Here is a 113,565-nt window from a genome sequence, read left to right as displayed (position 1 = left end):
CGCTGGCCGATGCGCGCGGACTGGGCTGGGCGTTCGCCATCGATGCGGCGAGTTTCGGCGCCTCGCTGCTGTCGCTGGCGCTGATCCGCGTGCCTGCCGCCGCGAAGCGCGCTCCCTCGCAACACGGCGTATTCGGCCAGGTGCTCGGCGGCCTGCGCGGCATTGCGGCCGATCCGCCGCTGCGCGCCTTCATGCTCTACGCCGCCGTGGTGTCGCTGTTCGTGGGCGGCCCGACCCAGGTCGGCCTGCCGGTGCTGGCGGACATGCGGCTGGACCACGGCGCCACCTCGCTGGGCATCGTGATGGCCGCCAGTGGCGGCGGCATGCTGCTCGGCGGTCTGTTTTCCGGTGCGGTGGCGAAGCTGGTGCGCGGCCACCTCGGCGCGATGATCCTGAGCTTCGACGCCTGCATCGGGCTGGCGCTGGTGGGGCTGGCCGGCGTGCACTCGACCGTGCTGGCCGCGGTGCTGCTGGGCCTGACCGGCCTGCTCGGTGGCATCGTCCAGATCACCCTGGTGAGCTGGATCCAGCGCCGGGTGCCGCGGGAGATGCTCGGCCGCACGATGAGCGTGCTGATGTTCACCTTCCTCGGCCTGGGACCCTTGTCCGCGGCCGGCGTCGGCGCCCTGCTCAAGGTGATCTCGCTGCCGGCGCTGTTCGTCGCCGCCGGCCTCACCCTGACCGCGATCGCACTGGGCTGCCTGACCAGCCCGGCCCTGCGCGGCATCCGCGCGCAGGATGCCGTGCCCCAGGTGGCCTGAGGCTCAGCCCTTCAGCGAAGCCGCTTCGCGCGCGAGCAGCTCGATGGCGGCCCAGTCGCCGGCCTTGAGCTTGTCGGCCGGGGTCAGCCAGGAACCGCCCACGCACAGCACATTCGGCAGCGCGAGGAAGTCCGAGGCGGTGCTGAGGCTGATGCCGCCGGTGGGGCAGAACTTGATCTGCGGCAGCGGGCTGGCCCAGGCGCCGAGCAGCTTGGTGCCGCCGGCGGGGACGGCGGGGAAGAACTTGAGAAAGCGGTAACCGCGTTCGAGCAGATGCATCACTTCGCTGGCGGTGGCGGCGCCGGGCAGCAGCGGCAGGTCGCTGTCGTCAGCCGCGTCGAGCAGCTTCGGCGAGACGCCCGGCGACACGGCGAAGCGCGCGCCCGCGGCTTTGGCGGCAGCGAGATGCTCGGCGTGCAGCACGGTGCCGACGCCGACGCAGGCGCCCTCCACTTCCTGCGTGATGGCGCGGATGGCGTCGAGCGCGGCGGGCGTGCGCAGGGTGACTTCGATCGCCGGCGTGCCGCCGGCGACCAGCGCGCGCGCCATCGGCACGGCGGCCTTCACGTCGTCGATGATCACCACCGGGATCACCGGGGCGAGGCGCATGGTGGCCTCGACCTGGGCCTGCTTGGATTCCATGGATGCAGTCACGGGTTCACTCCGGAAATTGTCGGGGATCAGAGCACGCCGGCGCCGAGGTCGGCGGTCACGGCATTGCTGCGGAACAGGCCGAACAGCTCGCGACCCATGCCGACGTGGTGCGAGTGGTCGGGCAGGGTGACGCTGGGGCGCGCGGCGAATTCGGCAGCGTCGACCAGCACGTCCACCGTGCCGTTCAGCGCGTCGAGGCGGATCAGGTCGCCGTTGCGCACCTTGGCCAGCGCGCCGCCGGCCTCGGCCTCGGGGGTGACGTGGATCGCCGCCGGCACGCGGCCCGACGCACCGGACATGCGCCCGTCGGTAAGCAGCGCGATGCGGTGACCCCGATCCTGCAGCACGGCCAGCGTCGGGGTGAGCTTGTGCAGTTCCGGCATGCCGTTGGCGCGCGGGCCCTGGAAGCGCACCACCGCGACGAAGTCGCGATTGAGCTCGCCGCGCTCGAACGCGCCGCGGACCTCGTCCTGGTCGTTGAACACGATCGCCGGCGCCTCGATCACCATGCGGTCCTCGGGCACCGAGGACACCTTGATCACGCCGCGGCCGAGGTTGCCGTCGAGCAGGCGCAGGCCGCCGTCGGCGCGGAACGGTTCGCTGATCGCGCGCAGCACACCGCGGTTGCCGCTCTCGCCGGACACCTTCTGCCAGGCCAGCTTGCCGAGCGCGTCGAGCACCGGCACCTGGGCATAGCCGTCCAGGCCGGTGCCGTTGACGGTGTTCACGTCGGCATGCAGCAAACCCTGCGAGAGCAGCTGGTCGATCAGGAAGGCCATGCCGCCGGCCTCGTGGAACTGGTTCACGTCGGCGTAGCCGTTGGGGTACACGCGCGCCAGCAACGGCACCACCGAAGACAGCGCGTCGAAATCTTCCCAGCGCAGCTCCACGCCGGCCGCGCGCGCCATCGCCACCAGGTGCAGCAGGTGGTTGGTGGAACCGCCGGTGGCGTGCAGCCCGATCACGCCGTTGATCACCGACTTCTCGTCGATGATGTGACCCACCGGCAGGTAGTGCTCGCCCAGCGCGCTCATCGCGGCGGCACGGCGCACCGCCTCGGCGGTGAGCGCGTCGCGCAGCGGCGTGTCCGGCGCCACGAAGCTGGCGCCGGGCAGGTGCATACCCATGATCTCCATCAGCATCTGGTTGGAGTTGGCGGTGCCGTAGAAGGTGCAGGTGCCCGGCGCGTGGTAGGCGGCGGCCTCGGCTTCGAGCAGTTCCTCGCGGGTCGCCTTGCCCTCGGCGTAGGCCTGGCGCACCTTGGACTTGGCCTCGTTGGTGATGCCGCTGGGCATCGGGCCGGACGGCACGAACACGCCCGGCAGATGGCCAAACGCGAGCGCGCCGATCAGCAGGCCCGGCACGATCTTGTCGCAGATGCCCAGATACAGGCCGGCGTCGAACATGTCGTGCGACAGCGCCACGGCGGTGGCCATCGCGATCAGGTCGCGCGAGAACAGCGAGAGCTCCATGCCGGCGCGGCCCTGGGTGACGCCGTCGCACATCGCCGGCACGCCACCGGCCACCTGCGCGGTGGCGCCGGCTTCGCGCGCGATGTGGCGGATCAGTTCCGGGTAGCGCTCGTACGGCTGGTGCGCCGAGAGCATGTCGTTGTAGGCGGTGACGATGCCGATGTTCGGCGTGCGGCCGGCGCGCAGCGCGGCCTTGTCGTCGGTGCCGCAGGCGGCGAAGCCGTGCGCGAGGTTGCCGCACGAAAGATGCTGGCGGTGCGTGCCGTCGCCGCGTGCGGCGGCGATCTTCGCCAGGTACGCCGCGCGCGATTCGCGGCTGCGTTCGCGCAGGCGCTCGGTGACTTCGCGGACGACGGGGTGCAGGGAACTCATCGACTCACTCCTGTAGCGGGTGGCGGCGCGCGGCGGTGGCGCGTCACGGGCACCAATAGACGGAAACGGGGACGCGCGCGCGCTCGAGCACGGCGCGCACCGGGTAATCGCGGCCGGCGCCGAGGCCGAGCTGCGCATCGGCGAGCACGCGGCGCTTGGCCTCGCCCTCCACGTGCAGGAACAGCGCGCGCGCGTCGAGCAGCACCGGCAGCGTGAAGGTGATGCGCGGTTCGCCGGCACCGGCGGCGCGCATCGGCAGCACGCGCTCGCGGCCCGCCGGATCCAGCGCGTCGGCGAGGCGATCACCGCCCGGGAAGAACGAGGCCGTATGACCGTCCTCGCCCATGCCCAGCACCACCACGTCGAACGGCAGCGCCAGCGCATCGAGTGCGGCGTTCAGCGCGGCGAGGCCGTCTTCCGGCGTGACGGCATGCTGATGCAGCGGCACGAAGGTGGCGGCGGCAGCGGCGTGCTGCAGCAGCAGCGACTTCACCAGTCGCGCGTTGGAACGATCGCTGGATTCGGGCACCCAGCGCTCGTCGACCAGGGTCACCTGCACGCGCGACCAGTCCAGTGACGCATGCGACAGGCGCTCGAAGAAATGCTTCGGCGTGCTGCCGCCGGACACGGCGAGCAGGGCCTGGCCGCGTACGGCGATGGCCTCGCGCAGGCGGGCGGCGACGCGCTCGGCGAGCGCCGCGGCGAGAGCGTGGCAATCGGTGAAGCTGTGGGTGGCAATGTTCAACATGGACGTCCATTCGGCAGCGCGGTGGGAGCCGCGGCGAGCGCTGCCGGAGCGCGCGGCGGGAGGATGGCGCAGGCTAGGAAAAGCTCCGGCAGCGCGCGGTGATGCGCGGCGTCGGATGGATTCACGCCGTGCTTACTCGCCATCCTCGTTCCAGGTGCGGCCGTCGCGCTCGATCAGCGCTACCGACGCACTCGGTCCCCAGGTCCCGGCGGTATAGGGCTTGGGCGCTTCGCCGCTGGCCGACCACGCTTCCAGAATGGGGTCGGCCCAGCGCCAGGCGGCTTCCACCTCGTCGCGGCGCATGAACAAGGTGGGATTGCCGCGCACCACGTCCAGCAGCAGGCGCTCGTAGGCATCCGGCTGCGAGACGCCGAAGGCCTCGGCGAAGCTCATGTCCAGCGGCACGTGGCGCAGGCGCAGGCCGCCCGGGCCGGGGTGCTTGATGGTCAGCCACAGCTTGACGCCTTCGTCCGGCTGCAGGCGCAGCACCAGGCGGTTGTGCGCCAGCGGGCCGGCGCTCGGATCGAAGATGGAATGCGGCACCGCCTTGAATGCCACCACGATCTCGGAGACGCGCTCGGGCAGGCGTTTGCCGGTGCGCAGGTAGAACGGCACGCCGGCCCAGCGCCAGTTGGCGATTTCGGTCTTCAGCGCCACGAAGGTCTCGGTGTGGCTCTTGGCGCCGTCGAGTTCTTCCAGATAGCCCGGCACGCTCTGCCCTTCGGCGGCGCCGGCGCGGTACTGGCCGCGCACGGTCAGCTGGGCGGCGTTGGACTCGTCGATGGGTTTCAGCGAGCGCAGCACCTTGAGCTTCTCGTCGCGCACCGCATCCGGCGACAGCGAGGACGGCGGCTCCATCGCCACCATGCACACCAGCTGCAGCATGTGGTTCTGCACCATGTCGCGCAGCGCGCCGGCGTGGTCGTAGTAGGCGGCGCGGTTGCCCACGCCCAGTGTCTCGGCCACGGTGATCTGCACGTGGTCGATGTGCTCGGCGTTCCACAACGGCTCGAACAGCGCGTTGCCGAAGCGCAGGGCCAGCAGGTTCTGCACCGTCTCCTTGCCGAGGTAGTGATCGATGCGATACGTCTGCGATTCGCTGAAGACCCGGCCGACGGCGTCGTTGATCTGGTTGGCGCTCTCGAGGTCGCGGCCGATCGGCTTTTCCAGCACCACGCGCGACTCGCCTTCGTTGAGGCGGTGCGCGCCCAGGCGCGAGCAGATGTCGATGAACAGGTCCGGCGCGGTGGAGAGATAGAACACGCGCACGTTGTCCGGGCGCTCGGTCAGCAGCGCGGCGAAATCGTCCCAGCCGTTGTCCTTGCGCGCATCGAGCGAGCGGTAGAACACCTGCTGCAAAAACGCCTCGACCTGGGCCGCCTTGCTGCCGTCGCCGGCCAGCGCCTTGCGCATCTGGGCACGATAGCCGGCGTCGTCGGTGGCCTCGCGGGCGATGCCGATGATGCGGCTGGAAGGAGGAATCTGGCCGTCGACGAAGCGATGGAACATCGCCGGCAACAACTTGCGAGCGGCCAGGTCGCCGGTGCCGCCGAAGATCACCAGGTCGAAGGATTGGACCTGCGGATGGGGAGAACTCACAACGGGCACCTCGCATGGAGCGGAGAGAAGGCCGCCGCGCAGCGACGCGAGCGGTAGAGGCCCTTGATCGTACCAGTGTCATACCAGCTGCGACCAGCATGTACCAACCGGATGCCGCGACCGGACCCGATGTATTCGTTTGCAACGGTCGATCCCGCAAGCCGTGCGACAGGCCTGCGCGGAAGTGGCATGTCCGCCATTGCCTGCCTTGCGGCCATTGGTTTGAAATTGGTATGGTCGCGGTATGGAAACCGCCCTCGCCAAAGAATACCGCCGGCTCTCGCGCGACCCCGGCACCCACCAGCCGCTGGCCTACCTGCGGCTGCGGAGGGCGATCCGCAACGTGATCGAGCACCGCGACATCGAGCCCGGCCACGCGTTGCCGAGCGAGCGCGACCTGGCGCGCGTGCTTGCGCTGTCGCGCGTCACGGTGCGCAAGGCGATCGCCGGGCTGGTGGAGGAAGGCTTGCTGACCCAGCGCCACGGCGCCGGCACCTTCGTCGCCGAACGCATCATCAAGCCGATGTCGCGGCTGACCAGCTTCACCGAGGACCTGCGCGCGCGCGGCCTCAACCCGCGCTCGGAATTCTTCGAGCGCGGCATCGGCGAGGTGACGCCGGAAGAATCGATGGCAATGAACCTCTCGCCCGGCGTGGCGGTGGTGCGCCTGCACCGCGTGCGCTATGCCGGCGACGAGCCGCTGGCGATCGAACGCAGCGTGGTGCCGGCGATCCTGCTGCCCGACCCCATGCTGGTCGACGACTCGCTCTACGAGGCGCTGGAAAAGCGCGGCTGCCGTCCGCGCCGCGCCCTGCAGCGGCTGCGCGCCGTGTTGCTCAACGCGCAGCATGCCCGCCTGCTGCATGTCGCCACCAACAGCGCCGGCCTCAGCATCGAGCGCCGCAGCTTCCTCGACGACGGCCGCGTGGTCGAATTCACCAGCTCCTGGTACCGCGGCGACATCTACGATTTCGTGGCGGAGCTACATACCGATTGAGCCCCGCGGCGCGGCTCGCACACCGCAAGCCCGTGCCGCGGCATTTGCAGCGTGCCGCGCTGCGCCGGTAAGGTAGCGTCCGTTTTGGGTGTCCCGGCAGGTGTCTTGCCGGGATGAAACGGGAAGCCGGTGCGTCGCGCGTTCGCGCGCAACCAGTCCGGCGCTGCCCCCGCAACGGTAGGCGAGTGAATTCGCCGGGCCACACAAGCCACTGTGCCAAGGCATGGGAAGGCGTGGTCCGGTACGCGCGGCGTGCCGCGTGTCGCTCGCAAGCCCGGAGACCGGCCCGATTCGACTGTCCTGGCGGCTCGCGGTGGGCGAGGCTGCGGTACGGATCGCGGCCTCGCCGCGCGTCCGCGGCCGTGCGTTTCCTCCCACGATGTCCTGCCAGCTCATCCCTTGTTGAGCCGCGCGCGGGTGCACGGCGAAGGAAATCCAGCAGATGAACAGGACTCTCGTGGCGACCGCCATTGCGGTCGCGATTCTTGGCCCAGGCGCGCGAATCGTGCAGGCCCAGCAGACCGACGGCGCTCCGATGGACCCGGTGATCGTCACCGCCACGCGCACGGCGATCACCGTGGACGACGCGCTGTCGTCGGTGAGCGTGGTCACCCGGGCGGACATCGAGCGGCTGCAGCCGACCTCGCTGATGGACGTGCTGACCGGCCTGCCCGGCGTCACCTTCGCGCAGTCCGGTGGCACGGGCGAGCAGACCTCGCTGTTCCTGCGCGGCACCAACTCCTCGCACACGCTGCTGCTGGTCGACGGAGTGCGCGTGGGCACGGTGAGCGCGGGTCTGGCGGCGTTCGAGCAGATTCCGGTGGAGCAGATCGAGCGGATCGAGGTGGTGCGCGGGCCGCGCTCCAGCCTGTACGGCGCCGACGCCATCGGCGGCGTGATCCAGATATTCACCCGGCACGGCCAGGCCGACGGCAAGCTGACGCCCTCGCTCAGCCTGACCGCCGGCAGCCGCGGCACCGTCGGCGGGCAGGTTGGCCTGTCCGGCGGCGACCGCCACGCCTGGTACAACCTCAGCCTGGGCGGCCAGTACACCCGCGGCATCAACGCCTGCCGCGACGGCGCCGGCACGGTGTTCGCCGGCTGCTTCGCCAACGAGCCGGACAAGGACGCCTACCGCAACTACAACGCGCTGGCCAACGCCGGATACCGTTGGGACGACGGCACCGAGCTGGCCGGCACCTGGCTGCGCAGCCGCAACTACGTCGAGTTCGACGGCGCGCCCTACGGCAATCAGGCGCTCAACGTGCAGCAGGTCGCCGGTGCGCACCTCACGTTCCGGCCGCTGTCGTTCTGGCAGGTGACCGTGAGTGCCGGGCAAAACCTGGACAAGGCCACCACCTACAACGACGGCGTCTACCTGCGCTACTCCGATTCGCGCCGCAACCAGGCCTCCTGGCAGAACGACCTCAGCCTCGCCGACAACCAGTTGCTGACCTTGGGCACGGACTACCAGCAGGAGCACCTGGCCAGCGACACCGGCTACCTCGCCAGCACGCGCCAGGACACAGGTGTGTTCGCGCAATACCAGGGCACGTTCGGCCGCCACGAGCTGCAGCTGTCCGCGCGCCACGACCACAACGGCCAGTTCGGCAACCACGACACGGGCGCCGCCGCCTGGGGCTACCGGCTGGACCATGGCCTGCGCCTGTCGGCCAGCTACGGTAGCGCCTTCCACGCGCCGACCTTCAACGATCTGTACTACCCCTACGGCAGCGGCAACCCGGACCTAAAGCCGGAAACCTCGCGCAGCGCCGAACTGGGCGTGACGCAGCAGGGCGAGGGCTGGAACTGGGCACTGAACGCCTACCAGACCCGGATCAGCCAGCTGATCGCGCTGGACAGCAACTACTTCCCGCTGAACATCAGCCACGCGCGCATCCGCGGCATCGAGGGCCAGCTGGGTGCCACGCTGGCCGGCTGGCGCTGGCAGGGCTACCTGACCTGGCAGCAGCCGCGCAACGACGACGGCGGCGCGAACGACGGCCACTGGCTGCCACGGCGGCCGGAGCGCACCGCGCGGATCGATCTCGACCGCCGCTTCGGCGACTTCACCGCGGGCGCCACCTGGAACGTGGCCGGCGCGCGCTATGACAATGTCGCCAATACGCAGCGACTGGGCGGCTACGCCACCGTCGACCTGCGTGCCGGCTACGCCTTCGCGCCGGGCTGGGAGCTGGAGGGGCGGCTGGCCAACGCGTTCGATCGCCGCTACGAAACGGTCTACTACTTCAACCAGCCGGGCCGCAGCTGGTATCTCACGCTGCGCTACCGGCCAGGCGGGTGAGGCCGGCACGGGCGGCATCGACGATGCCGCCCGTGCCTTTCGACACGGTGGGGACTTCAGGCACATACACTAGGCATGGGTAGGCGGGCATAAAGCACGCATGCCCGATACCTCGAACCCTGCGGCCCGGGCCCTGCCCGCCGCGTCGACGCAGCTACGCGCCGGCCGGCCGCGCAGCCTACGGGCCACGGAAGCGCCATGAACATCTTCGCCCCCATGATCCGCCGCCCGGTCGGCACCTCCCTGCTCGCCGCGGGCCTGGTGCTGGCCGGCATCTGCGCCTACCTGCTGCTGGGCGTGGCGGCGCTGCCGTCGCTGGAGTTCCCGGGCGTCTACGTGGTGGCGCAGCAGCCCGGCGCCAGCGCGCAGACCATGGCCAGCACCGTGCTGGCGCCGCTGGAGCGGCATCTCGGGCGCATTCCCGGCGTCGACGAGATGTACGGCAATGCCAGCGAAGGCTCCGCCTCGGTGATGGTGCGCTTCACCTTCGACCGCACCGCCGACAAGGCGGCGCGCGACGTGCAGTCGGCCATCAACGCCGCCGCGCCGGACCTGCCCAGCGGCATGCCCGTGCCGCCGCAGTACTTCAAGTTCGACACCGCCACCATCCCGATCCTGTTCATCACGCTCACTTCCAGCGGCCTGCCGCAGGACAAGCTGTTCGACCTGGCCGACACCCTGCTCAAGCCAGCGGTGGCGCAGATTCCCGGCGTGGCCCAGGTGCAGGTGTTCGGCGGCACGCCGCACGCGGTGCGGATCGAGCTGGACACCGCCGCGCTGGCGGCCAAGGGCCTCACTCCCACCGACGTCAGCAACGCGCTGCGCGCGGCCAACGTCACCTCGCCGCAGGGCATCCTGAGCAACGGCCGCACGCAATACACCGTGTTCGCCAACGACGCGCTGCACGAGCCGGAGGAGTTCGCCCGGCTGCTGATCGCCAGCCGCAACGGCACCGCCGTGCGCCTGTCGGACGTGGCGAGGGTCTACGGCGGACAGGAGGACAAGTACCAGGGCGCCTGGTTCAACGGCAGCGACACGGTGGGCCTGCAGATCAGCAAGCGGCCGGAAGCGAACGCGGTGGCCACGGTGGAAGCGATCCGCGCCAAGCTGCCGCAGCTGCGCGGCTCGCTGCCGGCGAACATCGCGATCACCCCGGTGTTCGACCTCACCCAAACCACCAAGTCGGCGCTGCACGAGGTGGAGACGGCGCTGCTGATCTCGATCGCGATGGTGGCGCTGGTGATGCTGGTGTTCCTGCGCCGCGTGCGCCCCACCCTGATCGCCATGCTCAGCGTGCCGTTGTCGCTGGCCGGCGCGTTCGTGGCGATGTGGGCGCTGGGCTACACGCTCAACACGCTGTCGCTGGTGGCGCTGGTGCTGTGCATCGGCTTCGTGGTTGACGACGCGATCGTGGTGATCGAGAACATCGTGCGCCACATGGAGCACGGCGACGCACCGCTGGAGGCGTCGCTCAAGGGCGTGCGCGAAATCGGCTTCACCGTGGTGTCGATCACGCTGTCGCTGGTGGCGGTTTTCGCGCCGCTGCTGTTCGGCAACAACATGCTGGTGATGCTGCTGCGCGAGTTCTCGGTGACATTGACCGCGGCGGTGGTGATCTCGGCGATCGTCTCGCTCACCCTCACCCCGGCGCTGTGCGGCCGCCTGCTCAAGCACGAACCGGTGCCGCCCAAGCCGCCGGGACGCATCGAGGCGGCAGTGGAGCGCTTCGATCGCGCCATCCTCGCGCGCTACCAGCGGGCCCTGGACTGGGCCATGCACCATCGCCGGCTGATGCGCTGGCAGCCGCTGCTGCTGCTGATCCTCACCGGCTTGCTCGGCTTTGCCGTGGTGAAGACCGCCGGCGGCACCTTCATGCCCGACGAAGACACCGGCCAGCTGCAGGTGGAGATCAGCGCGGACACCAACATCTCGCCCGCCCTGCTCACCCAGCGCGCACGCGAGGTGAGCGACATCATGAAGCGCGACCCGGCCGTGCTCGACCAGCTGACCATGCTGGGCGGCAACGGCTTCGGCGGCGCGGTGGGCAATTCGGCGCAGATGTTCGTCGACCTCAAGCCGCGTGGAGACGGCCCGGGCATGCGCAAGGAGGGCATCAAGGAAGTCGTCGACCGGCTGTCGAAGCAGTACAACGCGCTGCCCAACGTGCAGGTGTCGGTGAGCGCGGCGCAGTTCCTCGGCGGTGGCGGCAGCGGCGGCAACGGCGGCCAGTATGAGTTCCAGCTGATCAGCTCCAGCGGCGAGGACCTACAGCCGTGGACGCTGAAGATGGTGCGGCAGATGCGCACCATCAAGGAATTCCGCGACGTCAGCAGCGAGTTCGAGCACACCGGCAAGGAACAGCGCCTGCTGGTCGATCGCGAGGCCGCCGGCCGCCTGCACGTGGGCATGGGCACGATCGATTCGGCGCTGTACAACTCGTTCGGACAGAACCAGGTGTCCGTGATCTATTCGGACATCAACCAGTACCGGGTGATCCTCACCTCCGGCTCGGCCGAGGACCTCAGCCCCGGCGCCCTGCTCAACATTCGCGTGCGCAACGACCAGGGCCGGATGGTGCCGCTGTCGGCGGTGGCGAAGATCGCGCCGAGCATCGCGCCGACCCGCATCCGCCACCACAACCAGATGCAGGCCTCCACCATCAGCTACAACCTGGCCAAGGACGTCACCCAGGATCGGGGCATCGCGCTGGTGAATCAGGCGGCGTACGCCGTGCATCTGCCGGACGGCGTGCAGGTGGAATTCACCGGCAACAACCAGCGCCTTCAGCAGGCGCAGAACAACGGCATGATTCTGCTGCTCGCCTCGATCGTGGCGATGTACATCGTGCTGGGCATCCTCTACGAGAGCCTCGGCCATCCGCTGACAATTCTTTCCACCCTGCCGGCCGCCGGCGCCGGCGCATTCCTGGCGATGCTGGTGACGCAGACGCAGCTGTCGCTGATGGCGATCATCGCGATCCTGATGCTGATCGGCATCGTCAAGAAGAACGCGATCCTGATGGTCGATTTCGCCCTCGTCGCCGAGCGCGAACGCGGCCTGAGCCCGCCCGAGGCGATCCGCGAGGCGGCACTGGTGCGCTTCCGTCCGATCACCATGACCACGCTGGTGGCGATGGGCGCGGCGCTGCCGCTGGCGATCGGCTTCGGCATCGGCTCGGAGATGCGCCAGCCGTTAGGTATAGCCATCGTCGGCGGCCTGCTGGTGTCACAGCTGCTCACGCTGCTGAGCACGCCGGCGATCTACCTGTGGAACCACGACCGCAAGATTCGCAAGGCGGCTCGCCGCCTGCGCCGCGAGGAGAAGCGGCGGCTCAAGGCGTTGCGCCCGCAGGCGAGCGCGGGCTGAGTCTCAGGGACTCGAATCGGGCTCCACTTCGAGCGCGCGCCGCAGCGGTTCGAGCTGCACTTCGTAGCGACGCCACTGTTCCAGCGCGCGGGTATGCACCGGCTCACGCACCTGGGCGCTGCTGGGCGTGGCCACCGGGGCCGGATTGTCTTCCGGGCGCAGGCAGGCTGGCTCCATCGCAAGGCCGCAATGGGCGAGCACGCGGGCGAGCGTCTGCTCCGGGTGGGTCACCAGGGCGGCGTAGTCCACGTCGAGCATCGCGCCGGGCATCAGCGCATGCCAACGTCGCACCAGGCGCCGGTACAAGCCGTGGTAATGGGCCATCGCGGCCATGTCGTAGCAGTAGGCCGAGGTGTTGCCGAACATCACCTTGAGGTTGGAGTAGCAGACATCCATCGGCGCACGCACCAGGTGCAGGATCGGCGCCGTCGGCAGGGCCCGGCGAATGAAGGGCACCATGCGCAGGTTGATCGGCATCTTGTCGATGTAGAAGCGGCGTCCCTGGGCACGCCAGCGCGTCTGCTCCAGGTAGCGTCGACCGAGCAGATCGAAATCGATCGACGCGGCTTTGGCGAGCATCGCCGAGAAACTGGCCTGGTCGATCGTCGCCACGTCCGCCACCCAATGCAGCTGGCGCTGGAAATCGCTGATCTCGCCGGCGGAAGCCACCTCGCTGTGGGCACTGAGCATGTGATCGAGCAGCGTGGATCCGGAGCGCGGCAGTCCGACGATGAAGATGGGCATCGGCCCGTCCGCCTGGGCGTCACCGACTGGCGCCGCCGCCGGCAGCGCTGCGGCTGTTGCCTCCAGCGCTTCGACTTGCGCCGCTTCGGCCAGCGCATCGTAGGGATTCAGTGCATGCATCGCCCGGTTGCACTGTTCGAGTTGCGCCCACGCCTCGCCCCATCGACCGAGGTCATCAAGCACCTTGAACTGAGCCGAGTGGTATTCGGCATGGGCGAAACGCAGTCGCGGATGCGTGGCCTGGGCCGGCAACCGCGCCTGCAAGGAACGCAGCAACTCAAGATGATTGGCAAGCGGCGTCTGCCGATGCAGGTTCGCCAGGATCACGGCCGCGTCGGCATGTTCCGGCCACCGCTCAAGCAACGCGAGCAGCACCTGTTTCGCCTCGTCCAGTCGCCCCTCGAACTGCAGCAGCATGCCGCGCAGGTAGTACTCGCCGGGCGTGTCGAGACCGGCTTTCGCGGCCCGCTCCATGAGACGGGATGCCACGATGACTTCGCCCAGCATCCAGCGCAGGTGCGCCTGCTCGGCGATGACATGCGGTGGCGGATTCGGTGCACGCATCAGGTGGTCCAGGCACTGCCGGGCACCGAGAATTTCTCCCTGCAGAGAGAGGCGCCACGCCAATTGCGCGATCAGCGGCGCGTCATTGGGAAGGAACGCGACGGCGTCGAGCAGGTGCTGCGTGGCTTCGCGCATGCGTCCGTTGCGCAGAATCGCCTGGGCGAGTTCCATGCGCACCGGCACGTCCCGGGGCGCGAGCCGTGCCAGGTCGCGCAGCAGCTGTTCGGCGAGCGCGTACTGGCCTGCGTCGATGGCCTGCCTCGCCCGTCGGCGCAGGGCGCTGTCGTTCTCGGCGATCGGGCCAGTCATGAAGCCCTCGCGATGGAGATGCGATGACGAGAATTCATGCGTTCAGGGCAGCACGCAGCGGTTCGAGCCGGGCTTCGTAGCGGCGCCATTCGCCGAGGCTGCGCAGATGAGGTGCCTCGCGCACTTGATTGCAGCTCGGGGTGGCGACCGGCGTGGCGTTGCGCTCCGGATGCAGACAGGCGGGCTCGAGCTCCAGGCCGCAGCGATCGAGCACACCCGTCAGCGTGGCTACCGGGGTGCGCAGCAGCGCTTCGTACGCCACCTCGTGCAGCAGGCCCGGGCAATCGCGATGCCAGCGGTCGATCAACCCGCGATAGAGCCGGTAGTAGTGCGCCATGGATGCCATGTCGTAGCTGTAAGCGGAGGACGCCCCGAGCATCGCCTTGATGTTCGAATAGCACACGTCCATCGGCGCGCGATGGATGTGCACGATGACGGCATGCGGCAGAGCGAGTCGGATGAAGGGCACCATGCGCACGTTGATGGGGTTCTTGTCGACGAACCAGTGTTTGCCGGGCGCGCGCCACTGCGTCTGCGCGAGATAGCGACGACCGAGTTCGGTGAAATCGATGGTTTCGACCCGGCGCAGGACTTCCAGCATGCCGGCCACGCCACCGGCCGGCACGTCGGTCATCCAGCGCAACTGCCGGCGAAAGTCATTGATCTCCCCGGCCGAAGCGATGGCCGAGTGGCTCGACAGCGCGCGATCGAGAAGCGTCGTGCCCGACCGGGGCAGGCCCACCACAAAAATCGGCTGCGCGCCGTCCCGGGTGGCGTGGGCAACGCGCTTGGCAAGATGCGTCGATGCGCTTGCCAGGGCCTCGCAAACTGCGGCCTCGCCTGCTCCGTCGTACGGATGCAGCGCCCGCATCAAGGCGTTGCCGCGCTCCAATGCCTGCCACGCCTCGTCGGCCTGGCCCAGATCATCGAGGACCTTGAAGCGAGCGGCTTGGAACTGCGCCATCGCCACCTGCTGAATCGGTCCGGGTGGATCGGCCTGCACGAGGGCGAGATGGGTGTCCAGGACCTTCAATGGCACGGCTGAGTTCTGCTTCTCGAGGTGCACCAGTGCGACTGCCGCCTCGCCGAATCTCGGCCACTTTCGCAGACATTGCTGCAAGCCGGTTCGTGCGGTGTCGATGTCGCCGTTGTACTGGGCGAGTGTGGCGTGCAAATAGTTCGCATCGGGGGTGTCGGCACCGCTGTCCATGGCGCGCTTGCTCAACGCGTAGGCTTGCTTGTATTCGCCCAGCAACCAGCGCAGGCGTGCCAGCTCCACCAACGGTACGCTTGATTGAGGCGCATGCGCCTCGACCTGGTCCAGGCAACTCCTTGCTGTCAGGAGTTCGCCTGCGAAGTAGAGCTTTCTGGCCAACGCAAGCAGTAGCCCGGGTACGGGCGATCCCACTTTGGCCGCATCGAGAAGCGCGGCGGTGGCGTCCCGCAAAAGGCCGCGAGCCTCCATGACGGCCGCCAGATCCAGCGCCACTCGGGGGTCTTCCGGCGTAGCGCCGCGAAGTGTTTCCAGCGACGCCTGGGCTGCCTCCCACTGGTGCCGCTCGACTTGATCGCTAGCGCGCCGACGAAGGGACTGGAGGGTGGCTTCGTCCAGAGAGTGATTGGTCATGCTCGTTCAAGGTACCTGACGGAAGGAGTCGGCGTTACACCAAGATCGCTTGCCGGTGCGCCCGCCTTATGCGGAGGGCAGCGCCGCGCGCAGCGGGGCGAGTTGCGGGGCATAGCGACGCCAGGAGGACAAGCTGCGTCGATGAACCGGCTCGCGCACCTGGGCGGCACTCGGGGTGGCGACGGGCGACGGATTGCTTTCAGGATGCAGGCAGCGCGCATCGAACGGCAGGCCGCAGTGGGTGAGGATCGCCCGGATCGCGGGCTCGGGATCTTCGACCAGCGCGCGATAGTCGACCTCGAGCATCGCGTCCGGACACGCGACGTGCCAGCGGTCGACGATGCGCCGATATTCACCGTGAAAGTGGGCCACCGACGCGAGGTCGTTGCACCAGGGGCTCACGTCGCCGAACATCGCGCGGAAGTTGGAAAAGCAGACGTCCATTGGATCACGGACGATGTGCAGGATCGGCGCGTGGGGCAGTGCCTGCCGGATGATCGGAACAAGCTGGATGTTGATCGGCAACTTGTCGACGAAATAGCGCCTTCCCTGCGCGCGCCATCGCGTCTGGGCCAGGTAGCGTTGCCCCAGCTCCGCCAGGTCGAGCTGCGGTAACCGGCGCAGCACTTCGCGCATGCCCGCGACGCCCGAGGGCGGAACATCGGCCACCCAGTGGAGCTGGCGCAGGAAGTCGTTGATCTCGCCGGCGGATGCCACATCCGGATGCGAGGAAAGTACACGATCGAGCAGGGTGGAGCCGGAGCGCGGCATGCCCACCACGAAGATCGGCTGCGGCCCGTCTCCGAGCGATGCTTCCGACGCCAGCTCCGCCGCGGGTGAAAGCGCCGCCACAGCATCAAGCAGCTCGGCAGTGAAGGTCGACTCCATCGTCGGGTCGTAGGGATTGAGCGTGCGCATGATGGCCTTGCTCTCGACGAGAGCCGCCCACGAGGCCGCAGTGTCGTCCAGATCATCCAGTTCCTTGGATAGCGCAGACAGGAACTGGGCGCGCAGCACCATTCCACTCGGGTCGGAGGCGGTGCGGGGCAGCTGCTCGAGCTGCGCACGCAAAAAGGAAACATGGTGATGCCCGGGCCCGTAAGTGCGTAGATTGGCCAAGGCCTGTGCGGCGGCGCCAAAGCGGGGCCAGCGTTTCAGGCACGCTTCGAGAATCTGGCGGGCCTGTTCCCGTTCGCCCTGAAAGTGGCAGAGCATCGCGTGGAGGTGCCATTCGTTCGGCGTCTCCACGCCGAGCCGGTGGGCGCGGCGGCTGTACTCGCTCGCCGTGACGACATCGCCAATCAACCAGTACAGGTGTGCCAGGGCTGCAAGCCCGGGACCATCCAGCCTGATGGCCTTGCCGAGGCGCTCGATGCACTCCTTGGCCGCGACGACTTCACCGGAAAAGTATAGGCGACGGGCCAGCGTGATGCGGGAGGCCGGGCTCGCTTGCTCATCTCTCGTGGCGGCGTCGGCGAGGCAGGCCGCCGAGGCACGGAAACTTCCTGCCCCCAACAGCACGTGCGCCAGGTCGAGATGCGCAGGGAGATCGCCCGGGCTGCGTGCAAGCAGCGCCTCCAGAGCGGCGCGCGCGGCCGGCAGATCATTACTCTGCATGAACTCGCGGGCGTTATGACGCAGCTTGTCCGAGGGCGGCACGGATTCCGGTGACTGCATGGGATGTTCGGGCAATGCGGGCGATCCCGGAAGCATAGCTTAGCCGTGGCTGCAGACAGGACAGCCCAACCTATGCAAGCACGGGCTGGGCGCTGAGCGCGCGAGATGCGGTTTCAGGATCGAACATCGCCTGGCGCTTGCCGAGCTTTGCGCAAAAAAAAAACCACCGACCCGGAGGTCGGTGGTTTTCAAAGTTGCACTACTTCGAGTTCTTCAGATTTCTCAGTAGTCGTAGGACACCGACAGACGCATGTAACGCGGCGGCTGGAAGTAGATGCCCATGCCATACAAGTTGTTGATCGTGTGCGGACCGGATTCGCCAGCCGCATAGGTCTGGGTGGCCTTCTGGTCGTTCAGCACGTTGTAGATATCGAACTTGAAGGCGAGCTTCTGATCAGCGAAGTTCGGTGCGTAACGCACGCCCAGGTTGATGGTCTTGGTCCACGGGGTGTGGCCCGGATCACCCGGATGCACGATCTTGCCACCGCACCAGTGGTAGTTGCCGCTGCCGCCGTTGTTGTAGCCGGTCGGGTCGCCATCGGCATTCGGGCCGAAGTAACCCAGGCACTCCTTCGGCGTACCGGACTGGATCAGCGCAGTGGCCGACACCAGCCATTCCGGCGTGAACTGATAGGCACCGCGGAAGCGAATCGAATGCTTGCGGTTGTTGATCAGCTCGCCGTCCTGGCCCTGCATCAGCTGCCAGGAATCCCAGTCCTCCGTCTTCGACACGTCGCCTTGGCCGAAGTCGGAGCGCACCTGGCCCTCGGTGTTGCCCTGGCCGTGGCTGTAGGTGTAGTCCACGCGGCCCATCCACTTGCCGTCGAACGGATGCTCGAGGTAGAGGTCGAGGGAGGCGATTTCACGCTTCACGCCCTTGAGATAGCCCCAGTCCTGCTGGGTCATCTTGACGATGGTCGAACCGGTGCCGTCGTCGCGCGTAACCAACATGTCGTTGGTCAAGCCCGGGTTGATCAGGCGGCAGTAGGCCGCACCGTACAGCGAGTCGTAGTACTGGTTCGGATCCAGGCCCATCTTGGTCATCTTGGCCGCGATCTGGCCCGGCGAGCACTCGTCGTCGATCGCGGTCTTCAGGTCGCGATACGTGACCTTGGCACCATAGGTCCAGTTGTCGTTGAGCTGCTTGTCGAAGCCCACGATGTACTCGTCGAGGTACTGTGCCTTGAGGTTGCGCGCAGTGACCTGCTTCGGATCCTTCGCGCCACCGGTCTCGCCGTCCGGGGAACGGGTCGGCCTAACCACTGTCAGACCGGTCGGAATGCCATTAGCATCGATTCCGGTGTAGCTGTAGATGGTGTCTAGGAAAGTCGAACGGGTCGCTGCGCGCTCGGCCGCATTGTTCGGCAATGCCAGATAGTAACGACCGGCGTTGCCGTAGACCTTGAACGACGAGTCGCCGTTCACGTCCCAGCTGACGCCCAGGCGCGGTTCCCACTGATTCTTCTCATCCACGAACGCCTGATGCAGGTCGTTGTAGTTGGTGAAGCGATCATTGCGGAGGCCGAGGTTCAACTGCACGTTCTGCGCGACCTGCCAGACGTCCTGCAGGTAGTAGGCCTTCTGCGAGAGCGACATGCTGGCCAGCTTCGCAAAGTGACGCTGGTCGACGGTATAGGTCTTGCTCTGATCCGCATTGGTTTTGACGAGATACCGCCAGTAGTAGCCGTTCGCGTTATTGAACGGATCGGTGATGCTGGCGCCGGGACCGCTGGCGTAGGTGCCCTGGTTGTGGGCGTTGTAGTACTGGTTGTCGATACCGACGCTCAGATCGTGGTCACCCAGGCGGTAATCGAAGTCGACGCGCAGGCCACGCGTGTTCGACGCCGCATCAATGGCCGACAGCTGCGTGACGGTCTGGGCGTTGCGGATCTGCGTATCACCGGTGTACGCCGGGTTCTGATTGCCTGCCAGCGAGATGAACGGCAGGTCGCTCAGGGCGCCGTAGATGGTCGGGTTGGTGAAGCGACCCTTGCCGTACTCGACGCTCAGCGTGGCGTTGTCACCGATATAGCTGGTGTACTTGCCGATGTAGAAGGTCGCCGTCTGCTTGTCGCGATTGCTCGGCTGGACGAAGTCGGCCGTGGACAGCGTGGTGTAGTCGTAGTTGTACGTGCTGCCGCCGCCATTGTCCTGACGATCGGACATGTAGGTGGCTTCGAGAATGTTGTTCTCGTTGATGTTCCAGTCGATCTTGCCGTAGACCTTGTTTTCCTTGTTCGTGTAGAACAGCTCGCGGCCGTTGTCGAGGTTGCCGACCGTAGTGCCCTTGGTCTTGGTCTGCTCGGCCGACAGGAACATGTACAGCTTGTCCTTGATCAGCGGACCGCCGACGTAGCCGGAGTAGATCGTCTCCCACGACTTGTTCTTGCTGCGATCCCAATACAGCGTACCCGGCAGGGAGGGGTCAGCCAGCGTAAACGGCGTACCATCGGGCGTCGGCGCCGGAATGGCCGGATGGCCGTAGTATTCGTCCTTGCCGCCCGAGGAGAGATACTTCGGCGCCCAGGCGACCTGTCCGCCAAAGTGCCACTCGTTGGTGCCGCGCTTGCCGATCTGGTTGATCACGCCGCCGTCGGAACGACCGTACTTGGCGCTGTAGCCGCCGGTCAGCGTCTGCTGCTGATCGATCGAGCCGTAGGGCAGCGCAAAGCCGCCGATGTTGCGGTACGGCTCGCCGGTGTTGTAGCCGTTGATGTAGTACGCATTCTCGGAAACGCTCGAGCCGCCGAACGACACGGCATTGCCGAAGAAGCCGCTGCCCTGCACGGTGCCGGGCGCCAGCAGCGCGATGGACTCGGCGCTGCGGCCAACCGGCAGCTGCTGCAGATCCTTCGAGGTAATGACGGTGCTGGAGGTGACGCTGGACACGTCGATCGCCGGAAGGGCGCTCGCCACGACCGACACGGCGCTCAGGTTCTGGGCGTTCTGCTCGCTGGCGAAAGGCACTTCCGTACCGCCGCCGACGCTGACCACGACCTTGTCGTTGGTGGAGATGACCGCGCCGTCCTTGATCAGGGAGACGCTGTAGGTGCCGACCGGCAGGTTGGTGGCGGCGTAGCGGCCGCTCGAATCGACGGCAACGGTACGAGTGGTGCCGTTCGACAGGTTGGTCACCTTGACCGATTCACCCGACGCGACCGGCGCGGTACCGAAGATCGAACCCGTGGTGGCCTGAGCGTAGGCGACGCCGGTGAGCCCCATACCCAGCGCGAGCGCGAGGGCCAGAGCGTTGCGCCGGGGGTTCAACCCCTGCGAGGAATTACGCGTATTGGTTGTCATGTTTAACCGATCTCCCCAGATCTGCCCAAGTGGGCAAAAAAATTCGGACGCCAATTCTTGCGGCCGGCCTCTAAGTTACTGAAGAATCAATAACTTGTGTCTCAAAAGAAACTTTGCTGCTGGTCCGGGATCGACACCGATCCAGTGGCGGTGGCTCAAGAACAGCGGCTGTGGGCAGGGTTGCATACCTCTGTCCGCTCTCCGAACGTACGACGCCGCCACCGGCAGTGTCAACAATTTCTTAGCAAGCACTGAACGATAAAAAAGCGCGGTGGGTCACTGATCCTGCTGGGTGCGCAACCACCGGGATGCGTAGGTCACGGCACTCGGCATGTGCACTATGGATGAATGGATGAGCACAGCTCGCGTTTGGTCAGTGCATGTCCAACGCAGCAGTCTTGGAGCGTATCGATTCACCCATCGGCGCCACTGGAACCCCCAGACCGGTAGTCGGCGCCTGGCCGGCATGGCTCGGCGCAAGCATGCGGGCTTTGCGCCAGCCGCCGTAGCGGTAATAGGCCATTGCCAGCAGCATCGAGATCAACGAGCCCAGCGGAAAGCTCCACCAGATCGCGTCGGCACCCAGGCGCTGCTGCAGCGCGAGCGCGAACGGCGGGCGCACGAACCACATCGTGAGCAGCAGGATCACCAGCGGCGGCCACACTGCGCCGGTGGAGCGCACTACGCCGAACAGCACGAAGGTGACGCCGAAGAACAGGAACGACCACACCACGATCGCGTTGAGGTGGCTGGCCAGTTCCAGCGCGACGCCGTCGCCGGGCAGAAACAGGTTGAGCGCCGCGCGGTTGAACAGGTAGATCAGCGCGATCAGCGAGCCGCCGAGCAGGAAGTTGTAGGCCACGCCGGTCAGCGCGATGCGGTCTACCCGCTGCCACAACCGCGCCCCCACGTTCTGCGCCGCCATCGAGGACACCGCCGCGCCGATCGCCATCGCCGGCATCTGCACGTAGGTCCACAGCTGGGTGGCAGCACCGTAGGCAGCCACCGTCTGCGAACCGTAGGCGTTCACCAGCCGCATCATCACGATGGCGGAAGAGGAGATCACGATCATCTGCAGGCCCATCGGCAGGCCCTTGAGCACCAGCGCGCGCAGGATCGCGGCGTCAGGCTTCAGCAGCGCCAGTTCATGCCGGCCGATCCACAGGAAGTGCCGGCGCCGGTACAGCGTGATCAGCAACGCCGCCAGCGCCACGGTCTGCGCAATCAGCGTGGCGGTGGCCGAACCGGCGATGCCGAGCTTCGGGAACGGTCCCCAGCCAAACATCAGCAGCGGGTTCAGGCCGATGTCCAGCACCACCGACAGGCCCATGAAGAGGAACGGCGTCTTCGAATCACCCGCGCCGCGCAGCGTCATCATCAGGAAGCTGTAGAAGTACATCGACGGCAGCGCCACGAAGATGATGCGCAGGTAGGCCACTGCATACGGCAGCGCGTCAGGCGGTGTGCCCAGCAAGCGCAGCATGCCGGCGGTGCCGAACCAGCCCGCAATCGCCACCGCCAGCGACACCGCCACGAAGAAGCCCACCCCGGTGCCGACCACGCGGCGCGCCTCGGCCACGTCCTTCGCGCCCAGGCTCTGGCCCACCAGGATGGTGGACGCCATGCTCACGCCGAACACGGCCGACAGCAGCAGGAACAGGATCAGCGTGGCGTTGCTGGTGGCGGTGAGTGCCGCCTCGCCGAGGAAGTGGCCGATCCACATCGCGTTGACCGATGCATTGAGCGACTGCAGCACCGTGCTGCCGAGAATCGGCAGGGCGAACAGCAGCAGGCTGCGGGCGATCGGCCCTTCGGTAAGCGAGGCGGGGGCGGTCGCGGGGCGCATGGTCAGTCCGTGGGCAGGCGTCGGCGGTCGCGCAGCTTCGCATATCCGTGCGACGGGTAGGCACGCGCCGCAGCCAAGGGCCGAAAGTCACGGACGGCCGGGCGCGTCGGCTTGCTATCGTCGGCGGACCATCCAGGAAGGAGTAGCACCATGCGCCACCCACTGCGGGCCGCTGTCCGGCTCGCCTCGCTCACCTTGCTGGTTGCCGGCGTACTGGCACCGCCGGCAGCCGCTGCTGCCGACCTTGTCGTGCCGCCCATCCATTACCGCGAGCGCACGCTGTCCAACGGGCTGCAGGTGCTCAGCGTGGAGGACCACGCCAGCCCTACGGTCACCGTGCAGGTCTGGTACCACGTGGGCTCGAAGGACGACCCCGCCGGCCGCTCCGGCTTTGCGCACCTGTTCGAGCACTTGATGTTCAAGAGCACCAAGCACATGCACTCCGAGCAGATGGACCGGCTCACCGAGGACGTCGGCGGCGCCAACAACGCCTCTACCAGCGACGACGTCACCAATTACTACGAGGTGGTGCCGGCCAACTACTTGCGCACCCTGCTGTGGGCCGAGGCCGAGCGGCTGTCCAACCTCAACGTGGACGAAAAGAACTTCAAGTCCGAGCGCGCCGTGGTGCAGGAGGAATACCGCCAGAGCGTGCTGGCCAATCCGTACGGCAAGCTGTTCAACGCGATAGGCCCGCACTCGTACACGGTGCATCCGTACCAGCGCCCGACCATCGGCAGCATCGAGGATCTGGACGCCGCCTCGCTGCAGAACGTGATCGACTTCCACCGCACCTTCTACCGCCCCGACAACGCCACGCTGATAGTCGCCGGCGATTTCGACCCGAAGCAGCTCGACGCGTGGGTCGATCAGTACTTCGGCTGGATTCCCAAGCCGGCCACCCCGGTACCGCAGGTCGCCGCGGTCGAACCGGCGCGCACGGCGGACAAGCGCTACACCGAGACCAGCCCCACCGCGCCTTTGCCCGGCATCGCGATGACCTGGCTGATCCCGCCGACACCATCGGCCGACACCATCCCGCTGCAGGTCGCCGCGGCGCTGCTGTCCGAGGGCGACTCCTCGCGGCTGTACCAGTCGCTGGTTTATCGCAGCCAGGTGGCGCAACAGGTCGGCGCCGATGCCGACGCGCGCGTGGGCCCGGGGCTGTTCACCGCCTACGCCATCCTCGCCAGTGGCCACACGCCGGACGAGGCGGAGAAACTGCTGCGCGCAGAGATCGACCGGCTCGCCACCCAGCCGATTCCCGACGCGGAGCTGGCGAAGGTGAAGACCCAGCTGCTCACCGGCCAGCTCAAGCAACGCCAGACCCCGATGGGCCTGGCCTTCGCGCTGGGCCAGGCGTCGTTGATCGACGGCGATCCCGCGCACGTGAACACTGACCTGGCCACCCTGCAGAAGGTGAGCGCCGCCGACGTGCAGCGCGTGCTGCACACCTACGTCACCGGCGCGCACAGCGTGACCATCGACTACCTGCCGCAGCCCAAGGGCGCGCAGGCCACTAGCCAGGGAGCGACGAAATGAGCCGATCGATGCACCGCCTTGCCCTCGTCGCGCTGATTGCCGCCGGCCTCGGCGTCGCCAGCGCCAACAGTACCGCCGCCAGCGCCGCGGATTTCCCCAGCACCCCGCCGCCGCCCGCCGCCGCGCCGCGGCTGCACGTGCCCACGCCGTCCAGCCAGACGCTGGCCAACGGCCTGCGCGTGGTCAGCGTGCGTCGCGCCGACCTGCCGCTGGTCACCGCGCGACTGCTGATCCGCCGCGGTGGCGAGATGGACCCGGCCGGCGAAGCGGGCCTGGCCAGCCTCACCGCCAACCTGCTGACCAAGGGCGCCGCCGGCAAGACCGCGCCGCAGATCGCCGCCGCGGCGGAAGCACTGGGCGGCACGCTGGATGCCTCCGCCGGCTGGGACGAGAGCGGCGTCGGTATCACCGTCACCACGCCGCGGCTCGGCGAGGCGCTGGCGCTGCTTGCCGACGTGGTGCGTCGCCCGGCGTTTGCCGAGGACGAACTGTCCCGCGCCCGCACGCAGGCGCTGGACGACCTGCAGCTGATGCTCAGCCGCCCCACCACGCTGGCGTCGCTGGCCGCCGCGCGGGGCGTATTCGGCGACGGCGCCTACGGCCACTCGCGCAGCGGCACGCCGGCTTCGCTCAAGCGCATCACACGCACCGACGTGGAGCAGCTGCACCGCACGCTGTACCGGCCGGACAACGCGATCCTCGTGCTCACCGGCGACATCACGCCGGCCCAGGCGGCCGAGCTGGCGCGCGCCAGCTTCGGCGACTGGCAGGCGCCGGCCACGCCGCTGGCGGCGGCACCGGTCGCCGGAGGCCGCACGGCCCTGCCCGACCTGCTGGTGATCGACCAGCCCGGCGCGGGCCAGGCCGGAGTGGTGGCGGCGCACACCGCGCCGCCGCGCGGAGATGCGGACTTCTATGTCGGCACCGTCGCCAACGCCGTGCTGGGCGGCTCGTACTCGGCCCGGCTCAATGAAGAGATCCGCATCAAGCGCGGCCTGTCCTACGGCGCCAGCAGCAGCTTCGACCCGCGCCGCGGCAGCGGCCTGTGGCTGGCCGCGGCGCAGACCAAGAACCCCTCAGCCACGCAGGTGGTGACGCTGATGCAGGGCGAGTTCGATCGGCTCGGCAGCACGCCGGTGGGCGCCGATGAACTGGCCGCGCGCAAGGCCACCCTGGCGGGCGAATACGGCCGCAGCCTGGAGACCACGTCGGGGCTGGCCCGCCAGGTGGGCGAGCTGGCGGTGTACGGCGTGGACCTGGCCGACATCGGCCGCTACATCGACCGCGTGCAGGCGGTGACGCCGGCGCAGATCCAGCGCTACGCGCAGGCCCACCTGGGTGAGTCCGGGCGGCACGTGGTGGTGGTCGGCGATGCCGCACAGTTCGGCGCCGCCCTGTTGAAGGCGCACCCGCAAGGCCGGCAGCTGCCGGCGAAGTCGCTGGATCTGGACGACGCCAGCCTGCAGGCGACGGAGGTGGCCGGCGCGCGCTGAACTGCGCCCCCCTCGGGATGGCAGGGCCCGGGCGAGTGATCGCCCGGGCTTTTTGTTGTCGTACGCGAAACGCAGAGTCGTGCCAAAAGGCGCACGAATATTCACTACGGCTGCACGGATCTTTATTAAACTAACGGGTGCAGTAACCACAAAAATACCAAGGAACCCCGATCGTGCACGCCTTTCCCTCCCCCCGTCGTCTCGCCGTTGCACTTGCCCTGATCGCACTGCCCGCGCTCTCGCAGGCCGCTACCCACGTGGAAGTGCAGGCGGGCCGCAGCTACATGGATTCGCACGGCACCAACACCGCCTTCGTCGAGGCAGTGTTCGCCCCGCATGCCATCGGCAACAGCCGATATACCTGGTCGCCGGACGTCTCGGCCGGCTGGATCGACGGCCGCGACCTGACCAGGAAGTACAGCCAGACCACGCGCCCCTCGGTGGCGCTGGTGGCCGCTGGCGCACGCTTGCGCACCAGCGACGAGAGCGCATGGTTTTACCCGCTGTTCTTCAGCTTCCAGCTGGCCGGCACCAACCACGCCACCCAGGCGCTCTCCAGCCACTACCAGTTTGTCAGCACGCTGGGGTTGCAGTTCAAGCACGTGAGTTTCGGCATCCGCCACATCTCCAACGGTGGCCTGCACGACCCCAACAGCGGCGAAACCATGGCCCTGGTCGGCGTGGGCTTCGACATTTGATCGGCCGCGGCCGGCGCCTCGCGCGCCGGCCGCCGGATCAGAGCAGCTTGATCCCCAACGGCTTCACCGCCAGCGCGAACAGCGCGAAGCAAATCACCGTGATCACCGCGCTGATCGCCAGCGCCGGCCAGAAGCCGAAGCGCGCCAGCAGGCGCGGAAACGCCAGGAACATCGGCAGCGTGGGCACCACGTACCAGAAGGTGTACCAGGCGTGGTTGGCGATCTTCGCGGTCGACTGCTTCTCCACATGCAGCCAGATCAACGCCAGCAGCGTGACCAGCGGAAGCGAGGCGATCAGCGCACCGGCGCGATCGCTGCGCTTGGCTACCTCGGAAACAACGACCACTACGGCGGCGGTGATCAGGTACTTGGTGATGATCCAGGGCATGGCGCGACTCGCTTGCTCGACGGCGTGTGATGGCATAACGCAGGGAGCCCATCGTATCGTTCAACGACCGTCGCCTCGTTGCCGAACCGCCTGCCGTGACATCCCACCACCACGATCACCCGCACGACCACGCGCCGCACGCGCACGATGATGCGCATGCCCACGACCACGGACACAGCCACGCCATCGCGCAGGATGCCGACCGCCGCTATCTCGCCGTAGCGCTGGCCCTGCTGCTCGGCTTCACCGTGGTGGAAGTGGCGGTCGGCCTGATCGCCGGCTCGCTGGCGCTAATTTCGGACGCCGGCCACCTGCTCACCGACGCCGCCGCGATCGCGCTGGCGCTGTGGGCGATGAGCCTGGCCAAAAGGCCCGCCAGCGGCAGCTACACGTTCGGGCTCAAGCGCGCGGAGATCCTCAGTGCGCAGATCAACGGCCTGTCGCTGCTGCTGCTGTCGGCGTGGTTCATCATCGAGGCGGTGGTGCGGCTGATCACGCCGCCGCGTGTCGATGGCGCGCTGGTCACCGTGGTGGCCACGGTCGGCATCGGCGTGAACCTGGTCGCGGTGTGGGTGATGAGCAAGGCCAACCGGCAGAGCCTGAACGTGGAGGGCAGCTTCCAGCACATCCTCACCGACCTGTACGCCTTCATCGCCACCGCCGTCGCCGGCGCCATCGTGTGGTGGACGGGCTGGAACCGCGTCGACTCGATCGCCGCGCTGGTCGTCGCCGCGTTGATGTTCAAGGCCGGCTATGCGCTGGTGCGCGACTCCGGCCGCGTGTTCCTCGAAGCGGCGCCGCGCGGGCTGAACCCGACCACGATCGGCCAGGCGATGCGCGCGGTCGACGGCATCACCGCGGTGGAAGACCTGCACGTGTGGGAGGTCACCTCGGGCATGCCGGCGCTGTCGGCGCACCTGTTCGTGAACCGCGCGCTGGACTGCCACGACACCCGCCGCGAGGTGCAGGCGATGCTCGCCGAGCGCTTCGCGATCACCCACGTGACGCTGCAGACCGATCACGCGGACGAGGACGGTCGCGGCACGCGCGCGCCGTGCGCGTTCTCGCACGCGCACTGAGTCGAGCCTCGCGTCGACGGCTCAGTGTGCGTCGGGCGCGCCGCCGTTGTCGTGGTGGGGCGGCGCCGGGGCGGCGGCCTCCGCACCCATGTCCATGTCCTCGTCCGGCGGCGCCCGGGCCACGATGTCCTTGTATTCCTGCGCGCTCATGCCGGGGAGTTTCTGCAGGAAGGCGACCATCGACCAGATCGTCGCGTCATCGTGGCTGGCGCCCCACGCCGGCATCGCGCTCATCTTGATGCCGTGCTTGATCGCCCAGAACGCCTGCTTCGGATCGACCCGCACCCGGCTCAGGTTGGGCGGCTGCGGGTAAAGGCCCGGGCGGATTTCCGAATCCGTCATCACCGGCGAGAGATGGCACTGCGTGCACATCGCCGCGTACTGGCCGGCACCCTTGAGCACGAGCTGCGGGTCGCTCAGATCAGGTACCACGAGGTCGGCCGCGTGGGCGCGGATCGAGCGCTCGCGCATCGTCTGCATCAGCGCGAACACCGGCCGGGTGTGCGGGGCGTCCGCGCCCATGTCGTAGCGGCCCGACCAGACGAAGGCGAGCACGCCCACGGCCAGCAGCACCAGCGTGGCGAGCACGCCGAGGAAAAACGATCGAAGCGAGGTGGGCATGGCAGGTGATCCAGGTCAGAACCAGAAACGCAGGCCGGCCACGAACTGCCGGTCGAACACCGGGCGGCCGGCCGCACGGGCGAGGTCGGCGGTTGAGCCGACGCGCTGCACGAACTGCACGCCCACATACGGCGCGAACTCGCGACGCACCTCGTAGCGCAGCCGCAGGCCGAACTGTACGTCAGTGAGGCCGCGGCCGAGCCCGCGTGCCGGATCGCGGCGACCGTACAGGTTCGCCTCCAGCTCGGGCTGCAGGATCAGCCGCTGGGTAAACAGCACGTCGTAGCTGGCGCGCACCCGCGCCGCGCTGCGGCCGGACGTGCCCAGATAGAGCGTGGCCTCCACGTCGAACCAGTACGGCGCCAGACCCTGCACGCCGGCGGCGAGCCAGTCGCGCGACGGACCCGCGCCAAGATCGTGGCGCACGCCGAGCGTGCGGTCCCAATAGGCCGCCACGGCGTGGCTCCACAGCGCCTCGACATCGCCATCCTCCAGCCGCCCGCCGCTGCGCTCGCCCTCGCTGCGCAGCCACAGCTTGTCGGTGTCGCCGCCGTACCAGCCCTGCAGGTCCCACGCCTGGCCGCTGCCGTCGCGACCGTGGAAGGCCTCCAGCTGATCGACCAGCAGCATGCCGAGCGGAGCGCTGTCGGACATGTCCATGCCGGGCATGGTGCTGTAGCCGTAGCCGTCGGAGTAATCCGGACTGCGCGCACCCGCCGGCGCCGCGCCTCCCTGCATGGCGCCCATCGACATGCCGGCCATGCCGCCGTCCTGCGCCGCATGATCCATACCCGGCATCGCATCCATACCAGACATCGACGGGGCGGCAGCAGGCGGGTGGCTGCCGTCGTGCTGCATGGCCTTCATAGCCGGCATCGCGCCGTGGTCCATCGCAGGCATGACCGGCATCGACGAGGAGGATGCGGCCGCCGGGGGGGGGCCTTCCCGCATCGCGTGATCCATCCCCGGCATCGCGTCCATGCCGGACATCGATGAAGCGGCAGCCGCCGGATGGCTGGCGCCGTGCATGACCTTCATGTCCGGCGTCGCGCCGTGGTCGATCGCGCGCATGTCCGGCATCGACGACGAGGATGCGGCCGCGCGCGCATGGTCGGCATGCGTCGCGTGATCCATCCCGGGCATCGCCGCCGAGGCCGGCGCGTCCGTGCTGGACGCAGACGCCGGCATCGGCATGTCGCCCATGGGCATCGCACCCATGTCCATCGCGTGAGCATTGGCGGTGGAGGCGGACGATGCGGGCGCTGATTGGGCCGAGGCCGATGGCATCCAAGCCGCGCCGCCAAGGGCGAGCGCGAAACCGAGCCCGGCGCGCGCGACGTGAGAGAAAACAGTCGGCCGCCTCATGCCACCACCACCTCGCGGAACATGCCCGCCTCCATGTGATAGAGCATGTGGCAGTGATACGCCCAGCGGCCGAGCGCGTCGGCGGTCACCGCGTAGCTGATGCGCTGCGCGGGCTGCACGTTGATGGTGTGCTTGCGCAGCTGGAACGAGCCGTCGGGATTTTCCAGCTCGCTCCACATGCCGTGCAGGTGGATCGGGTGGTTCATCATGGTGTCGTTGACCAGCACGATGCGCAGCCGCTCGCCGGCGCGGAAGTGGATCGGCGTGGCGTCGGAGTACTTCACGCCGTCGAACGACCACTCGTAGCGCTCCATGTTGCCGGTGAGGTGCAGTTCGATGGTGCGGCTGGGCGCACGCGGGTCGAGCGGGCCGCCAATGGTGTGCAGGTCGGCATAGGTGAGCACGCGTCGACCGTTGTCGCGCAGGCCGACGCCCGGGTCGTCGAGATTGCTGCGCGGCATGTCCACGCGCATGTCCACGCCCGGACCGTATTCGGTGCGGGCATGGTGCACGGCCGGTACGTTGGCCCCGGCACCGCCCATGTCCATGCCCTGCATGCCGCCGTCAGGGCCGGAGTGACCGCCGTTGCCCATCGCGCCCATCATGTCGACCATCGCCAGGCGCTGGCGCGGGTCCATGGCCGGCACCTCGGCGCGCATGCCCGGGCGCGGCGCCAGCGTGCCGCGGGCGTAGCCGGTGCGGTCGATCGACTGCGCGAAGACGGTGTAGGCGCGGTCGTCCTGCGGCTCCACCAGCACGTCGTAGACCTCGGCCACGCCGATGCGGAACTCGTCCACGGCGACCGGCTCCACGTCCTGCCCGTCGGCGGCGATCACGGTCATCTTGAGGCCGGGGATGCGCACGTCGAAGAAGCTCATCGACGAGCCGTTGATGAAGCGCAGCCGCACCCGCTCGCCGGGCCGGAACAGGCCGGTCCAGTTGCCGTTCGGCGTAATGCCGTTCATGAGGTAGGTGTAGGTAGTGCCGGAGACGTCGGCGAGGTCGCTCGGGCTCATGCGCATCTGGTTCCACATGCGCCGCCTGGCCAGCGCCTGCTGCAGGCCCATGGTTCGCACATCGTGGAAGAACTCCGGTGCGGTGGGCTCGGCGAAGTTGTAGTAGTCGCTGTGTCGCTTGAGGGTGGCGTAGATGTGCGCGGGGTCCTCGTCGGTCCAGTCGTTGAGCATCACCACGTAGTCGCGCTCGGCGTGATGGCGCTCGCCGGCGGCCGGCTCGACCACGATCGCGCCGAACAGGCCGGTCTGCTCCTGGAAACCCGAGTGCGAGTGGTACCAGTAGGTGCCGCTCTGGCGCACCGGGAAGCGGTAGGTGAAGGTTTCGCCCGGCGCGATGCCGGGAAAGCCGATGCCGGGCACGCCGTCCATGTCGAACGGCAGCAGAATGCCGTGCCAGTGGATCGAGGTGGGCACCGCCAGCCGGTTGGTTACGCGCAGGGTGACGTCGGTGCCTTCCTTCCAGCGCAGCAGCGGCCCGGGCACCTGGCCGTTGACCGCGTGCGCCAAGCGCCGCGCGCCGGTGAAGTTCACCGGCACCTGATCGATCTGAAGCGCAAAGTCGGTGCCGGACAGCACCGTCGGCGCGCTGCCGCCGGAGGCGCCCGGCGCGCCGGCGGCAAACGCGCACTGGCCGCCGAGCAGGCCGAGACCGATCCCCGTGCCACCCAGCGCGAGGCCCTGGAGGAAACGGCGGCGGGACGTGTCCGGCCCGCCGCCAGTGGGCGGGGCGGGAATGAGCAAACGGGTCATGCGAACTCTCCATCATGCGGCGCGCGGCCGAACCGGTGCGTGGCAACATCACGGGCCCGCGCCGGGGAAGCTACGCGGCGGGGCCATCTCGGGACGCAGGGAGAGTCAGTGCAGCGGCGGTCGCAGCGGCGGCCGGCCGGGACGTTGCGGGGCGGCGCCAATCGCGCCGCGAGTGGGGCTACCGGCGGGCGCAAGGGTGGCGAACACCAGATCGGGCACCGGCAGCAGTGCCGGCGCGCACAGGGTGGGGCAATGACACGACGCACTGCTCGTGCCGGCGCTGCAGCAGTGGTCGGAGTGGGCGAAGTGCTCCGGCGCCTGCCCATGACCGACGCCGGCGTGGTCGCACGCCGTGCCCGTGGTCGTGGCGGCCGGCATCGACATCAAGGAGGTCGCCGCCGCGTGGCCGGCGCGCGCCATCGCCGCCATCGGCACGGCATGCGCCGCGTTGAGCACCAGCATCAGCCACGCCAGCAGGCTCATCGCCCAGAGGCGGATGGCACGAGGCGGCAGCGGGCGTGGTGATGCAGTCATCGGCAAAGCTTAGGCGCTGTCGGGGGGACGCTCAACGCTGGAGCAAGCTCCATGCGGTTCACGGCTGGCTGAAGCCCATGTGCACGGTGATCTTGTCGCCGGCCTTGAGGTCCTTCATGGCGGCCGGCGGAAAATGCAGCTTGAGCGCCATGCCGCCGGCATCGACGTCGACGATGCCGGTGCTCGCATCGGCGGCGGTCACCGTGGCCGGCATGAGGTGTCTGCCCTTCACGTTCATTCCGGCCATGCGCTGCATGCGCATCGGTTGCATCATGCCGCCGGCGCTGGAGGCGGCGGGCGGCATGGTGTCCTGAGCGAGCACAGCGCCAGTGCCCAGAGCAAGGACGAGCAGGGAAGCGGTAAGAGTGCGGATCATGGACGTTCTCCTGAAGGGATGATCGGGATACAGCCTGAAAACCCTAGTCCCCGCCCCGTTCAAATTGTCTGAAGGCCGCGCGAGGGCCACGCCACGCTCAATGTCCGCCGGCGGCCGGCCCCGGCTTGGCGCCGAACGGGGGCTTGGCCAGCCAGATCACCAGGATCAGGCTCAGGAAGATCCAGCCCAGCACGTGGAACACCTCGTTGAAGGAGATCTGATAGCCCTGCTGGGTGATCATCTGGTTGATGCTGGCCGCCGCCGACGTGGTGTCGCCGTGGCCGACCTGCTGCAGCGCCGCCTGCGCGGTGGGGTTGTACGGGGTGATCTGCTCGGCCAGCTGCGCGTGATGGGTGACCGCACGACGCTCCCACATGAAGGTGGTGAGCGAGGCGGCGAAGCTGCCGCCCAGCGTGCGCAGGAAGGTGGCCAGGCCCGAGCCCGCCGCGATCTCGTTCTGCTGCAGATCCGACAGCAGGATCGACAGCACCGGCATGAAGAACAGCGCCACGCCCAGCCCCTGCAGCAGCTGCACCATCGCCACGTGGTAGAAGTCGATCTGCAGGTAGAAGTCCGAGCGCATGAAGCAGGTCATGCCCATCACCAGGAAGGCTGCACTCGCCAGCCAGCGCAGGTCCACCCGGCTGGCGTACTTGCCCACGATGAAGGTGAGCAGCACCGGGATGATGCCCAGCGGCGCGGTGGCGTAGCCGGCCCAGGTGGAGGTGTAGCCCAGATTGCGCTGCAGCCAAAGCGGCACCATCAGGCCGATCGAGAAGAACGCCGCATAGGCCAGCACCAGCGCCAGCGTGCCCGCACTGAAGTTGCGGTGGCGGAACAGTTTGAGGTTGACGATCGGGTCCTTGTCGGTGAGTTCCCAGATCAGGAAGACCGCCAGCGCCACCGCCGAGACGATGCTGGTGATGACAATGAACTGGGAGTTGAACCAGTCCTCGTCGTTGCCCTTGTCCAGCACCACCTGCAACGCACCCACGCCGATGATCAGGGTGACCAGGCCGACGTAGTCGATCTTCGGCCGCTCGGTCTTTTCCTCGCGACCCTTCATCTGCGCGCCCACCACCATCGAGGCGAAGATGCCGATCGGCACGTTGATGAAGAAGATCCACGGCCACGAGTAGTTGTCGGTGATCAGGCCGCCCAGGATCGGGCCGGCGATCGGCGCCACCACCGTCACCATCGCCAGCAGCGCCAGCGCCATGCCGCGCTTGGCCGGCGGGTAGATCGAGATCAGCAGACTCTGCGTGATCGGATACATCGGGCCGGCCACCGCGCCCTGGATCGCGCGGAACAGGATCAGCATGCCCATGCTCTGCGAGATGCCGCACAGGAACGAGGTGAGCGCGAACAGCAGGGTCGACCAGATGAACAGCTTCACCTCGCCGAAGCGGCGGGTGAGGAAGCCGGTGAGCGGCAGCGCGATCGCCATGCTCACCGCGAACGAGGTGATCACCCACGTGCTCTGGTTCGAGCTCACGCCGAGATTGCCGGCGATGGTCGGCAACGACACGTTGGCGATCGTCGTGTCCAGCACCTGCATGAAGGTGGCCAGCGACAGGCCGACCGTGGTCAGCGCCAGATTGGGTGGACGGAAGGCTGTGCTCATGACGGCTCGATAGGGGACGGGGGAGGAGCCGGCGCCGCCGTGGGGACGGCGGCACCGGCGCGGCGGTCGGCCTTACTTGCCCTTACCGCCGGCCATGTTGGCGTGGATGATCTGCGCGATGACGGTGTCGGCCAGAGCCAGCTGCTTGTCGTACACGTCGGTGTTAAGCACCGGCGAGGTCGGCGACTGCTGCGCCAGCATCGGGCCGTTCTGGTCGTGCAGGCTCACCTCCACGTTGCTGGACAGGCCGATGCGCAGCGGGTGCGCGTCGAGCTGCTTCGGCTCGGTGAACACGATGCGCACCGGCACGCGCTGCACGATCTTGATCCAGTTGCCGGTGGCGTTCTGCGCCGGCAGCAGCGAGAACGCGCTGCCGGTGCCCACGCCCAGGCTCTGCACCTTGCCCTTGTAGGTCACGTCACTGCCGTACACGTCGCTGGTGATGTCCACCGGCTGGCCGATGCGCATGTGGGTGAGCTGGGTTTCCTTGAAGTTGGCGTCGATCCACACCTGGTGCAGCGGCACCACCGCCATCATCGCCATGCCCGGCGCCACGCGCTGACCGAGTTGCACCGAGCGCTTGGCGACGTAGCCATCCACCGGCGCCACGATGGTGGTACGCAGATCGTCGAGGTAGGCGGCACGCAGCTTGGCGGCAGCCATCTGGACGTCCGGATGCGAGGCGACCACGGTGTCGTCGACCAGCACCCTGGAGGTGTTGTACTGCTGCTGTGCGTTGGTCAGCCCGCTTTCGGCGGCGGCCAGCGCATCGCGGGCGTGCGCCAGCTCCTCGGCGGAGATGGCGCCGGTCCTGGCCAGGTTCTTGCGGCGGTCGTAGTCGGCGCGGGCCTTGTCCACGGCCACCTGGCGCGCGGCCACGTCGGCCTGCGCGCTGGTCACGCTGTTGTACAGGCCGCGCACCTTGCGCACGGTGTTGGCGAGGTTGGCCTTGGCCTCGGCCAGCGCGACCTCCGCATTGCTCTTGTCCAGGCGCACCAGTACGTCGCCCGCGTGCACCCGGTCGCCGTCGTCGGCGCCGATGCTCACCACGGTGCCCGGTAGCTGCGGGGTGATCTGCACCACGTTGCCGTTGATGTAGGCGTCGTCGGTGCTCTCGTACCAGCGACCGTCGAGGAAGTACCACGCGGTCCAGGCGATGGCGGCAAGCACCACCACCACGCCGAGCAGGCGCAGGAAGAAGCCGCGACGGCTGTTGACCGGCTTGGCCGGCGTGCCGGCCTGGGTGTCGGCCGGAGTGGAGGGTTGGCTGGACATGGTCAGGCCTCAGGAATGATCGGAAGGGGAGGAGGAGTGGGCAGCGGGAGCGGCGGGCGGTACGACGTCGGCGCTGCGCGGCTGGTAGCCGCCGCCGAGCGCGGCGAGCAGCTGCACTGAAAGGTCGACCTGCTGCGCCTTCAGCGCGGCGAGGCCCTGCTCGGCCTGCAGCAGCTGCTGGCGTACGCTGAGCGCCTCGAGGTAGCTGCCCACGCCGGCGTGGTAGCGCTGGCTGGCCAGATCCCACGCCTGTGTCGCCGCGTCGAGCGCGCGCTGCTGGGCGTCGATCTGGGTGGCGAGCGAGCTCAGGCCGGAAAGGTCGTCGGCCACTTCGTTCACCGCGGCGACCAGGGTCTGGTTGTACTGCGCTACGGCCAGATCGTAGGCGGCGTCCTTGCGATCGAGGTTGGCGCGCAGGCGCCCGCCGTCGTAGATCGGCAGGCTCAGCGTGGGGCCGAGCTGGTAGAACCGCGCCGGCAGCTGGAACACGCTGGTGCCGCCGGTGGCGAGCACGCCGGCCAGCGCACCGATGCTGAGGTTGGGCAGGAACTCGGTCTTGGCCGCCTTGATGTCTTTCTGCGCCGCCTCGACCCGCCAGCGCGCGGCGACCAGGTCCGGGCGATGGCCGATCAGCTCGGCCGACAGGTCCGCCGGCACCGCCACCGCGGCCGGCTGCAGCACCGCCGGACGGCCGATCGCCAGGCCGCGGTCCGGCCCCTTGCCCAGCAGCACCGACAGCGCCGAGCGGGCGGTATCCACGGCGCGGTCGGCCACCGCCTGCTCGCGCTGGGCCTGCGCCACCTCGGCGTCGCCCTGCTTGAGCTGCAGCGTGCTGTCCACGCCCGCGTCGACGCGCTGGCGGGTCAGCTGGCGCGCCTCGCTGGCGCGCTTGAACTCGGCGTCGGCGACATCCTTCTGGGCGAACGCGTAGCCGAGCTGCGCATAGGCGCGCGCCACGTTGGTGGACAGCTCGATGCGCGCGGCACGCGTCTCGACGTCTGCCGCCTTGGCCTCGCCGACCGCGGCCTCCCATGCGGCCTTCTTGCCGCCCCACAGGTCCAGCCCCCAGTTGAAGCTGGCGTAGGCGTACTTGGCGGTAATGAAGTGGCCACCACCGACGTCCGCTGGCACCACGGTGGAGGGCGGATGAGCGCCGGACACGGCGGCGCCGGCATTCACGCTGGGGCCGCGCGCGGCGTTGGCGCTGCCCACTTCGGATTGGGCGGCGCGGGCGCGGGCGTCGGCCACGGCCAGACTGGGGTTGTCGCGCAAGGCCTCGTTGATCAGCGCGTCGAGCTGGGGATCGCCCAGCGCGGTCCACCAGTCCTCGCTCGGCCAGCTGGCCTCGGCCGCATGCAGGCGGGCCAGGCTTTGCGCAGTGGCGAGCGCGGACGGATCGGTCGGCGTGCCGTTGGTGTGCAGGCCGCCGCTGCTGGCGCAGCCGGCCAACGCCAGGGCGAGCCCGATGCCTGCGGCGAAAGAATGCAGACGCATGGTCATGATCTCTGGGGAAAGGGGAGTCGGGGCGGGAATATCAGGACTTGTCGCGCAGCGCGTGCAGCACGCGTTCCAGGTAGTCATGCAGTTGTTCGCGCTCGGTGAGGCTGAGCGAGCGCTGGGCCGCTTCCAGCACGCGATCGTTGCAGTCGGTGAGCTGCTGCCACAGCGCGTTGCCGGCATCGGTGAGCTCGATGCGCAGCGCGCGGCGGTCCTGCTCGTGCGGCGTGCGGCGCAGGAAGCCCTTGGCTTCGAGCTGGTCGAGCTGGCGCGTCATGGCGCCGCCGTCGAGCTCCACCGAGCGAGCCAGCTCGCTGGCGCTCATCGGGCCGAGCCGGGACAGCCGCTTGAGGATCAGGAACTGGGTGAAGCGCAGATCGATGTCCTGCGCGGCCAGCTCGGCTTCCATCGCGCGGACGATTTCGGAACGGACCAGGCCGAGCAACACGCCGAGGCTTTCGGCGGGGCCCTTGAGGATGGGAGTGGTGGGGGTGACAGCGTTCATGGCCGCGCATTCTATTGCCCGAAGTTTATTTGTCAAGGCAAATATCTCGGTCGCAGCCTTTGCGCGAGCAAAATCTTTCATCGGATCGCCGGCTGGCCGCGCCTGGGCATGCAAAGTGTTACGGCCCAAGGGTTGAGGCCCGGCGGCCGCGCAGGATGACAAACCGGACCGGGCCGGGCAGAATCGGTCAATGTTTATTTCACTGAAATATGAATAAAGAAACTCTGCCCCTCCTGCACCAGCGCGCGCACGACACCGCCCGATTGCTGCAGGCGCTCGCGCATCCATCCCGCCTGCTGGTGTTGTGCCGGCTGTTTCGTGATGGCGAGAGCAGCGCGGGAGACCTGTCGATGCAGCTGGGCATTGCGCCGTCCGCGTTGTCGCAGCACCTGTCGCGCATGCGCGACGAGGGCCTGGTGGAACAGCGACGACAGGCGCGCCAGCTGTTCTACCGGCTGGGCAGCGAGGCCTCCGGCCAGCTGCCCGCGCTGCTCACCAGCCTGTGTGCCGAGGTCCCGGCCCTGGCGGAACCGCCAGGGGACGATCCGATGAAACCCGCCACGCTGGCCGCCGTGCTGGGTCTCGCCTTGACCAGCGCTGGCGCCATGGCGGCCGAGGGCTTCTGGATCACGCCCACCATCGAGGGCGCCGGGCGGATCCACCCGCTGCCGCAGGCGCATTACCAACCCGATGCCACGGCCTCGTACAAGGTGGTTTTCAGCCTCACCGGCGCAGGCAAGCCCGACCAGCTCAATCCGGGCCTGCAGCGGCTCGCGCGCAGCGTGAATCTTTACACCGGCGCGGGCGTGCCGCTGGAACATCTGCACTTCGTCGCGGTGGCCTCCGGCGCCGCCACGCCACTGGTGCTGGACGATGCGCACTACCGCACCGCGTTCGGCCAGGACAACCCCAACCTGCCGGTGATCGCCCGCCTGCGCGCCGCAGGTGTCGACGTGGCGGTGTGCGGGCAGGCGGTGGCCGAGCACGACTACCCGTACGAGGCGATCGACCGCCACGTCTCGCTGGCCCTGTCAGCGTTGACCACCATCGCCGACTTGCAGCAACAGGGCTACGCCCTGATGCCGCTATAGCAGCCCCACGTTCGGGAGCCGCAGGGAGAACGCACGATGAACTTTCGATGGAGTGTCGTGGCCGCATGTGCACTGGCAGCCGCCGCCCTAGCCGCGCCGACGGCGCATGCGATGGACGCCGCGCAGCTCGCCACACAGGGCAACGGCAAGGGCGCGCCGCCCTGCCTGGGCTGCCACGGTGCCGACGGTGGCGGCCAGGCCGCCGCCGGCTTTCCGCGGCTGGCCGGACTCGACGCCAGCTACCTGCGGCGCCAGCTCGACAGCTTTGCCGACGGCACGCGCGACAACCCGGTGATGAAGCCCGTCGCCACGGCGCTGACCACCGACGAGCGCCAGGCGCTGGCCGGGTACTACAGCCGGCTGCCGCTGCCGGCCGCACTGGCCAGGCCCGCCACCCAGCCGCCCGCGCCGGACAGCCGCGGCGCGTTGCTGGCCACACGCGGCCGCTGGAGCCGCCAGGTGCCGGCCTGCGAGCAGTGCCACGGCCCCGGCGGGGTGGGCGTGGGCGCGGCGTTTCCGCCGCTGGCCGGGCAGTCGGCCGCGTACATCGCCGCACAGCTCAGGGCCTGGCAGCGGGGTAGCCGGCGCAACGACCCGCTGGCGCTGATGCAGCACATCAGCGCCGCGCTGGACGACCAGGACATCACCGAAGTGGCCGGCTGGTTCGCCGCGCAGCCGCTCGGCCAACCCAAGGCCACGCCATGAACCGTCATCGACTGCTGCTCCCCGCGCTCGCCGCCGTGATGCTGGTGGCCTGCCAGCGCCCGCCGGCCGGCAGCGACATGCCGGCCAAGCCGGCCAACACCGCCACGGCGGCCGCGCCCGCCGCCTCGGCAGCGGCCCCGGCGCCGACGACGATGAAGCCGGCAACGGCGTTCACGCCGCCGCCGGAATCGGCGATCCCCGAAGGCCCGTTCGGCGACATGGTGCGCGAGGGGCGCGAGCTGTTCGTGCACACCGCACAGAAGGCGCCGGCATATGTCGGCAACGGCCTGGCCTGCGCCAATTGCCACCTCGACGCCGGCCGTCAGCCGAATTCGGCGCCGCTGTGGGGTGCCTACGGCATGTATCCGGCCTACCGCAGCAAGAACAAGCACGTGAACAGCTTCGGCGAGCGACTGCAGGGCTGCTTCCAGTTCAGCATGAACGGCAAGGCGCCGCCGCTGGACAGCCGCGAGATGCTGGCGCTGGAGGCCTACGCGTACTGGATGGCCACCGGCGCGCCGATCGGCGTGAAGCTGGACGGCGCCGGCTATCCCAAGCAGGGCTTCAAGCCGCCGCAGCCACCGGACTACGCGCGCGGCGAGACGGTGTTCCAGCGCGACTGCGCGCTGTGCCACGGCAGCGACGGCCTGGGCCAGAAGGTGGCCGGGCGCTACGTGTTTCCGCCGCTGTGGGGACCGGACTCGTTCAACTGGGGCGCCGGCATGCATGAACTGGACAACGCCGCCGCCTTCATCAAGGCCAACATGCCGCTGAGCCGTGGCAACACGCTGAGCGACCAGGACGCGTGGGACGTGGCGATGTACATGGACGCCCACGAACGCCCGCAGGACCCGCGCTTCAAGGGCGACCTCGCGCAGACGCGCAAGGATTTCCACGACACGCCGATGTCGCTCTACGGCACCACCGTCAACGGCCACCTGCTGGGTTCCCGGCCGGCCAGGCGCCAGGGGTCGCGATGACCTTCCCCTCCCTGCTCCGTCGCATCGCGACGGGGACCGGCGCGGGCTTCCTCGTGCTGGGCCTCGCCCACGGTGCACGGGCCACGGACGCGCCGGCGGGCGCGACCACGGTGGGCGGCACGGTGTTTCTCGACGCGAGCCACCTCAACCAGTACCGCAACGGGAAGCGCACCACGGCAAGCCGCAACGGCGCCGACCTCACGCGTTTCTACCTGGACATGGACCACCGCTTCAGCCGCACCTGGTCGGCCCACCTCACCACCGACATCAACTGGACGCGCGACGCCTCGCCCACCCACCTGTGGGTGAAGCACGCCTACCTGCAGGGCGACTTCAGCCAGGCGCTGGTGCTGCGCCTGGGCTCGGCGCCACTGCCGTGGGCCGGCTTCGTCAACCATTGGTCGGGCTATCGCTACGTCGACAAGGAGCTGCTGACGCGGCTGCACTACGCGGCCTCGGCGGACTGGGGCGTGCACGCGCTGGGCGCGCTCGGCGACGGCGGCCGGCTGCAGTACGCCGGCTCGGTGGTTTCCGGATCGAGCTTCAAGCATCCGCGCACCGGCGACCGCCCCGACGTGGAGGCGCGCCTGGCATGGCAACCCAGCGCGCACAGCGTGCTGGCGATCGGCGGCTACGACGGCCAGCTCGCGCTGGGCGGCGGCAACCTGCCCACCTACCACACCGCCCGCCGCTGGGGTGCCCTGGCCGCCTATGCGGATCAGCGCGTGCGCCTCGGCGCGCAGTATTTCCGCGCGATGGACTGGAACCAGGTGCGCAGCCCGAAGGGTGATCGCGCCAGCGGCTGGTCGGCCTGGGCCAGCCTGGCGCTGGACCCGCGCTGGTCGGTGTTCGCCCGCTACGACCGCGCCGCCACCAGCGCGTCGCTGGACCCTTCGCGGCGCGAGCGCTACGCCAACCTCGGCGTCGCCTGCGCGGTGTCCAGGCAGGTGCAGGTGGCCGCGGTCTACAAGCGCGAGCGGCTGTCGCACGACCGTCTCGCGCTCGCCGCCAGCAATGAGCTGGGCGTCTACGCGCAGATCGGCTTCTGAGCACGCATGAGTCAGCCGGCATGAACTTCGGACCCTGGGCGCTCGCCACCGGACCGCTCGCCTTGATCGCCGGCGTCGTGGTCGCACTTGTGGTGGACGCACGCCTGCACCGGCGCGGCATGCCGCGCGTGGAGGGCACGCTGTGGTGGCTGCTCGCCGCCGGCGTGCTGGCCGCGCGGCTGGCGCACGTCATCCGCTGGTGGCCGGAATACGCCCGCGAGCCGGCCAGCCTGATCGATCCGCGCGTGGGCGGCTTCGTGGCGTGGGCGGGCGCGCTCGCCGTGCTGGCCGGTGCCGTGGTGGCGGCCTCGCGACGGCCGGCGCAGCGGCGCCCGCTCGTCCTCGTGCTGGCCGCGGGCGGCTTTGCCTGGGGGCTGATCAGCCTCACCGCGCTGCGGCTGGAACAGGCCACCCACCTGCCCCTGCCCACGCTGGCGCTGGCGGATCTGCACGGCCGCAGCGTGGCGATCGACACGCTGGCCGGCCAGCCGCTGGTCATCAACGTCTGGGCCACCTGGTGCGGGCCATGCCGACGCGAGCTGCCGATGCTGGTGCAGGCGCAGAAGCGCCTGCCCGACGTGCGCTTCGTGTTTGTCGACGCCGGCGAATCGGCCGACGCCGTGCGGCGGTTTCTTGCCGAGCAGCAGCTGGCGCCGCGGCACGTGCTGCTCGACAGCAGCGGCGCGTTCGGCGCCCACTACAACGTGCGCGGCTATCCGACGACGCTGTTCGTCGACGCGCGCGGCCGGCTGCGCGACACCCATCTGGGCGAGCTGTCGGCGGCCACCCTGGCCGAGTCCCTGCAACGCATCGCACCCACCCCCACCGCAACCGGAGAATCCCCTTGAACCGTTGGCTTGCCTGCCTCCTGACCCTGGCCATGATCGGCTGCACCCCCGCCAGCGAGGCTCCGCTGCCGCCGCCGGTACAGGCGCTGGCCGCCAAGGGCATCACCATCAAGGGCCCGCTGAAGGCGCCGGACGGCTACCGCGGATTCGTCGGCGAGTACCGCGGCCACACGCTGCCGGTCTACCTGCTGCCGGACGGCGAGCACACGGTGATCGGCTCGCTGTACGACCGCGCCGGCAACGACCTCACCAGCGACAGCCTGGAAGCAGCCTCGGCCCCGGTGCTCGACGACGCCACTTGGGCCGCGCTGGGCAAGACGCGCTACATCGCCGAGGGCGCCACCAACCCGCGCCGCATCGTCTACGTGTTCACCGACACCGAGTGTCCGTACTGCCACAAGCTGTGGGCCGCCACCCAGCCGCTGCTGGCCGGCGGCGACGTGCAGGTGCGGCACATTCTGGTGGCGGTGATCTCGCCGACCAGTCCGTACCGGGCCGCGGCGATCCTGCAGGCCGCCGACCCGCTGGCCGCCCTGCGCCAACACGAGCAAAGCTTCGGCCACAGCACCGTGGTGCCGGCCAAGACGCTGGCGCCCGCGATCGAGGCGGCGCTGGTGGCCAACGGCGAACTGATGGACAAGCTGGGCGTGCAGGGCACGCCGGCCACGGTGTACCGCGACGCCGACGGCACCATCCACATGGCCGCGGGCATGCTGCCGGACGCGCAGCTGAAGGCGATCTTCGGCCCGCGCTGAGCGAGCAGGCGGACGTTGGCGCGCCCCCTGCCGGGCGGCGCATGTGCCCGATTGCGCGGAGCCCTGGTCACCCCGTCTCCGGCCGGAGCGTGGGCCGCGCCCCGCCGGCGCCCGACTGGCGTGATCTCGCGCCGGAACCGCGGCCTCCGGGCTTGTCCCGTCCGCGCATCGACTATATATTCATACTTTCGAATATTCATAAAGAATGCCATGCACCCGTACCTCTCGTCCCTCCTGGGTGGCACCCTGATCGGGACAGCCGCCGTGCTGCTGATGGCCAGCCTGGGTCGGATCACCGGCATCAGTGGCATCGCCAGCGGCGTGTTCATCGGTAAGCGTGGCGATCGCGGCTGGCGGGTCGCCTTCATCGCCGGCCTGATCGCCGGACCGCTGCTGCTGACTGTGTTCGGCCAGGACCGTGGCATCGGCGTGCCGCAGATCGGCCTGCCGCTGATGGCGCTGGCCGGACTGCTGGTGGGCGTGGGTACGGGCCTGGGCAACGGCTGCACCAGCGGCCACGGCGTGTGCGGCATCGCCCGCCTGTCGCCCCGTTCGCTGCTGGCCACCGGCGTGTTCATGACGTTCGGCATCGCCACCGTCTTCGTGATGCGTCATCTGCTCGGAAACGCCTGACCATGAAAATCACCATCGCACTGCTCGCCGGCCTCGTGTTCGGCCTCGGCCTGAGTTTGGGCGGCATGAACCAGCCCGCCGTGGTGCTGGGCTTCCTCGACCTGTTTGGCGCCTGGAACCCACGCCTGGTGTTCGTGATGGGCGGCGCCGTGCTCACCACGGCGATCGGCTACCGGCTGGTCTTCCGCCGCGACCGGCCGCTGTTCGAATCGGACTTCCAGTTGCCCACCGCGCGGCGCTTCGATGCGCGACTGGTCGGCGGCTCGGCGCTGTTCGGCATCGGCTGGGGCATCGCCGGCTACTGCCCCGGCCCCGCGCTGGCGTCGCTCAGCGGTGCCGCCCCGTCGCTGCTGGTGCTGGTTGCCACGATGCTCGCCGGCTGGTGGCTGGCGGCAAAGATTCCTGCGGCGCGCGCTTGAGCGCCCTCCCCACGCGACAGGAGATCACCATGCAACGCCCCGACGTCAAAGCGTTCTTCGACGAACCGTCCAATACCTTCAGCTACGTCGTGTCCGACCCCGCCACCAGACGTGCCGCGGTGATCGACAGCGTGCTCGACTACGATGCCGCCTCCGGCCGCACCCGTCACGACTCGGCCGACGCCATCGTCGCCTGGGTGCGCGGGCACGGCCTCACCGTGGACTGGGTGATCGACACCCACGTGCACGCCGACCACCTCTCCGCCGCGCCGTACATCCAGCAGCAGCTGGGTGGCAGGCTGGGCATCGGCGAGCACATCCGCACCGTGCAGACCACGTTCGGCAAGCTGTTCAACGCGAGCACGGAATTCGCCCGCGACGGCAGCCAGTTCGACCACCTGTTCACCGATGGCGAGACCTACCGCGTGGGCGAGATCGAGGCGGTGGCGATCCACACGCCCGGCCACACGCCGGCGTGCATGACGCACGTGATCGGTGACGCGGCGTTCGTCGGCGACACGCTGTTCATGCCCGACTACGGCACCGCGCGCTGCGACTTCCCCGGCGGCGACGCGGCCACGCTGTACCGCTCGATCCAGAAGATCTACGCGCTGCCGGAGGCGACGCGCATCTTCCTGTGCCACGACTACAAGGCACCGGGTCGCGACGAATACGTCTACGAAACCACCGTGGGCGAGGAGAAGCGCGGCAACCTGCACGTGCGCGACGGCATCGCAGAGGCGGACTTCGTGCAGATGCGCACCGCGCGCGACGCCACGCTGGCGATGCCCAAACTGATCCTGCCCTCGGTGCAGATCAACATGCGCGCCGGTCACAAGCCACCGCCGGACGACAACGGCGTGAGCTACCTGAAGATCCCGCTCGACGCGCTCTGATTCCACCCGCGCCGCACCGCACTTGCTTCCCGCCGAGGGACTGACCATGACCACCATCAAACGCCTTACCGACACGCTCAGCGTGGCTCCGCAGATCAGCGAGGCGGACCTCGCCACGCTGGCTGCCGAGGGCTTCCGCAGCGTGATCAACAATCGTCCCGACGGCGAGTCCGCCGACCAGCCCGCCAGCGCCGTGCTGGCCGCGGCCGCGGCGCGTGCCGGGCTGGTGTACCGCGAGATCCCGGTGGTCTCCGGCCAGTTGCAGGATGCGCAGGTGACCGCGTTCGGTGCCGCACTGGCCGAACTGCCGGCGCCGACCCTGGCGTTCTGCCGCACCGGCACGCGATCGACCACGCTGTGGGCGCTGGACGCCGCGCGCGTGCGGCCGGTGGCGGACGTCGTGCAGACCGCCGCCGAGGCCGGCTACGACCTGGGCGCGCTGCGCCCGCGGCTGGAGCAGGCGCGTGCCGCCGGCCCGGCGCGACAGGCGAGGAACCCATGATGGCGTTCGGCAAGGCGGCGGAACGGGTGCCGGGTTTCAGCGCGGCGATGCCGATGGAACGCATGCAGGCGTACGCCGACGAGGCGATTGCCACGCTCAAGGCGATGGCCAGTCGCAACCGGCTGCTGCTGCTGTGCCAGCTGATCCCGGGCGAGCGTTCGGTGGGCGAGCTGGCACAGGCGCTGGGGCTGGCCCAGAGCGTGGTCTCCCAGCATCTCTCGCTGCTGCGCCGCGATGGCGTGGTGAGCGGCCGCCGCGAAGCGCAATCGATCTACTACCGCATCAGCGACGCGCGCGTGCAGGCGCTGATGCAGACGCTGTTCGACCAGTTCTGCCCCAACTGACTCCAAGGCCCATTTCATGCTCCATCTCGATTTGATGCAGGCCCTGCTGGCGATCGCCTGCGGCTCGGCCGTCGGCTTCTCGCTGGCGCTGATCGGCGGCGGCGGCTCGATCCTCGCCGTGCCGCTGCTGCTCTACGTGGTCGGCGTGCGTGATCCGCACCTGGCGATCGGCACCAGCGCGCTGGCGGTGTCGCTCAACGCGTTCGCCAACCTGATTCCGCACGCGCGCGCCGGCCACGTGCGCTGGAAGGCCGCCTTCATCTTCGCCGCCACCGGCGTGGTGGGCGCCTTCATCGGCTCGACCATCGGCAAGGCGGTGAACGGCCAGCGGCTGCTGGTGCTGTTCGCGATCCTGATGATCGTGGTGGCGGTGCTGATGCTGCGCGGCCGCCGCGGCGGCGGCCCGGACCGCTACCCGCTGCCGCACGCCGACCCGCGCCTGGCCGGCGTGGGTCTGGGCGCCGGCGCGCTGTCGGGCTTCTTCGGCATCGGCGGCGGTTTCCTGGTCGTGCCGGGGCTGATGCTGGCCAGCGGCATGGAGATCATCCACGCCATCGGCACCTCGCTGTTCGCGGTGGGCGCATTCGGCCTCACCGCCGCCACCAACTATGCCTTCTCCGGCCTGATCGACTGGCCGGTGGCCGCCGCCTTCATCGGCGGCGGCGTGGCCGGCGGCTGGCTGGGCGCGCACGGTGCCAAGAAGCTGGCCAAGAAGCGCGGCGCGCTCAACGCGATCTTCGCCGGGATGATCATCGCGGTGGCGATCTACATGCTGTTCCACTCGCTGCGCGGCTGAGGCCGTGCGCATGACCGGCGCAGCGGCTAGCGCGCGCCGGCTTCCCGCTCCAGCGTCGGCCAGCAGTAGAAGCCGCCGTCGGTGGAGGAAATCGCCTGGCGGAACACCTCGTCCGGAAAGTAGCCGCGCTCGAATAGTGCGACGAACAGCGCGTCGCCACCATCTGCCTCGGTGGGAATCACGAACGACTCCGGCCGCAGCGTGGTGAAGATGTACAGCCCATCGGAGGCGTACGGACCTTCGTCCTTGAAGCACACGCGCACGATCGCGCTCCACGGGAACGTGTCCTGCCAGGCGGGTCGCCCCGGCGGGTGCACGTCGAGGTGTACATGGGTGTCGTCGAAGGTCACGTGGAACCAGCTCAGGCCAACGCTACGCCCGGTGGCGCGACGCCAGGCACCGCGGATCAGCAGCACGCCGCAGACCAGCGCGAGTGCGAGGAACACCAACGCGCCGGGCGAGAAGCCGGCCTGCGCCAGCGAGCCGGTCCGTGCCGCACGACAGGCGTCCACCGCAGCGAAGATCGGAAGTGCGCTCAGCCAAAGGCCGATCACTAGCCCCGGCACGGCGAGCGTCCGGCACGCGGCACGGACGCCGGGCGCGTCGCTGTCGGCCTCGCCCAAGGCTGCATGAAGGTCGATCCAGTACAGGATGGCAAGGACCAGCGCCGGCACGAACAGGCCGAGCAGGTAGTCACTGTGCAGCAGACCCGCCAGCAGCAGCGACGCCGGCATGGCGGCCAGGGCGATGCCCAGGCGCAGCGACAGTTTCCCGAGTGGCATGGCATCCGTTCCTTGGCGGGGTAGATGCCAGTGTATGCGCGCCGGCCGCGTGCGGCAGGTGCGCCCTTCGGGTCGCGCCAGCGAGGGGGCGCGACCCGAAGCATCGCGTCGTCAGAGCGTCGCCGCGCGGCCCTTCACGTACGTATCGAACAACTCGTCGATGCGGCGGTACTCGTCGTACCACGAGTCCGGATGCACGAAGCCGTGGCGCTCGAGCGGGTAGAGCGAGATCCAGAAGTTCTTCTTGTGCAGCTCGATCAGGCGCTGGTACAGGCGGATCGAGTCGGCCGTCATCACGTTGTCGTCGATCAGGCCGTGCTCGATCAGCAGCGGGTCGGCGAGGTTGGCCGCGTACTCGATCGGCGAGCTCGTCTTGTACGCCTCGGGATCGAGCTGCGGATCGTTGAGGATGTTCGAGGTGTACTCGGCGTTGTAGGTGACCCAGTCCGACGGCGGACGCAGCGCCGCGCCCGCGGCGAACTCGCCCGGCGCGCGCAGCAGCGCCATCTCGGTCATGAAGCCGCCGTAGCTGCCGCCGTAGATGCCCACGCGCTTCGGATCGACGCCGTGGTGCTGCACCAGCCAGGCCTTGCCGTCGAGCAGGTCTTCCAGCTCCGGATGGCCCATCTGGCGGTAGATCGCGGTGCGCCAGGCGCGGCCGTAGCCTTCCGAGGCGCGGTAGTCCATGTCGAGCACCACGTAGCCCTTCTGCACGAGCCGGTTGTGGAACATCTGCTCGCGGAAGTAGTAGGTGGAACCCAGCGTCACGTCCTGGGTGTAGCCCGCGCCGTGCACGAAGATCACCGCCGGGCGCGAGGCGGGCGCGTCGGTCTCGTTCGCCGGGCCGTAGTACTTGGCATAGATCGCGCCGGCGCCGTGCGAGGAGGGTACCTCGACGATCTTCGGTGCGATCCAGTCGTGCGCCATGTAGGCCGGTTTCATGGTGTCGGTCAGCTCGCGCGGCGTGCCGCCGGCGGCCGGCAACACCGAGAGCTGGTCGAACACGTAGGGCGCCGAATGCAGCACGGCCAGCTGCGTGCCGTCCGGTGACAGGACGAACTGGTCCATGCCCTGGTACTGCGTGATCCGGGTGAGCTCGCCGCCGGTCGATGGCACGCGGTAGACGTCGTAGCTGTAGGGCGCCACGCGGTTGGAGCGCAGGTAGAACCAGCGGCCGTCGTCGCTGAGCTGCGGATGGCTGATCTCGAATTTGCCCGCGGTGAGCTGCTTCGCCTTGCCGTCCAGCGGCTTGGTGTAGAGCTGCGAGTAACCCGTCTCTTCGCTCAGGTACCACAGCGTGCGGTTGTCCCTGAGCCAGCCGAAATCGTTGAAGTTCCAGTTGATCCAGGCGTCGTCGTGCAGGCGCTGCTGGTTCACCAGCGCGTGCCTGGCGAAATCGACGCTGGCGATCCAGCGATCCTTGTTGTCGATGGCGCGCAGCTGGATGGCGAGGCGGGAGCCGTCGTCGCTCCACGCGATGCCGCCGCCCGAGCCGTCGTTCTCGCCGGAGATGATGTGCACGGGGCGCACGTCGGACGCCTTGAGCGCCTTGGCGCCGTCCGGGTCACCGGCCTTTTCGCGCGCGGCGATCGCCTGGGCGCGCAGCGTCTTGAGCGGGTCGTCCTTGATGCCGGGGAGCACCGCCGTGTCGAGCGGGTAGCTGGTGTGCGTGGACAGGTCCAGCAGCAGCAGCGACTGCGGCGTGGGGTCCTTGCGGCCCACGTACGTGCGCGCGTCCTTGGCCTCGGTGTAGCCCGAGTCGGTGACGTAGTGGATCACCTGCGGCGCCTCGCCGGGCTTGGCGTCCTTTGGCTCGGTCACCAGCAGCATCCAGCGGCCGTCGGGCGAGAGTTCGGTGTCGACGGGGTTGATGGTGTCGCCCAGCCAGAACGGCTCGGGCGCGCGGCCGGGGTCGGCCGCCGCCAGCACCTTCCGCTGCGCGCGCACGGCGTCCTTGTCCGCCTTGAGCTGCCGCAGCGTGCTGAACAGGGCGCGCTGGTGGTCGCGCAGGGTGTCGGGCTTCTCCGCCTGCGGATCGTCGGCGAACTTGAGCACGGCGGCGGGCGCGCTCACGCCGCTGGCGAGGTCGTAGGTGTACCAGTTGTTGCCCTGGCGATACTGCAGAGCGCGACCGTCCGCAGAAAACTGCGGCGCGGATTCGTCGTCCACCGTGCGAGTGACCTGGGTGCGCCGGCCGTCGGCGAGATTCACCACGAACACGTCACCGTGGCGGATGAAGGCCGCATGCGCGTGGCGGCGGTCGAATACCGCCGGGCCGTCGGCCTGCGCCACGGCGACCGGATCGAGCTTGTCGCCCTTTCCGGTGGCGGGATCGACGCGATACAGATCGCGCACCGGGCTGCCGTCGCGCTGCACCTGGTAGTAGATCGAGCGGCCGTCTACGCTCCAGTACGGCGACTCGACCGGGTGCCCGATCCAGTCCGGGCTGGCCATGATGGTTTCCATGTCCAGCGGCGCCTGACCCGGCGGCGCCGGGGTGGCGGCATAGGCGGGCAGCACGAGCAGGGCGGCGAGGCCGGCGAGCACGGTTCGATGCATGAGTCGCTCCACGGTGGCAATCGCGCCAGCGTAGCGAGGCAGGGTGCTGTCGCACACCCGCCATTGGTCAAGGGTAGCGGTCGCACGCTGTTACGATGCGGCCCCACGCCCACCACGGAACACCCGCCATGAGCCTGCTGCCCTGCGTCGAACGCGAGACCGGCGCGAACCCGAGCCACAGCGTGATCTGGCTGCACGGATTGGGCGCCGACGGTCACGACTTCGCGCCGATCGTGCCGGAACTGGTGGCGCGCGACTGGCCGGCGCTGCGCTTCGTGTTTCCGCATGCGCCGGTGCAGTCGGTGACGGTCAACGGCGGCATGCCGATGCGCGCCTGGTACGACATCGTGGGCTTCGATTTGATGAGCCGGCAGGACGAGGCCGGCATGCGCGCGTCGATCGGCGCAGTGGAGGCGCTGATCGCGCGCGAGCACGAGCGCGGCGTGCCCAGCGAGCGCATCGTGCTGGCCGGCTTCTCGCAGGGCGGCGCGATCGCGCTGGCCGCAGGCTTGCGCCACGCGCAGAAACTGGGCGGCATCGTGGCGCTGTCCACCTACCTGCCGCTGGGCCAGGCGCTCGCCGCCGAGCGCAGCGCGGCCAACGCCGCGGTGCCGATCTTCTGGGGCCACGGCACGATGGATCCGGTGGTGATCCTGCAGCGCGGGCTGGACTCGCGCGCGGCCCTCGAAGCGCTCGGCTACGCGGTCGACTGGCACACCTACCCGATGCCGCACTCGGTCTGCGCGGAGGAAGTCGCCGACCTGCGCGACTGGCTCGGCGCCCGCCTGCGCGGCTGACCGACCCACGCCAGCGCTGCGGCATACTGCGCCGATGCCATCCGCCAAGCGCCAGCCCCGCGAGCATCTGCCCCTGCCGGACTTCTGCCGGCTGCCGGCGCTGTTCACGCTGCTGGTGGTGGGCGCGCTCACCGTGACGGTGATGTGGCTGGCGCCGGACACGCGCTTCGGCTGGCGCGGCTACAGCGTGGGCATGCTGTTCGTGGCGTGGCTGGCGGTGCTGGTGACACTCACCCTGTGCAAGGCGCAGCCGTGGCTGCAGCGGCTGTCCGGCGCGATGCCGTATGCCGGCGTGTGGCTGGCGATCGTGCTGATCGTGATCGCCGCCAGCGCCGTCGCACGCTGGATGGACGCCACGCTGGGCATGGCGCTGATTCACGGCGGCTACGAGCAGTTCGTGCGCGACAACGCGCTGATCGCCGCGCTGCTCGGCGCGGCCATGCTGCGCTACTTCTACGTGCTGGCGCAGTGGCAGCTGCGCCTCGCGGCCGCCGCCCGCGCGCAGGTGGCCGCGCTGCAGGCACGCATCCGACCGCACTTCCTGTTCAACAGCATGAACACCGTGGCGGCGCTGGTGCGGTTGGACCCGGACGCCGCCGAGCGCACGGTGGAAGACCTGTCCGAGCTGTTCCGAGCCGCGCTGGGCGAGCACCGCAGCGGCGACGGCACGCTAGGTGAAGAACTCAACCTGGTGGAGCGCTACCTGGCGATCGAGCAGCTGCGCCTGGGTGAGCGCCTGCGCGTGCGCCGCGAACTCGAGGGTCTGCCGCCGGACTTCCCGCTGCCGCGCCTGCTGCTGCAGCCGTTGGTGGAAAACGCCGTGCGCCACGGCATCCAGCCGCGGCGCGAGGGCGGCGAGATCCTGCTGGCCGGGCGCTGTGAGCAGGGCATGCTGTGGATCGAGATCGCCAACCCGCTCCCCGAGCAGCCATCCCCGGGTGGACACGGTCTGGGCCTGGACAACGTGCGCCAGCGCGTGGCGTATCGCTACGGCGCGCGCGCGCGGGTGGACGCCGGCCCGCAGGGCGAGCGCTTCGTGGTGCGGCTGCGGCTGCCACTGGAGGCGGCCCGTCATGGCTGAGCGGTGGCATCACGTGATGGGAGCGACGCCATGCGCGTGCTGATCGTCGACGACGAGCCGCTGGCGCGGATGCGCCTGGCCGCCCTGCTGGGCGAATGCGACGACGTCGAGGTGGTCGGCAGCGTGGGCGACGGCGAGGCGGCGCTGGCGGCAATCGGCGAACTGTCGCCCAACGTGCTGCTGCTGGACATCAACATGCCCGGCCTGGACGGCACTGCGCTGGCGCGCCGGCTCGGCGCGCGCGCGCGGCCGCAGGTGGTGTTCTGCACCGCGTACGAGAACCACGCGATCGAGGCATTCGAGCTGGGCGCGGTCGACTACCTGCTCAAGCCGGTGCGGCTGGAGCGCCTGCGTGAAGCGCTGCAGCGTGCGGCACGACGCCTCGACGCCGCGCCGCGCGAGCCGTCCGGCTACCTGCACGGGCGCCTGCGCGGCGAGCAGGTGCGCATCGCGCTGGACGAGGTGATCCTGCTGCAGGCCGACGAGAAATACGTGACCGTGCAGCACACCGGCGGCGAGCTGCTGATCGAGGAATCGTTGCGTCAGCTGGAAGACACCTATCCGCAGCAGCTGGTGCGCCTGCACCGCAACTGCCTGGTGCCGCACGCGCGGCTGGTGGGTCTGAAGACGCTGGCCGACGGCCGCACCCTGGCCCGCCTGGCCGGCACCGAGCAGCAGCCCGAAGTCAGCCGCCGCAACCTGCCGGCGCTGCGCAAGCTGCTGCGCATGGGCTGACGCGGCAAGGTCGAGGCCGCCGGTCGATCTGCGCGACAATACGGCGCCTGATCACGTTCGCGGAGCGAAGCATGACCCCGACCACCCTGCGTATCGCCACCCGCAAGAGCGCGCTCGCGCTGTGGCAGGCCGAGCATGTGGCGACGCTGCTGCGCGCGGCGCACCCGGGCCTGACGGTGGAGCTGGTGCCGATGAGCACGCGCGGCGACGAGATCCTCGATCGCCCGCTGGCCACCATCGGCGGCAAGGGGCTGTTCCTCAAGGAGCTGGAGGTGGCCATGCTGGAAGGCCTCGCCGAGCTCGCCGTGCACTCACTCAAGGATGTGCCGGCCGAGCTGGAACCGGGCTTCGTGCTGCCGGCGATCCTGCCGCGCGCCGACGCCGCCGACGCGTTCGTGAGCAACCACTACGCCGACCTGGCGGCGCTGCCCCGCGGCGCGCGCGTGGGCACCTCCTCGCTGCGCCGGCAGGCGCAGCTGCGCGCGGCGCGGCCGGATCTGCAACTGCTCGACCTGCGCGGCAACGTGGGCACGCGCCTGGCCAAGCTCGACGCCGGCGATTACGACGCGATCTTGCTCGCCTGCGCCGGGCTGGAACGGCTGGGCCTGGGCGCGCGCATCCGCAGCCTGCTGGTTGCGCCGGACTGGCTGCCCGCGCCGGGGCAGGCGGCCATCGCGATCGAGGCGCGCGAGGACCAGCCGGCGGTGCTCGACCTGCTGCGCGCACTCGATGACCCCGACACCCGCGTCACCGTCACCGCCGAGCGCGCGATGAACCACGCGCTCGGCGGCAGCTGCACGGTGCCGGTGGGCGCGTGGTGCGTACGCACCGAGCACGGGCTAGACCTGCGTGGACTGGTCGGCGACGCGGCGGGCGGCCGGTTGATCGTGGCGGCGGCGCAAGGCCCGGCAAACGCGCCGGAAGCACTGGGGCGCGAGGTGGCCGAGGCGCTGCTGGCGCAGGGCGCGCGCAGCCTGCTCGATCGCGACCACTGAGCGTCGCCGCACACGCATGAAAAAGGCCGGCTACTCGCACAGCCGGCCTTTTGCTTCTGCAGCCCGCGGTGAAACCGCAGGTCAGAAGTTGTAGACGAGATTGGTGGTGGTGAGCGTGTCGGTGCTCTTGGTGCCGGGCTGGGTGTCGCTGTTGTAGCGCACCTGGAAACCGAGCTTGAGCGCCATCTTCCGCGTCATGCTGACCGACAGGCCGGCGTCGTTCTGGTAATACTTGTTCTTCGAGCCCGCTTCGACCAGCAGCGTATCCTCGAACGCGGTGTTGTCGGTGAGCCGGTACTTGTAGTTCGCCAGGCCGCGCGCCACGCCCTCGCCCACGCTGTCCTGGCGCACCGGCACCATCACGCCGCCGACGTCCTGCAGCTCGTCGGCCGGCCGGTAGCGCTTGTAGCCGGGGCCGATTTCGAACGACAGCTCGGTGCGCTGGTTCTTCAGCGCGATGTAGCCGTAGCCGAGCGACACCGTGCCCTGCCACAGGTTGGAGCCGAAGTCGTCGTGCTCATAGCGCGCCGCGCCCACGATGTAGCTGCGCGGGTCGAGCTTGTAGCCCACCGAGGCGCCACCCTCGTAGCGGTTGGCCGTGGTGCTGAAACGGTTGAGGGTGTTGCCGTTGGAATCGACCACCTTCACCTCGCCCTTGGAGCGCAGGCCGTTGAGGAAGAAATTGTTCTTCCACAACTCGTTCTCCTGGGTGAGGCCGAGCTTGGCGTTGAGGTTTTCCGAGCGCGAGTTGCCGCGCGAGGAGGCAAAGCCGAATTCACCCGAGCCGCTCCAGCCGCCGTTGCTGGCGGCGTTGGCATCGTCGCTGGGGGTGGTCTGCGCGTGCGCGCCGGATGCCGCCAGGGCGGCGAAGATCAGGATCGAAAGAGGAGCTTTCTTCATGAGGGGGTGGGGTCCAGTCGTTAAACAAACGTGATCGCGTACCTTAACGGCTTGCATTGAACGCGTTGTGAATCGCGCCCATGCGACGCGGCACCGTTTATGCGAACGCCGACCCCACGGCGCGGTTCGCCCGGGCGTACAGCCTCTGCTCCAGGGCACGTCCGACCATCGCGCTGAGCGCCGCCCCCAGCGCGAGCGCACCGCTGGCCTGCCAGCGGTCGGCCAGCAGCAGGGCCACGCACGGTACGGCGTAGCCGAGCAGCGCCGCGGCGAAGCGCGCGGGAACAACGCTACCCCGCGGCGCGGTCTCGGCGGTGTCGGGCACGCGCAGCGCGTGCCAGCGCATGCCTTCGATCAACCCCAGCAGCAGCGCCATGATCAGCAGCACCAGCAGCCACGGCTGGTGCTCGGGTTGCGCCGGGCCGACCGCCAGGCGGCCATCCGCGGCCACGAACAGCCACAGCCACAGACCGCCGCCGTAGAGCGCGGCCATCACGCGACCGACCGGCAACACGGCGCCGTTGCCGATGGACGCCGGGAACGTGCCGCGGGGCATGCTGTGGATCAGGCTGGCCAGGCTGCCCAGCATCAGCGCCGCACCGGCCATGCGGGTCGCCCAGAAATCGTTGTCGCCGCGGGTCAGCCCGGCCACCGCCAGCATCGGCAGAAAGCTCGCCAACGCGATCAGCGCCTGACGCGTGGGCCATGCGCTCCGTCCGGGATGCCAGCCGTACCAGGCCGGCAGGCCGGGGACCCGCACGCTGGCCACGATCAAACCCGCGATCACGAGCAGTGCGCCGCCCGCCAGCGGCACCAGCGACTCGCCGCGACCCTCACGAAAAATGCCGAAGGCCAGCGCCATGCCCTGCAGCGCCCAGATGCCGTAGCCGGTATCGGCCAGCACCTGCAGGGCGATGGCCAGATAGCCGGGCGCGGCGGCGGGACGAGCGGAGGAGTCGGCTCCGGCTTCGGGCGCGGAGGGGGGCATGGGCATCGAGGCTGTCACCGTGTCGAACCACGCAGAAACGCAGGGAGGATATGACGGCGACAGATCGCTCTTGCGGCCGTCATGGGGCATGCCCATGCTACACAACGACTTTCCTCGACGATATGCCATGGACCGTTACGAGCGCATCCTCACCCTGCACCGGCTTCTCAAATCGGCGCACTACCCGGTGCCGCTGCCGCGCCTGATGGACGAGCTGGAATGCTCGCGCGCCACGCTGTATCGCGACGTGGCCTTCCTGCGCGACGCGCTGGGCGCACCGATCGAGAGCGGCGGCGGCGAGCAGGCGGCGTTCCGCTACGAGGTCGGCGAAGGCGCACGCTTCGAGCTGCCCGGCCTGTGGCTCACCTCCGACGAACTGGCCGCGCTGCTCGCGCTCAACGAACTGATCGGACGCAGCGGACCGGGCGTGCTGGCCGGTGCGCTGGCGCCGTTCAAGGCGCGCATCGAGGGCCTGCTGTCGGACCAGGGCAGCGGCAAGGCGCTGCCGATCGAGCGCATCCGCGTGATTCCGTGGGGCGAGCGCAAGCTCGACCAGCAGGTGTTCCGCATTACCGCTGGTGCCGTGCTCGAGCGCAAGCAGCTGCGCTTCCGCTACCGCGCGCGCACCACCAATTCCGACAGCCGCCGCACCGTCTCGCCGCAGCGGCTCACCCACTATCGCGACAACTGGTATCTGGACGGCTGGGACCACGACCGCGAGGCGCTGCGCAGCTTTGCGGTGGATCGCATCATGGAGCCGCACGCGCTGGATGTCGCGGCCACCGACGTGGGCGAGGCCGATCTCAACGAGCTGCTCTCGTCCAGCTACGGCATCTTTGCCGGCAAGCCCAAGGCGTGGGCGACGATCCGCTTCTCGCCGCACGCCGCGCGCTGGGTGGCCGACGAGCACTGGCATTCGCAGCAGAAGGGCGAGTGGCTGCCCGACGGCCGCTACGAACTGCAGGTGCCGTACTCCAACTCGCGCGAACTGCTGATGGACGTGCTCAAGTACGGCCCGGATGCGGAGATCGTGGCACCGCTGCCGCTGCGTGAAGAGATGAAGATTTCGCTGCAGCTGGCACTGACCGGCTACGGCCGATAGATCGCGAACTCCCGGCACCGCAACGTCTCGCACCAGCCAGGTTTGCAAGGAAGCGAAACCGCACATTGGCCGCTTCTCTCCGCCGGGGAGAGGGAGTAAGAGCGTCAGTGCGCCACCGCCTGGAACGGCCAGAAGTGCGGGATCAGCCACATCGAGAGCGCGCAGAACAGCAGAATGAGCGGGATGCCCACCTTCATGAAGTCGGTGAAGCGATAGCCACCGGCGTAATAGACCATAGTGTTGGTGGGGTAGCCGACCGGGGTGGCGAACGAGGTGGCCGCGGCGAACGCCACCGCCACCACGAACGGGCGCGGGTCGACGTGCATGGCCTGCGCCACCGAGACGGCGATGCCCACCATCAGCACCACCGAGGGGTTGTGCCCCATCAGTTCGGTGAGCAGGGCGGTGAGCAGGTAGATCATCAGCAGCGCGGCCAGCGGGCCATGGCTGCCGACCAGGGTCAGGCCCCAGCCGACCACCGCGGTGGAAAGGCCGCTCTTCTCGATCGCCACGCCCAGCGGCAGGATCGCGCCGAGCAGGATGATGATCTTCCAGTCCATGCCCTCGTAGACGTCTTTACGGCCAAAGCAGCCGGCCAGCGCCATCGCGGTGGCACCGCAGATGGCGGCGATGGGGATCGGCAGCCAGCGCAGCCCGGAGGCAACGATCACCGCCGCCATGATGGCCACCGCGTACAGCGCCTTGCGCGGCGTGCGCGGTGCGTTCTCGCGCTGGCTGAGCACGATGAACGATTCGTCGTTGCGCACGTTGGTCATGGCCTCCTCGGCCACCAGCACCAGCAGCACGTCGCCCACCGCGAGCGAGACGTCGCTGAGCTTTTCGCGCAGCACCTGGCCGCGCCGGTGGATTGCCAGCGCCACCGCGTCGTAGCGCCAGCCGATGCCGGTCTCGCCGAAGCGGCGGCCCTCCAGCGGACTGGCCGGCGCCACCATGATCTCGGCCAGCACGCGCGGGCGATCATCGGCGTGCGCGTAGTGGCTTTCCGGCGCGTTGCGCAGGCCGGCCTGGCGGCGGAACTCCTCGATCTTGTCCCAGTCGCCACGTACCAGCAGCACGTCGCCGCGGGCGATCTGCTGCGAGCGCGGCGACCACATGCGCCGCTCGCCGCGCAGCAGCTCCAGTGGATAGACACCGTAGCGCTCGCCCAGGCTGGCATCGGCGATGCTCTTGCCCAGCAGCGAGGATTGCTCGGTGACCTCCAGCTCGGTGACGTACTTGCCGATGTCCGCCTCCACCGGCATGTCGGTATCGATGTGCCGCGGCAGCATCCAGCGGCCGATCAGCATCAGGTAGACGATGCCGACCACCGCGAGGATCGCGCCCAGCCCGGTGAACTCGAACACGCCGAACGGCGGCAAGCCGTGCTTCTGGGCCAGCGTGTCGGCCAGCAGGTTGGAGGAGGTGCCGATCAAGGTGCACACGCCGCCCATCTGCGCGGCAAACGCCATCGGCATCAGCACGCGCCCGGGCGCGGTGCCGGTGCGCTGGCACACCTTCAGTGCCAGCGGCAGGAAGGTGGCGACCAGCGCGATGTTCTTGATGAAGGCACCCAGCGGCGCGATCGCCAGCATCATCGCCAGCGTCAGCAGCCACGGCCGGCGGATCTTCACCAGCAGCCGGCTCAGCGGCTCCAGCGCGCCGGAGCGCTCGATGCCCATGCTCAGTGCGAACATCGCCGCCACCGTCACCGTGGCCTCGTTGCTGAAACCGCTCAGCGCCTCGGCCGGACTCACCACACCCAGGATCACCAGCGCAGCCAGCGCCATCAGTGCGACCAGGTCGATGCGCACCTTCTCGCTGGCGAACAGCACCATCGCCGCCACGATCACCGCCACCGTGGCCCAGGCCTGCCACGTCATGCGGCACCCTCGCAGACAAGGGAGCCGGTGGCAGCCGCGGGCAGCGGTCGTCGCAAGGTATGGCGCATCGAAAATTCCCGGAGAGACGGCCGCCGCAGGGCGTCTGTTGCGCCGCCTCGGTCCGGGGAATGGACGCGATCGCGGTCGCCGCTGCGGTGCCTTTCTGGCATCGTACGAAATCCAGGTGTTTGTACAACGTTATGTACCCACCACCGCCTGTGCGAGCCCATGGCCGACCTCGATTCCCCGCCCGACGATCACGATATCCAGACCACCCCCGCCAGCGATGCGCACGGCGGCCGCCCGACGGTCGCGCTGGCGCTGGGCGCCGGCGGCGCCAAGGGCCTGGCGCACATCGGGGTGATCGAGGAGATCGAGGCCGCCGGCTTCGACGTGGTGGCGATCGCCGGCACCTCGATGGGCGCACTGATCGGCGGCATCTATGCCATGGGCAAGCTCCACGTGTATCGCGACTGGGTCACCGCGCTGGCCCGGATCGACGTGCTGCGCCTGCTCGACTGGACCTTCAGCGGGGGCGGCTTCATCAAGGGCGAAAAGCTCATCGGCACGCTGCGCGAGCTGATCGGCGACGTGCTCATCGAGGAGCTGCCGTTGGCCTATACCGCGGTCGCCACCGATCTCGAACGCGAGCGCGAGGTGTGGCTCACGCGCGGCTCGCTGTTCGACGCGATCCGCGCCTCGATCGCGATCCCCACCGTGTTCCGGCCGCATCGCATCGATGGCCGGCTGCTGCTGGACGGTGCCCTGCTCAATCCGGTGCCGGTGACCCCGCTGATGCGCGAGCACGCCGATTACCTGTTCGCCGTGAGCGTGGACGGGCCGGCCGAAATGCCGGCGGCCGCGATGGCGGAGGCGGAGGACGACCCCAGCCACCGCAGCCGGATCAGCGAGTGGCTGGGCCGGCTGCGGCCCGGCCATGCGGGCGCGGAAAGCCCCGCCATACCGGGCGCGCTCGACCTGCTCAACCAGTCGATGGACCTGATGCAATCCAACCTCGCGCGCCTGCGCCTGGCGGCATACGCGCCGGATCTGCTGATCCAGATGCCGCGCAACGTCTCCACCGCGTACGAGTTCTACCGGGCGCGGGAATTGATCGAGCTGGGCCGCGAGCGGGCCCGCGCCGCGTTGCAGGAGTGGAGTCGGCAAGGCTTGCTGCGGCATCGCCAGCCGGAGGAGTGACCGGGCGGTTCAGCGCGGGCCGTGCGTGCGCAGCCAGTTGTCGAGATAGCCCTTCAGCGCCACGGCGTGGTTGTGCTCTTCGTCGCGCGCCGCGTAGAGCAGGGTGAGCCGATGATGCAGCGCGCGATCCGCCAGGGGGCGCCAGTGGTCGATCAGGCCGTCCAGTTCGGCGGCGTAACGGTGGCGGAAGCCCTCCCAGCGGGCCGGGTCATGCCCGAACCAGCGGCGCAGCGCGGGCGAGGGCGCCACCTCGCGCAGCCATTCGTCCAGCGCGGCATCCTCCTTGCGCACGCCCCGCGGCCATAGCCGGTCGACCAGCACGCGGTGACCGTCGGTGGTGCTCACCGGCGCGTAGATGCGTTTGACCACGATGCCCATGCGCGCGCTCCGCATGCGGGAAAACTCCGAGCATACGCCGCCACCTGATGCATGCCGCGAAGCGCGCGTGAAGCGCTCGGCGGCTAGAGCTCCTCGACTGCGGTCACCTTGCCCCGGCGCATCAGCCAGGCCACGCCGCGCAGATCGGCCAGGCCGACCCACAGGCGATCGAGCATGCCGTACTTGGAGGTGCCTGCCGTGCGCGGCCGGTGACCCACCGGCACGCTCTGGCTCTGGAAGCCGGCGCGCTTGACCAGCGCCGGCAGGTAGCGGTGCATGTGATCGAAGTAGGGCAGGCGCAGGAACACCTCGCGCTCGAACAGCTTCAGGCCGCAGCCGGTGTCCGGCGTGGCGTCCCTGAGCATGCGCGAGCGCACCGCGTTGGCGACCTTGGACGAGATGCGCTTGTTGAAGCTGTCGCGGCGCGTGGTGCGCCAGCCGGCGAACAGGCGCACGTCCGCCGCCGCCGCGGTGCGTGCGGCGAGCAGCTTGGGAATGTCGGCCGGATCGTTCTGGCCGTCACCGTCCAGCGTGGCGATCCACGGCGCGGTGGCCGCGCGCACGCCGTTCCACACCGCCGTGCTCTGGCCGCTGCGGTGCACGTGATGGAGCACGCGCAGCTCCGGATGCTGCGCCTTCTGCGCGGCCAGCACGGCACGGCTGTCGTCGGTGGAATCGTCGTCGACGTAGATCACCTCGTAGTCGACCTGGCCGCGCAGCGCGGCGGCGATCTCGGCGAGCAGCGGCGGAATATTGTCGCGCTCGTTGAATACGGGGACGACGACGGAGAGCTGGGGCATGGGGGCCAGTCCGGAAATACGTAAGTTCGTGATTATCGCCGATGCCGCCGCCCCGTAGGAGCGCACCCCCGGATCCAGTCCGGGGCAGGCTCTGTGCGCGAACGCTCTCAGCCACGTGACGAAGAGCACCGCGCACAGAGTGCGCTGCTACATCGGCGTTGCTTCAGCGGATCTTGCCGAGGATGCCCTCGAGCTCGTCGTTGCTGTGGTAGTGGATCACCAGCTTGCCCTTGCCGCCGCGGCCCTGCGCCAGCTCGACGCGGGTGGCGAAGCGCTCGGCCAGTTCGCGTTCGAGATCGGCGATGTTGGGGTCGCGCGACGGCGCGCGCTTGGCCTTGCCCTTGGGCGCGGCCTGCGCCTTGCGCGCGGCTTCCTCCAGCTCGCGCACGCTCCAGCCGTTGCGGGCCGCTTCCAGCGCCAACGCCTCGGCCTCGCGCTCGGGCAGGGTGATCAGGCAGCGGGCGTGGCCCATCTCCAGCTTGCTCTCGTCGAGCAGCTTCTTGATCGAGTTCGGCAGTTCGGTGAGGCGCAGCAGGTTGGACACCGATGCGCGCGAACGGCCCACCGCGTCGGCGGCCTGCTGGTGAGTGAGGTCGAAATCGTCGATCAGCCGCTTGAGCGCGTCGGCCTCTTCGAGCGGGGTGAGGTCCTGGCGCTGGATGTTCTCGATCAGCGCCATCGCCGGCACGGCTACTTCGGGCACGTCCTTGACCAGAGCCGGGATCTCGCTCAGCTGGGCACGCTGCGCGGCGCGCCAGCGGCGCTCGCCGGCGATCAGCTCGTAGCTGTTCTTGCCGATCGCGCGCACCACCACCGGCTGGATCAGCCCCTGCGCCCGGATCGACGCAGCCAGCTCGTCCAGCGCCTCGTCGTTCCAGTGGCGACGCGGCTGGTAGGCGCCCGGCTGGATCTGCTGGATCGGCAGCGTGCGCAGCTCGCCCTCCTGCTCGATCACCGACGGCGTACCGGCGCCGTCGCCACCGAGCAGGGCGTCGAGCCCGCGTCCGAGTCCACGCTTCTTGGCGGCCATGCTTACTCCTGGTGAAGATCGATCGCCGCGTCGTGCGCGGCGTCGTGGTCGTCGTGCATTTCGCTGAGCGCGGCCAGCGCCGCCTGGGCGCCACGCTCGCGGCGGATCATCTCGCCGGCGAGGCCGATGTAGGCGATCGCGCCGCGCGAGCTGCGGTCGTAAAGATGGATCGGCTGGCCGTGGCTGGGCGCCTCGGCCAGGCGCACGTTGCGCGGAATGATCGAGCGCAGCACTTTGTCGCCGAAATGCTGGGTGAGCTGGGCGGACACCTCGTTGCCGAGGTTGTTGCGCACGTCGTACATGGTGCGCAGCAGTCCCTCGATCTCAAGTGCCGGATTGAGCCGCTGGCGCACCGCCTTCACCGTGTCGAGCAGGCTGGAGAGCCCCTCCAGCGCGAAGTACTCGCACTGCACCGGGATCAGCAGACCATCGGCAGCGGTGAGCGCGTTGAGCGTGAGCAGGTGCAGCGAGGGCGGACAGTCGATCAGGATGGTGTCGTACTTGTCGCGCACCTTGGCCAGCTGCTCCTTCAGCCGGCTCTCGCGCGCCAGCGCGTCCATCAGCTTGAGCTCGGCGGCAGTGAGATCGCCGTTGCCGGGCAGCAGGTCGTAGTGCGCCTCGGTGGCGACGATGGCCCGCTCGATCGGCGCCTCTTCCAGCAACACCTCGCAGCCGTTCGGCTTGGTGTGGTTCTTGTCCACGCCCGACGCCATCGTGGCGTTGCCCTGCGGGTCGAGATCGACCAGCAGCACCTTGCGCTTGGCGGCGGCCAGCGACGCGGCGAGATTCACGGCGGTGGTGGTCTTGCCGACTCCACCCTTCTGGTTGGCGACAGCGATGATGCGGGCCATGTGTCGTCGGTACCGTGCGCTGGCGAAAAGGAGAGCTAGATTAACAGGCTGCCGCGCGCGGAGCGGGCGCGGGGGCGTGCTCGATCACGGCCAGATGGCGCTCGCCTTCCAGCCCCGGTACGGCAAGCGCATGCATGGCGGTCAGCACGAAGCCCGGCGGCAGCCCGGCCAGTTCGTCGTCGGGTCGGCGGCCCTTCATCGCCAGCCAGCGTCCGCCGGGTGCCAGCAGGTGGCCGCCCCAGCCGAGCATGTCGGCGAAACTGGCGAACGCGCGCGCGGTGATGCAGTCGAACGAGCCCTCGACGTCCTCCACCCGCGACTGCACCGCCTGCACGCCGTCGAGCTTGAGCGCGCGGATCGCCTCGCGCAGGAAGCGCACCTTCTTGCCGTTGGAGTCGACCAGGGTGATCGCGCGGCCGGGCGCGGCAATCGCCAGCACGATGCCGGGCAGGCCGGGGCCGGTGCCGAGATCGGCCAGGGTCGCGCCGGTGACGTAGGGCAGGATCGCCAGCGAATCGAGCAGGTGGCGGGTGACCATCTCGGCCGGGTCGCGCACGGCGGTGAGGTTGTAGGTGGCGTTCCAGCGCGCCAGCAGGGCCTGGTAGTCGAGCAGGCGCGGCACAGCCTCCGGCGGCAGCGTCAGGCCAAGCGCGGCGATGCCCTCTTCCAGGCGGCGTTGCAGGGCGGAGCGCTCGGTCATGTCGGTTCCGGTGGGGCGAGGGCCGGTGAGTATCCGGCCGGCCGCGGGCAAAAGAAAACCCGCCGAAGCGGGTAGGTGACTCGCAACTCCCTTGGCGCGTCCGCTCTTGGGGCGGCACTGCGCGGATCCTCGCTCAGGCGATCTCCAGCTCAACCCGCGTGACCATCACGCCACGCTCGCGCAGCACGCCGTTGATCGCCTGCTTCATGCGCGTGCCGAGGTCGCGCCGATCAGCGGCGGTCGGCGTCGGCTCGACGCTGAGCGCATCGAGCGCGCTGCGGCGGATCAGCTGCGCGGCCTCGTCGATCACCGCGTCGGCGCGCTCCGGCTCCAGCACCTGCCAGTACACCGTGCCGCGCAACTCGTGGCTGTCGGTCTGCGGCTGCTCAAAGCGCAGCACCTGGCCGGCAAGGTCGATGCGGTGACCGATGCGATCCAGCCCCGGCAGCACCCAGTGCGTCCCCGGCTGCAGCAGGCGCAGCGGCTTGCCGCGCCGATACAGGCTGTACACCTGCCCGGCCGGCACGCGGCGCATCGCGCTGGCTGCAAAGCCGGCGAGGGCGACGACGAGGGCGGAAGTGAGCACAAGCATGATCGGTATCAACAGGTTGGAAGGGATTTATGCAGTGAAGCCGAGATTGAGAGTACAGCGAACTGTACCGACTAGGATTAATTTAAATTTAACCGATGATCGGCGTCCACTCCCATAACGTGACGCGGGCCACAGCCTGACGATGCGGAGCCTTCGAGCGGGCGGCCCGATGAGGGTTCATCGGCCACGGTGCAGCGCACTTGAGCCGTCGTGGCGACCGCGGCGGCTCCTGCCCGGCACCGGCGCTTGCTGCACTGCATGAGGGTGCCCCTCGGCGGCGGGTTCGACGCAAAGCGCATGGCCTCGCGGGCCCGCTGAAAACGTTTCCTCCGCTTCGGGCAAACCCTTGCGCAGCGCAGCAAACATCTGTTTTGCAAAAGCTTTACAAGGCTCGATGAAAACGTTTACGTTCCGCCCAGCGCCGGGGTCCCGGGGCGCATCCAAGGGCGGAAACGTGACGACAGTGACCATCAAAGATGTGGCGCGGGAGGCCGGCGTGTCCGTGGCCTCCGTGTCGCGCGCCTTGAACGGCAGCGGCGGCGTCACCGCCGAAACCGAGCAGCGCATCCGCGCCGTCGCCAACCGACTGCGCTACGTGCCGCACAGCGCCGCGCGCAGCCTGATCACCCGCCGCACCCACACCATCGGCGCGCTGCTGCCGGACCTGTACGGCGAGTTCTTCTCCGAATTGATCCGCGGCATCGACCTGGCCGCCCGCGCCCGCGGCCTGCACCTGCTGGTGTCGAGCGCGCACGACGGTGTCGAAGAGGCCGCCGCCGCACTGCGCGCCATGCGCGGTCGTGTCGACGGCATGCTGATCCTGTCCTCACGCGCCGATCAGAAATTCCTGCACGCCAACCTGCCCGAGGGGCTTCCCACCGTGCTGCTCAACAGCGCGGTGCGCAGCCCCCATTACAGCGTGCTCAACATCGACAACCAGGGCGGCGCGCGCGCCATGGTGCGCCATCTCGTCGACGCCGGGCATCGGCAGATCGCGTTCATCACCGGCCCCGAAGGCAACTTCGATGCCACGCAGCGCGAGCACGGCTATCGCGCCGCCATGGCCGAATTTGCCCCCGGCACGCCGGTGCGGGTGGTAGCCGGCGAGTTCACCGAGGAGTCGGGCTACCGCGCCGGCCGCGAACTGCTCGCCACGGGCACGCGCCCGCAGGCGGTGTTCGCCGGCAACGACATGATGGCGATCGGCTGCCTCTACGCATTTCAGGAAGCCGGCCTCGACGTGCCGCGCGACATCGCGCTGGCCGGCTTCGACGACATTCCGATTACCCGTTACGTCACCCCGGCACTGACCACGGTGCGCGTGCGCATCGTGGACCTGGGGCGCAGTGCGCTGGAGCGACTGGCCGCGCTGCTGGAGGCATCGGACCAGGCCATCGCACCTTCAGCCGACACGCTCGGCTGCGAGGTGGTGGTACGCGACAGCTGCGGCGCGCGTCCGCACAGCCAGTCATCAACCAAGAAAGCCCGCTGAGGGCACATCAGCAACATCCCTTTGGGAGGGTCGTCATGAAGGCTCCACTGCAATTGAAGAAGAAACTGCTCGCCAGCGTCATCGCCACCACCGTGGTGGCGATCGGTGCGGCGCCCACGACGGCATGGAGCCAGTCCGCCTACGCCACCCTGCGCGGCAAGGCACCCGCCAACGCACAGGTCACCGCGTTCAATCCCGCCACCGGCACCACTCGCCGCACCACGGCCAGTGCCGATGGCAGCTACACGCTGACCGGCCTGCAGCCGGGCACCTACCAGGTGGATGCCGGTGCAGGCACCCAGCAGACGGTCACCCTGACGGTGGCTTCCACCGCCACGCTCAACCTGGTCGCGGCCAGCGAGGCACCGTCGGCGGCCAACGCCACCAACCTCGGCGGCGTCACCGTGTCGGCCACCACGCTGCAGGAAGTGAAGACGCCCGAAGTGGGCGGCACCATCTCGCTGCATCAGATAGACACCATCCCGCAGATCTCGCGCAACTTCCTGGAATTCGCGGACACCGTGCCGGGCATGATTTTCGAGGTCAGCTCGAACGGCAACACCACGCTGCGCGGCGGCGCGCAGAACAAGAGCTCCACCAACGTCTACATCGACGGCGTGGGCCAGAAGAGCTACGTGAAGGAAGGCGGCATCAGCGGCCAGATCGGCAGCCAGGGTAATCCGTTCCCGCAGCTGGCGATCGGCGAGTACAAGGTCATCACCTCCAACTACAAGGCCGAATACGACCAGATCTCCTCGGCCGCGGTGACGGCGCAGACCAAGTCGGGCACCAACGAATTCCACGGCGAGGTGTTCGGCCGCTACACCAACGACTCGTTCCGCGAGAAGACCCCGGCCGAAGAGCAAGCCGACAAGAAGACCTCGTCCAAAGAGAAGGAATACGGCTTCGCCATCGGCGGCCCGATCATCAAGGACAAGATGCACTTCTTCGCCACCTATGAGGCGAAGCGCTTCAACACGCCGATCACCGTGGTGGCCGATCCGAACGCCGCCGGCGGCGTGCCGTACCTTCCCGCCGACGTGTCGGCCCAGCTCGGCCCCGCCAACCTGCCGTTCGAGGAGAACCTGTACTTCGGCAAGATCGACTGGGAACCGACCGATCGCGACCGCTTCGAGCTGAGCGCGCAGATCCGCAAGGAGAAGCAGGTCGGCGGCGTGGGCGGCGTGGACGCGGCCTCGGCCTCGTACAACACCAAGAACGACGACAAGCGCTACGTGCTGCGCTGGCAGCACAGCGGCGAGGCGTATTTCAACGAGCTGCTGTTCACCCACGAGGACGCGTTCAACGCACCGGTGGCGGCCAATCTCGGCAACGGCTCGATCTACACCTTTGCCAACGGCAACGACGATCCGACCATCGTGCACGTGGGTTCGGCCAACCCGCTGGCAACCCAGAACAAGGGCCAGAAGGGCCCGTCGATCCAGGACGACCTGACCTTCAACGACCTGGAGTGGAACGGCGACCACGTCATCAAGACCGGCTTCAAGGTCAAGGACATCACGCTCAAGGCGGCCGATGCCCAGGACATCAACCCGCAGTTCTACTACAACGTCACCAGCGCCGGCGTCGGCGCCATTCCGTACAAGGCGTTCTTCACCAAGCCGGTCACCGGCCTGGGCCTGAGCCCCACGGTGACCACCAAGGCCAAGCAGTTCGGCGTCTACGTGCAGGACGACTGGGCGGTCAACGACAAGCTCACGCTTAACCTGGGCGTGCGCTGGGACTACGAGAAGAACCCGGCCTATACCGGCTTCGTCACGCCGCAGAACGTGATCGACGCGTTCAACTCGCAGGACCCCAACGGCCCGGCCGGCCAGACCTACGCGCAGAGCCTGGCGCTGGGCGGCATCAACCTCAACGACTACATCAGCAACGGCCACAACCGGAAGAACTTCAAGGGCGAGTGGCAGCCGCGGCTGGGCTTCTCCTACGACCTCGACGGCGACGAGGCGCACGTGATCCACGGCGGTGCCGGCCGCGCCTACGACCGCAACCTGTTCGACTACCTGCAGCTGGAAACCACCAAGGCCGCGCTGCCGCAGTTCACGGTGAACTTCCGCGATCCGAACACCGGCGCGTGCTATCGCAACGCGGCGCCCTGCTTTGACTGGGACCCGGCCTACCTCAACGGCCTGCCCAACCTGCAGAACCTGCTGCAGGCGAGCAACGCCGGCACCGAGGTGGACATCCTCAACAACAACCTGAAGGCGCCGCATTCGGACCAGTTCAGCATCGGCATGTCCAACCGCATCGGCGAGTGGCAGACCGACGCCACGGTGGCCCGCGTGCTCAGCTACGACGGCTTCGGCTTCACCCTGGGCAATCGCTATCCGAACGGCGATTTCTTCCAGAACGGCAGCCAGCCGTGGGGCAACGGCGTGCCGGGCTTCGGCGCGCTGATCGTGGGCAACAACGGCATCGAGACGCGCACCACCCAGCTGCTGCTGTCGGCCAACAAGCCGTACGACAAGGAGTCGGGTTGGGGCGCCACGTTTGCCTACACCTACACCAGCGCCACGCAGAACCGCGACATCAACGAGCACTACTCGTTCGACGAGGCCACGCTCGGCAACTATCCGTTCATCGACTCCAACGCGGCGCCACGCCACCGCCTCGTCGCCACCGGCGTGATCGACGGACCGTGGGGCATCACCATGTCGGCCAAGCTCACGCTGGCCACGCCGACGCCCGGCAACACGACCGCCTGCTACGGAACGTACACCTTCCCGACCGGCAGCCACTGCACGCCAGCGGCCGGCACGCCGCAGGCAAGCGGGAGGTTCCTGGTGGGCGGCAAGTTCTTCGGCTACCGCGACGTGGATTTCCAGGCCACCAAGGATTTCGATCTGGGCCACGGGGTGACGCTGTACGGGCGCTTCGACGTGCTGAACGTCTTCAACTTCCGCAACTATTCGGACGTGATCTTCAGCGCCGGGCCGAATCCGGTCCAGCTGACCACGGTGTACAACACCACCGGCAACATCACCTTCGTGCCGCGCACCTTCAAGTTCGAAGTGGGCATGAAGTTCTAGTCGGTCACGGCGGTACCCCGCGCCTGCGGGTGCCGCTTTTCCTCCCCGGCGCGGCGATCGCCGCGCCGACTTTTTTTCAGCGGGTGCTGCATGAGCGATTCGCGCATCAAGAACATCGTGATCGTGGGCGGCGGCACCGCCGGCTGGATGGCCGCGGCGGCATTCGCCAAGGTGCTCGGGCCTGACTACGCGATCCGGCTGGTGGAGTCCGAGGAGATCGGTACCGTCGGCGTGGGTGAGGCGACCGTGCCGCACTTGAAGCTGTTCAACAACCTGCTCGGGATCGACGAGATCGAGTTCGTCCGTCGCGTGCAGGGCACGTTCAAGCTGGGCATCCAGTTCAACGACTGGGGGCAGCTTGGCGACTCCTACATTCACGGCTTCGGCGACCTGGGCCGCATGCTCGGCCTGCTGCCGTTCCACCAGTACTGGACCCGCGCCGCCCAGCTGGGTATGGCGGCGGACCTGGGCGAGTACTCGCTCAACACGCTTGCCGCGCCACGCGGCAAGTTCATGGCCTCGGCCAGCGACGCGCCGGCCAGCTCGCCGCTGGCGAACATCGCCTACGCCTACCACTTCGACTCCGGCCTGTACGCGAAGCTTCTGCGCGAATACGCCGAGGCACGCGGTGTGCGCCGTACCGAGGGCAAGATCGCGCAGGTGCGCCAACGCGCCGAGGACGGCTTCGTGCAGGCCGTAGTGCTGGAGAGTGGCGAGGCGATCGAGGGCGAACTGTTCATCGACTGCTCGGGCTTCCGCGGCCTGCTGATCGAGCAGACGCTGCACGCCGGTTACGACGACTGGACGCACTGGCTGCCCTGCGACCGCGCGCTGGCGGTGGCCTGTGAGAAGGTCGGCCCGCCCACCTCGTACACCCGCTCCACCGCCCGCGCCGCCGGCTGGCAGTGGCGCATTCCGCTGCAGCACCGCACCGGCAACGGCCACGTGTATTCAAGCGCGCAAATCAGCGATGACGAGGCGGCCATCACCTTGCTGGCCAACCTCGACGGCAAGGCGCTGGGCGACCCGCGGCCGCTGCGCTTCACCACCGGCCTGCGCCGCAAGACGTGGGATCGCAACGTGGTTGCGCTGGGCCTGGCCAGCGGTTTCATGGAGCCGCTGGAATCGACCAGCATCTTCCTGATCCAGTCGGGCATCTCGCGACTGCTCAACCTGTTTCCGCGGCAGGGCTTCAGCCCGGTGCTGATCGACCGCTACAACGCGCAGACGCGCTTCGAATGCGAGCGCATCCGCGACTTCCTGATCCTGCATTACCACGCCACCCAGCGCAGCGACACGCCGTTCTGGAACCAGTGCCGCACCATGGACATCCCCGCCTCGCTGAAGGACAACATCGCGCTTTTCCGCGACAGCGGGCGCTTCTTCCGCGAGGGCGAAGAGATGTTCGCGCTGGTGAGCTGGGTGCAGGTGATGATCGGCCAAGGCATCGTGCCGCAGGGCTACCACCCGCTGGTCGACCAGCTCGCGCCGGCCGAGCTCAAGGCTTTCATGCAGCACGTGCAGCGCGTGATCGCCGACTGCGTGGAGGCCATGCCCGCGCACGAGGCCTTCATCGCACGCTACTGCCAGGCGCCGCCGGTCGGTGCACCGATGGCCGCCTGATCCGTTTCCGCGGCGCGTGCTTTGGCGCCGCCGCCGCGCCGTCCCCGCGGCGCACGGGCCAGTGCCATCGGCCCGCTCTCCCCGCCAGCCACACGAGCCTGTCCCCGCATGCGTCCTGCTGTCCTGAAAAATCTCTGCATCACGTGTCTCTCGGCCTTGCTGGTGCTCGTCGGCACACTGCCCGCCACCACGCGCGCCGACACCAGGTCCGCGACTGCGGCGGTATCGGGCACCTACCAACCCACCGCCGCCCAGCAGGCGATGGTCGACGACCTGGAGCAGCGCACCTTCCGCTGGTTCTGGGACAGCGCCGACCCGACCACCGGCATGGTGCCGGACCACTACCCGGGCGAGTCGTTCTCGAGCATCGCCGCGGTGGGCTTCGGCCTTACCGCCTACGGCATCGGCGTGGAGCGCGGCTACATCACGCGCGAGCAGGCGGTGGCACGCACGCTGGCCACGCTGAAGTTCTTCCACGACGCGCCGCAGAACGCCAGCGAGGATGACGCGGCCGGCTATCACGGCTTCTTCTACCACTTCCTCGACATGCAGACCGGCAAGCGCGAAGGGCGCTGGACCGAGCTGTCCAGCGTGGACACCACGCTGCTGCTCGGTGGCGTGCTGTTCGCGCAGTCCTACTACGACCGCGCCACGCCGGAGGAGGAACAGATCCGCGCGCTGGCCGACGCGATCTACCGCGCGGTCGAGTGGCCGTGGATGCAGGCGCGCCCGCCGCTCATCTCGATGGGCTGGACGCCCGGTGGCAAGTTCATCCCCGCCGACTGGAAGGGCTACAACGAGGGCAAGCTGGTCTACATTCTGGCGCTGGGTTCGCCCACGCACCCGGTCGATCCGGTGGCCTGGAAGGCGTGGTCATCCACCAACGACACCACCTGGGGCAGCTTCTACGGGCAGACCTTCCTCAACTTCGCGCCGCTGTTCGGCCACCAGTACACCGAGTCTTGGGTGGATTTCCGCGGCATCCGCGACGACTGGAACCGCCGGCACAACCTCGACTACTTCGAGAACGGCCGCCGCGCCACCTACAGCCAGCGCAACTACGCCATCGCCAACCCCGGCGGCTGGACCGGCTACGGCAAGAACGTGTGGGGCCTGACCGCCAGCAACGGTCCCGGCGGCTTCGTGGTGAAGAGCGCGCAGGGCGAGAAGAAGTTCGAAGGCTACACCGCGCGTGGTGCCGGGCTGGACTACATCTCCGACGATGGCACCATCGCACCGACCGCCGCCGGCGGCTCGATCGCCTTCGCGCCGGAGATCGTGATCCCCGCGCTGGCCGAGATGAAGCAGCGCTACGGCAAATCCATCTACGACCGCTACGGCTTCGTCGATGCGTTCAACCCCAGCTTCCACACCCGCACCACGTTGCGTACGGGCAAACTGGTGCCCGAGCTGGGCTGGGTCGACACCGAGCAACTGGGTATCGACCAGGGCCCGATCCTGCTGATGATCGAGAACTGGCGCAGCGGCTTCGTATGGAACGTGATGAGAAAGAATCCGTACATCCGCCGGGGCCTGCAGCGCGCGGGCTTTCGCGGTGGCTGGCTGGCGACGCCGGAGCCGGCCGCCCCGTGAGCACCCGGGTGCGCCCGCGCGCCCGGCAATACCGGCTCGCGCTCGGCGTGCTGCTGGTGGCGGTGCTGGGCGCTGGCGCGCTGGCCGGCTGCGATCATCGCGAGGCATCGACGCAAACCCTCAGCTTCTGGACCTTCGGCCCCGAGGGTGAGGCGGTGCAGGCGCTGCTGCCCGCGTTCGAGCGGGCGCATCCGGACATCAAGGTCAGCGTGCAGCAGCTGCCGCTGAGCGCCGCGCACCAGAAGCTGCTCACCGCCTACGCCGGCGGCTCGATGCCGGACATGATGCAGCTGGGCAACACCTGGCTGCCGGAGATGGTCGCGCTGAATGCGGTGGAGCCGCTGGACGCGCGCGCGCGCGGCTCGACCAGCGTGGTGCCGGGCGACTACTTCGACAGCATCTGGGCCACCAACGTGATCGACGGCCGGCTCTACGGTGTGCCGTGGTACGTCGACACGCGGCTGCTGTTCTATCGCGTCGACCTGCTCAAGGCGGCCGGTTTCGACCACCCGCCGCGCGACTGGGCCGAATGGCGCCGCATGCTTGCGGCGCTGAGCGATCCGGCCGCACACCGCTACGGCATCCTGCTGCCCACCAACGAGTACGAGCAGCTGATGTCGCTGGCACTGGAGCAGCCCGACCCGCTGCTGCGCGACGGCAACCGCTACGGCAACTTCGAGAGCGCCGGTTTCAAGCGCGCGCTGCGCTTCTACGTCGATACCTTCCGCGAGCAGCAGGCGCCGGCGATCAGCAACGTGGTGGCCGGCAATCCGTGGGAGGAGTTCGGCCGCGGCGTGTATGCGTTCTATCTGTCCGGGCCGTGGAACATCGGCGAGTTCCGCTCCCGGCTACCGGCGGACCAGCAGGCGCGCTGGTCGACCGCGCGCCTGCCCGGGCCGGACGGCCCCGGCGCCGGCGCGGCCGGCGGCGCCAGCCTGGTGGTGTTCCGCCACTCGGCGCACAAGGACGCGGCCTGGGCGCTGATCGAATACCTCTCGCAGCCGCAGGTGCAGCGGCGCTTCTACGCGCTGGTGGGCGACATGCCGCCGCGACGCAGCGCCTGGGACGGCGGCGAGCTGAGCCGCGATGCCCAGGCGCGCGCGTTTCGCGAGCAGCTGGAGCACGTCAAGCCGACGCCACCGGTGCCCGAGTGGGAGCGCATCGCCAACGAGATGCAGCTGGTGGCCGCGCGGGTAATCGCCGGCGAGCTGACCGTCGACCAGGCCTGCGCGGAACTGGACAAGCGTGTCGACGCGATCCTGGAAAAGCGCCGCTGGGTGCTGGCCCGTCGCGAGGGTGCGCGATGAATCCACCGCGCACCGCCTGGCTGTTCCTGGCGCCCGCGCTGATGGTGATCGGCGTGTTCTTCGCGCTGCCGGTGCTCGGTGCGCTGGTGCTGAGCTTCACCGACTACGACCTGTACGCGCTGGCCGATCCGCACAACGTGCGCTTCGTCGGCCTGCACAACTACCTCGCGCTGCTGCAGCGCCCGCTGTTCTGGGCGGCGCTGGGCCACACGGTGTACTTCGTGGCGGTGGCGGTGCCGCTGTCGATGGCGGTGTCGCTGGGCGGCGCGCTGCTGCTGAATTCGCCGCTGGCGCGTGCGCAGGCGCTCTTCCGCACCGCGCTGTTCGCGCCGGTGGTGACCACCGTGGTGGCGGTGGCAATCATCTGGCGCTACCTGTTCAACACCAAGTACGGCGTGGTGAACGCGCTGCTCGACGCGCTGGGCGTGCACCCGGTGGACTGGCTGGGCGATCCGCACTGGGCGATGCCCACCATCATCCTTTTCGCGGTGTGGAAGAACTTCGGCTACAACATGATCATCTTCCTCGCCGGGCTGCAGGCGATCCCTTCGGCGCTGTACGAGGCCGCGCGCATCGACGGCGCCTCGCCGTGGCGGCAGTTCCGCCACATCACCGTGCCGATGCTGCGACCGACGCTGCTGATGGTGGCGATCCTCACCGTGTCGGGCTACTTCCAGCTGTTCGCCGAACCCTACGTGATCACCGAGGGCGGCCCGCTGCAGAGCACGGTGAGCGTGCTCTACCTGATGTACGACGAGGGCTTCACCTGGTGGAACCTGGGCTCGGCCTCGGCGGTGGCGTTCGCGTTGTTCATCGTGATGTTCGCAGTGACCGCGCTGATGCTGCGGCTGGCGCGGCGCGACCCGTCCGAGAGCGAGCCGGCATGAGCCCGCGCATCGCCCGGGTGGTCGTCAACGGCCTGCTGCTCGCCGGCACCGCGGTGGCGCTGTTTCCGCTGGCGTGGATGGTGTCGGTGTCGTTCATGCACCCGGGCGAGTCGGGCACGTTGCCGCCGCCGCTGTGGCCCGCGCACGCCACGCTGGAGAACTACCGCACGCTGTTCGTGCGCGCGGGCATGGGTCGCTATCTCGCCAACAGCCTGGCGGTGGCAAGTTCCATCACGCTGCTGTCGCTGGCATGCAACCTGATGGCCGGCTATGCGTTCGCCAAACTGCGCTTCCGCGGTCGCGCGGCGCTGTTCAAGGGGCTGCTGGGCGCGCTGGTGATTCCCGCGCAGGTGGCGATGCTGCCATTGTTCCTGCTGCTGAAATACCTGGGGCTGGTGAACAGCTATGCCGGCGTGGTGCTGCCGGCGCTGGCCAGCGTGTTCGGCATTTTCCTGGTGCGCCAGTACGCGCGCGGCATTCCGCGCGAACTGCTGGAGGCCGCACGCCTCGACGGCGCCGGCGAGGCGCGCATCTTCGTGCAGATCGTGCTGCCGCTGCTCAAGCCGATCGTGGTGACGCTGGCGATCGTCACCTTCCTCACCGCGTGGAACGACTTCATGTGGCCGCTGATCGTGCTGACCGGGCAGGACCACTACACGCTGCCGATCGGCCTGGCCTCGCTGGCGCGCGAGCACGCGCGCGACACCGAACTGATGATGGCCGGCGCGGTGATCACCGTACTGCCGGTGCTGGCGCTGTTCCTGGCGCTGCAGCGCTACTACCTGCAGGGCCTGCTGCTGGGCAGCGTGAAGCGATGAACACGACGGGCTTTCCGCGGCTGCCGCTGCGTTACCGGCTGGCCTGGATGCTGCTGTGGTTCGCGCTGCTCGGTGCCCTGGCGATGTTCGGTGGCCGGTCGCCGGCACCAGCTGCGTCTGCCACGCGGCCACAGCTGCGCCAGGCCGGGCTGTCCGGTGCTGACGCCAACAGCGGCCCGGCAGACGAGCGCGCACGCCGCGGCGCTGGCGCAGCGGCCGAGACGGCGTTCCGGCAGCCTTGATGGCGAGCATGGCAGCTGTGTCCGTGCCCGCTGGCGGCGTGATTGTGGTGATGGGCGTGTCCGGCAGCGGCAAGAGCACCTTCGGTGCCACGCTGGCCAAAGTCATGCATGCGCGCTTTCTGGATGCCGACGACCTGCATCCGCCCGCCAACCGCCGCAAGATGGCCGCCGGCATCGCACTGGACGACGACGATCGCCGCGCGTGGCTCAACGCCGTGGCCGTCTGGATGGCCAAACGCGGCGACGACGGCGAGCCCGGCGTGGTCGCCTGCTCGGCGCTGCGCCGGCGTTATCGCGACCGCCTGCGCGCGGCCGGCGGCGTGGTGCGCTTCGTGTATCTGGAGGTGCCTCGCGCGGAGCTGGAGCAACGCATGCGCTCGCGCCGGCATTTCATGCCGGTGGCGCTGCTGGACAGCCAGCTGGCCACGCTGGAGCCCCCGGGCCAGGATGAAGCCGCCTGCATCGTCGATGGCACCCTGCCGCTGGAGGAAAACCTGCGACGCGTCCTCGGATGGCTGACCTCACCGGGGTAGGAGCCCGCTCGCGGGCGATGCTCTTCGCTCTGAATCGACATCAAAGCCAGGTGCATCCCCCGGGAGCGGGCTCCTATCGGCGCAATGCGGATGGCGTTAGAACCTGCCGGCGCGGAAGTCGGCGATCGCCTCGTGGATCTGCTCGGCGGTGTTCATCACGAAGGGGCCGTAGCGGGCGACCGGCTCCTTCAGCGGCTGGCCGGCGACCAGCAGCACGCGCGCAGGCGCATCGCCGCCGGCGATGGTCACCGACTCGCCCTTGGTCAACACCGCCAGCTCGCTGCGCGAAAGCGTTTCGCCGGCGACCTGCGCCGACTCGCCCTCGAACACGTAGGCGAACGCGCTGTGCCCTTCCGGCAGCGGCACGGTGACCGAGGCACCCGGCTGCACGGCGAGATCCAGGTAGATCGGCGCGGTGGCGATGCCGCTCACCGGGCCGCTGGCGCCGCCGAAGTCGCCGGCGATCACGCGGGCCTCGACGCCATCGGCCGGACGCACCACGGGGATCTTTTCCGGCGCGATGTCCTGGTAGCGCGGGGCGGTCATCTTGTCCTTCGCCGGCAGGTTCACCCACAGCTGGAAACCCCACATCAGGCCATTCTCCTGCTGCGGCATTTCCGAATGCAGGATGCCGCGACCGGCGGTCATCCACTGCACGCTGCCGGGGCCGAGGTCGCCGCGGTTGCCGTGGTTGTCGCCGTGCTGCATGTGGCCGGCCAGCATGTACGTCACCGTTTCGAAGCCGCGGTGCGGATGCTCGGGGAAGCCGGCGATGTAGTCGTCGGCCTGGTCGGAGCGAAACTCGTCCAGCAGCAGGAACGGGTCGAGCATGTCCAGCGCGGGCTGGCCGATGACGCGCTTGAGCTTCACCCCCGCGCCGTCGGCGGTGTCCGTGCCGCGGATACGGCGGAAGATGCGACGCTCGGTCATGACAGTGCTCCGGTGGATTGAGGCACCCAAGATGATCGCGCTTGGCGTCGAAGCCAAGCGCGCCGTCGGGAACGGATTGTTCGGCAGTGGCAACGACGGTGCCGCGCAACGTTCAACGAGCGCAGACGCCAGCCGTCACCCCGCGCCCGGCGGCCACCCTGATCGAATGCTTCGACAGCGCTGGATGATGATGATGCGCATGCATGGAGATGGCCACCCCCACGCGTCGAAAGTCAGGGATGACCGGATGGCCCGCGCGAGGCGTGTCGGGAGATCGCCGCGCGGTTCAAGGAGGGGTGCGGAACCGACCAGTGCCGTCAATCCGCGCGGCCCCCTTGAGCCGTCACGCCCGCGAGATGCCTCCCTCCAGCAGCCGGCTGATCATGCGGGGAGTCGCTCTCAACGGCGAGAAGCAGATGGATTCCCGCGTGGCCAGACGTTCGTCTGTTGAGAGCCGCGGGAAGACGAGGGCGGAATCGGGACGGCACCACGCGGCCCGGCATCACCCACGGGAGGCCCGGGAAAGCGCCTCCGGCGAGCCGCGTGCATCAAGCGGTGCGCAGCAAGCCCGGCCGGCTGCACTGGCGAGACCACGTCTGTCGTCGGCTCGCCCGCCGCTGATTCCTCAATGCACCCAGTGCCCGCTGCGATGCCGCGGCGGCGCGGCGGCTTCTTCGCTGTCGGCGGCGAGGGCCTGGACCTGGGCGTCGAGTTCGGCCTCGGTGGCCGGGTGCTCCTGCCAGTACTGGCTCACCGCGCCGAGCACCGCCGGCACCTGCGACAGGCATTCGTCGTATTCGTCGTCGCTGAGCTTCTCGAACTCGGCATCGGCGTTGAGGATGCCCTCGTCCACGGCCAGCGCCATCACCGGGCCAAGCAGTTCCATCAGCTCCGGGTCTTCGGCCAGGCGCTTCTCCCACAGCCCGGCGCGCAGGTCGATGCCGCGGCTGAAGCCCTCGCACCAGCCGGCGGCGCTGAGCGCCGGACCCATGTCGGTGTCGATCTCGCCGAGGATCGGCTCGTAGGCGTCGACGTCCAGCTCGGCCTCGATCGAGTCGTTGAGCTTGGCCAGCAGGGCGAGCACGCGGTTGCCTTCGTCTTCGTCGGCGAACGGGTGGTGCAGCACTTCGGGCAGCCACTCCTCGGGCGTCACCAGCATCGGGCCGACCGCCAGCGCGGAGAGCAGGCCGTGCACGCCGTCGAGCAGCAGACTGTCGTCCTCGGCATGCGCGCGCAGGTAGCGGTCCAGTTCATCCAGTTCGCTGTCGTCGAGCGAGCTGGGCCAATCGTTGGAAGAGGTGTTCATGGGTGTCAGATGTCCAGGTCCAGCGTCACCGGCGTGTGGTCGGATGGCCGCTCCCAGCGGCGCGGTTCGCGGTCGATGGTGGCGGCGCGCGCGCGCGGCTTGAGCGCCTCGCCGATGAGGATCAGGTCGATGCGCAGGCCCATGTTGCGCCGGAACGCCGCCTGCCGGTAGTCCCACCAGCTGAAGTGGCCGGCGTCGGTTTCGAACAGGCGGAAGCTGTCGTGCAGGCCGAGCTCGGTGATCGCCTTCAGCGCGGCGCGCTCGGGCGGCGAGCACAGGATGTCCTCGCCCCAGGCGACCGGATCGTAGACGTCGCGATCGTCCGGGCAGATGTTGAAGTCGCCCAGCACCACCAGGTTCGGATGGCGCTCCAGCTCGGCGGCGAGGAACTCGCGCACGCGGGCCATCCAGTCCAGCTTGTAGGCGTACTTCTCGTCGCCCACCGCCTTGCCGTTGACCACGTACAGGTCGACCACGCGCAGCTCGCCGACGGTGGCGGCGAGGATGCGCCGCTGCGGATCGTCCAGCCCGGGAATGTCGGTGACCACGTCGGCGAACGCCGGCTGGGTATCCGCCCGCGCCAGCAGCGCCACGCCGTTGTAGGTCTTCTGCCCCGCATACACCGCGCGGTAGCCGGCGGCGGCGAGTGCGTCGACCGGAAACTTGGCGTCCTCCAGCTTGGTTTCCTGCAGCGCCACCACGTCGGGCTGCGCATCGGCCAGCCACTGGGTGAGATGCGGCAGGCGCACGTTGAGCGAGTTGACGTTCCAGCTGGCGATCTTCATCGGCGCATTGTAAGGGAGCGGCGCCGGTGTCGCTCCGCGGCTCAGGCGTCGGGTGCTGCCAGGTGCACCGGCGCGGGCAGCGACGGCAACGGTGAGCTGCAGCGGACTTGCGATGGAGATGGTGCTGGCTTGCCGTCCTCGGCGGCATAGCCGATCACCACGTCGCCCCGGCTCCGGCATGTCGCGGCGACCTGCGCGACGATGGCCAACGGATCGCCCTGTGCCAGCGAGCGGCCGCCGATCGACACCACCTTGGCGCCCGGTCGCAAGGCCTTGCAGCGCGGCAGTGGCTGATCCAGCCGGATGCCGTCGGGGTTGTTGCCGAAACTGACCATGCCGCCGCAATCGCTCGCCATCAGGTGGAACATCACCTTGCCGAGATAGGCGCGGCGGGTGTCGGCGTCTAGCACGGTCTCGTGTTGCACGCGCACGCCCAGCGCTGTCCATGCCTCCACCAGGCGAGGCGCGAAGGCGCCCGGGCTGGTCACCGCGTCCATCAGGCCCGCGCGCACCGATGGCGCAAGGCTCGCCGGCATCAAATCCTGCCACTGGTATCCCGGCTGTCGATCGCGCAAATGGGCTTGGCGCAGTCGCCGCCACAATCCGAAATAGCCGCGCGCCGGATCGGCCGGATCGGCCGCCAGCGCCAGCGCGGACATCAGCGCGGCACCGCAGTCGTAGGGCATCTGGCCGGGCTGCGGATGCGCAGCGAGGGTGGCGGCGATGCCCGCGTCGTGCGGCAGCGCCAGCAGGCAGGCGTTGTACGAGCGCGCCACCGCGTTCCACATTTCCTGGCGCGACTGCCCCAGCACCTGCGCCGTGGCGAAGATCCGCGCCAGCTCGGCGCCGCCCTCCTTGGCCAGGAGCGCCTCTCCTTCGGGCGAACCCAGCGTGGCGTCGCTGTCCCAGCTGTGGAAGAGCTCGTGCGCGAGGAAGCCGGTGAGCTGGTCGGCCGTGGCGCGGTCGACCTGTTTCCAGGCGTCCCCGTAGAGGCCGAGCGCGATCGCCGCAGGAAGGTGATCGCCCTTGTAGTCGCGGGCGCCGCGCGGCGTGGGCCGGTTGAAGACGAACAACATCGGCACCGATGCCGGCCCCATGGTGCGTGTGTACAGATCGACCAGCGCCGGCACCTGGGCGGCGATGCGCCGGCGGATCCACGTCGGCGTGCCGCGATCACTCACCAGCATCAGGGCACCGTGACGCAGCACATCAGGATGACCGAACGCGACATAGCCCTCCGGCTGCGCCATGTCACTGGCCAGCGGCGCGCGTTGCGCGCGGCCGTAGCCGATCACCTGGTCGCCGCGTGAAGGCTGCCAGCGCGGGCACAGCGACGTCGCCGTGTCGGCGGCCAGGAACAGCGGTGTGTATACCGCCACGGTGCCATCGGTGAAGCGCAGGTACGGCGGGTAGGCGCCGTCCTCGATCGGCGCGTCGGCGCTCACGTCCATGCGCAGGTGCAGCGTGCGTTGACCGGGCCTCGCCGGTGACAGCGTGGTCTCGCCGATCCGCGCCGATCCGTCCGGCGAGGTCCACAGCCTGGTCCGGCGATATGGCGCCAGGTCGGTCATGCTCAGCGTGTCCACGCCCGCCGGAAGGGTGACGAAGGCATCGACCGCGTGCGTGCCGGCGTCGTAGCGCACGTCCACCGGCACGCAGCCGGCGCGGGCGCGAACGCTCGCCAGCGCGACCGTGGCGGCAAGCGCGATAAGCAGACGTTTCATCGGCGGCATCCGGTGGGTGCGGAGCGACCATTGAAAAGGGCGTGTACGTCACCGCACACGCCCCAGAGGTCACGAAGGCCCCATGACCTTCGACTCAGGCGATCAGGCCGTGGCTGCGCAGCAGCGCTTCCGGCTCGGGCTTGCGGCCGCGGAAGGCGACGAAGCTTTCCAGCGCCGGGCGGCTGGCGCCCACGGCCAGCACCTCGCTGCGGAAGCGGGCGCCGGTGTCGGCGTCGATCACGCTGCCGCTGCGGGTGGACGCCTCCTCGAACGCGCCGAAGGCGTCGGCGCTGAGCAGTTCCGCCCACAGGTAGCTGTAGTAGCCGGCCGCGTAGCCGCCCGCAAAGATGTGGCTGAAGGCGTGCGGGAAGCGCTGCCATGCCGGCGGGTGCAGCACCGCCACTTCCTTGCGCACCTGCTCCAGTACGGCCATCGGACGCGCGCCCTGGGCCGGGTCGTAGTCGCGGTGCAGGAGGAAATCGAACAGCGCGAATTCGAGCTGGCGCACCAGGAACAGGCCGGCGTGGAAATGCCGTGCGGCGAGCATGCGCTGGAACAGTTCTTCCGGCAGGCGTTCGCCGGTCTGCCAGTGGCGCGCGAACAGGTCCAGCGCCTCGCGGTTCCAGCCGAAGTTCTCCATGAACTGGCTGGGCAGTTCCACCGCGTCCCACTCCACGCCGTCGATGCCGCCGATCGAGGGCAGGCTCACCTCGGTCAGCAGGTGGTGCAGGCCGTGACCGAACTCGTGGAACATCGTGAGCACGTCGTCGTGGGTGAGCAGCGCCGGCTTGCCCTCGGTGGGCGGCGCGAAGTTGCAGGTGAGGAAGGCCACCGGCAGCTGCTTCGTATCGCCGTCGTCGAAGCGCGCGCGGCACACGTCCATCCACGCGCCGCCGCGCTTGCCGCTGCGCGCATAGAGGTCGACGTAGGCGCCGGCGAACACGCGGCCGTCGGCGTCCTTCACGTCGTAGTAGCGCACGTCCGGATGCCATACATCGACGCCGTCGCGCGGCGCGAGATCAATGCCGTAGAGCTTGCGGGTGATCGCCCACAGGCCGTCGATCACCGCCGGCAGCGGGAAGTACGGCTTGAGCTGCTCCTCGTCCAGCGCGTACTGCTGCTGGCGCAGTTTTTCCGCGGCGTAGGTGATGTCCCAGGGTTCGAGATTGTCGAGCTTGAGCTGCTCGCTGGCGAACGTGCGCAGCGCGTCCAGCTCCTGCCTGGCGACCGGCTTGGCGCGCGCGGCGAGGTCACGCAGGAAGCTGAGCACCTCGTCCGGCGAGGAGGCCATCTTGGTGGCCAACGACTCCTCGGCGGCGTTGGCGAAGCCCAGCAGCTGCGCCGCCTCGTGGCGCAGCGCCATGATCTGTTCGATGCGCGCGCTGTTGTCGTACTTGCCCGCATGCGGGCCCTGGTCGGAGGCGCGCGTCTGGTAGGCCCAGTACACGCGCTCGCGCAGCTCGCGCTTGTCGGCGTAGCTGAGCACCGCCTGCACGCTGGGCTGCTTGAGCGTGACCAGGAACCCCTCCAGCTCCTGCTCCCTGGCGTACTGGCGCAGCACCGCGCGGCCGGACTCGGGCACGCCGGCGAGGTCGCGCTCGTCGGTGATGTGCTCGTGCCAGGCGTCCGTGGCGTCCAGCACGGCGTTGGAGAACTCGGTGGACAGCTTGGACAGCGCCACGCCGATCTCGCGGAAGCGGCTGCGCGCCGGCTCCTCCAGCGCCACGCCGGACAGGCGGAAGTCGCGCAGCGCATGCTCGACCAGCGAACGCTCCGCACGCGGCAGCGCGGCGAAGTCCGGCGCGTCGGCCAGTGCCTGCACGGCGGCGTAGAGGTCGCGGTTCTGGCCCAGCTCCAGCGCGTGGTCGGTGAGCTTTTCCTCGGCCGGACCGTAGGCCTCGCGCAGCGCCGGGGTGTCGGCCACCGAATGCAGGTGGCCGACCGGCGCCCACGCGCGCGCCAGCCGCTGCTCCAGCCGCTCCTGGCCCAGCATCACCGTGGCGAAATCGCGCGGCGCGTCAGCCGCGGTCATCGCGGCGATGGCGGCGCGGTAGTCGGCCAGCAGCGTGTCGACCGCCGGACCCACGTGCTCGGGGCGGATCGCCGAGAACGGCGGCAGCGGCGCGTCGGACAGCAGGGGGTTGCCGGTGGGGGCGGTATCGGAAGCCATGGGATCTCCTACGTGGTGGACCAGCGTGGCGACCGCGTGGGGCGAAATCAAGCGGCGGTGCGGGCTGCGGCGCGGTTCTGTCACATCGCCCGCCTAGCATCGGCGCGATGGCCCGCGCCGCCGCCCACCTGCTCCTGCTGAATCACCCGCTGTTCGCCGGGCTGGACGAGCCGACGCGCCACGCGCTGGCCGACGACCTGGTGCCGTTCGGCCTGCCCGGCGGGCGGCCGCTGTTCAAGGCCGGCGAGCCGGCCGACGCGCTGTACCTGCTGGTCAGCGGCAGCCTCGGCGTGTTCGATGGACCGACCCGCCTGGTGCAGCAGATCGGCGCCGGCATGAGCGTGGGCGAAACCAGCCTGCTCGGCGGCGACGCCCGCCACCGCACCGTGCGCGCCCTGCGCGACAGCGAGCTGCTGCGGCTGGATCGCGCTGCGTTCGAGGCGCTGCTGCGTCGGCATCCGGATCTGCTGCTGCGGTTGGCACGCGACACCGTGGCGCGACTGCAGCCGCGGGTCCGCGAGGACGACCGGCCCGGCACGCCACGCACCTTCGCCCTGCTGCCGGCCGAGCCGTCGGTGCCCGCGCGCACGCTGGCGATACAGCTGGCGCGCGCGCTGGAACCCTACGGCAGCAGCCTGGTACTCGACGCGCAGCAGGGCCGCGGGCGTGGCGCGGAGTGGTTCGCCGAGCGCGAGGCGCAGGTGCGCTTCGTGATCTACCTCGACGAGGGTCGCGACGACGCCTGGCGCCAGCGCTGCCTGCGCCAGGCCGACGTGCTGCTGCCGGCGGCGCGGGCCAGCGAGGCGGCGCGGCCGTGGCCGGATCTGGCGCATCCGGCAGTGGCGCGGCACCGGCCGCGGCACCTGCTGCTGGTGCATCCCGGCCACCAGGTGGCGCTGGGCTGCACCGCGCGCTGGCGCGGCCAGTTCAGTGGCGCGCTGATGCACCACCACGTCTGCCGCGCGGCCGACATGGCACGCGTGGCGCGGCTGGTCAGCGGCCACGGCCGCGGCTTGGTGCTGGCCGGCGGCGGCGCGCGCGGGCTGGCGCACCTGGGTGCGTTGCGCGCATTGGCCGAAGCCGGGCATCAGTTCGACGCGGTCGGCGGCAGCAGCATCGGCGCCATCGTCGGTGCCGGCGTAGCCGCGGGTTGGGCCATCGACGAATGGCAGGCGCGCTGCGTGAACGCGTTCCTGCGCGGGCGGCTGCTGTCGGACTGGACGCTGCCGATCGTGGCGCTGACCCGCGGCGCGCGGGCCACGCGCACGCTGCGCGATACCTTCGGCGCGCTGGCGATCGAGGATCTGCCGCTGCCGTTCTTCTGCGTCGCCACCAGCCTGTCCGGCGCCGGCCAGTGCGTGCAGCGGCACGGCCCGCTGTGGCGAGCGTTACGCGCGTCCAGCGCGATTCCCGGCGTGCTGCCGCCGGTACTGCACGGTGGCGAGGTGCTGGTGGACGGCGCGCTGGTGAACAACCTGCCCACCGACGTGATGGCCGCCGACGGGCTGGCGCACATCACCGCGCTGGACATCCGCGCCGAGATCACTCTGCGCGCCGCGGTCGACGAGGCGATGACGCCGCCCCTGTGGCGCCTGGCCTTCCAGCGCGGGCGTCGGCCGGGGCTGGTTTCCAGCCTGGTGCGCGCCGGCATGGTCAGCGGCGAGGCCGCCGCGCTGGAACGCCGCGCGCTGGCCCATCGGCTGGTGACCCCATCGCTCGACCACGTCGGCGTGCTCGACTGGAAGGACTGGCGGCGAGCGATCGAGGCCGGATATCGGGCGACGGTCGAGATGCTGGAGAAGGAGCGAGGAGTGAGTGGAGTGGAGAGGAGTGAGGAGTGAGAGGAGGGCCGCTGCGGGCGGCGCCACCTGTGCGGAGGCCGCCATCTCTCTCGCTACTCAACGCGGCGTGTCCGGGCATCCCCGGACGCTCTTGCTCTCTCTCACTCCTCACTCCTCTTCACTCACTCCTCGCTCCTAGAATGGCCGCATGAGCATCCGCACCTACCAGGGCCACACCCCCGCGCTCGGCCAGCGCGTCTACGTCGATGCGGCAGCCACGGTGATCGGCCGCGTCGAGCTGGCTGACGACGTCTCGATCTGGCCCGGCGCGGTGCTGCGCGGCGACGTGCACTTCATCCGCGTGGGCGCGCGCAGCAACGTGCAGGACGGCGCCGTGGTGCACGTCACCCACGACGGCCCGTACTCGCCGGGCGGCTTTCCCACGGTGATTGGCGAGGGCGTCACGGTCGGCCACGGCGCGGTGATCCACGCCTGCACCATCGAGGACTACTGCCTGATCGGCATGCACGCCACCGTGCTCGACGGCGCGGTGGTGAGGAAGTACGGCTTCGTCGGCGCCGGCAGCCTGATCCCGCCGGGCAAGGTGGTCGGCGAGCGGGAGCTGTGGCTGGGCAACCCGGCCAGGTGCGTACGCCTGCTGAGCGACCGGCAGGTCGAGCAGATGCACTACTCCGCCGACCACTACGTGCGGATCAAGGACGGCTACCTGGCCGAGGCTGGATGACGCCCCGGCGCGTGCTGTTCCTGTGCAGCCGGCACCGCTTGCGCAGTCCCACGGCGGCGGCTGTATTCGCCGCCTGGCCCGGGCTGGAAGTCGACTCGGCCGGCCTGGCCGACGACGCGGAGACACCGCTCGATCCCGCCCAGCTGGACTGGGCCGATCTCGTGGTAGTGATGGAGGCGCGCCATGCCAGGCGACTGCGCCAACGCTTCGGCTCCCGGCTCGGCGGCAAGCGCGTGGTCAGCATCGACATTCCCGACCGCTACGCGTTCATGCAGCCCGAACTGGTGGCGCTGCTGGAGCAGCGTGTCGGTCCGCTGCTGCGCTGAGGCGTTGTTCAGCGGGCGGCCGCGGCTTCCTCGGCGGCTTCCGCCTTCGCCCGAATCGCGGCAGCGCGCGCCTCGTCCTCGCGCACCACGATCATGCGCTGTGCGTCGAGCTTGCCGGCCAGTAGCGACAACGTGAAGTTGTCGCTGTCCGCCTCGCGCAGCAGGCGCAATTCGCGTTCGGCCTCGTCGAGCTGGCGCGCGTTGATTGCCTGTTCCACCGCGGCCATCGCGTCGGGCATCTGCTCGCCCAGGTGCTGGCGCGCCACCGCATTGGCGGGATCGAGCTCCAGCACGCTGAGATAGAACTCGTACGCGTTGGCACCGGCCGGCGCCACCAGCCGATGCTCGGCCAGCGCCTGGTCGGCGAGGTTGAGCAGGATGCCCACGCCGTCCTGATCGCCACCCGTGGACGCGTCGGGCGTGGCGGCCTCGTGGCGGCTGCAACCGGCGAGGCCGACGAGCAGGCTGAGCGTGGCGATCGACCAACGGAGCGGACGGCGCAGGGACGGATCGGGCAGACGCATGGGGGCTACTCGATAAAACGCGCGGGGACGGGCCGCGCATGGTGACCGGCGCGCGTGTCAGGCCGGTGACGCCAGGCGCGATCCGGTTACAGGCGGAAGTCCAGCCGCTGGCGCAGGCTCACCGCCACCGGCTGGCCGTTGCGCGTGGCCGGCGCGAACACCCAGCGCTGCACGGCCGTGGTGGCGGCCAGGTCGAACACGCTGCCCGGCTTGGACTGCAGCACCTTGACCGCGTCCACGTGCCCGTCCGGCTGCACGGTGAACTGCACTTGCACCCAGCCTTCGCGACGGCTGCGCCGCGCCTCCTGCGGGTAGTACGGCTCGACCCGGCGCTGCAGCACCGGCGCGGTGGCGGGCACGCTCGGCGCGGGTGCGGGTGCGGATGTCGCCGCGGGCGGGGCGGCTACCGCCGCCGCAACGAGCGGAGCCGCGGCCGGCGCCTGCTCCGGCGCGGGCGCGGGCGCGGGCGCGGCGGCGGCCACCGGTTCGCGGCTCGCCGGCGTCCTTGCCGGAGCCTGCGCTGGCGCGGCCGCGACGGCCGCGGCGGCGAGCGCGCGCTGGTGCTGATCGGCAAGCTGGCCGCGCAGCAGGGTCAGCGTGTAGTTCGCCGGATCGGCGCGGGCGAGCAGGTCGAGCTGGCGCTGCGCCTCGTCGAGCTGCCCGGCGCGGATGGTGGCGCCGACCTGTTCGGCGGCGAACGGGAACAGTTCGCGCAGCGCGTCGCTGGCGACGCTGTTGGACGGCTGCTGCGCGAGCACCGCGAGGTAGCGCTCGAACGCGCTCTGCCCGGTCGGCGCCACCAGCTGCTGCGCGGCGACCGCGGCGCGCGCTTCGCCCAGCAGCTGCTCGACGGAGCGTGGCGCGGTGGGCGGCGCATCGGCGCGGACGATCGAACCGGTGGTCGCCGGTTTGGTGGCGACGTCCTCGGCACGCGTGCGCTGCCACCACGCCCAGGTCAGGGCGCCGCCGCAGGCGAGCAGGATCAGCGTGATCGCGAGGGCGACGCGGAAGTCGCCGCGCTGACGCGCGCGCGGGAACGGGCGGGACTCGGGGAGCATGGGCACGACATCGAAGCACCGGCCAGCCGCCGGCGGCGCGCCAGACTAATGAGCCGATGTTGCGCTCGCGTGGCGTCGCAGTGCGCTCAGCGGGTGGCCGCCTCCAGCGCACCAAGCCAGGCCAGCGCGTGCGCGCGGTCGGTGCCGCACATCGCCGGCTCCGGACGCAGGCTGGCGCACACCGCGGGGCGATCGGGCTGGCCGAACAGGCGGCAGCGGTTGGCGTCATCCAGCTGCACGCAGCGCACGCCGGCGGGCTTGCCGTGCGGCATGCCGGGAATCGGCGTGCTGATCGACGGGGCGATGCAGCAGGCGCCGCAGCCGACGCGGCAGTCCATCGGCGCGCGCCTCAGCCGCGCAGCGCGGCGTACACCGGATCGGTGTCCGGTCGTCGGCCGTGCCACAGCTCGAAGGCGTCGGCGGCGGTCTCCACCAGCATGCCCAGGCCGTCGAAGGCGAACAGCGCGCCGGCGCTCTGCGCCCAGGCGAGGAAGGCGATCGCGGCCTGGCCGTAGCTGAGGTCGTAGCAGAGCGCGCGGCTGCCGACGATGGCGCCGGGCAGCTCGAGCGCGGCGCCGAGCACGCCGGCCGAGGTGGCGTTGAGGATCAGGTTGTAGCTGCCGATGTCCGCCAGGTCGCTCCAGTAGCGCGTGTGCACGCGCTCGGGCTCGCCGATGGCGTCGGCCAGCGCGTCGGCCGGGCCGGGACTGCGGTTGACGATGGTGAGACTCTGCACGCCGGCGTCCAGCAGCGACCAAGCCACGCCGCGCGCCGCGCCGCCTGCACCGAGCAGCAGCGCGTCGTGGCCGCGCAGGTCGACGCGGTGGCGCTCGGTGAGGTCGCGCACCAGGCCGGCGCCGTCGGTGTTGTGCGCGGCGAGACGGCCGTCGTCCAGCCGGGTCAGCACGTTGGCGGTGCCGGCGCGGTGGGCCGCCTCGCTGGCGGTGTCGGCCAGTGCCAACGCCGCGGCCTTGTGCGGCAGCGTGACGTTGGCGCCATGGCCGGCGTCGGCGAAGAAATCGCGCACCGCCTCGGGGAAATCCGCCGGCGCGGCGTCGATGGCGCGGTAGTCCACCGCCAGGCCGAATTGCTCGCCGAACGCGCGGTGGATGCGCGGCGACTGCGAGTGGCCGATCGGATGGCCAAACACGGCGTAGCGGCGGTCGGTCATGACGCGGTTCCTGCTGGTGGATGACCGCACATTCTACCCGCGCCGTGGCGCCGCTCCGCCCGGAATCAGGGCTGCTCGAAGCCCGCCTGGCCGAGGTCTTCACACCGCTGCGGCACCTTGCGCACCTGGTCGACCGGAAAGCCCTCGGCCTTGGCCACGGCGAGCAGCCTCTGGTACTCGGCGGCGGGCAGCTGGCGCTCGCGCGCCATGATCCACATGAGCTTGCGCGAGGGCAGGCCGATCAGCACCGAGCGGTAGTCGGGCGCGAGGTCCACGATCACGTAGTCCGAGCGCAACGGCCACACCAGCTGCACCTTCCAGTGCGCGGTGTCGGCCGGATCGGGCAGCCAGGCCTTGCCGGCCCAGGTCTTCTCCGGTGCATCGAAGCCCTTGCGGTAGTGGTAGGTGACCGCGATGTCGCCGTCAGGCTTGAGGCGGTACTCGTCGGCGGTGGCCACGTCGCCCTTTTCGGCAAAGTACGGCACGTGACCGATCACGTACCAGGTGCCCATGTAGCGGGCGAGGTCGACGTCTTTCGCCTGGCGCAGCGGCGGCTGGCTGGCGCAGCCGCCGAGCAGGGCGACGACGAGCAGGGTGAGCAGGGCGGTGAAGCGGGGTTTCATGGCGGGTCCTCGAGGGCAACGACGGGCGGGTACCCACGGGTACGGAGCGGCCGCGCGGAATGATGCAGTCCGCGCCGTGAAAGCCGCCGTCGCGGGCCATCGCAGCCGCTGAGACGCGGGCCGCGGAAGCTCGGCGCCTGCACTCACGCCCGTTGCCGGAGCTCGCCATGTCCCGTCGTTCGCTGCCGTCGTTCCCGCTCGCCCACGCCTCGCCGTTCACCCAGTGGGTCGCCGCCATCGGCCTGTGCTGGCTGGGCGTGGGGCTGTTCGCGCTGGCGCTGACGCCGGTGCCCGCGCATACCCTGGAGTCGGGCTGGTCGCCGACGTTCTGGCTGGTACTGGCACCAGTCAGCGCCCTGCTCGGCCTGCGCCTGCGCGCCGGCTGAGCGATCGACCGTCCGCCGCAGGCCGTACCGCACGCGGCGGACGGCGGCATCTGTGCTAAAAGTGGCGCTGTTCCTGATCGTCTTCCAGTGCCTCGCCCCTCGCGGCAGCAGGCCTTTGCACGGGGCCGCATGGCACACCCTGACAACCTCTGGTTGCTCGCGCTGCTGAGCGCGCTCGCCACCTTGCATGCCTACCTGGCGCTGGACGTGATCGGCCGCGTCACCCGCACGCGCGGCGCCGTGCCGGCGCTGTGGCTGGGCTTCGGCGCGGCGGTGCTGGCGGTCGGCGTGTGGGCGACGCGGCAGCTCGGCTTGGCGGCCTCCAGCGGACTGGACGGCTTGCGCGACGCGGCCGCCTTCGGCACCACCTGGCTGGCCACCGCGGCCGCGCTCTGGCTGATGGAACGTCCGCGGCGGCCCGCGCTGGCGACCGCACTGGCCGGCATCACGCTCGGCGGCGGCCTGGCGTTCGCCAGCCGGCTGGACCTGTCGCTGGACGGCGGCGCGATCATCCCCGACCTCGCCAGCATGCTGCTCTGCGCGATCGTCGGCGCCTGGCTGGCGCTCGCGCTGCGCGGGCAGGTGCCGACGCGCTGGCGCGCGTGGTTGTCGGCCGCCGTGCTGGGCCTGACCGTGGTCGCGGTGCCTTGCGTGGGCGTGGCGATGGCGCGCGATGCCGCGGCGGCGCAGCTACTCGGCAGAAACGTCGCGACGGCGCCGGCCGCGGCGGCCTTCGTGATTTCCGCCCTGGTCCTGCTGCTGGCTGCGGTGGTGCTGCGCGCGCAGCGCGAGCTGGCACGCCAGGCGGCGCAGATCCGCGGCGAGCTGGAGGCCGCGCGCCAGGCGCTGGTGCACCAGGCGTTCCACGACGTGCTCACCGCGCTGCCCAACCGCGCTAAGGTGCTGGCCCAGCTGCAGGAGCTGCTGCCGAACGCGCGTCGCGAGGCGTTCGAGGTCGCGGTGATGTTCATCGACCTGGACGGTTTCAAGTCGATCAACGACACGCTCGGCCACGAGGCCGGCGACGCGTTCCTGCGCTGCGTGGCCGACGCGCTGCGCGACAGCGTGCGCCCGCGCGACACCGTGGCGCGCTTCGGCGGCGACGAATTCGTGGTGGTGCTGGAGCGCTACCGCAGCCGCGGCAACCTGAGTGCGATCTGCGACAAGATCCTCGCCCGGGTCAGCGCGCCGGTGCTGGTGGCCGGGCAGAAGGTGACCGCCACCCCCAGCATCGGCGTGGCGATGTTCCCCGGCGACGGCGACGACCCGGCCGAACTGCTGCGCCACGCCGACATCGCGATGTACGCGGCCAAGCAGCGCGGCAAGGCCGGCTTCTGTTTCTACGAGCCGAGGATGATCGAGCAGGCCAGCGAGCGGCTGGCGCTGTCCACCGAGTTGCGCGAAGGGCTGGGCCGCGGCGAGATTCGCGTCTGCTACCAGCCGAAGGTAGACCTGCGCACGCGCGAACTGGTGGGTCTGGAGGCGCTGGCGCGCTGGGCGCATCCCACCCGGGGCGCGCTGCCGCCGTCGGTGTTCATCCCGCTGGCCGAGGATTGCGGGCTGATCGCCCGGCTCGGCGAGACGGTGGTGCGCGAGGTGGCCGGGCAGATCGCCCAGTGGCGCGCGCAGGGACTGCCGCTGGTGCCGGTGGCGATCAACCTGTCGATGCAGGAGGTGCAGGGCGCGCAGTTCGTGCCGTCGCTGCTGCGCACGCTGGGCGAGGCGGGGCTGGATCGCGACGCGATCGAGTTCGAGATCACCGAGACGGCCGCGATGACCGACGTGCACACCACGCTGGGCCAGCTGCGCACGCTGGACACGCTGGGCTTTCGCATCGCCATCGACGACTTCGGCACCGGCTTCTCCAGCCTCAGCCACCTGCGCCAGCTGCCGGCGCGGGCGATCAAGATCGACCAGTCGTTCGTGCACGGCGCGCGCCGCTCGCACCATGATCGCGAGATCGCCGAGGCGATCATCGCGCTGGCGCGCAAGCTGCGCCTGCACACCATCGCCGAAGGCGTGGAGACCGAGGAGCAGGCGCGCTGGCTGCAGCGGGCCGGCTGCGACACCGGCCAGGGTTTCCTGTTCGGACGTCCGCTCGATGCGGAGCGGGTGGCCGCGATGCTGCGCGAACGCTGCGCCGCGCCCACGCTCGACGGCTGAGCGGACTCAGCGGCCGATGCCGAGCCGCTTGTGTTCCATCCGGCGCAGGAACTCCTGCATCACGCGCAGGTACAGGTCCTCGCCGAGGTAGACATCTTCCACGCCGGCGTCGATCGACGGGTTGTCGTTCACCTCGATCACCACCGGCTTGCCGTGGACCTGCTTGAGGTCCACGCCGTACAGGCCGTCGCCGACCGCGTTGGTGGCCTTCAATGCGAGCTTCACCACGTCGCTCGGGGCATCGCGCACCGGAATCGTCTCGAAGCCGCCGGACTTGGCCGTGCCCTTGGCGCCGTGGTTGTAGATCTGCCAGTGGCCGCGCGACATGTAGTACTTGCATGCGTACAGCGGCTCGCGGTTGAGCACGCCGATGCGCCAGTCGAACTCGGTGTAGAGAAATTCCTGCGCCAGCAGCAGCGCGCTGTGCTGGAACAGCTCGCCGGCCGCCTTCTCCAGCGCGGCGGCATTCTCCACCTTGACCACGCCGCGCGAGAACGAGCCGTCGGGAATCTTGAGCACGATCGGGAAGCCGAGCTTCTCGCCGACTTCCTTCAGACTCTTGGTGTTCTCGCGGTAGAGGATCTCCGTGCGCGGCACGGCGAGCTTGCGCGAGACCATCAGGTCGTTGAGGAAGATCTTGTTGGTGCAACGCAGGATCGAGGCCGGGTCGTCGATCACCACCATGCCTTCCTTCTCCGCCCGGTGGGCGAAGCGGTAGGTGTGGTTGTCGCTGGCGGTGGTCTCGCGGATGAACAGGCCGTCGTACTCGGCCAGCCGCTGGTAGTCGTTCTTGCCGATCGGATCGACCTCGATGCCGAGCTCCTTGCCCGCCTCGACGAAGGACTTCAGCGCCTTCTTGTTCGACGGCGGCATCTGCTCGTTCGGGTCGACCAGCATCGCGATGTCGTAGCGGTAGCGCTTGCGCGCGCGCGGCTTGCGCCAGAGCTTCTTGGAGAAGCGATCCAGCTCGGCGGCGAAGGCGTCTTCCTGCGCGTCATCCAGCGTGTGCAGGCCGACCGGCTTGATCGAGGCGACTTGCCACACGCGCTCGCGCTCGAACTCGATGCGCAGCAGCGGGCAGGGAAACATCTCGAACACCTGGTGCGTGAGGTCCTGCAGCGCCGGGTAGGCGGTCTCGCCGAAGTACACCAGGATGCCGAAGTCGGTGGTGTCGCGGCCGCCGGCCGGCAGGAAGTGGGTGAGCTTCTGGTTGAGGTCGTCGATGTCCAGGCCGTACAGCGAGCGACGACGCAGGTCGTTGATGGTGCGCACCGAGGGCATCACGCGGTGCCCGCGCGCCTCGGCCAGCAGCGACACGTAATAGCCGGTGCCCAGGTACTTGTAGCTGCGGCACAGGTTGATGACGTGGGTGCGCTCGTCGTCGTTGCCGATCGGCTCGCGCAGGTAGTCCATCGCGCTCATCACGTCGACGGAGGGATAGTAGGAGCCCCAGTCGGAGGCCTTTTCGACAACGATGACCAGACGGGTCATGACACCTTCGATGCGCGCAAGAGGAGTGCGTCGTCGCAGGAACTCACGGAGGTGGCGCGGCGCAAGGCGCGCAGTGTCGCATAGCCGTTGCGGTGCACAAGCGGCGGCACTGAAGCGCGAGTAAACCGCGCCGGCGCAAGTCCAGGCCAGAGGTGCACCGGGCCGGGCGCTGCACTACAGTGCCGCGCTCGTCACGCCCGCCGGCCACCCGGCGTCGCATGCTCCGCCCGCCCCTGCCGCCGGAATCCACCGCCCTGAAAGCCACCCACACCGCCGCCTCATCCGTTGCGCACGCACCCGCCACCGCGGCGGTGCGCGTGCGTCGTGCCGAGCTGTCCGACCTCGACGACCTGGTCGCCCTGGAAGACGCCACCTTCGACAGCGACCGCATGAGCCGGGCGCAGTACCGCCGCCATCTCGACAGCGACAGCGCCAGCGTGCTGGTGGCCAGCGCCAATCACCGGCGCTTTCTCGGCACCGCGGTGGTGTTCTATCGCAAGGGCAGCCGCGTCGCACGGCTGTATTCGCTGGCCAGCCGGCCGGAGGCACGCGGCAAGGGTGTGGGCTCGGCGCTGCTGGCCACGGTGGAACAGGCAGCGCGCCAGCGCGGCTGCCGCGAACTGCGGCTGGAAGTGCGCCTCGACAACGCCAGCGCGATCCGCCTGTACGAGCGCCTCGGTTATCGCCGGCTGGGCCGCCTGGAGCGCTTCTATGAAGACGGTGCCGACGCCTGGCGTTACGGCAAGCGGCTCGACTGAGCCGTCGTCAGCGCAGCGCTTCGTCCAAGCGCTGCGCGGTGGCCTCGTCGGGGCGCGCGACCAGTGCGCCGGTGCGCATCAGGCTCACCGTGTAATGCCCCTGGTCGACCAGCGGCAGGAAGGCACCGCTGCCGTACACCGTGTCCACCGAGGGCAGCCACGTCGGGTAGTGCTGACGCAGCGCGAGCAGATCCCAGCCGCCGGCCTCGCGGAAATCGATCACGGTGCGCGGCGCTTCGCTTTCCTGCGCGGGATCGTCGTAGCGCCCGTCCAGTCGGTCGAGCCGGTACAGCGGCGGCACGCCGGCAAGCAGCGTGGGCAGCTTCCACTTCAGCACGATCGCCTCGATGCGAAACGCGTCACCGGCCAGCGCGACCGACCGCGTACTGCCGTCGGGCCAGGTCAGCGTGAGCGCCCAGCGCTGCGGCGAGAGGATGCGCGCATCCACCGTCACCACCGGCATCTCGCTGGCCAGCCGACGGTAGCCGCGCAGGCTCAGGCCCAGCCCCGCTGACAGCACCGCCAGCAGCAGCCAGATCACGGCCAGTAACGCCGACAGCGAGCCACGCACGCGCCGCCGCTCACGCCAGTGCCGCCGGCCGCCGGCCGCGGTGACCAGCGCAACCAGCACCAATACGCCCGCGCCCAGCAGGATCACGGTGGCGGGCAGGGCAAGCAGATGCTCCCAGTTCACGGGGTTCTCCGGACAGATGGCCGCATGACGGGCGGCAGGGGACGACGGGACGTAACGCCGCGTAAGGTTAGCCGATGCTCCACGCGACCAAGGAGGTTCGCCATGCATCGCTCCCTCGTTCTTGCCCTGGCCGGCGCGCTCGCCCTCATGGGTGCCACCTCGCTGCACGCGCAGGCCGCGCCCGTCGGCGGACCGGAAGACCGCGACGTGCGCGCCCTCATCGACGGCATGCGCGACGCCAGCACCTGGGGCCATCCTGACCAGTTCGGCCAGTACCAGGGCATGGCCGCGTATGCGAGCGGCGACTACGCGAAGGCGATGCGACTGTTCACCATCGGGGCGCGTTACGCGGACAAGGTGTCCCAGCTCAGCATTGGCCTGATGTACCTGCAGGGCCAGGGCGTCAAGCGCGATCCGGTGAAAGCGTGGGCGTGGACGGCGCTCTCGGCCGAGCGCGGCTATCCGCGCTTCGCGGCGACGCGCGATGGCATCTGGAACACGCTTTCGCAGACACAGCGCACGCAGGCCATCGCGGAGCGCGACACGCTGGCGGCGACCTACGACGACGCGCATGCCAAGCCGCGGATGATCGCCGAGCTGCGCTACTACCGCAGCCAGATCACCGGCTCGCACACCGGGTTCGATTCCGGCGTCGACCACGTGGCGGTCGGACCCTCGGGCACGGCCGGCGCCGGCTGCCTGCGCGCCGCCAAGGTGGGTCTGCGCGGGGCGGGCTGCGGCAGCAGCGACATGTATGCCGAGGAGCAGTGGGATCCGAAGCTGTACTTCCAGACACGCGACGCGCAGTACCAAGGCACGGTGACGATCGGTGCGCTGCAGCCCGGGCATCCCGCGCCGGCGGCGAGCGCGGCAGGACGCTAGCGCCTCATCGGCGCGGGAGGTCGGCGGCTATACTCGCCGCCTGTTCGACGAGGACCTCGCCATGCGCCGCCTGCTTGCCGTGATGCTGATCGTTTCCATCGCCTGTGCCGCGCTCGCCGGCTGCGGCAACAAGGGCCCGCTGGTGCTGCCGGCGGCCCAGCCGCAGGCACCGGCCGCGCCAGCCAGCGCGCCGGCACCGGCAGCGACCGCCGCGGCGCCGTCGGTCCAGCCGTAAGCCGCGTTCCGCCGTGACACAGCGCTTCAGCAAGATGCACGGCATCGGCAACGACTTCGTCGTGGTCGATGGTCGCGCCGCGCCGCTGGCCCTGGATGCCGCGACGATCCGCGCCATGGCCGATCGACGCACCGGCATCGGCTTCGACCAGCTGCTCTCGATCGAACCGCCGCGCGATCCGTCGTGTGCGTTCTATTACGGCATCTGGAACGCCGACGGATCGCCATCGGGGCAGTGCGGCAACGGTGCCCGCTGCGTGGCGGCATGGCTGCATCGGGCCGGCGCGCTGGCGGTGGGCGCGTTGGTGCGGCTGGAAAGCCCGTCCGGCCCGGTTGCGGTGCGGCTGGAGGAAGGCGGCGAGGTGACCGTGGACATGGGCGAGCCGGTGTTCGACCCGGCGCGCGTGCCGTTCATCGCCGAGGCGCAAGCCGAGGTCTACGCGATCGAGGTCGACGGACACCCGCTGCAGATCGGCGCGGTGTCGATGGGCAATCCGCACGCGGTGGTGGAGGTCCCCTCGGCTGACGCGCCGGCGCTGGCCACGCTGGGACCGGCACTGACCGCGCACGCACGCTTTCCGCAGGGCGCCAATGCCGGCTTCGTCGAGCTGCTGGCGCGCGACCATCTGCGCCTGCGCGTACACGAGCGCGGCGCCGGCTGGACGCTGGCCTGCGGCACCGGCGCTTGCGCCGCGATGGCAGTGCTGCGACGGCGCGACGCGGTGGATGAGCGCGTGCGGGTGGACCTGCCTGGCGGCACGCTGGAAATCCGCTGGCCGGGCGCCGGCCAGACCTTGTGGATGCGCGGCCCGGCGGCGTTCGTGTTCGAGGGCGAGTGGCTGGGCTGAGCCGGCGTTGATGTAAGCGCGCGCAGGCCGCACACTCGGCCGGTGCCGCCGTCCTGGCGGCCCGACGTGTTGAAGGATCCGCCCGCATGACCGACACCGCGACCGAGCAGACGCTGCAGCCCGAGCAGGTGGCGGCCTACCTGCGTCGGCACCCCGCCTTCCTGGCCGACTACCCCGAGCTCGCCGCGCAGCTGACGATGCCGCGCGAACAGGGCGCCGCGGCCTCGCTGGCGGTGTACCAGCTGCAGAGCCTGCGCGACAAGAACGCCGATCTGGAGACCCGGCTGGCCGAACTCATCGCCATCGCCGCCGAGAACGAGCGGCTGATGAAGCGCGTGCACGAGCTCACCGTGGCGCTGCTGCGCGCGAACACGCCGGAGGTCACCGCGCGCAGCGTGATCGCCAAGCTCAGCGCCGACTTCCACACCGAGCAAGTGCGGCTGGTGCTGTTCGGACCGGCCACGCTGCCCCCGGCCGACTGGCTGCTGCAGGTGCCGGACGGCCGAACGGGGCTGCCGGAGTTCGCCGATTTCCTCGCCCATCACGAGCCGATCGCCGGACGCCTGTCTGCCGAGCGGCTGCAGCGTTTGTTCGGCATGCACGCGGCCGCGGTGCGCTCGGCCGCGGTGATGCCGCTGGGCGAACTCGGCCTGCTGGCGATCGGCTCCAGCGACGCGGACCACTTCCAGCCCGGCATGGGCACGCTGTTCCTGAAGATGATCGCCGCCACCATCACCGCCGCGCTGATGCGCGCGCGCGACGTCGGCTGAGCGAACGGCCGTGGCCGCTGCCACGCCGGACAACGCGCAGGCACAGCTCGACGCCTGGCTGACCCGACTGGGCAGCGAACGGCAGGCCTCGCCGCACACGCTGGCCGGTTACCGCCGCGACCTGGACAAGCTGCTGCGCTACATGCAGGCGCAGCAGCTGGCCGGCTTCGAAGCGCTGGACCCGCATCACCTGCGTCGCTTCATCGCTGCCGAACACCGCGCCGGGCTGGCGCCGAAGAGCCTGCAGCGCCTGCTGTCGTCCTGCCGCAGCCTGTTCCGCCACCTGAGCCGCGAAGGCTTGCTGACGCACGATCCCGCGCTCGGCGTGCGCGGGCCGAAGGTGCATCGCAAGCTGCCGCAGGTGCTGGACGTCGACGAGGCGGCCAGCCTCATCGAAGGCGGCGGCGAGGGCGCCCTGGCCGTGCGCGATCGGGCCATGCTGGAGCTGTTCTATTCATCCGGGCTGCGCCTGTCCGAACTCACCGGGCTGCACTGGCAGGACCTGGATCTGGACGGCGGCGAGGTGCGCGTGCTGGGCAAGGGCAGCAAGACCCGCATCGTGCCGGTGGGCCGCCACGCGGTGAACGCCCTGCGCGCGCTGGGCGTGGCCGAAGGCATGGCACCGCAGAGCCCGGTGTTTCGCGGCCGCGGCGGTGCATCGATCAGCCCGCGCACCGTGCAGGCGCGCCTGAAGACGCTGGCACTGGCACACGGCAGCGCCAAGCGCATCCATCCGCACCTTTTGCGACACACCTTCGCCAGCCACATGCTGGAATCCTCCGGCGACCTGCGCGCCGTGCAGGAACTGCTCGGTCACGCCGACATCGCCACCACGCAGATCTACACCCACCTGGATTTCCAGCACCTGGCGAAGGTGTACGACGCGGCCCATCCGCGCGCGCGACGCAAGTAGCCGCGACCGGGCGCGAGGCGGCTGGGCGCCGGCGGCGAATCGCCGCACGGAGCACGGCGTAAGCGGCATGAAAGCCGGCCCCGCCCAGACTCGGCGCACTCCGCAGTCCGTACGGCAATTCCATGGCAGCGCCCGTTTCACCACAAAGCATGCTCACCACGCCCGGCGCATTGGCGTTGCCGCACGCGACGGTGGACGGTCGGGTGACGACGATCGGCGGGCTGTCGGCGCGTGGCGTGCACCGCATCCTGGTGCTCAGGCCGAACCACCGGCTGGGCAACACCTTGCTGATCACCGCATTGCTGAGCGAACTGGAACGGCATTTCCCCGGCGCCGAAGTGGACGTGGTGACCGGCTGCGAAGCGGCCGGCGAGGTGTTCGCCGGCTTCCGCCAGGTGCGCCGCATCCATCAGCTGACGCGCCGCCCCGGCCATCATCCGCTGCGCCTGCTGCGCCTGCTGCACAACCTGCGGAACAGCCGCTACGACCTGGCGATCGACTGCGTGCGCGGCTCCCGCTCGGGCCGCTGGCTGACGCAGTGGAGCGGTGCGCGGCAGTGGCTCGCGCCGCCGGCTGGCGCGCGCGAACTGGAGCGGGCAGACCCCGCCTGGCGCGACGCCTGGGCGCGGTCGTGCGGACATTTCGCGCTGGATGCGGTGCATGCATTGCGCTGTGCGCTGGGTGTACCGGAAGGGGCGGCGATCGCCCCGCCGCGCCTGCGCATCCCGCTGCGCGAGAACGAGTGCCGCGACGGCGCGGCGACGCTGGCCGACCTGCTCGGCACCCCGGCCGACGCGCCGCGACGCGCGCGGGTGGTGGCGATCTTTCCCAACGCCACCGGCAGCAAACGGTTGCCCGGTCGCTGGTGGCAGGAATTCATCGAAACGCTGGCCGCGCACGACCCGGCCCTGCGGGTGATCGAGATGGTGGCGGCGGATGGAAAATCGCAGCTCGACGGCCGCTTCCCCGCGTTCTATTCCAGCGACGTGCGCCGCATGGCGGCACTGATCGCTGCCTGTGACGCCTACATCAGCGCCGACTGCGGCGTGATGCACCTGGCCTGCGCTACCGGCACGCCCACGCTGGGCCTGTTCACCCGACCCAACCTCGCGCGCTACCGGCCGTATGGCCCGCACGATGCGGCCGTGGCGGTGGACGACAACGCCGCGCCGACCGTCGCGGCCGGGGCGGCGATCGCCTTCCTCGGCGCGCTGCCTACGACGGCCGCCGCACTGCGCTGAGCTCACGCGCGGCGCCCGTCGCGCGCTTGCAATCGCTGCCGCGCAACCCCACTCAGGCGGTTCGTGCCCCTGAGCGGAATCCCCATGGAATCGTTCCACGCCACCACCATCGTCTCGGTGCGCCGCCACGGCAAGGTCGTGATCGGCGGCGACGGCCAGGTCACCCTGGGCAACACGGTGATGAAGGCCAACGCGCGCAAGATCCGTCGCCTCGGCAAGGGCGACGTGCTGGCCGGCTTCGCCGGTGCTACCGCCGATGCGTTCACGCTGTTCGAACTGTTCGAGCAGAAGCTGGACAAGCACGGCGGCAATCTCACCCGCGCGGCGGTGGAGATGGCCAAGGACTGGCGTACCGACCGCCGCTACGGAAAGCTCGAGGCGATGCTCGCGGTGGCCGACAAGGACGCCTCGCTGCTGATCTCCGGCAACGGCGACGTGCTCGAACCCGAGCACGGCCTGATCGCGATCGGTTCCGGTGGCCCGTATGCGCAGTCCGCCGCGATGGCGTTGCTGGAAAACTCGGACCTCGATGCGCGCAGCATCGTCGAGAAGGCGCTGAAGATCGCTGGCGACATCTGCATCTACACCAACCACAACACCACGATCGAGGAGCTGTAGGCGCATCGCGCCCGCGCTCTTCGAGCGTCATTCCGGCAGGGCCGGAAGCCAGGGCCTTCGGCTGTCGAAGGTACTGGGTCCCGGCGATCGCCGGGATGACGCACGGCCCATCCGACTCTGCCGGTGAGATCCATGTCCGAACTGACCCCACGCGAAATCGTCAACGAACTCGACCGTTACATCATCGGCCAGCACGACGCCAAGCGGGCCGTCGCCGTGGCGCTGCGCAGCCGCTGGCGGCGCATGCAGCTGGAGCCGGCGCTGCGCAACGAGGTGACACCCAAGAACATCCTGATGATCGGCCCCACCGGCGTGGGCAAGACCGAGATCGCCCGTCGCCTGGCCACGCTCGCCAACGCGCCGTTCGTGAAGGTGGAGGCAACCAAGTTCACCGAGGTCGGCTACGTCGGCAAGGACGTCGAATCGATCATCCGCGACCTCGCCGACGTGGCCTACAAGCTGACCCGCGAGCAGGCAGTCAAGCGCGTGCGCACGCAGGCCGAGGATCGCGCCGAGGACCGCATCCTCGACGCCCTGCTGCCACGCCGGCAGGCGCCGGCCGACTGGAGCCACGATCCGGCGCCGACGAGCGACAGCGATACCCGCCAGAAGCTGCGCAAGCAGTTGCGCGAGGGCGCGCTGGACGAGCGCGAGATCGAGCTGGAGACGGCGATGAACGTGGGCGTGGAGATCATGTCGCCGCCCGGCATGGAGGAGATGGGCGCCCAGCTGCGCCAGATGTTCCAGAACCTCGGCGGCGGCAAGACGCAGACGCGCAAGCTGCCGATCAAGGCGGCGCGCCCGCTGCTGATCGACGAGGAGGCCGGCAAGCTGCTCAACGACGAGGAGGTGCGCAGCCAGGCGGTGTTCGCCGCCGAGCAGCACGGCATCGTCTTCATCGACGAGATCGACAAGGTGGCCCAGCGCGCCGACCACGGCCACGCCGGGATCAGCCGCGAAGGCGTGCAGCGCGACCTGCTGCCGCTGGTGGAAGGCTCCACCGTGTCGACCAAGTACGGACCGATCAAGACCGACCACATGCTGTTCATCGCTTCGGGCGCGTTCTCGCTGGCGCGCCCGTCGGACCTGATCCCGGAGCTGCAGGGCCGCCTGCCGATCCGGGTGGAGCTGTCGGCGCTGAGCGTGGACGACTTCAAGCGCATCCTGCGCGAGCCGAACAACGCGCTGACCAAGCAGTACGTCGCCCTGCTCGCCACCGAGGGCGTGACCATCGAATTCACCGAGTCCGGCATCGACCGGCTGGCCGAGGTGGCGTTCCAGGTCAACGAGCGCACCGAGAACATCGGCGCGCGCCGCCTGCACACCGTGATGGAACGCCTGCTGGAAGGCATTTCATACGAGGCCGCGGATAAAAGCGGCGAAAAATACCTGATCGACGGCGAATTTGTAGATAAAACGCTGGGCGAACTGGTGCAGGACCAGGATCTGAGCCGCTACATCCTCTAAACAAGCCGGCGGACCCCGTCTGATAAAATAAGCGCCATGGGCAAGGTCATCGAACTGAAAATCACCGGCCAGCGTGCCCAGTTGCGCGAAGCGCAGCAGAAGCATCAGCTGATCCGGTTGTGGCGCGGCGAGCTGGAGCACGGCAGCTTCTGCGGTTACGTGGGCGGCGTCGGGCGGGAGTTTTTCTTGCTGTGGGTGATCGGCGACGCCGTCACCTACGACGGCATGTACATCATGCGGCACCGCGATATCACCGAACTGGAAGCCCCCGACACGCACCACGTCTTCATGGAGAAGGCGCTGGCGCTGAAGGGCATCCTGCCGCGGGTGCCGCGCGGCTTCCCGCTGGACGGCATCCGCGAAGTGGTGCAGGCGGCCGGCCAGCTCGCGCCGGTGATCGGCGTGCACGTGGACAGCGAGGAAGAAGCCGAGGTCTGCTACGTCGGGCGCCTGCTCGGCGTGGAAGAGGACGGCTTCAACATGCAGGAGATCACGCCCGACGCCGAATGGCTGCGCGAGGCGTCGTTCTTCTCGTGGGATGAGGTGTCCACCATCAGCCTGGAAGACGGCTACGCGCAGTCGCTGCTGGCCGTGGCCGGTACGCCGCCGCCGCTGGAGCAGGGCGACTCGGGCGTGGGACGCGCGCAATAGGCAGCGCACCCCGATCGTTCGATCGAAGAGCCCACCTCAACGGTGGGCTTTTTGTTGGGCGCTCCCGGCCAGCACGCACATCGCACGCGGGGCCAGGTACAGCTGTCGTCGATGCGCTCCTTCTTCATTCGAAATCCCCGCCATGACGCGTACCTGCCGTGGCCCCATCGGCTTGCGTCGGCGGGACCGACAGCGTGGATCGAGGCGGCCCAGCGAAGATGCATCGCGTATGCTCCTCGGCCCACGCATTCTTCGGGAGGCGGCATGGCCCGCATCGTCGTCGTCGGCAGCATCAACATGGACCTGGTCACCGTGGCGCCGCGTTTTCCGGGCGCGGGCGAGACCTTGCTCGGCGAGCGCTTCCTCACCGTGCCCGGTGGCAAGGGTGCCAACCAGGCCGTGGCCGCAGCGCGACTGGGCGCCGAGGTGGCGCTGGTCGGCGCCGTCGGCAACGACGCCTTCGGTGCCGAGCTGAAGCGCGGGCTGGCGGCCGAAGGTATCGATCTCGCCCACGTGGCGACCCGGGACGATGTCGGCAGCGGCACCGCCTCGATCACCGTGGCCGAGGGCGACAACCAGATCATCGTGGTACCCGCAGCCAATGCGCACGTCACGCCGGCGCAGGTGGAAGCGGCGCGCCCCCTGATCGAGCGCGCCGATGCGGTGCTGGTGCAGATGGAAATTCCGCTGGAGTCGGTGGAGGCCACGGTGCGGCTGGGCCATCGGCTGGGCGTGCCGGTGATCCTCAACCCCGCCCCGGCACAGCGACTGCCGCACGCATGGCTGGCGCTGGTCAGCTACCTCACCCCGAACCAGCACGAGCTGGCCACCGTGCTTGGCGGTGCGGCGGACGAGGATTTCCGCGCACTGATGGAACGTGCACCGTGTCCGGTGGTGCTGACCCGCGGCGACGAGGGTGCGTGGTATCGCGAGCATGCCGAGGCGCAGCACCAGCCGGGCTTCCAGGTCACCGTGATCGACACCACGGGAGCCGGCGACACCTTCAACGGCGCGCTGGCGGTCTATCTGCGCGAAGGTTTGGCGCAGGCGGTGCGCAAGGCCTGCGCCGCGGCCGCGCTGTCGGTGACCCAACTCGGCGCGCAGGGCGGTATGCCGCGTGCCGCCGATGTCGATGCGCTGCTCGCGCGGGCGCCCTGATCACTTGCCAATGCAGAACGAGCCGAAGATCGCGCCGAGCAGGTCGTCGCTGGTGTAGGCGCCGGTGATCTCGCCCAGCGCGTGCTGGGCCTGACGCAGCTCCTCGGCAGCGAGTTCGCCGGCGCGGGTCGCGGCCAGCACGGCTGCGGCTTGATCCAGATGCTCGCCGACCCGCCGCAGCGCCAGCACGTGCCGCCGCCGCGCGCTGAAGGCACCTTCGCCGGCACCGGCCGCGGCCAGCTCGCGCAACCGCATGCGCAGGGCATCAAGGCCCTCGCCGTTGCGGGCGGAGAGCCACAGTGTGGTGTCGTCTTTCGTGGGATCGACGGGAGGCCGACCGTCGCGGTCGATCTTGTTGATCACCACGAGACGGTTTACCTCGGGTGGCAGCGACGACAGCAGGGTCTGGTCCTCCAACCGGTGCGCCTGCTCGGTCACCAGCAACGCCACGTCGGCCTGCGCCAGCTCCTGCTGCGCGCGGCGCACGCCTTCGCGCTCGACTTCGTCATCGGTATCGCGCAGGCCCGCGGTGTCGGCCAGCTCCAGCGTGACGCCGTCGAGTTGCACGCTCTCGCGCAGCACGTCGCGCGTGGTGCCGGCGATCGGCGTGACGATGGCGCGATCGCGGCCGGCCAGCGCGTTGAGCAGGCTGGACTTGCCCGCATTCGGCCGGCCGATGATTGCCACGCGCAAACCGTCGCTCAGGCGCACGCCGCGCTCGGCTTCCTGCAGCAGACGGGCATGCTCGTCGCACAAGGCGTGCATCTGTTGGGCGATGGCGGGATCGGCAAGGAAGTCAATTTCCTCCTCGGGAAAATCGATCGCCGCCTCGATGTGCACGCGCAGCGCGATGAGCGCATCGAGCAGGTGCTGCACGCGGCGGGAAAACACGCCTTCCATCGACTGCAGCGCGGCGCGCGCCGCCACCTGCGAGCGCGCCGCGATCAGGTCGGCGACCGCCTCGGCCTGGGCCAGGTCCAGCTTGCCGTTGAGGAAGGCGCGTTCGGTGAACTCGCCCGGCCGAGCCAGCCGCGCGCCCAGTTCGCACACGCGCTGCAGCAGCGCATCGAGCAGCACCGGGCTGCCGTGGCCCTGCAGTTCGAGCACGTGTTCGCCGGTGTAGGACGCCGGCGCGGGGAAGTGCAGCAGCAGGCCGCGATCGATCAGTTCGCCGGCGCGATCGCGCCAGGCCAGGAAGTGCGCGTGGCGCGGCAACGGCGCGCGGCCGAGCAGCTTGCGCGCGATCGCCGGGACGGCCGGACCCGAGATGCGCACCACGCCGACCCCGGCCGCACCGGCAGCGGTGGCGATGGCGGCGATGGTGTCGACGGGCGCGGCATCACTCACGCGTCATCACTCCCTGGCAGCCCGCCACCGGGGGCGGCGGGCGCACGTGTCGATCAGCTCTTGGCGATCGCCTGGCCCTTGGCGGCCTCGGCGCGATCGATGCGGCGGGTCACCCACCACTGCTGGGCCAGGCGGCACAGGCCGTTGACGATGTAGTAGACCACCAGGCCGGCCGGGAAGAAGGCGAACATCACCGCGAACATCAGCGGCATGAACTTCATCATCTTCGCCTGGGTGGGGTCCATCCCCGGCTGCTGCGGCATCATCCACTGCGTGGCCAGCATCACCAGCACATAGAGCGCCGGCAGCACGAAGTAGGGATCGGCGGCCGACAGGTCGTGGATCCAGCCGATGAACGGTGCCTGGCGCAGCTCGACGCTCTCGCGCAGCACGGTGTACAGGGCGAAGAAGATCGGGATCGTGATCAGCACCGGCAGGCAGCCGGCGACCGGGTTGATCTTCTCCTTCTTGTACAGCTCCATCATCGCCTGCTGCATCTTCTGCTTGTCGTCGCCGTAGCGCTCCTTGAGCGCGTCCATCCGCGGCTTGAGCTTGCGCATGCGCGCGGCGGAGACGTACTGCGCCTCGCTGAGCTTGTAGATCGCCACGTTGATCAGCAGCACCAGCAGGATGATCGCGAAGCCCCAGTTGCCGGAGAACTTGTGCAGCTGGTTGAGGATCCAGTGCAGCGGGCTGGCGACGATCGAGAACATGCCGTAGTCGAGCGTGAGCTCCAGCCCCGGCGCGATGGCGGCCAGCTGCTCGCGCAGCTTCGGTCCCACGTAGAGCCGCGCCGTCGTGGTCCCCAGCTGGCCAGGCGCCACGGTGATGGCCGGGCCCATGTCGCGGATCAGGTAACGCGGGCCGTCCTGGTCCTTGATCACGGCGGTGGAGAAAGTGTCCGCCTCGTTCGCCGGCGGCAGCCACGCGGTGACGAAATAGTGCTGCTCCATCGCAGTCCAGCCGCCGGTGATGGCGAGGTTCAGCGGCTCCTTCTCGAATTTGTCGAAGGGCAGTTTGTCGAATTTCTTTTCCGGGCTGTACCAGGCCACGCCGAAGAAGCTGTAGCGCGACTGGTCGGAGAACTTCTCCAGGAAATTGTTGTGCACCGGCGGCGGCGGCACCACGCGCTGCAGCTGGCGGTAGGCGTTGCCGGTCCACGGCTTGGCGCTGCCGTTGTCGATCTGCTGCGAGAGGTCCACCACATAGCTGCCGCGATGCACGGTGTAGCGCTTGGTCACGCGCACGCCGGACGGGTCGGTCCAGCTGAGGTCGACGTTCAGCGCGTCCTGGCCCTTGTCGAGCGTGTAGCTGGTGGCGCCGGCCTGGAACAGCGCGCGGTGGTCGGGCGCGGCGCCGGTGGCGCTGATCAGGCCGTCCTGCGCGGCGAAGAAGTGCGTGGCGCTGTCGTCGAGCAGGCGGATCGGCGCGGGATTCGGGTTCTTCCTGGTGCGCGGCGTCACCGGGTAGTTCAGCAGCTCCGAGCGCACCAGGCTCCCGCCGCGCGTGTCGATGGTCAGGCGCAGCACATCGGTGGTCACGCTGATCAGCTGGCCGGGCTGGGGGGCGCCAGCCGCACTTGACGGAATGGCCGGCGCCGGCGCGCTGGCGCCCGGCACGCTGGTATCCGCTGCCGTGGACGTGGCGCCGGCAACGGCCGCGGCGGCCGGCACCGGCGGCTGCGGACCGTAGTCTTTCTCCCAGGCGTTCCACAACAGGTACGCCACGGCAACCAGGGCGAAAAGGAGGAAGGTGCGCGTTTGATTCATCGCGGGGCAGATCCGGTGGTCACCGCGCCGACGCGCAGCGAAAGGACGAGAAAGAAGAAGGTCAACGCTCGATTGTGCCGGCGGAGGGATCGCGCTTCAACGGCGCAAGCTTGCGCCACAGGGCATCGAGCTCGGCGAGCAGCTCCGCACCGGGCAGGCCGGCAGCCTGTTCGCGAGCCATCAGCACCAGATCGACGGCGGGCAGGTCGTGGCGAATGCGTCGAAACGACTCGCGCGCCAACCGCTTGATGCGGTTGCGCTCGACGGCGCGCTTGGACACGCGCTTGGAGATGGCCAGACCCATGCGGGCGTGGCCCAGCTCGTTCTGGCGATAGCGCACAGAAAAACAGCGGCCGCCGAAGCGGCCGCTGGCTTGACGCAAGGCGGCGAAGTCACCGGCGCGGCACAGCCGCGCCTCGCGCGGCAAGCCGGTGGCACGCATGATCTGCGCGCCGCTTACGGGATCAGGCGCTTGCGACCCTTGGCGCGGCGCGCGTTGAGGATCTTGCGACCGTCGGCCGTGGCCATGCGGGCACGAAAGCCGTGGGTGCGGGCGCGCTTGAGCTTGCTGGGCTGGAAGGTCCGCTTCATGGCTTCCTCCTGAGTAAGTTGAGAAAAAGGTTGAAAAGTATGCGGAACGGAGCGGTCCGCTGTCAATTGTTGCGGCCGCGAGGCGGCAATCCACCTGTGGACAGGGGTGTGGATAAAGGTGCCAAACCCGGTGGACGGTACTGCTAGACTTGCCGGCCCACCCCGCGCGAAAGCGCCCCAGCCGTGGTTGAAAAGCATTCATGAGTGATCTTTGGCGGCGCTGTCTGGAGCGTCTGGACGGCGAGCTTGGCGCCGAGGAATTGCACACCTGGTTGATGCCCCTGCAGGCCCGTGATGAGAACACGGGGCTGCAGCTGTTTGCGCCCAATCCCTATACGCTGGATACGGTTCGCGACCGCTATCTCCCGCTGATCGAGAGCGTGCTGCTGCAGCTGACCGGGCATGCCCTCACGGTGCGGCTGGAGGTGGGTTCGAGCGCGCCGCGCCCGGCCCCGAACCGACCTGCAAGCGCACCCTCGGCGGCACGGCCGGCGGCTGGTGGCGCCGCTCCCGCACAGGCCGCCGCGAACTTCAGCCACAACCTCGATCCGCATTACACCTTCGAAACTTTCGTCGAGGGCAAGTCCAACCAGCTGGGCAAGGCGGCGGCGATGCAGGTGGCGACCAATCCCGGGCGCGCCTACAACCCGTTGCTGCTTTACGGCGGCACCGGCCTGGGCAAGACCCACCTGATGCACGCCGCCGGCAACCTGATGCGCGAGCGCAATCCGGACTTCAAGGTGCTGTACCTGCGCTCGGAACAGTTCGTCGGCTCGATGATCGAGGCACTGCGCGCCAAGAGCATGGACCAGTTCAAGCAGCGCTTCCGCTCGGTCGACGCGCTGCTGATCGACGACATCCAGTTCTTTGCCGGCAAGGACACCACGCAGGAGGAGTTCTTCCATACCTTCAACGCGTTGTTCGAATCCAAGCAGCAGATCATCCTCACCTGCGACCGCTATCCGAAGGAAGTGGACAAGCTGGAGCCGCGGCTGAAGTCGCGCCTGGGCTGGGGCCTGTCGGTGGCGATCGAGCCGCCGGATTTCGAGACCCGCGCGGCGATCCTGTTGTCCAAGGCGCACGACAAGGGCGTGGACGTGAGCGAGAGCGTGGCGATGCTGCTGGCCAAGCGCATCCGTTCCAACGTGCGCGATCTCGAGGGTGCGCTCAACACGCTGGCGGCCAAGGCGAACTTCTTCCGCCGGCCGATCACCACCGACTTCGCCGAGGAGACGCTGCGCGACCTGCTGGCCACCCATGCGCAGGCTGTGACGATTCCCAACATCCAGAAGATCGTGGGCGAATATTTCAACGTGCGCCTGCAGGACCTGCTGTCGAAGCGGCGCGTGCGCTCGCTGGCCCGGCCCCGACAGATGGCGATGGCGTTGTCCAAGGAGCTGACCGAACACAGCCTGCCGGAGATCGGCGAGGCCTTCGGGGGGCGCGACCACACTACGGTGCTGCACGCCTGCCGCACCATCAAGAAGCTCAGCGAGACCGATGCTCGCATGCGCCAGGACTGGGAACAGCTGATCCGGACCCTTACCGGTTGAGTCCGTAGCGCATTCGCACCACAAGTTCTTGATAAGCGCAGTTGGAAGCTGTGGATAAGAGGGGGATGCTTTGGCACCAAAATTTATCCACAATTGACGCACAGTCAGCCCAGTGCGCCAGGCACAGCCAAGAAAACGCGCAAAGCATTGATACGAAAGGTTAAATGGTAGAAAAGAGGCTTGTGCACCGCCTCTACAACAACCGCTAGCCTTCTTTTAAAAACAGAAAAGCAGTGTAGGGGACGCCCATTCATGCAATTCAGCATTCAACGAGAAGCGCTGCTCAAGCCGCTCCAGCAGGTCGTGGGTGTCGTCGAGCGACGCCAGACCTTGCCCGTGCTGGCCAATCTCCTGGTGAGGGTCGCTGACGGCCGCGTCTCCATGACCGGTACCGATCTCGAAGTCGAGATGGTCGCGAGCACGCCGGCCGATAAGCTGGCCGATGGCGAAGTAACGATTCCTGCGCGCAAGTTGTTCGACATCGTCCGGGCTTTGCCCGATGGCGCGCAGATCGAGTTGAAGCTCAACGGCGACCGCGTGGCATTGAATGCGGGGCGCAGTCGTTTCACGCTGGCCACCTTGCCCGCCTCCGAGTTCCCGACCATCGACGAGATCGAGCTGGTCGAAAAGGTCAGCCTGCCCGAGGAAGTGCTGCGCGACCTGATGGAGCGCACCGCGTTCGCCATGGCAAACCAGGATGTGCGCTATTACCTCAACGGCATGCTGCTCGACCTGCAGGAGCACACGCTGCGTTGCGTGGCGACCGACGGTCATCGCCTGGCGTTGAAGGAGACCCAGCTGGAAAGCTCGGTGTCGAGCCGCCGCCAGATCATCATCCCCCGCAAGGGTGTAAACGAGCTGATCGGCCTGTTCGAAACCGGCGATGGCACAGTCGAACTGGAGTTCGGCAGGAACCATCTGCGCGTGCGTCGCGGCGACGTGGTGTTCACCTCCAAGTTGATCGATGGCCGGTTTCCGGATTACGAAGCGGTGATTCCGCTCGGGGCGGACAAGCGGGCCACGCTGGACCGCGAGGTGCTGCGCGGCGCATTGCAGCGCGCGGCGATCCTTTCCAATGAGAAGTACCGCGGCGTGAAGCTGGAGCTGTCCCCGGGCAAGCTGCGCATCGTGGCGCACAATCCCGAGCAGGAGGAAGCGGTCGAAGAGGTCGAGGCCGACACGTCGGTGTCCGATCTCGCGGTCGGCTTCAACGTCGGTTATCTGCTTGACGCGCTGGCCGCGCTGCGTGGCGAACGGGCACGCCTGAACTTGCGCGATGCGCAGTCCAGCTGCCTGGTGCAGGAGGACGACAACGACCAGTCTCGGCACGTGATCATGCCGTTGCGCCTCTGACACCGAGGCTCGTGAGCTTTTCTGTCCGAGCCCGCGGAGTCACCCAACGCCGGAGCCGTCACCAGACGCTCCGGCGTTGTTCTTTTGTGGTGGCTTCATGAGAGTCGAGAAGTTATCGATCCAGGCACTACGCTGCCTGGACGACGTAACCGTGGAGCCTGCTCCCGGGATGAATGTCTTCATCGGTGCCAACGGAGCGGGGAAAACCAGCTTGCTCGAAGCGGTGTTCCTGTTGTCGCATGGACGATCTTTTCGTGCCGGCGCCAGGGATGCCCTGCTCCAGCGCGGTGCCAGTGCACTGACGATTTATGCGGAACTGGTGCGGGACGACGGGCAACGTCGCCGCGTCGGATTAGGCAGGGAAGGCCAGCGCTGGCAGGCTCGGCTGGATGGGCAGAGCGCGCCGATTTCGCAACTGGTCAGCGAATGTGCCGTGGTGAGCTTTGATCCAGGGTCGCATGCCCTGATCGCTGCCGGTGCCGAAGAGCGGCGACGGTTTCTCGACTGGGGCGTGTTCCACGTGGAACACGATTTCCTCGACCTGTGGCGCCGCTACCAGCGTGCGCTCAAACAGCGGAACAGCTTGCTCCGCGCCGGGGAAACCGCGGGCAGTCTCTATCTCCCATGGGAGCGGGAACTGGACGACACCGCACAGGCCATCACGGTCTGGCGCAAGCACTATCTCGATCAATTGCTGGTGCTGGTCACGAAATACGTTGCCCAACTGGTTCCTGAGCTCGGAAGTGTGGCGCTGCGGTACCGGCAAGGGTGGGGCGATGAATGGTCACTTGGCGAAACGCTCGCCGCCCAACGTTACCGGGACATGGGCCGTGGGCACACCACCCAAGGCCCCCACCGCGCGGATTGGACAGTAAGTTACGAATACGCGCCCTTGCGCGAACATCTCTCCCGAGGCCAAGAGAAGCTGACGGCGGTGGCCTGCCTGTTGGCCCAGGCCGAGCTCTTTGCGCAACATGCCGGGGAATGGCCGATTGTGTGTATTGATGATCTGGCGTCTGAACTGGATCAAATACACCAGGCCGGGCTCGTGGGTCAGCTCCGAGACGCGCACGCTCAAATCCTTATCAGCGGAACCGATTGCCCGCCCAGTCTTCGTTCCGATGCCCTGCTGTTCCACGTGGAACAGGGTAGGGTGAGCCCCCTGCTATAATTCGTCGGTTAGACCCTAGCCGGCCCTTCATGGCGCCATGCCGGACGGGTTCCCGGCGCCGGAGATCAGTCACTGCATGAATACGACCTACGATTCGAGCAACATCAAGGTACTCAAAGGCCTCGAAGCGGTGCGCAAGCGCCCGGGCATGTACATCGGCGATACCGATGACGGTACCGGCCTGCACCACATGGTGTTCGAAGTCGTGGACAACTCGATCGACGAAGCGCTCGCGGGGTATTGCGACCACGTCGAGGTGACGATCCATGACGACGGCTCGGTCAGCGTCAGCGACAACGGACGCGGTATCCCGGTCGACACGCACCCGGAGGAGGGCCGCTCCACCGCCGAGGTGGTGATGACCGTGCTGCACGCCGGCGGCAAGTTCGACGCCAATTCGTACAAGGTCTCCGGCGGCCTGCACGGCGTGGGCGTTTCGGTGGTCAATGCGCTCAGCTCCCACTTGTGGCTGACGATCTGGCGCGACGGCAAGGAACACCTGCAGGAATACGCCCTGGGCGAGCCTGTGTACCCGATCAAGGTGGTCGGCGACACCACCCAGCGCGGCACTCGGGTGCGCTTCATTCCGAGCCCCGAGACCTTCACCCACATCGAGTTCCATTACGACATCCTGGCCAAGCGCCTGCGCGAACTGGCCTTCCTCAATTCGGGCGTCACCATCGACCTGAAGGATGAGCGCGGGGAAGGTCGGCAGGACCGCTTTGCCTACGAAGGCGGCATTGCGTCGTTCGTGCGTCATCTCGCCCAGCTGAAAACACCGCTGCATCCACACGTGATCAGCCTGAAATCGGAGTCGGAAACCGATGGCATCGTGGTGGAGCTGGCGATGCAGTGGACCGATTCCTATCAGGAAACGATGTTCTGCTTCACCAACAATATTCCGCAGCGCGACGGCGGAACCCATCTCACCGGCTTCCGTGCTGCGCTGACGCGCTCGCTGCAGAACTACATCGAGAAGGAAGGTCTGGCCAAGAACGCCAAGGTGGCGCTATCCGGCGACGACATGCGCGAAGGTCTGATCGCGGTGCTGTCGGTCAAGGTGCCGGACCCCAAGTTCTCTTCCCAGACCAAGGACAAGCTGGTGTCTTCCGAGGTGAAGACAGCGGTGGAGCAGGCGGTCAACGAGAAGCTGGGCGAGTTCCTGCTGGAGCACCCGAACGAGTCCAAGGCGATCGCCTCGAAGGTCGTGGATGCTGCCCGCGCCCGCGAGGCGGCGCGCAAGGCGCGCGAGATGACTCGTCGCAAGGGCGCGCTCGATATCGCCGGCCTGCCGGGCAAGCTGGCCGACTGCCAGGAAAAGGATCCAGCCCTGTGCGAACTGTTCCTGGTCGAGGGTGACTCGGCAGGTGGTTCGGCCAAGCAGGGACGCAACCGCAAGACCCAGGCGGTGCTGCCGCTCAAGGGCAAGATCCTCAACGTGGAAAAGGCGCGCTTCGACAAGATGCTGTCGTCTGCCGAGGTGGGTACGCTGATCACCGCGCTTGGCACCGGTATCGGCAAGGAGGATTACAACCCGGACAAGCTGCGCTACCACCACATCATCATCATGACCGACGCGGACGTGGACGGTTCGCACATCCGCACCCTGCTGCTGACCTTCTTCTACCGGCAGATGCCGGAGCTGATCGAGCGCGGTCACGTCTACATCGGCCTGCCGCCGCTGTACAAGCTCAAGCAGGGCAAGCAGGAGATGTACCTGAAGGACGATGCGGCCCTCAACGATTACCTGATCTCCAATGCGGTGGACAACGCAGAGTTGGCGTACAGCCCAGGCGTTCCGGCCATCACCGGGGAAGCGCTGGAAAAGCTCTTGCGCGACTACCAGGGCGCGCTGGACCAGATCGCCCGGCTCAGTCATCGCTTCGACAGCGCCGTGTTCACCGCTTTGCTCGAACACGCGCCGATGGACCCCGCCTTCTGGAGCGACGCCAGCGCCATGCAAGGCTGGCTGGACGCCGCCACCCGTCGTCTGGCCGCCAGTGGGCTGGGCAAGCCGCGCTATCGCATGGCCTTCCGCCCGGCCTCAGGGGAGCAGCCGGCGGCGATTGAAGTCGTACGCGAGCAGCACGGCCTCAGCCACACCTGGTTGCTGCCGCAGCCGTTCTTCGGCGGCGGCGAGTTCCGCCCCATCCTCAACGTCAGCCGGCAGTTGTCCGGCCTGATCCAGCCTGATGCAGTGATCCGCCGCGGCAATGCTTCGCGGGGCGTGGGCAGCTTTGCCGAGGTGCGGGGCTGGTTGCTGGATGAAGCCAAGAAGGGGCGCACGATTCAGCGCTTCAAGGGTCTGGGCGAAATGAACCCCGAACAGCTGTGGGAAACCACGGTGAACCCGGAGACCCGCCGCATGCTGCAGGTCGGTATCGAGGACGCCTTCGCCGCCGACCAGATGTTCTCGATGCTGATGGGTGAAGCGGTGGAGCCGCGTCGCGAATTCATAGAGGCGAATGCACTCAAGGTCGCCAACCTCGACATCTGATCCAACCGGTCGTTCTCGATCGACCAGTCCAGTCCGGGCGGTGTCCATCCGCGATGGCGCCGCCGTAATTTCATGCATTTGCCGGCGCCCCTGGTTCGATACGCGGGCGCATGCTAAATGTTTGATTTTTATAAAGACATGATGCGGCGTCGCGTCTTGTTATCGATTGCATGTGCCGTTAGTCTTGGCGATCCCCTTACGCCAGTACGTGCGTAAACCCGACACGAGGACAGCCATGAAGCATGCCCCCCTGTTCAAGTTGCTGGCAGGTGCCGCCCTTGCCTTTTCCGTCGCTGCCGCGCCGACCGTCGCGCATGCGCATGCCGACAAGGAAAAGAAGGAGTCGCTGTATCCCAACGCGACCCGCAAGGAACCGAAGCTCGATCTGACCAGTGCCAAGGATCAGAAGGCGCTGAACGAAGGCCTGGATGCCGTCAACGCGGGGGATGCGGCGAAGGCATCGCAGATCCTGCAGCCCATTATCGACGGCAGCAAGAGCAAATACGCCCAGGCCTTGGCGCTCCAGGGCATGGCGAACGTCAAGTACAACGCCGGCGACCTCAAGGGCGCGATTGATCTTCTCAGCAAGGCGCTCCAGAACGGCGTCCTGCCGAATGACACCTACTTCCAGCTCGAGTACGAGCTGGCGCAATTCCAGCTCGCCGACGAGCAATATCAGGCCGCGGTCGACACGATCGCCAAGTGGCGCAGCGAAGGCAAGAAAGACACCGCCGAATCGCATGCCCTTGAAGGCAACGCGTATTACCGCCTGCAGAAGTATCCCGAGGCGATCGCCGCCATGAAGCAGGCGCTGTCGATGACCGACA

At 69.0% G+C, this 113,565-nt stretch carries 101 protein-coding genes, 1 pseudogene and 1 riboswitch (2 of these 103 only partly in view); of the genes and pseudogenes, 56 read left to right on the top strand and 46 right to left on the bottom strand.

Translation table 11 applies throughout. The annotated features are described in order from the left end of the window. On the top strand, window positions 1-761 hold the 3' portion of the coding sequence (locus tag ISP17_RS01035; protein ID WP_404629653.1) for an MFS transporter. Its footprint begins 523 nt before the window's first position; only the last 761 of its 1,284 coding nucleotides appear in the window; its start codon lies off the left edge, out of view; its stop codon occupies window positions 759-761. A 3-nt stretch (window positions 762-764) separates the two neighbouring features. On the opposite strand, the gene eda is transcribed toward ISP17_RS01035, so the two are convergent. The 4 genes from eda to zwf form a co-directional block, all read right to left on the bottom strand. After that, complete coding sequence (gene eda / locus ISP17_RS01030) at window positions 765-1,403, bottom strand: bifunctional 4-hydroxy-2-oxoglutarate aldolase/2-dehydro-3-deoxy-phosphogluconate aldolase (protein WP_404631385.1); 639 nt, start codon at window positions 1,401-1,403, stop codon at window positions 765-767. A gap of 38 nt (window positions 1,404-1,441) precedes the next feature. After that, entirely contained in the window at window positions 1,442-3,259 is a 1,818-nt protein-coding gene (edd, locus tag ISP17_RS01025; RefSeq protein WP_404629652.1) for a phosphogluconate dehydratase, read from the bottom strand. Between the two features lie 43 nt (window positions 3,260-3,302). Continuing rightward, a complete protein-coding gene (gene pgl, locus ISP17_RS01020) occupies window positions 3,303-4,007 on the bottom strand; it encodes a 6-phosphogluconolactonase (protein WP_404629651.1) in 705 nt (234 codons plus the stop codon). Between the two features lie 132 nt (window positions 4,008-4,139). Then, window positions 4,140-5,606, bottom strand: coding sequence for a glucose-6-phosphate dehydrogenase (zwf, locus tag ISP17_RS01015; protein ID WP_404629650.1), 1,467 nt, complete (start codon window positions 5,604-5,606; stop codon window positions 4,140-4,142). 244 nt (window positions 5,607-5,850) lie between these two features. On the opposite strand from zwf, the gene ISP17_RS01010 reads away from it, so the two are divergent. The 3 genes from ISP17_RS01010 to ISP17_RS01000 all read left to right on the top strand — a co-directional run bounded on the left by ISP17_RS01010 (window position 5,851) and on the right by ISP17_RS01000 (window position 12,274). Next, window positions 5,851-6,603 (top strand): GntR family transcriptional regulator, encoded by a 753-nt coding sequence (locus ISP17_RS01010; RefSeq protein ID WP_404629649.1) that lies wholly within the window; start codon window positions 5,851-5,853, stop codon window positions 6,601-6,603. A 69-nt stretch (window positions 6,604-6,672) separates the two neighbouring features. Further along, window positions 6,673-6,907: riboswitch (cobalamin riboswitch) on the top strand. A gap of 138 nt (window positions 6,908-7,045) precedes the next feature. Next, the gene (btuB, locus tag ISP17_RS01005; protein WP_404629648.1) at window positions 7,046-8,908 is read left to right on the top strand and encodes a TonB-dependent vitamin B12 receptor; all 1,863 of its coding nucleotides are present in this window, start codon (window positions 7,046-7,048) and stop codon (window positions 8,906-8,908) included. A gap of 198 nt (window positions 8,909-9,106) precedes the next feature. Next, window positions 9,107-12,274 carry an efflux RND transporter permease subunit gene (locus tag ISP17_RS01000; protein WP_404629647.1) on the top strand — a complete coding sequence of 1,056 codons (3,168 nt, stop codon included), beginning with the start codon at window positions 9,107-9,109 and terminating at the stop codon, window positions 12,272-12,274. Window positions 12,275-12,277: 3 nt separating this feature from the next. On the opposite strand, the gene ISP17_RS00995 is transcribed toward ISP17_RS01000, so the two are convergent. The 5 genes from ISP17_RS00995 to ISP17_RS00975 all read right to left on the bottom strand — a co-directional run bounded on the left by ISP17_RS00995 (window position 12,278) and on the right by ISP17_RS00975 (window position 22,341). Continuing rightward, window positions 12,278-13,891, bottom strand: a complete 1,614-nt coding sequence (locus ISP17_RS00995) for a tetratricopeptide repeat-containing sulfotransferase family protein (protein WP_404629646.1) — start codon at window positions 13,889-13,891, stop codon at window positions 12,278-12,280. Window positions 13,892-13,925: 34 nt separating this feature from the next. Continuing rightward, window positions 13,926-15,518 (bottom strand): tetratricopeptide repeat-containing sulfotransferase family protein, encoded by a 1,593-nt coding sequence (locus ISP17_RS00990; protein ID WP_404629645.1) that lies wholly within the window; start codon window positions 15,516-15,518, stop codon window positions 13,926-13,928. Between the two features lie 66 nt (window positions 15,519-15,584). Beyond that, complete coding sequence (locus ISP17_RS00985; protein WP_404629644.1) at window positions 15,585-17,195, bottom strand: sulfotransferase family protein; 1,611 nt, start codon at window positions 17,193-17,195, stop codon at window positions 15,585-15,587. A 222-nt stretch (window positions 17,196-17,417) separates the two neighbouring features. Further along, a complete protein-coding gene (locus tag ISP17_RS00980; RefSeq protein WP_404629643.1) occupies window positions 17,418-20,495 on the bottom strand; it encodes a TonB-dependent receptor in 3,078 nt (1,025 codons plus the stop codon). A 373-nt stretch (window positions 20,496-20,868) separates the two neighbouring features. Next, a complete protein-coding gene (locus ISP17_RS00975) occupies window positions 20,869-22,341 on the bottom strand; it encodes an MATE family efflux transporter (RefSeq protein WP_404629642.1) in 1,473 nt (490 codons plus the stop codon). Between the two features lie 150 nt (window positions 22,342-22,491). Here ISP17_RS00975 and ISP17_RS00970 point away from each other — a divergent pair, with 150 nt between their 5' ends. The 3 genes from ISP17_RS00970 (at window position 22,492) to ISP17_RS00960 (ending at window position 26,074) form a co-directional block, all read left to right on the top strand. Beyond that, entirely contained in the window at window positions 22,492-23,883 is a 1,392-nt protein-coding gene (locus ISP17_RS00970) for a M16 family metallopeptidase (RefSeq protein WP_404629641.1), read from the top strand. After that, window positions 23,880-25,376, top strand: coding sequence for a M16 family metallopeptidase (locus tag ISP17_RS00965; protein WP_404629640.1), 1,497 nt, complete (start codon window positions 23,880-23,882; stop codon window positions 25,374-25,376). Before ISP17_RS00970 ends, ISP17_RS00965 begins: the two co-directional genes overlap by 4 nt. A 173-nt stretch (window positions 25,377-25,549) precedes the next feature. Next, window positions 25,550-26,074 carry an acyloxyacyl hydrolase gene (locus tag ISP17_RS00960; protein ID WP_404629639.1) on the top strand — a complete coding sequence of 175 codons (525 nt, stop codon included), beginning with the start codon at window positions 25,550-25,552 and terminating at the stop codon, window positions 26,072-26,074. Between the two features lie 37 nt (window positions 26,075-26,111). Here the strand turns inward: ISP17_RS00960 and ISP17_RS00955 are convergent, their stop codons facing one another. Further along, window positions 26,112-26,462 (bottom strand): DUF3147 family protein, encoded by a 351-nt coding sequence (locus ISP17_RS00955; RefSeq protein WP_404629638.1) that lies wholly within the window; start codon window positions 26,460-26,462, stop codon window positions 26,112-26,114. Between the two features lie 95 nt (window positions 26,463-26,557). On the opposite strand from ISP17_RS00955, the gene ISP17_RS00950 reads away from it, so the two are divergent. Further along, the gene (locus tag ISP17_RS00950) at window positions 26,558-27,541 is read left to right on the top strand and encodes a cation diffusion facilitator family transporter (RefSeq protein ID WP_404629637.1); all 984 of its coding nucleotides are present in this window, start codon (window positions 26,558-26,560) and stop codon (window positions 27,539-27,541) included. 30 nt (window positions 27,542-27,571) lie between these two features. On the opposite strand, the pseudogene ISP17_RS00945 reads toward ISP17_RS00950, so the two are convergent. The 9 genes and pseudogenes from ISP17_RS00945 to ISP17_RS00905 all read right to left on the bottom strand — a co-directional run. Then, window positions 27,572-28,162, bottom strand: a pseudogene (locus ISP17_RS00945) (c-type cytochrome); the annotation flags it as partial. A 15-nt stretch (window positions 28,163-28,177) separates the two neighbouring features. Continuing rightward, window positions 28,178-29,380 carry a copper resistance protein B gene (locus ISP17_RS00940; RefSeq protein ID WP_404629636.1) on the bottom strand — a complete coding sequence of 401 codons (1,203 nt, stop codon included), beginning with the start codon at window positions 29,378-29,380 and terminating at the stop codon, window positions 28,178-28,180. A gap of 143 nt (window positions 29,381-29,523) precedes the next feature. Further along, window positions 29,524-31,293: a copper resistance system multicopper oxidase gene (locus tag ISP17_RS00935; RefSeq protein ID WP_404629635.1), complete on the bottom strand. Its 1,770-nt coding sequence runs from the start codon at window positions 31,291-31,293 to the stop codon at window positions 29,524-29,526. A gap of 105 nt (window positions 31,294-31,398) precedes the next feature. Then, window positions 31,399-31,827 carry a hypothetical protein gene (locus ISP17_RS00930; protein ID WP_404629634.1) on the bottom strand — a complete coding sequence of 143 codons (429 nt, stop codon included), beginning with the start codon at window positions 31,825-31,827 and terminating at the stop codon, window positions 31,399-31,401. Window positions 31,828-31,885: 58 nt separating this feature from the next. Beyond that, window positions 31,886-32,203 (bottom strand): hypothetical protein, encoded by a 318-nt coding sequence (locus tag ISP17_RS00925; RefSeq protein WP_404629633.1) that lies wholly within the window; start codon window positions 32,201-32,203, stop codon window positions 31,886-31,888. A gap of 97 nt (window positions 32,204-32,300) precedes the next feature. Further along, window positions 32,301-33,827, bottom strand: a complete 1,527-nt coding sequence (locus tag ISP17_RS00920; RefSeq protein WP_404629632.1) for a DHA2 family efflux MFS transporter permease subunit — start codon at window positions 33,825-33,827, stop codon at window positions 32,301-32,303. A gap of 72 nt (window positions 33,828-33,899) precedes the next feature. Beyond that, window positions 33,900-35,102, bottom strand: a complete 1,203-nt coding sequence (locus tag ISP17_RS00915; protein ID WP_404629631.1) for an HlyD family secretion protein — start codon at window positions 35,100-35,102, stop codon at window positions 33,900-33,902. A gap of 9 nt (window positions 35,103-35,111) precedes the next feature. Beyond that, on the bottom strand, window positions 35,112-36,596 hold the full coding sequence (locus ISP17_RS00910) for an efflux transporter outer membrane subunit (RefSeq protein WP_404629630.1): 1,485 nt from the start codon (window positions 36,594-36,596) through the stop codon (window positions 35,112-35,114). Between the two features lie 40 nt (window positions 36,597-36,636). Beyond that, a complete protein-coding gene (locus tag ISP17_RS00905) occupies window positions 36,637-37,008 on the bottom strand; it encodes a MarR family winged helix-turn-helix transcriptional regulator (protein ID WP_404631383.1) in 372 nt (123 codons plus the stop codon). A 305-nt stretch (window positions 37,009-37,313) separates the two neighbouring features. On the opposite strand from ISP17_RS00905, the gene ISP17_RS00900 reads away from it, so the two are divergent. The 12 genes from ISP17_RS00900 (at window position 37,314) to ISP17_RS00845 (ending at window position 46,122) form a co-directional block, all read left to right on the top strand. Further along, entirely contained in the window at window positions 37,314-38,195 is an 882-nt protein-coding gene (locus tag ISP17_RS00900) for a metalloregulator ArsR/SmtB family transcription factor (protein ID WP_404629629.1), read from the top strand. Between the two features lie 36 nt (window positions 38,196-38,231). Next, window positions 38,232-38,900 carry a c-type cytochrome gene (locus ISP17_RS00895; RefSeq protein ID WP_404629628.1) on the top strand — a complete coding sequence of 223 codons (669 nt, stop codon included), beginning with the start codon at window positions 38,232-38,234 and terminating at the stop codon, window positions 38,898-38,900. After that, window positions 38,897-39,880 (top strand): c-type cytochrome, encoded by a 984-nt coding sequence (locus ISP17_RS00890; RefSeq protein ID WP_404629627.1) that lies wholly within the window; start codon window positions 38,897-38,899, stop codon window positions 39,878-39,880. Before ISP17_RS00895 ends, ISP17_RS00890 begins: the two co-directional genes overlap by 4 nt. Next, window positions 39,877-40,929, top strand: coding sequence for a hypothetical protein (locus ISP17_RS00885; RefSeq protein WP_404629626.1), 1,053 nt, complete (start codon window positions 39,877-39,879; stop codon window positions 40,927-40,929). The genes ISP17_RS00890 and ISP17_RS00885 overlap by 4 nt, the downstream gene beginning before the upstream one ends. Window positions 40,930-40,949: 20 nt before the next feature. Next, complete coding sequence (locus tag ISP17_RS00880; RefSeq protein WP_404629625.1) at window positions 40,950-41,777, top strand: prolipoprotein diacylglyceryl transferase family protein; 828 nt, start codon at window positions 40,950-40,952, stop codon at window positions 41,775-41,777. After that, window positions 41,774-42,532, top strand: a complete 759-nt coding sequence (gene dsbG, locus ISP17_RS00875) for a thiol:disulfide interchange protein DsbG (RefSeq protein ID WP_404629624.1) — start codon at window positions 41,774-41,776, stop codon at window positions 42,530-42,532. Before ISP17_RS00880 ends, dsbG begins: the two co-directional genes overlap by 4 nt. A gap of 174 nt (window positions 42,533-42,706) precedes the next feature. Then, window positions 42,707-43,165: a YeeE/YedE family protein gene (locus ISP17_RS00870; RefSeq protein WP_404631381.1), complete on the top strand. Its 459-nt coding sequence runs from the start codon at window positions 42,707-42,709 to the stop codon at window positions 43,163-43,165. Between the two features lie 2 nt (window positions 43,166-43,167). Beyond that, window positions 43,168-43,584: a DUF6691 family protein gene (locus ISP17_RS00865; RefSeq protein ID WP_404629623.1), complete on the top strand. Its 417-nt coding sequence runs from the start codon at window positions 43,168-43,170 to the stop codon at window positions 43,582-43,584. Between the two features lie 29 nt (window positions 43,585-43,613). Further along, window positions 43,614-44,480 (top strand): MBL fold metallo-hydrolase, encoded by an 867-nt coding sequence (locus tag ISP17_RS00860; protein WP_404629622.1) that lies wholly within the window; start codon window positions 43,614-43,616, stop codon window positions 44,478-44,480. A gap of 46 nt (window positions 44,481-44,526) precedes the next feature. Further along, window positions 44,527-44,982, top strand: coding sequence for a TIGR01244 family sulfur transferase (locus tag ISP17_RS00855; RefSeq protein WP_404629621.1), 456 nt, complete (start codon window positions 44,527-44,529; stop codon window positions 44,980-44,982). Continuing rightward, window positions 44,979-45,326, top strand: coding sequence for an ArsR/SmtB family transcription factor (locus ISP17_RS00850; protein ID WP_404629620.1), 348 nt, complete (start codon window positions 44,979-44,981; stop codon window positions 45,324-45,326). The genes ISP17_RS00855 and ISP17_RS00850 overlap by 4 nt, the downstream gene beginning before the upstream one ends. A 16-nt stretch (window positions 45,327-45,342) precedes the next feature. Next, entirely contained in the window at window positions 45,343-46,122 is a 780-nt protein-coding gene (locus ISP17_RS00845; protein ID WP_404629619.1) for a sulfite exporter TauE/SafE family protein, read from the top strand. A gap of 26 nt (window positions 46,123-46,148) precedes the next feature. Here ISP17_RS00845 and ISP17_RS00840 read toward each other — a convergent pair whose 3' ends face one another. Together ISP17_RS00840 and ISP17_RS00835 are read right to left on the bottom strand one after the other, a co-directional pair. Further along, on the bottom strand, window positions 46,149-46,904 hold the full coding sequence (locus tag ISP17_RS00840) for a hypothetical protein (RefSeq protein WP_404629618.1): 756 nt from the start codon (window positions 46,902-46,904) through the stop codon (window positions 46,149-46,151). A gap of 111 nt (window positions 46,905-47,015) precedes the next feature. Continuing rightward, the gene (locus tag ISP17_RS00835; RefSeq protein WP_404629617.1) at window positions 47,016-49,463 is read right to left on the bottom strand and encodes a S9 family peptidase; all 2,448 of its coding nucleotides are present in this window, start codon (window positions 49,461-49,463) and stop codon (window positions 47,016-47,018) included. 128 nt (window positions 49,464-49,591) lie between these two features. Here ISP17_RS00835 and ISP17_RS00830 point away from each other — a divergent pair, with 128 nt between their 5' ends. From ISP17_RS00830 to hemC, 4 genes are all read left to right on the top strand, one after another. Next, a complete protein-coding gene (locus tag ISP17_RS00830; protein WP_404629616.1) occupies window positions 49,592-50,260 on the top strand; it encodes an alpha/beta hydrolase in 669 nt (222 codons plus the stop codon). Between the two features lie 34 nt (window positions 50,261-50,294). Then, complete coding sequence (locus ISP17_RS00825) at window positions 50,295-51,341, top strand: sensor histidine kinase (RefSeq protein ID WP_404629615.1); 1,047 nt, start codon at window positions 50,295-50,297, stop codon at window positions 51,339-51,341. A gap of 30 nt (window positions 51,342-51,371) precedes the next feature. Then, on the top strand, window positions 51,372-52,076 hold the full coding sequence (locus ISP17_RS00820) for a LytR/AlgR family response regulator transcription factor (RefSeq protein ID WP_404629614.1): 705 nt from the start codon (window positions 51,372-51,374) through the stop codon (window positions 52,074-52,076). A 71-nt stretch (window positions 52,077-52,147) separates the two neighbouring features. Next, on the top strand, window positions 52,148-53,071 hold the full coding sequence (gene hemC / locus ISP17_RS00815; RefSeq protein WP_404629613.1) for a hydroxymethylbilane synthase: 924 nt from the start codon (window positions 52,148-52,150) through the stop codon (window positions 53,069-53,071). A gap of 81 nt (window positions 53,072-53,152) precedes the next feature. On the opposite strand, the gene ISP17_RS00810 is transcribed toward hemC, so the two are convergent. Further along, window positions 53,153-53,971, bottom strand: a complete 819-nt coding sequence (locus ISP17_RS00810; RefSeq protein WP_404629612.1) for a DUF481 domain-containing protein — start codon at window positions 53,969-53,971, stop codon at window positions 53,153-53,155. Window positions 53,972-54,068: 97 nt separating this feature from the next. Further along, complete coding sequence (locus ISP17_RS00805; protein WP_404629611.1) at window positions 54,069-54,965, bottom strand: hypothetical protein; 897 nt, start codon at window positions 54,963-54,965, stop codon at window positions 54,069-54,071. A 121-nt stretch (window positions 54,966-55,086) separates the two neighbouring features. Between ISP17_RS00805 and ISP17_RS00800 the strand changes: the two genes are divergently transcribed. Then, window positions 55,087-56,061, top strand: a complete 975-nt coding sequence (locus ISP17_RS00800) for a helix-turn-helix transcriptional regulator (RefSeq protein WP_404629610.1) — start codon at window positions 55,087-55,089, stop codon at window positions 56,059-56,061. A gap of 104 nt (window positions 56,062-56,165) precedes the next feature. Here ISP17_RS00800 and ISP17_RS00795 read toward each other — a convergent pair whose 3' ends face one another. After that, a complete protein-coding gene (locus ISP17_RS00795; protein WP_404629609.1) occupies window positions 56,166-57,941 on the bottom strand; it encodes an SLC13 family permease in 1,776 nt (591 codons plus the stop codon). 228 nt (window positions 57,942-58,169) lie between these two features. Here ISP17_RS00795 and ISP17_RS00790 point away from each other — a divergent pair, with 228 nt between their 5' ends. Then, window positions 58,170-59,141, top strand: coding sequence for a patatin-like phospholipase family protein (locus ISP17_RS00790; protein WP_404629608.1), 972 nt, complete (start codon window positions 58,170-58,172; stop codon window positions 59,139-59,141). 9 nt (window positions 59,142-59,150) lie between these two features. Here the strand turns inward: ISP17_RS00790 and ISP17_RS00785 are convergent, their stop codons facing one another. From ISP17_RS00785 to ISP17_RS00760, 6 genes are all read right to left on the bottom strand, one after another. Next, window positions 59,151-59,519, bottom strand: coding sequence for a DUF488 domain-containing protein (locus ISP17_RS00785; RefSeq protein ID WP_404629607.1), 369 nt, complete (start codon window positions 59,517-59,519; stop codon window positions 59,151-59,153). Window positions 59,520-59,602: 83 nt separating this feature from the next. After that, window positions 59,603-60,319 carry a glycosyltransferase family 2 protein gene (locus tag ISP17_RS00780; RefSeq protein WP_404629606.1) on the bottom strand — a complete coding sequence of 239 codons (717 nt, stop codon included), beginning with the start codon at window positions 60,317-60,319 and terminating at the stop codon, window positions 59,603-59,605. 163 nt (window positions 60,320-60,482) lie between these two features. Then, a complete protein-coding gene (locus tag ISP17_RS00775; protein WP_404629605.1) occupies window positions 60,483-61,349 on the bottom strand; it encodes a ParB/RepB/Spo0J family partition protein in 867 nt (288 codons plus the stop codon). A 2-nt stretch (window positions 61,350-61,351) separates the two neighbouring features. After that, entirely contained in the window at window positions 61,352-62,200 is an 849-nt protein-coding gene (locus tag ISP17_RS00770) for a ParA family protein (RefSeq protein ID WP_404629604.1), read from the bottom strand. Between the two features lie 40 nt (window positions 62,201-62,240). Further along, the gene (gene rsmG / locus ISP17_RS00765; protein WP_404629603.1) at window positions 62,241-62,900 is read right to left on the bottom strand and encodes a 16S rRNA (guanine(527)-N(7))-methyltransferase RsmG; all 660 of its coding nucleotides are present in this window, start codon (window positions 62,898-62,900) and stop codon (window positions 62,241-62,243) included. Between the two features lie 133 nt (window positions 62,901-63,033). Next, a complete protein-coding gene (locus ISP17_RS00760; RefSeq protein WP_404629602.1) occupies window positions 63,034-63,492 on the bottom strand; it encodes an SPFH domain-containing protein in 459 nt (152 codons plus the stop codon). Window positions 63,493-63,946: 454 nt separating this feature from the next. Between ISP17_RS00760 and ISP17_RS00755 the strand changes: the two genes are divergently transcribed. The 9 genes from ISP17_RS00755 to ISP17_RS00715 all read left to right on the top strand — a co-directional run bounded on the left by ISP17_RS00755 (window position 63,947) and on the right by ISP17_RS00715 (window position 75,040). Continuing rightward, window positions 63,947-64,984: a LacI family DNA-binding transcriptional regulator gene (locus ISP17_RS00755; protein ID WP_404629601.1), complete on the top strand. Its 1,038-nt coding sequence runs from the start codon at window positions 63,947-63,949 to the stop codon at window positions 64,982-64,984. A gap of 35 nt (window positions 64,985-65,019) precedes the next feature. Continuing rightward, a complete protein-coding gene (locus ISP17_RS00750; protein WP_404629600.1) occupies window positions 65,020-68,037 on the top strand; it encodes a TonB-dependent receptor in 3,018 nt (1,005 codons plus the stop codon). Between the two features lie 90 nt (window positions 68,038-68,127). After that, complete coding sequence (locus tag ISP17_RS00745) at window positions 68,128-69,660, top strand: tryptophan halogenase family protein (protein WP_404629599.1); 1,533 nt, start codon at window positions 68,128-68,130, stop codon at window positions 69,658-69,660. A 108-nt stretch (window positions 69,661-69,768) separates the two neighbouring features. Then, window positions 69,769-71,253: a glucoamylase family protein gene (locus ISP17_RS00740; RefSeq protein ID WP_404629598.1), complete on the top strand. Its 1,485-nt coding sequence runs from the start codon at window positions 69,769-69,771 to the stop codon at window positions 71,251-71,253. Between the two features lie 8 nt (window positions 71,254-71,261). Then, on the top strand, window positions 71,262-72,560 hold the full coding sequence (locus tag ISP17_RS00735) for an extracellular solute-binding protein (RefSeq protein WP_404631379.1): 1,299 nt from the start codon (window positions 71,262-71,264) through the stop codon (window positions 72,558-72,560). Continuing rightward, the gene (locus tag ISP17_RS00730; protein WP_404629597.1) at window positions 72,557-73,447 is read left to right on the top strand and encodes a carbohydrate ABC transporter permease; all 891 of its coding nucleotides are present in this window, start codon (window positions 72,557-72,559) and stop codon (window positions 73,445-73,447) included. Before ISP17_RS00735 ends, ISP17_RS00730 begins: the two co-directional genes overlap by 4 nt. Then, the gene (locus ISP17_RS00725) at window positions 73,444-74,265 is read left to right on the top strand and encodes a carbohydrate ABC transporter permease (protein WP_404629596.1); all 822 of its coding nucleotides are present in this window, start codon (window positions 73,444-73,446) and stop codon (window positions 74,263-74,265) included. Before ISP17_RS00730 ends, ISP17_RS00725 begins: the two co-directional genes overlap by 4 nt. Beyond that, window positions 74,262-74,507, top strand: coding sequence for a hypothetical protein (locus tag ISP17_RS00720; RefSeq protein ID WP_404629595.1), 246 nt, complete (start codon window positions 74,262-74,264; stop codon window positions 74,505-74,507). The genes ISP17_RS00725 and ISP17_RS00720 overlap by 4 nt, the downstream gene beginning before the upstream one ends. 8 nt (window positions 74,508-74,515) lie before the next feature. Further along, on the top strand, window positions 74,516-75,040 hold the full coding sequence (locus ISP17_RS00715; protein WP_404629594.1) for a gluconokinase: 525 nt from the start codon (window positions 74,516-74,518) through the stop codon (window positions 75,038-75,040). A gap of 96 nt (window positions 75,041-75,136) precedes the next feature. Here ISP17_RS00715 and ISP17_RS00710 read toward each other — a convergent pair whose 3' ends face one another. The 5 genes from ISP17_RS00710 to ISP17_RS00690 form a co-directional block, all read right to left on the bottom strand. After that, window positions 75,137-75,970, bottom strand: a complete 834-nt coding sequence (locus ISP17_RS00710; protein ID WP_404629593.1) for a pirin family protein — start codon at window positions 75,968-75,970, stop codon at window positions 75,137-75,139. 625 nt (window positions 75,971-76,595) lie between these two features. Then, the gene (locus tag ISP17_RS00705; protein WP_404629592.1) at window positions 76,596-77,276 is read right to left on the bottom strand and encodes a YecA/YgfB family protein; all 681 of its coding nucleotides are present in this window, start codon (window positions 77,274-77,276) and stop codon (window positions 76,596-76,598) included. A gap of 5 nt (window positions 77,277-77,281) precedes the next feature. Then, a complete protein-coding gene (gene xth / locus ISP17_RS00700) occupies window positions 77,282-78,061 on the bottom strand; it encodes an exodeoxyribonuclease III (RefSeq protein ID WP_404629591.1) in 780 nt (259 codons plus the stop codon). Window positions 78,062-78,102: 41 nt separating this feature from the next. After that, complete coding sequence (locus ISP17_RS00695) at window positions 78,103-79,785, bottom strand: hypothetical protein (RefSeq protein ID WP_404629590.1); 1,683 nt, start codon at window positions 79,783-79,785, stop codon at window positions 78,103-78,105. A gap of 94 nt (window positions 79,786-79,879) precedes the next feature. Then, a complete protein-coding gene (locus ISP17_RS00690) occupies window positions 79,880-81,955 on the bottom strand; it encodes a M3 family metallopeptidase (RefSeq protein ID WP_404629589.1) in 2,076 nt (691 codons plus the stop codon). 107 nt (window positions 81,956-82,062) lie between these two features. Here ISP17_RS00690 and ISP17_RS00685 point away from each other — a divergent pair, with 107 nt between their 5' ends. The 3 genes from ISP17_RS00685 (at window position 82,063) to ISP17_RS00675 (ending at window position 84,807) form a co-directional block, all read left to right on the top strand. Then, window positions 82,063-83,796 (top strand): patatin-like phospholipase family protein, encoded by a 1,734-nt coding sequence (locus tag ISP17_RS00685; RefSeq protein WP_404629588.1) that lies wholly within the window; start codon window positions 82,063-82,065, stop codon window positions 83,794-83,796. Window positions 83,797-83,944: 148 nt separating this feature from the next. Then, window positions 83,945-84,481, top strand: coding sequence for a gamma carbonic anhydrase family protein (locus tag ISP17_RS00680; protein WP_404629587.1), 537 nt, complete (start codon window positions 83,945-83,947; stop codon window positions 84,479-84,481). Further along, the gene (locus ISP17_RS00675) at window positions 84,478-84,807 is read left to right on the top strand and encodes a low molecular weight protein tyrosine phosphatase family protein (protein WP_404629586.1); all 330 of its coding nucleotides are present in this window, start codon (window positions 84,478-84,480) and stop codon (window positions 84,805-84,807) included. Before ISP17_RS00680 ends, ISP17_RS00675 begins: the two co-directional genes overlap by 4 nt. An 8-nt stretch (window positions 84,808-84,815) precedes the next feature. On the opposite strand, the gene ISP17_RS00670 is transcribed toward ISP17_RS00675, so the two are convergent. From ISP17_RS00670 to ISP17_RS00650, 5 genes are all read right to left on the bottom strand, one after another. Further along, window positions 84,816-85,331 (bottom strand): hypothetical protein, encoded by a 516-nt coding sequence (locus tag ISP17_RS00670; protein WP_404629585.1) that lies wholly within the window; start codon window positions 85,329-85,331, stop codon window positions 84,816-84,818. Window positions 85,332-85,417: 86 nt separating this feature from the next. Then, entirely contained in the window at window positions 85,418-86,389 is a 972-nt protein-coding gene (locus ISP17_RS00665; protein ID WP_404629584.1) for an energy transducer TonB, read from the bottom strand. 86 nt (window positions 86,390-86,475) lie between these two features. Then, complete coding sequence (locus ISP17_RS00660) at window positions 86,476-86,727, bottom strand: YkgJ family cysteine cluster protein (protein WP_404629583.1); 252 nt, start codon at window positions 86,725-86,727, stop codon at window positions 86,476-86,478. 11 nt (window positions 86,728-86,738) lie between these two features. Continuing rightward, window positions 86,739-87,560, bottom strand: coding sequence for a shikimate dehydrogenase (aroE, locus tag ISP17_RS00655; protein ID WP_404629582.1), 822 nt, complete (start codon window positions 87,558-87,560; stop codon window positions 86,739-86,741). 65 nt (window positions 87,561-87,625) lie between these two features. Next, window positions 87,626-88,183 (bottom strand): lipocalin family protein, encoded by a 558-nt coding sequence (locus tag ISP17_RS00650; protein WP_404629581.1) that lies wholly within the window; start codon window positions 88,181-88,183, stop codon window positions 87,626-87,628. Between the two features lie 167 nt (window positions 88,184-88,350). Between ISP17_RS00650 and ISP17_RS00645 the strand changes: the two genes are divergently transcribed. Together ISP17_RS00645 and ISP17_RS00640 are read left to right on the top strand one after the other, a co-directional pair. Then, window positions 88,351-88,569, top strand: coding sequence for a hypothetical protein (locus ISP17_RS00645; RefSeq protein ID WP_404629580.1), 219 nt, complete (start codon window positions 88,351-88,353; stop codon window positions 88,567-88,569). A gap of 129 nt (window positions 88,570-88,698) precedes the next feature. Then, entirely contained in the window at window positions 88,699-90,732 is a 2,034-nt protein-coding gene (locus ISP17_RS00640) for a putative bifunctional diguanylate cyclase/phosphodiesterase (protein WP_404629579.1), read from the top strand. 6 nt (window positions 90,733-90,738) lie between these two features. Here the strand turns inward: ISP17_RS00640 and ISP17_RS00635 are convergent, their stop codons facing one another. Next, window positions 90,739-92,223, bottom strand: coding sequence for a RimK family protein (locus ISP17_RS00635; protein ID WP_404629578.1), 1,485 nt, complete (start codon window positions 92,221-92,223; stop codon window positions 90,739-90,741). Between the two features lie 218 nt (window positions 92,224-92,441). On the opposite strand from ISP17_RS00635, the gene ISP17_RS00630 reads away from it, so the two are divergent. Further along, entirely contained in the window at window positions 92,442-92,981 is a 540-nt protein-coding gene (locus tag ISP17_RS00630) for a GNAT family N-acetyltransferase (protein WP_404629577.1), read from the top strand. Window positions 92,982-92,988: 7 nt separating this feature from the next. Here ISP17_RS00630 and ISP17_RS00625 read toward each other — a convergent pair whose 3' ends face one another. Next, window positions 92,989-93,675 (bottom strand): hypothetical protein, encoded by a 687-nt coding sequence (locus ISP17_RS00625; RefSeq protein WP_404629576.1) that lies wholly within the window; start codon window positions 93,673-93,675, stop codon window positions 92,989-92,991. A gap of 102 nt (window positions 93,676-93,777) precedes the next feature. Between ISP17_RS00625 and ISP17_RS00620 the strand changes: the two genes are divergently transcribed. The 10 genes from ISP17_RS00620 to rbsK all read left to right on the top strand — a co-directional run bounded on the left by ISP17_RS00620 (window position 93,778) and on the right by rbsK (window position 102,457). Continuing rightward, complete coding sequence (locus ISP17_RS00620) at window positions 93,778-94,557, top strand: SEL1-like repeat protein (RefSeq protein WP_404629575.1); 780 nt, start codon at window positions 93,778-93,780, stop codon at window positions 94,555-94,557. Between the two features lie 61 nt (window positions 94,558-94,618). Continuing rightward, a complete protein-coding gene (gene lptM, locus ISP17_RS00615) occupies window positions 94,619-94,792 on the top strand; it encodes an LPS translocon maturation chaperone LptM (protein WP_404629574.1) in 174 nt (57 codons plus the stop codon). Window positions 94,793-94,805: 13 nt separating this feature from the next. Further along, window positions 94,806-95,639, top strand: coding sequence for a diaminopimelate epimerase (gene dapF / locus ISP17_RS00610; protein WP_404629573.1), 834 nt, complete (start codon window positions 94,806-94,808; stop codon window positions 95,637-95,639). Window positions 95,640-95,725: 86 nt separating this feature from the next. Next, window positions 95,726-96,409: a DUF484 family protein gene (locus tag ISP17_RS00605; protein ID WP_404629572.1), complete on the top strand. Its 684-nt coding sequence runs from the start codon at window positions 95,726-95,728 to the stop codon at window positions 96,407-96,409. A gap of 10 nt (window positions 96,410-96,419) precedes the next feature. Further along, on the top strand, window positions 96,420-97,322 hold the full coding sequence (xerC, locus tag ISP17_RS00600) for a tyrosine recombinase XerC (protein WP_404629571.1): 903 nt from the start codon (window positions 96,420-96,422) through the stop codon (window positions 97,320-97,322). Between the two features lie 149 nt (window positions 97,323-97,471). Then, complete coding sequence (locus ISP17_RS00595; protein ID WP_404629570.1) at window positions 97,472-98,563, top strand: glycosyltransferase family 9 protein; 1,092 nt, start codon at window positions 97,472-97,474, stop codon at window positions 98,561-98,563. 84 nt (window positions 98,564-98,647) lie between these two features. After that, window positions 98,648-99,181: an ATP-dependent protease subunit HslV gene (gene hslV / locus ISP17_RS00590; RefSeq protein ID WP_404629569.1), complete on the top strand. Its 534-nt coding sequence runs from the start codon at window positions 98,648-98,650 to the stop codon at window positions 99,179-99,181. A 132-nt stretch (window positions 99,182-99,313) separates the two neighbouring features. Further along, window positions 99,314-100,648 carry an ATP-dependent protease ATPase subunit HslU gene (hslU, locus tag ISP17_RS00585; RefSeq protein ID WP_404629568.1) on the top strand — a complete coding sequence of 445 codons (1,335 nt, stop codon included), beginning with the start codon at window positions 99,314-99,316 and terminating at the stop codon, window positions 100,646-100,648. A gap of 36 nt (window positions 100,649-100,684) precedes the next feature. Further along, on the top strand, window positions 100,685-101,299 hold the full coding sequence (locus ISP17_RS00580; RefSeq protein WP_404629567.1) for a hypothetical protein: 615 nt from the start codon (window positions 100,685-100,687) through the stop codon (window positions 101,297-101,299). Window positions 101,300-101,563: 264 nt separating this feature from the next. Continuing rightward, on the top strand, window positions 101,564-102,457 hold the full coding sequence (gene rbsK, locus ISP17_RS00575; RefSeq protein ID WP_404629566.1) for a ribokinase: 894 nt from the start codon (window positions 101,564-101,566) through the stop codon (window positions 102,455-102,457). Here the strand turns inward: rbsK and mnmE are convergent, their stop codons facing one another. The 4 genes from mnmE to rpmH all read right to left on the bottom strand — a co-directional run bounded on the left by mnmE (window position 102,458) and on the right by rpmH (window position 106,164). Further along, complete coding sequence (gene mnmE / locus ISP17_RS00570) at window positions 102,458-103,804, bottom strand: tRNA uridine-5-carboxymethylaminomethyl(34) synthesis GTPase MnmE (protein ID WP_404629565.1); 1,347 nt, start codon at window positions 103,802-103,804, stop codon at window positions 102,458-102,460. It lies immediately after the preceding gene. Between the two features lie 53 nt (window positions 103,805-103,857). Next, window positions 103,858-105,573, bottom strand: coding sequence for a membrane protein insertase YidC (yidC, locus tag ISP17_RS00565; RefSeq protein WP_404629564.1), 1,716 nt, complete (start codon window positions 105,571-105,573; stop codon window positions 103,858-103,860). Window positions 105,574-105,634: 61 nt separating this feature from the next. Next, window positions 105,635-106,015: a ribonuclease P protein component gene (gene rnpA, locus ISP17_RS00560; protein ID WP_404629563.1), complete on the bottom strand. Its 381-nt coding sequence runs from the start codon at window positions 106,013-106,015 to the stop codon at window positions 105,635-105,637. Between the two features lie 14 nt (window positions 106,016-106,029). After that, window positions 106,030-106,164: a 50S ribosomal protein L34 gene (rpmH, locus tag ISP17_RS00555; RefSeq protein ID WP_008211413.1), complete on the bottom strand. Its 135-nt coding sequence runs from the start codon at window positions 106,162-106,164 to the stop codon at window positions 106,030-106,032. Between the two features lie 200 nt (window positions 106,165-106,364). Here rpmH and dnaA point away from each other — a divergent pair, with 200 nt between their 5' ends. The 5 genes from dnaA to ISP17_RS00530 form a co-directional block, all read left to right on the top strand. Then, complete coding sequence (dnaA, locus tag ISP17_RS00550) at window positions 106,365-107,717, top strand: chromosomal replication initiator protein DnaA (RefSeq protein ID WP_404629562.1); 1,353 nt, start codon at window positions 106,365-106,367, stop codon at window positions 107,715-107,717. Between the two features lie 252 nt (window positions 107,718-107,969). Next, complete coding sequence (dnaN, locus tag ISP17_RS00545; protein ID WP_404631377.1) at window positions 107,970-109,070, top strand: DNA polymerase III subunit beta; 1,101 nt, start codon at window positions 107,970-107,972, stop codon at window positions 109,068-109,070. A gap of 97 nt (window positions 109,071-109,167) precedes the next feature. Beyond that, a complete protein-coding gene (gene recF / locus ISP17_RS00540) occupies window positions 109,168-110,241 on the top strand; it encodes a DNA replication/repair protein RecF (protein WP_404629561.1) in 1,074 nt (357 codons plus the stop codon). Between the two features lie 76 nt (window positions 110,242-110,317). Continuing rightward, window positions 110,318-112,738, top strand: a complete 2,421-nt coding sequence (gene gyrB, locus ISP17_RS00535; protein WP_404629560.1) for a DNA topoisomerase (ATP-hydrolyzing) subunit B — start codon at window positions 110,318-110,320, stop codon at window positions 112,736-112,738. 235 nt (window positions 112,739-112,973) lie between these two features. After that, window positions 112,974-113,565: the 5' portion of a tetratricopeptide repeat protein gene (locus tag ISP17_RS00530; protein WP_404629559.1), read on the top strand. 695 nt of this gene lie beyond the right edge of the window; only the first 592 of its 1,287 coding nucleotides appear in the window; it begins with the start codon at window positions 112,974-112,976; its stop codon lies beyond the right edge, outside the window.

The organism is Dyella ginsengisoli, from assembly GCF_044904665.1.
Taxonomy (GTDB): Bacteria; Pseudomonadota; Gammaproteobacteria; order Xanthomonadales; family Rhodanobacteraceae; genus Dyella_A; species Dyella_A ginsengisoli.
This window is presented reverse-complemented; position numbering and strand designations above follow the sequence as displayed.

What these genes read in the sequence shown, in the direction of transcription:
- ISP17_RS00680 (WP_404629587.1), top strand. Translation starts at nt 83,945, where the DNA reads ATGAGCATCCGCACCTACCAGGGCCACACCCCCGCGCTCGGCCAGCGC.
- xth (WP_404629591.1), bottom strand. Translation starts at nt 78,061, where the DNA reads ATGAAGATCGCCAGCTGGAACGTCAACTCGCTCAACGTGCGCCTGCCG.
- ISP17_RS00895 (WP_404629628.1), top strand. Translation starts at nt 38,232, where the DNA reads ATGAACTTTCGATGGAGTGTCGTGGCCGCATGTGCACTGGCAGCCGCC.
- ISP17_RS00640 (WP_404629579.1), top strand. Translation starts at nt 88,699, where the DNA reads ATGGCACACCCTGACAACCTCTGGTTGCTCGCGCTGCTGAGCGCGCTC.
- hslU (WP_404629568.1), top strand. Translation starts at nt 99,314, where the DNA reads ATGTCCGAACTGACCCCACGCGAAATCGTCAACGAACTCGACCGTTAC.
- ISP17_RS00630 (WP_404629577.1), top strand. Translation starts at nt 92,442, where the DNA reads ATGCTCCGCCCGCCCCTGCCGCCGGAATCCACCGCCCTGAAAGCCACC.
- ISP17_RS00900 (WP_404629629.1), top strand. Translation starts at nt 37,314, where the DNA reads ATGAATAAAGAAACTCTGCCCCTCCTGCACCAGCGCGCGCACGACACC.
- ISP17_RS00690 (WP_404629589.1), bottom strand. Translation starts at nt 81,955, where the DNA reads ATGGCTTCCGATACCGCCCCCACCGGCAACCCCCTGCTGTCCGACGCG.
- pgl (WP_404629651.1), bottom strand. Translation starts at nt 4,007, where the DNA reads ATGTTGAACATTGCCACCCACAGCTTCACCGATTGCCACGCTCTCGCC.
- ISP17_RS00845 (WP_404629619.1), top strand. Translation starts at nt 45,343, where the DNA reads ATGCTCCATCTCGATTTGATGCAGGCCCTGCTGGCGATCGCCTGCGGC.
- ISP17_RS00745 (WP_404629599.1), top strand. Translation starts at nt 68,128, where the DNA reads ATGAGCGATTCGCGCATCAAGAACATCGTGATCGTGGGCGGCGGCACC.
- dnaN (WP_404631377.1), top strand. Translation starts at nt 107,970, where the DNA reads ATGCAATTCAGCATTCAACGAGAAGCGCTGCTCAAGCCGCTCCAGCAG.
- ISP17_RS00955 (WP_404629638.1), bottom strand. Translation starts at nt 26,462, where the DNA reads ATGCCCTGGATCATCACCAAGTACCTGATCACCGCCGCCGTAGTGGTC.
- ISP17_RS00650 (WP_404629581.1), bottom strand. Translation starts at nt 88,183, where the DNA reads ATGAAACCCCGCTTCACCGCCCTGCTCACCCTGCTCGTCGTCGCCCTG.
- ISP17_RS00740 (WP_404629598.1), top strand. Translation starts at nt 69,769, where the DNA reads ATGCGTCCTGCTGTCCTGAAAAATCTCTGCATCACGTGTCTCTCGGCC.
- ISP17_RS00835 (WP_404629617.1), bottom strand. Translation starts at nt 49,463, where the DNA reads ATGCATCGAACCGTGCTCGCCGGCCTCGCCGCCCTGCTCGTGCTGCCC.
- ISP17_RS00725 (WP_404629596.1), top strand. Translation starts at nt 73,444, where the DNA reads ATGAGCCCGCGCATCGCCCGGGTGGTCGTCAACGGCCTGCTGCTCGCC.
- ISP17_RS00925 (WP_404629633.1), bottom strand. Translation starts at nt 32,203, where the DNA reads ATGATCCGCACTCTTACCGCTTCCCTGCTCGTCCTTGCTCTGGGCACT.
- ISP17_RS00675 (WP_404629586.1), top strand. Translation starts at nt 84,478, where the DNA reads ATGACGCCCCGGCGCGTGCTGTTCCTGTGCAGCCGGCACCGCTTGCGC.
- ISP17_RS00940 (WP_404629636.1), bottom strand. Translation starts at nt 29,380, where the DNA reads ATGGGTGCGATGCCCATGGGCGACATGCCGATGCCGGCGTCTGCGTCC.
- ISP17_RS00635 (WP_404629578.1), bottom strand. Translation starts at nt 92,223, where the DNA reads ATGACCCGTCTGGTCATCGTTGTCGAAAAGGCCTCCGACTGGGGCTCC.
- ISP17_RS00790 (WP_404629608.1), top strand. Translation starts at nt 58,170, where the DNA reads ATGGCCGACCTCGATTCCCCGCCCGACGATCACGATATCCAGACCACC.
- ISP17_RS00645 (WP_404629580.1), top strand. Translation starts at nt 88,351, where the DNA reads ATGTCCCGTCGTTCGCTGCCGTCGTTCCCGCTCGCCCACGCCTCGCCG.
- ISP17_RS00665 (WP_404629584.1), bottom strand. Translation starts at nt 86,389, where the DNA reads ATGCTCCCCGAGTCCCGCCCGTTCCCGCGCGCGCGTCAGCGCGGCGAC.
- ISP17_RS00995 (WP_404629646.1), bottom strand. Translation starts at nt 13,891, where the DNA reads ATGACTGGCCCGATCGCCGAGAACGACAGCGCCCTGCGCCGACGGGCG.
- ISP17_RS00905 (WP_404631383.1), bottom strand. Translation starts at nt 37,008, where the DNA reads ATGGAAGCCGAGCTGGCCGCGCAGGACATCGATCTGCGCTTCACCCAG.
- edd (WP_404629652.1), bottom strand. Translation starts at nt 3,259, where the DNA reads ATGAGTTCCCTGCACCCCGTCGTCCGCGAAGTCACCGAGCGCCTGCGC.
- ISP17_RS00915 (WP_404629631.1), bottom strand. Translation starts at nt 35,102, where the DNA reads ATGTCCAGCCAACCCTCCACTCCGGCCGACACCCAGGCCGGCACGCCG.
- ISP17_RS00620 (WP_404629575.1), top strand. Translation starts at nt 93,778, where the DNA reads ATGCATCGCTCCCTCGTTCTTGCCCTGGCCGGCGCGCTCGCCCTCATG.
- ISP17_RS00980 (WP_404629643.1), bottom strand. Translation starts at nt 20,495, where the DNA reads ATGACAACCAATACGCGTAATTCCTCGCAGGGGTTGAACCCCCGGCGC.
- ISP17_RS00890 (WP_404629627.1), top strand. Translation starts at nt 38,897, where the DNA reads ATGAACCGTCATCGACTGCTGCTCCCCGCGCTCGCCGCCGTGATGCTG.
- ISP17_RS00880 (WP_404629625.1), top strand. Translation starts at nt 40,950, where the DNA reads ATGAACTTCGGACCCTGGGCGCTCGCCACCGGACCGCTCGCCTTGATC.
- rbsK (WP_404629566.1), top strand. Translation starts at nt 101,564, where the DNA reads ATGGCCCGCATCGTCGTCGTCGGCAGCATCAACATGGACCTGGTCACC.
- rnpA (WP_404629563.1), bottom strand. Translation starts at nt 106,015, where the DNA reads ATGCGTGCCACCGGCTTGCCGCGCGAGGCGCGGCTGTGCCGCGCCGGT.
- lptM (WP_404629574.1), top strand. Translation starts at nt 94,619, where the DNA reads ATGCGCCGCCTGCTTGCCGTGATGCTGATCGTTTCCATCGCCTGTGCC.
- ISP17_RS00685 (WP_404629588.1), top strand. Translation starts at nt 82,063, where the DNA reads ATGGCCCGCGCCGCCGCCCACCTGCTCCTGCTGAATCACCCGCTGTTC.
- ISP17_RS00825 (WP_404629615.1), top strand. Translation starts at nt 50,295, where the DNA reads ATGCCATCCGCCAAGCGCCAGCCCCGCGAGCATCTGCCCCTGCCGGAC.
- dnaA (WP_404629562.1), top strand. Translation starts at nt 106,365, where the DNA reads ATGAGTGATCTTTGGCGGCGCTGTCTGGAGCGTCTGGACGGCGAGCTT.
- ISP17_RS01000 (WP_404629647.1), top strand. Translation starts at nt 9,107, where the DNA reads ATGAACATCTTCGCCCCCATGATCCGCCGCCCGGTCGGCACCTCCCTG.
- ISP17_RS00975 (WP_404629642.1), bottom strand. Translation starts at nt 22,341, where the DNA reads ATGCGCCCCGCGACCGCCCCCGCCTCGCTTACCGAAGGGCCGATCGCC.
- ISP17_RS00805 (WP_404629611.1), bottom strand. Translation starts at nt 54,965, where the DNA reads ATGCCCATGCCCCCCTCCGCGCCCGAAGCCGGAGCCGACTCCTCCGCT.
- ISP17_RS00695 (WP_404629590.1), bottom strand. Translation starts at nt 79,785, where the DNA reads ATGAAACGTCTGCTTATCGCGCTTGCCGCCACGGTCGCGCTGGCGAGC.
- rsmG (WP_404629603.1), bottom strand. Translation starts at nt 62,900, where the DNA reads ATGACCGAGCGCTCCGCCCTGCAACGCCGCCTGGAAGAGGGCATCGCC.
- ISP17_RS00865 (WP_404629623.1), top strand. Translation starts at nt 43,168, where the DNA reads ATGAAAATCACCATCGCACTGCTCGCCGGCCTCGTGTTCGGCCTCGGC.
- ISP17_RS00710 (WP_404629593.1), bottom strand. Translation starts at nt 75,970, where the DNA reads ATGACCGAGCGTCGCATCTTCCGCCGTATCCGCGGCACGGACACCGCC.
- ISP17_RS00985 (WP_404629644.1), bottom strand. Translation starts at nt 17,195, where the DNA reads ATGCAGTCACCGGAATCCGTGCCGCCCTCGGACAAGCTGCGTCATAAC.
- btuB (WP_404629648.1), top strand. Translation starts at nt 7,046, where the DNA reads ATGAACAGGACTCTCGTGGCGACCGCCATTGCGGTCGCGATTCTTGGC.
- ISP17_RS00660 (WP_404629583.1), bottom strand. Translation starts at nt 86,727, where the DNA reads ATGGACTGCCGCGTCGGCTGCGGCGCCTGCTGCATCGCCCCGTCGATC.
- ISP17_RS01010 (WP_404629649.1), top strand. Translation starts at nt 5,851, where the DNA reads ATGGAAACCGCCCTCGCCAAAGAATACCGCCGGCTCTCGCGCGACCCC.
- ISP17_RS00595 (WP_404629570.1), top strand. Translation starts at nt 97,472, where the DNA reads ATGCTCACCACGCCCGGCGCATTGGCGTTGCCGCACGCGACGGTGGAC.
- rpmH (WP_008211413.1), bottom strand. Translation starts at nt 106,164, where the DNA reads ATGAAGCGGACCTTCCAGCCCAGCAAGCTCAAGCGCGCCCGCACCCAC.
- ISP17_RS00785 (WP_404629607.1), bottom strand. Translation starts at nt 59,519, where the DNA reads ATGGGCATCGTGGTCAAACGCATCTACGCGCCGGTGAGCACCACCGAC.
- yidC (WP_404629564.1), bottom strand. Translation starts at nt 105,573, where the DNA reads ATGAATCAAACGCGCACCTTCCTCCTTTTCGCCCTGGTTGCCGTGGCG.
- ISP17_RS00720 (WP_404629595.1), top strand. Translation starts at nt 74,262, where the DNA reads ATGAACACGACGGGCTTTCCGCGGCTGCCGCTGCGTTACCGGCTGGCC.
- ISP17_RS00930 (WP_404629634.1), bottom strand. Translation starts at nt 31,827, where the DNA reads ATGACTGCATCACCACGCCCGCTGCCGCCTCGTGCCATCCGCCTCTGG.
- ISP17_RS00775 (WP_404629605.1), bottom strand. Translation starts at nt 61,349, where the DNA reads ATGGCCGCCAAGAAGCGTGGACTCGGACGCGGGCTCGACGCCCTGCTC.
- ISP17_RS00760 (WP_404629602.1), bottom strand. Translation starts at nt 63,492, where the DNA reads ATGCTTGTGCTCACTTCCGCCCTCGTCGTCGCCCTCGCCGGCTTTGCA.
- ISP17_RS00935 (WP_404629635.1), bottom strand. Translation starts at nt 31,293, where the DNA reads ATGACCCGTTTGCTCATTCCCGCCCCGCCCACTGGCGGCGGGCCGGAC.
- ISP17_RS00810 (WP_404629612.1), bottom strand. Translation starts at nt 53,971, where the DNA reads ATGAAGAAAGCTCCTCTTTCGATCCTGATCTTCGCCGCCCTGGCGGCA.
- ISP17_RS00715 (WP_404629594.1), top strand. Translation starts at nt 74,516, where the DNA reads ATGGCAGCTGTGTCCGTGCCCGCTGGCGGCGTGATTGTGGTGATGGGC.
- ISP17_RS00860 (WP_404629622.1), top strand. Translation starts at nt 43,614, where the DNA reads ATGCAACGCCCCGACGTCAAAGCGTTCTTCGACGAACCGTCCAATACC.
- ISP17_RS00750 (WP_404629600.1), top strand. Translation starts at nt 65,020, where the DNA reads ATGAAGGCTCCACTGCAATTGAAGAAGAAACTGCTCGCCAGCGTCATC.
- ISP17_RS00705 (WP_404629592.1), bottom strand. Translation starts at nt 77,276, where the DNA reads ATGAACACCTCTTCCAACGATTGGCCCAGCTCGCTCGACGACAGCGAA.
- recF (WP_404629561.1), top strand. Translation starts at nt 109,168, where the DNA reads ATGAGAGTCGAGAAGTTATCGATCCAGGCACTACGCTGCCTGGACGAC.
- ISP17_RS00850 (WP_404629620.1), top strand. Translation starts at nt 44,979, where the DNA reads ATGATGGCGTTCGGCAAGGCGGCGGAACGGGTGCCGGGTTTCAGCGCG.
- ISP17_RS00830 (WP_404629616.1), top strand. Translation starts at nt 49,592, where the DNA reads ATGAGCCTGCTGCCCTGCGTCGAACGCGAGACCGGCGCGAACCCGAGC.
- ISP17_RS00965 (WP_404629640.1), top strand. Translation starts at nt 23,880, where the DNA reads ATGAGCCGATCGATGCACCGCCTTGCCCTCGTCGCGCTGATTGCCGCC.
- ISP17_RS00910 (WP_404629630.1), bottom strand. Translation starts at nt 36,596, where the DNA reads ATGCGTCTGCATTCTTTCGCCGCAGGCATCGGGCTCGCCCTGGCGTTG.
- aroE (WP_404629582.1), bottom strand. Translation starts at nt 87,560, where the DNA reads ATGACCGACCGCCGCTACGCCGTGTTTGGCCATCCGATCGGCCACTCG.
- ISP17_RS00920 (WP_404629632.1), bottom strand. Translation starts at nt 33,827, where the DNA reads ATGAGCACAGCCTTCCGTCCACCCAATCTGGCGCTGACCACGGTCGGC.
- ISP17_RS00970 (WP_404629641.1), top strand. Translation starts at nt 22,492, where the DNA reads ATGCGCCACCCACTGCGGGCCGCTGTCCGGCTCGCCTCGCTCACCTTG.
- ISP17_RS00820 (WP_404629614.1), top strand. Translation starts at nt 51,372, where the DNA reads ATGCGCGTGCTGATCGTCGACGACGAGCCGCTGGCGCGGATGCGCCTG.
- ISP17_RS00855 (WP_404629621.1), top strand. Translation starts at nt 44,527, where the DNA reads ATGACCACCATCAAACGCCTTACCGACACGCTCAGCGTGGCTCCGCAG.
- ISP17_RS00770 (WP_404629604.1), bottom strand. Translation starts at nt 62,200, where the DNA reads ATGGCCCGCATCATCGCTGTCGCCAACCAGAAGGGTGGAGTCGGCAAG.
- ISP17_RS00885 (WP_404629626.1), top strand. Translation starts at nt 39,877, where the DNA reads ATGACCTTCCCCTCCCTGCTCCGTCGCATCGCGACGGGGACCGGCGCG.
- ISP17_RS00795 (WP_404629609.1), bottom strand. Translation starts at nt 57,941, where the DNA reads ATGACGTGGCAGGCCTGGGCCACGGTGGCGGTGATCGTGGCGGCGATG.
- hslV (WP_404629569.1), top strand. Translation starts at nt 98,648, where the DNA reads ATGGAATCGTTCCACGCCACCACCATCGTCTCGGTGCGCCGCCACGGC.
- ISP17_RS00800 (WP_404629610.1), top strand. Translation starts at nt 55,087, where the DNA reads ATGGACCGTTACGAGCGCATCCTCACCCTGCACCGGCTTCTCAAATCG.
- ISP17_RS00670 (WP_404629585.1), bottom strand. Translation starts at nt 85,331, where the DNA reads ATGCGTCTGCCCGATCCGTCCCTGCGCCGTCCGCTCCGTTGGTCGATC.
- hemC (WP_404629613.1), top strand. Translation starts at nt 52,148, where the DNA reads ATGACCCCGACCACCCTGCGTATCGCCACCCGCAAGAGCGCGCTCGCG.
- ISP17_RS00840 (WP_404629618.1), bottom strand. Translation starts at nt 46,904, where the DNA reads ATGCCACTCGGGAAACTGTCGCTGCGCCTGGGCATCGCCCTGGCCGCC.
- gyrB (WP_404629560.1), top strand. Translation starts at nt 110,318, where the DNA reads ATGAATACGACCTACGATTCGAGCAACATCAAGGTACTCAAAGGCCTC.
- ISP17_RS00730 (WP_404629597.1), top strand. Translation starts at nt 72,557, where the DNA reads ATGAATCCACCGCGCACCGCCTGGCTGTTCCTGGCGCCCGCGCTGATG.
- ISP17_RS00580 (WP_404629567.1), top strand. Translation starts at nt 100,685, where the DNA reads ATGGGCAAGGTCATCGAACTGAAAATCACCGGCCAGCGTGCCCAGTTG.
- ISP17_RS00990 (WP_404629645.1), bottom strand. Translation starts at nt 15,518, where the DNA reads ATGACCAATCACTCTCTGGACGAAGCCACCCTCCAGTCCCTTCGTCGG.
- ISP17_RS00780 (WP_404629606.1), bottom strand. Translation starts at nt 60,319, where the DNA reads ATGCCCCAGCTCTCCGTCGTCGTCCCCGTATTCAACGAGCGCGACAAT.
- eda (WP_404631385.1), bottom strand. Translation starts at nt 1,403, where the DNA reads ATGGAATCCAAGCAGGCCCAGGTCGAGGCCACCATGCGCCTCGCCCCG.
- ISP17_RS00605 (WP_404629572.1), top strand. Translation starts at nt 95,726, where the DNA reads ATGACCGACACCGCGACCGAGCAGACGCTGCAGCCCGAGCAGGTGGCG.